Below are 115343 nucleotides of genomic sequence, written 5' to 3' on the forward strand. Positions count from 1 at the left end.
GCACAAAGCGCACTCATCGTCTCCTCACCCGCAAGGCAATCCACAACAAACCGTAGCCGCTCGTCCATGATGCCAGTCTCTCGCCAAACCATCGCCGGTCCTCCGGCGGACAAGAAAACTGTCACCCATGCTATCGGTCCATTCTGTTACCTATCTATCCGGTTCGGACACGACAGCGTCCCTCGCCCCGTTTACGGGGAGAGGATGCCGGCAGGCAGGTGAGGGGCGGCGCCGACGGTCCAGGTTCAAGCATCACCCCGATTGACCTAGCCCGCCATTCGCCCGAGATGTAGCGCCCATGGCGACGCGCGAACCCGAAAAACCAACCGAACCGCTCACCTTCGCGGTGCTGGTGTTCCCTGGCTTTCCGATGATGGCGTTCAGCTCGGTTATCGAGCCGCTGCGCGCCGCCAACATCCTGGCGAAGCGGCAGTGTTATCGCTGGATCATCGTCGGCGGCACAAAAGGGGCGGTCGAGGCTTCGAACGGCGTCGTCATCCAGCCAGGGTTCTATGCCGAGGATGCGCCGAAGGTCGATCGCATCGTCGTTTGTTCGGGCGGCGATGCCGACCATCTCGTTGCCGAAGACGCGGCGAGCTGGATCCGCCGCAGCCTGCGCAATGGTGCCCATATCGGCGCAGTGGCGGATGCGGCGTTCTTCCTGGCGCGGGCCGGCCTGCTCGACGGCCATGCCTGCACCTTGCACTGGACCAGCCAGGCCGCCTTCACCGAGGCGTTTCCCAACATCGAACTGCGGCGCGACCTCTATGTCATCGACCGCAAGCGTTTCACCTCGGCCGGTGGCGTCGGCAGCCTCGACATGATGCTGGAGATCATCACTCGCGACTATGGCGCCGAGCTTGCCGCCGGCGTCGCCGAGTGGTTCGTGCACAGCCAGTTGCGCTCCAGCGTCGACCGCAAGCTGATGCCATTGCGCCTACGCACCGGCGTGCAGAACGAGCTGGTGCTGTCGGCCATCGCCATCATGGAGGACGCGGTCGAAGAGCGGCTCAGCATGGCCGAGCTGACCGCCCGGCTCGGCGTGTCCTCCGACAAGCTCGAACGCTCCTTTCGCTCCGAACTCGCCATCTCGCCCAATGGCTATTACCGGCGCCTGCGGCTGAAGCGCGCCGCCGACCTCTTGGCGCATTCGACGCTTGCCGTGCGCGACGTGGCGCTCGCCTGCGGCTTTGCCTCGATGTCGAGCTTTGCCCGGGCTTTTCGCGAGGAGCATGGGCATCCGCCGAAACTGGCGCGACGGCATTAGAGTCGGCGCTCGCTGACGCGATGAGACGTTGGCGGGACAGCGCCCCCCTCTGTCCTGCCGGACATCTCCCCCACTTGGGGGGAGATCGCTGTCATCGCTGCTTTCGCCAATTTCCAAGGTTGAAAAGTGAAGCGCGGCCGGCGAAGCTGCCAATCTCCCCCCTCGTGGGGGAGATGCCCGGCAGGGCAGAGGGGGGCGTGACGGAGCGCGGCGCAACTGATTGGCCGGCGGCATCTCGCACAACAAACGCGGTTTTCCGCACAATGCTTCCGCCCCTCCTGCGCCATGGTCGGACCTCCCAACCGACCCAAGGCCAGACACAAATGAGCATCGTCGTATTCGACCCCGACAGCACCGAGGACGTCGACTTCAAGGACCGCATGCGCCACCCCGCCGCCGCCGATCCTGCGGGCGGCATGTGGCTGTCCGACACCGAGCCGTCCTTCATCGATGCCGACGCGCTGCGCAAAGGCCGGCTGGCCAAATTGCGCGGCTGGATGCGCGAGGCCGGCTATGGCGGCGTCGTTTTGTTCGACCCTTACAACCAGCGCTACGCCACCGGCTCGCGCAACATGTTCGGCTATTTCCTGCGCAACTCGACCCGCTATTTCTTCATCCCCACCGAAGGGCCGATCGTGCTGTTCGAATATCCGCAGAGCTATCATGTCTCGATGGTGCTCGACACGATCGACGAGGCGCGTCCGTCCAAGCTCGTCTGGTCGTCGGTGTCAGGCCGCGACGACGAGACCGCCGGCCCGTTCGCCGACGAGATCGCCGAATTGTTGAAGAAGCATGGCGGCGGCTCGATGAAGCTCGGGCTCGACCGCTGCAGCCATTTGCAGGCGCTGGCGCTCGAGAAACGCAGCTGCGAGGTCCGCGATTGCCAGGGCGAGATCCTGGCGGTGCGAGCGGTGAAGACACCGGAGGAGGTAAAATGCCTGCAGGTGTCGATGGCCGGCGCCGAGGCCGCCGTCTATGCGGTGCGCGAGGCGATCAAGCCCGGCGTCTCCGAAAACGACCTGTTCGCCATCATGTATGGCGAGGTGATCCGCCAGGGCGGCGAGTTCATCGAGACGCGGCTCTTAACCTCCGGCCAGCGCACCAATCCATGGTTCAACGAGGCCAGCGGCCGCAAGATCCGGCCGGGCGAGTTGCTGGCGCTCGATACCGACACGATCGGCTGCTACGGCTATTATTCCGATTTTTCGCGCACCTTCCGCTGCGGGCCGGGCAAGCCGACCGATTACCAGAAGTCGCTCTACCGCATGGCGCATGAGCAGGTTCAGCACAATATTTCGATCGTGAAGCCCGGCATGGCGTTTCGCGAGATCGCCGAGAAGGCGTGGAAGATCCCCGACCGCTTTGTCGACCAACGCTACACGTCGGTGATGCACGGCGTCGGCATGCATGGCGAGACACCGTTCATCGCGCATGCCATGGATTACGAGACCTATGGCCGCGACGGCCATATCGTGCCAGGCATGGTGGTGAGCGTGGAAAGCTATATCGGCGAAAAGGGTGGCCGCGAAGGCGTCAAGCTGGAGGACGAGATCCTGATCACCGAGACGGGCACAGAGCTTCTGTCGCGCTTTCCCTATGAGGATGAGTTTTTGGCGTGAAGGCTCCCATCTCCATCAAGCGCGGCACGGTCGCCGCTATCTTCATCGACCTGCAGGAAGAGCACCGGCAGGATCCGCGCTATCTGGTCGAGGGCTTTGCCGGCATCCTCGCCAACGTCCAGCGCCTGCAAGAAGCGGCGCGCGCAAACCATGTGCCGCTCCAGCACTGGGCCTATATTGTCGATCTCGACAAGCAGGACCGGCCCTTTCATCCGCTCAGTGCCGATGGCAAGTCGGCCTTTTCCGACAAGAGCGACCCGTTGACGGAGATCTGCCATGAAGTGGCGCCCACTGACGGCGAGGCGCTGCTCATCAAGGCCGAGGCAAGCGCCTTCCGATCAGGGCCGGCGGCCGGTCGGCTCAAGGCGTCCGGCATCGAATGGCTTGTTATCGCCGGCGTGTGGACCGAGGCCTGCATCGACGCCACGGTGAAAGACGCGGTGGCAAAGGGATTCCGCGTGCTGCTTGTCAAGGATGCCTGTGGCAGCGGCAGTGCGGCCATGCACCAGACCGGCATCCTCAACCTGGCCAACCGGCTCTATGGCGGTGCGGTCACCGATACGGACGGCGCCTGCCGCTTGCTGGCCGGCGAGACGGTCACCGCCTGGCAGGTCGAGGGCTCGGTGCCGCTGCGCTTCACCTTCGACAATGCGGCCGCGCTCTACGCCGATTTATGACAGCAGACCGACATGACCGGGCGCGGCAAATATGAAACACGGCTCGATCCGACCCTGTGGGCGTACATAGACAGCGTCAACGCCTGGTATCCGCCTGAGATCATCGGCCTGCCGATCGACAAGCAGCGCGCGGTCTATGACCGGATGTGCCGGGCCTTCCATCAAGGGCGCCCGCCTGGGGTCAAGGCCAGCGACGGCCTAATTGCCGCCTCGGGCCACGGCATCCCGATCCGCCACTATCAGCGCGCCGGCAAGGCCGCGCGGGCGATGGTGCTGTATTTCCACGGCGGCGGTTTTATCCTGGGTAACCTCGACAGCCATGACGACATCTGCGCCGAGATCTGCGCCGGCACCGGCTTCGACGTGCTGTCGGTCGACTACCGGCTCGCGCCGGAGCATGTCCACCCCGCCGCTTTCGACGATGCTACGTCCGCCTTCGCCTGGGCGGCGGAGACGCCGGGCCTGCCGCTGGTGCTGTGCGGCGAGAGCGCCGGCGGCAATCTGGCCGCGGCCGTAGCGCAAGCGACACGCCATCATCCCCGCGCCGCGGCCGGCCAGGTGCTGATCTATCCCGGCCTCGGCGGCGACGAGGACGCCGGCTCCTATGTCGAACATGCCGAGGCGCCGCTGCTGTCCGTCGGCGACATTGCCTTCTACCGCGATGTGCGCTCCGCCAAGCGGCAATCGCCCGACGATCCGACCTTTTCACCGTTGCGCGACCGCGACTTTTCCGGCCTCCCGCCGACGGTGATCCTCACGGCCGAATGCGACCCGCTGTCGTCGGATGGCGAGACCTACCGCGACCGCATCGTCGCGGCCGGCGGCAAGGCGTGGTGGCATGAAGAAAACCGGCTGGTGCACAGCTTCCTGCGCGCCCGCACCACGGTACCGGCCGCGGCGGAAGCTTTTGGCCGCATCATCGCGGCGGTTGCGGCACTGGGGCGGGGTGAGTGGCCGTATCTATGAGGACGCCGCGGCGCCTGCTTCAGACGAATTGGCCTTCAGCCAGAGCGCCTTTTCGCCGAGCGTGGCGACCATGGCGGCGTGCGCCGCGCGCTCCGCTTCAGTCAGGCGCGGCAGCAGCGGCCTCGGGCGCTCGGCGACGATGATCTCGATGTGGCGGACATTCTCGCCCTGCGCCGGCGCGGTGGCGCTGTCGAGGATGAGAGCAGCCTGCTTGCCGCCGATCAGCTCGATATAGACCTCGGCCAGCAATTCGGAATCGAGCAGCGCGCCGTGCTTGGTGCGTTTTGTGTTGTCGATGCCGTAGCGCCGGCAGAGCGCGTCGAGCGAGTTGGGACCCATCGGATGCTTGCGGCGCGCCAGCGCCAGCGTATCGACGACAAGGCCCGGATCGACGACGGGATGGCCGAGCCGGCCGAATTCGACATTGAGGAAGCCGATATCGAAGGTGGCGTTATGGGCAACCAGCTTGGCGCCGTCGGTGAAGGTGAGCCATTCCTCGGCGATGTCGGCAAAGGTCGGCTTGCCCGCGAGATCCGCCGCACTGATGCCGTGCACCGCCTGCGCCTCCTCATGGATCGCTCGGCCTTGCGGGTTGATATAGTGGTGGAACGTCCTGCCGGTCGGGAAACGGTTGACCAGCTCAACGCCGCCCAGCTCGATCACGCGGTCGTCGCGCGAATCAAGGCCGGTGGTTTCGGTATCGAAGATGATCTCGCGCATCGAATCAGTCGCTCCAAAGGAGCAGAATCATGACACCGGAACAAAATGGCAATGGGCAATGCTGACGGCCTGCCGTCAGGAGCCTGCTTTGCCGGACTTATCCCCGGAGAGTTCGGCGATGATGGTGGCGACGGTGGAACGCGCCGCATCCAGACCCTGACCGGTGTCGATGACGAAATCCGCCAGCCTGCGTTTCTCCTCATCCGGCACCTGCTTGGCCAGGATCGCCGCCAGCTTTTCCTCGGTCATGCCCGGCCGCGCCAGCACGCGCTGGCGCTGGACTTCGGCGGGCGCCGTGACGACGACGACCTTGTCGACGCGGCCACGGCCGCCGGTTTCGAACAGCAGCGGAATGTCGAGCACGGCGATCGATTCGCCGGCGTTACGATGCCTGGCCAGGAAGGCGTCGGCATCGGCGCGGACCAGAGGATGGATGATCGCTTCCAGCTGTTTCAGCGCGGTGGCGTCGCCGAGGACGCGGGCGCCTAGCTTGGCGCGGTCGACCACGCCACCAACAGTGGTGCCGGGAAAGGCGGCCTCGACCAAAGGTGCCGCCGCGCCCGAATAGAGGCGATGCACCGCCTCGTCGGAATCGTGGACCGGCACGCCAGCCTCGGCAAACATTTTCGCCGTCGTCGACTTGCCCATGCCGATCGAACCGGTGAGACCGAGCACGATCATGGTTTCGGCACCAGATCGGCGACTATGAGTGCGCGCAGCTCGGCCGTGACCTGCGGCCTGACGCCGAACCAGTGTTCGAAGCCGGGCACGGCCTGGTTGAGCAGCATGCCGAGGCCGTCGACCGTCTTCAGCCCCTTGGCGCGGGCGGCGGCGAGCAGCGGCGTTTCGAGCGGCACATAGACGAGGTCGGTGACGATGGCGTGGTCGGGCAGCAAAGCCGGATCGGCGGCGAGGCCTTCATTGCCGACCATGCCAAGCGCGGTGGTGTTGATCAGCAGGCCGGCATCGGCCAGCAATTCATTGGTCGCCGTCGTGCCATGCGCCGAGATGCCGGCGCCGAAACGATCGCGCAATTCCTGCGCCCGGGCCAGCGTGCGGTTGACGATACGGATGTCCGCGACACCGCGCTGCTTCAGCGCCTGGATGACGGCGCGCGATGCGCCGCCGGCGCCGAGCACCACCGCCGGTCCCGTACTCGCCCAGCCCGGCGCGTAATCATCAAGGTTGGCGGCAAAGCCGTGACCATCGGTGTTGCCGCCCCACAGGACGTCGTCCTCGAACCACAGCGTGTTGACGGCGCCGATCTCTTCCGCCGCCTGGTCGCGGCGACCGGCCAGCGCGAAGGCGGCCTCCTTGTGCGGGATGGTGACATTGCCGCCGCGAAACCCGTTTGCCTGCAAAGTGCCAATGAAGTCGGAAAAATCCTGTGGCGCTACATCGATCGCCTCGTAGCTGCCGTCGATACCGTGTTTGGCCAGCCAGTGGCCGTGGATCTTCGGCGAGCGCGAATGCTTGATCGGGTGGCCGGTGACGAAGGCTTTTTTTGACGCCTCAGCCATCGATCGCTCCCAGCGTGCGCAGTTCCGCCAGCAGCGGCAAAAGCGGCAGGCCGACAATCGTAAAATGGTCGCCCTCGATCTTCTCGAACAGCTGGATGCCTTCGCCTTCGATCTGGTAAGCGCCGACGCTGGTCAGCGCCTTGGCGCCGACGCGGGCGAGATGCCGGCCGATGAAACCAGGGTCGAGCTTGCGCATGGTCATGCCGGCGATGCCGACATGGCGCCACAGCACCTGACCGTCGCGGACCAGAACGGCCGCACTGTTGAGCTGATGGGTCTGGCCCGACAGCGCCAGAAGATGGCGGCGCGCGCCTTCCATGTCGGCCGGCTTGTGGAACACTTCGTCGCCGAGCGACAAGGTCTGGTCGCAGCCGAGCACCAGCGCGCCGGGCCGACGCTCGCTGACCTCGGTGGCCTTGGCCTCGGCCAGCACCAAGGCGACATCCTCGGGTGAAACACCGCTGTCCTGCAACGGCGCCTCGAGCGCGCGCTCGTCGACATCGGCCGGGACGGCTTCGACGTCGATGCCGGCATTGACCAGCATCGCCTTGCGGAACGGACTGCCTGAGGCGAGGATGATTTTTTCGGTCATGTTTGGTGCGCCTGGTTGATCGCCGTTAATTGCGGCAGGGAGGTCGCGTCCGGTCGAACCGACCCCCTCTGGCCTGCCGGCCATCTCCCCCTCAAGGGGGGAGATCGGCAGCTTCGGCGCCTCGCCATACTTGCAACGTTGAAAGTTGGCGAAAGCAATGAGGAGCTTGATCTCCCTCCTTGAGGGGGAGATGGCCGGCAGGCCAGAGGGGGTCGGGTCGACTGGGCGCGACCTTCTTGCAACAGATGAAAGCGCGCGTGAAGGATCGCGACATTTTACCTGTTCTTCCCCCGCAGGGCAACGATGGCCGCGGCCGTTTCCTCGATCGAGCGGCGGCTGACGTCGATCATCGGCCAGCCATGGCGCGTGCAGATCTGGCGGGCGTAGGCGAGCTCTTCGGTGATGGCGGCGCGGTCGACGTAGTCGCCAGCCTCATAGGAGCTGCTGTTGCCGAGGATGCGGTTCTGGCGGACATGCGAGATGCGCTCGGCGGTGGCGATCAGCCCGACGATCAGCGGCTTCGAGGCGCTGACCAGGCTTTCCGGCACCGGCACGCCGAGTACGATCGGGATGTTGGCGGTCTTGATGCCGCGGTTGGCGAGATAAATGCTGGTCGGGGTCTTCGACGTCCGCGAAATGCCGATCAGCACGATATCGGCATCGTCCATATTGGCCGGCAGCTGGCCGTCATCATGCTCCATGGTGAAGTTCAACGCATCGATGCGGCGGAAATATTCGGCGTCGAGAACATGCTGGGCGCCGACGCGGCGGCCGGCCGGCGTGCCGAGATAGGACTGGAACACGGTCAGCACCGGCTCCAGCACCGACACACAGGGCAGGCCCATGGTGGCGCAGCGCTCGTCGATGCCGCGCGCCAGCTTCTGGTCGACGACCGTATAGAGGATAATGCCCGGCTCCTCCTCGATATCCTCGAACACCTTGGCCACCTGCTTTTCGGTGCGGATGAGCGGGTAGATATGCTCGATGGCCCGCGCGTCCTTGTATTGCGCCGAAGCCGCCCGCCCGGCGGCGAGCAGCGTTTCGCCGGTCGCGTCGGAAATCAGGTGCAGGTGAAAGAAGCTCTGGGGTTTGTTCACAGGGATCACCTGGGGCTGTGGGCTTGTGTGGATAAACCGGGACAGAAAGAGAGGCCGGTCGGAGGCGACTGTATCAGATGGCAGTTTGTCCACAATTCGCTGTGCTGTCAGCTTCGTCGGGCGGCTGGGGACAAGTCTGGGGACCAGTTTTCTTGCTCTGCTTCCGTCCACAGGGCCGACTTTTCCCGAAGCATCCTAAGGCTTTGACTCCAGTGGCGGATTCCGAACTATCCCCAGAACCCTACATCCGGGAGAACGAAGCACGCGACAATATGCTTGCTGGTGTTTTTCGGGGCAAAGCGGGACAGGTGACAACCACCACAACCAACAGACTCTTAGAATCAGAAGAATCTTAGATATAAGAATCTTTAAGATTATAGGCAGGCTGGGAGAGGCGAGCGCTCGATGCCCAAAAGCCGGATCATGCTGGACGTCCTGAAGGGCGAGACAGTGTTTCCGCCTCCGCTCTGGATGATGCGCCAGGCCGGGCGCTATCTGCCGGAATATCGTGAAACACGCAGGCGGGCGGGTTCGTTCCTCGACCTCTGCTATGATCCCGACCTGGCCGTCGAAGTGACGCTGCAGCCGATCGAACGCTTCGGCTTCGACGCATCGATCCTGTTCTCCGACATCCTTGTCGTTCCGCATGCGCTTGGCCGCGATGTTCGCTTCGAGGAGGGAAGAGGACCGCTTTTGACGCCGATCTCGGTTGCCGAGATCATGGCTCTGGAAAGCGATGTGTTTCACGTGAATCTCGAACCGGTCTATGAGACGGTTCGCCGGTTGCGGGCCAAACTGCCCGACGAAACCACGCTGATCGGCTTCTGCGGCGCGCCCTGGACGGTGGCGACCTATATGATTGCCGGCCATGGAACGCCCGACCAGGCACCGGCGCGGCTGTTCGCCTACCGCGAGCCGGCGGCGTTTCAACATCTCTTGAAGGTGCTTGCCGACCATTCGGCGGCCTATCTGATCCGGCAGATCGAGGCCGGCGCCGACGTTGTCCAGATTTTCGATTCCTGGTCCGGCGTGCTCGACGATGCGTCGTTCGACCAGTTTTGCGTTTGGCCGGTGGCCGAGATCGTCCGGCAGGTTCGTGCGGTCCATCCCGATGTGCCGATCATCGGTTTCCCCAAGGGCGCTGGCGCGCGCTACCGCACCTATCGCCAGAAGACCGGCGTAACGGGCCTGGGGATCGACTGGACGGTGCCGCTGGCTGCGGCGAAGGATCTGCAGCGCTCGGGTGCGGTCCAGGGCAATCTCGATCCCTTGCGCCTCGTGGCTGGCGGCAAAGCGCTATCCGACGGTGTCGAGACGATCCTGAAAGCGTTGGGTGACGGACCGCTGATCTTCAATCTCGGCCACGGCATCACGCCGGAGACACCGATAGCGCATGTCGAGGCGATGGTGAAACAGGTGAGGAGCGCGGCACGCTGATGGCCCAGATGAACAACACGAACAGCACAGGCCAGGCGATGATGCGCATGACTATCGGGATCGGTGTCCTGATTGTGCTGACGGCGCTTTTGTTTTTCTTCGCACCCGACAGTTTCTATCCCTGGGCGAAGGCGATCCATATCCTTGCCGTCATTTCGTGGATGGCCGGCATGCTCTATCTGCCGCGGCTGTTCGTCTATCACGTGGATGCCGAGAAAGGGTCGGTGCAGTCGGAAACGTTCAAGGTGATGGAGCGGCGCCTGCTGCGCGGCATCATCAATCCGGCGATGATCATCACCTGGGTGTTCGGCCTGTGGCTTGCCTGGAAAGTGTTTGGATTCCACGGCGGCTGGCTGCACGCCAAGATCGGTTTGGTGCTTCTGTTGTCCGCCGTTCACGGTTATCTCGCCGGCGCTGTGCGCAAATTCGCCGAGGACCGCAATGAAAAGCCCGCGAAGCACTGGCGGATCGTCAACGAGATCCCCACATTGTTGATGATCGCAATTGTGATCCTGGTTGTCGTCAAGCCGTTCTGAGGCCGATCAGGCCTCGTAAAACGCGGCTTGCTCTTTCACCCGACCGACGATAAAAGACGGGTCTTCCTTCCCGTCATGCGCCGCCCTTCATTGTTTTTGGCCGCGCCCGGCATTTGTCGCATCCCGCCGATATTTTTTCCCAAAGCTCACCCAGAGTCCGTCTATGCAAGAAATGAAACTTACCGAATTCAAGAACAAGAAGCCGCCAGAGCTGATCGCTTATGCCGAATCGCTCGAGGTCGAGAACGCCAGCGTCATGCGCAAGCAGGAACTGATGTTCGCTATCCTGAAGAAGCTGGCCGCCCAGGACGTCGAGATCATTGGCGACGGCGTGGTCGAAGTGCTCCAGGACGGGTTCGGCTTCCTGCGTTCGGCCAACGCCAACTACCTGCCAGGTCCCGACGACATCTATATTTCGCCGTCGCAGATCCGGCGCTTTTCGCTGAAGACCGGCGATACGGTCGAAGGGCCGATCCGCAGCCCGAAAGAGGGCGAGCGCTATTTCGCGCTGCTCAAGGTCAACACCATCAATTTCGACGATCCCGAAAAGATCCGCCACAAGATCCACTTCGACAATCTGACGCCGCTTTACCCTACCTCGCGGCTGAAGATGGAAATGGAGGTTCCGACCTCCAAGGACATCTCGCCACGCGTCATCGACCTGGTGGCGCCGCTCGGCAAGGGCCAGCGCGCGCTGATCGTCGCGCAGCCGCGTACCGGTAAGACGGTGCTGCTGCAGAACATCGCCCACTCCATCACCACCAATCACCCGGAATGCTATCTGATCGTGCTTTTGATCGACGAGCGGCCGGAAGAAGTGACCGACATGCAGCGTTCGGTGAAGGGCGAGGTTGTCTCCTCGACCTTCGATGAACCGGCAGTACGTCACGTGCAGGTCGCCGAAATGGTCATCGAAAAGGCCAAGCGCCTGGTCGAACATGGCCGCGACGTCGTCATCCTGCTCGATTCCATCACCCGCCTCGGCCGCGCCTACAACACCGTGGTGCCGTCCTCCGGCAAGGTGCTGACCGGCGGTGTCGACGCCAACGCGCTGCAGCGGCCGAAGCGCTTCTTCGGCGCGGCGCGCAACATCGAGGAAGGCGGTTCGCTGACCATCATCGCCACCGCGCTGATCGATACCGGCAGCCGCATGGACGAAGTCATCTTCGAAGAGTTCAAGGGCACCGGCAATTCGGAAATCGTGCTCGACCGCAAGGTCGCCGACAAGCGTATCTATCCGGCCATGGATATCCTGAAGTCCGGTACCCGCAAGGAAGACCTGCTGGTTCCGCGCTCGGACCTGCAGAAGATCTTCGTGCTGCGCCGGATTCTGGCGCCGATGGGAACCACCGACGCGATCGAGTTCCTCATCGACAAGCTGAAGCAGACCAAGACCAACGGCGATTTCTTCGATTCGATGAATACGTAGGAGCTTACCCTCCGCCTTGTGGGGAGGGTCGATCCGCGCAGCGGATCGGGGTGGGGTGCAGCACCGAGGCTGGCGATTCACCCCCACCCCGTCTCACGATCTCCGCTTCGCTACGATCGCGAGCCGACCCTCCCCACAAGGGGGAGGGTGAGGAGCTAGCGCCGCAACAATCGCTCCAATTCCCCTGCATCCGTCACCACAGGCAAACACACCTGCCCAGTACAAAGCCAGGCACCCACTTTGTCGGTCGGCGGTAGGATCCCGCCCGGCAGCAACGGTCGATTCGCTTCCGAACCAATCCCGACCACAATGTCGACACGGCGCGGGTCGGGGCATCGATTCGCAGCCGGAACAAGCTTTGGGTCGTCCACACTATCGATGATGACCAGTTTCAGCGGCTCGATGGCAAACGCGCAGGCGTTGACAATGCCGGCCTGGCCATAGGCCTGGTGCGCCGCGCGGCCGGCGGCATGCTCGGCAATCTTCCAGGCTTTTTCCCCGAGATCGAGATCGCCGGTAGCGGAGGCGAGCCGCGTCAGCGCTTGGATGATCTGGCTGGTGGCTGACGAAATCGCCTCGTCGACATCGCCCCTGATGCGGATCGGCACGTCGGTGCTGTCGGATGCGGTCAGATAGTAACCTGTGCCCGCGGCGTCGGCGTGCCAATGGTCGAGCTGCTCGATGAATTGCTTTGCCTGGTCGATATAGTTCCAATCGCCCGATGCCTCGAACAGCGAGATCGCTGCATTGGCCATCGCGGCATAGTCAATCGACAAAGCAGGAAACAGTTTTCTGGCACCGAGCATGGAATGCGGCAAGCGTCTGTCGCGGCTGGCTCCGGAGATATGGGCGAAGGCCTTTGCCGCGGCCTCGATCCAGTCGGGCCGGCTCAGCGAGCGGCCGGCCTCGGCCAGTGCCCCAATCATCAGGCCGTTCCAGTCGGTGAGGGTCTTTGCATCCAGACCTGGCCTGACCCGCGCTTCCCGGGCGGCGAGAAGTCTTGCCTTGATCGGGATCAGATGGTCGCGATCGGCCACGCTCTGGGCTTGCTGGGCGCGGGTTTGATGGACAACCGGCTTGCCATCCCAGCCATGCGGGCTGGAGAGTGTGAAGTATTTGAAAAACAAGGCCGATTCGGCACCAAGGACGGTTTCGATCTCTTGTCTGCTCCAGGTGTAGAAGAGACCCTCCTCACCATCGCTGTCGGCGTCGAGGCTGGCGGCGAAGGCACCGCCGTCGACGCGCATTTCGCGCAGCAGCCAGTCGACCGTCTCTTCGATTCGTATCCGGAACAAATCATTGCCGCTCGCCGAAAAGGCCCAGTTGCAGAAGCGGATGAGTTCGGCGTTGTCGTAAAGCATCTTCTCGAAATGCGGCACCAGCCACTCGGCATCGGTCGAGTAGCGGCTGAGCCCGCCGCCAATGTGGTCATAGATGCCGCCGCTCAGCATATGTTCGAGGCTGACAAGCACGTCGTCGCGATGCGCAGCGTTGCCGTCGCGCAGCCAGGACAGCCACAGCGTGAGCATGAATGGCGCGTTGGGGAATTTCGGCGCGCCGCGCAGGCCGCCAAGGTCGCGGTCGATCATGCCGCCGATGCGGCCGGCGAGGTCGGTGAGCGTGCCGCGGTCGAGGCTCTCCTTGGCGTGCGTGCCGGAGAGCCGCGCCTCGACATGGGAGGTCAGGCCGTCGGCGCTCTGGTGCAGGCTGTCGCGCTTCTCGCGCCACGCCTTGTCGACCGCTTCCATCACCTGGATGAATCCAGGCCGGCCATAGCGCGCCTCGCGCGGAAAATAGGTGCCGCCCCAGAATGGCTTGCCGTCCGGCGTCAGGAACATGGTCAGCGGCCAGCCGCCTTGCTCGCCCATCGAGGACAGCGCGGCCATATAGATCTGGTCGATGTCGGGACGCTCCTCGCGGTCGACCTTGATATTGACGAACAGACGGTTCATGACGGCGGCGACGCCGTCATTCTCGAAGCTTTCGTGGGCCATGACATGGCACCAGTGGCAGGCGGCATAGCCGACGGACAGCAGGATCGGGCGATCGAGCGTCTTGGCTTCTTCGAGCGATGCCGGCGACCAGGCCCGCCAGTGGACGGGATTGCCACTGTGCTGCTGCAGATAGGGGCTGGCTTCTTCGGCAAGCAGGTTTTGCGCGGGCAATGTCACGATGGGCAACTCGGGTTGTTTTGAAGGCGCGAGGCTAGGGCGGTTCAACAGAGCGGGCAAATGATTTCAGGCGATTCGATCGTTGCGCTGTCGAGCGGCCGGCTTCCAGCCGGTGTTGCCGTGCTGCGTATTTCAGGCCCGCAGACTCGATTCGTAATCGAAACGATCGCCGGCGGCATGGTTAAGGAGCGTGCGGCGGTTCTGCGCAAGTTCAAGGCGCCGGATGGAACTGTGCTGGACAGCGGTCTGATTATCTTCTTTCCCGGTCCGGCCAGCTTTACCGGGGAGGATGTGGCCGAATTCCACGTCCATGGCGGACGCGCCGTCGTGGCCCGGATGCTGGAGACGATCGCCGCCTTTGACGGCGTTAGGCACGCGGAGCCCGGTGAATTCACGCGTCGCGCCTTTCTCAACGGCAAACTCGACTTGGTCGAGACGGAAGCGCTGGCGGACCTGGTCAACGCCGAGACCGAGGCGCAGCGGCGCTTTGCGGTCCAGAATGCGGATGGCGTCCAGAGCGAGCTTTATATGAGTTGGCGCCGTCGGCTGATCCATGCGCGGGCCATGATCGAGGCGGAGATCGACTTCGCCGACGAAGACGATGTACCTGGATCCGTTTCGGATACGGTCTGGTCGGATGTCCGGGCGATGGTCGGCGAAATCGATCGCCACATCGCCGGATTTCACGCCGCCGAGATCATCCGCGACGGTTTCGAGGTCGTTATTCTCGGCGCGCCGAATGCCGGCAAGTCGAGTCTGTTCAACGCCTTGGCGCGGCGCGATGCAGCTATTGTAACGGATGAGCCCGGCACGACCCGTGACTTGCTCGAGGTGACGCTGGACCTCGGCGGGCTGCGTGTCAGGCTGACCGATACGGCCGGGTTGCGCGACGCGCCGGGCAAGGTCGAGGCGATCGGCATCGAGAAGGCACGGGCCAAGGCTAATCGCGCCGATTTCTTGCTGCTGCTGGAAGATAGTTTGTCTCCCAAAGGCATAGGCCCGGTCCCGACGACGGCGCCTCTGCTGCGCGTCGGCACGAAGCTTGATCTGTTGAATGCGCAGGCAGCCAGCGACGCGGCCAGCAAATATGATTTCGTCATTTCAGCCATGAATGGCATTGGCGTGGAGGCGCTCCTGGCTGAGATTGGCCGTCGCGCCGCAGAAGCGGCTGGCGATGTTGGCGATGTCCTGCCGTCCCGCCTGCGTCATGTCGAACTGCTCGGCGAGGCGAATCGCCATCTGCGTCGCGCCACCGACGACCACGCCGCTGGCCAGGAGCTGCGCGCCGAAGAGTTGCGGCTGGCGGCGGACAGCCTCGGCCGAATCGTTGGCGCGATCGATGTCGAGGATATGCTCGACGTGATCTTCGGGCAGTTCTGCATCGGGAAATGATTCACGTGAAACAGTCACTGCCCGGAAAAGGTGATTCGGTGACTCACGTGAAACGCTGTTCTTGAGGCGGCACCAGATATGGCGTGTGTGGGCGCCGCCCCTCATTGCCCTGCCGGGCATTTCTCCCCGTATAGTGACGGGGAGAAAGACGCTGCCATTGATGGCTCCGCCAATCTCTGACGGTTTCAGGAGAGGCGCAGAGGTCGCGGCTAGTTCCCTTCTCCCCGTGACTGTACGGGGAGAAGGTGCCGGCAGGCGCATGAGGGGCAGCGCAGACCAATGTTATCGCCACCTACCGGGGTATTTGACTCACGCGAAACACTATCTCACGGGCGGCGCCGATCTGTTTCACGTGAAACTTGCCGCGAAGTTTTCTTGACAGCTTCGCCCTGTGGGGACATGTGTCCGTCAATCTTTCGAGTCCAGGACATTTGAAATGACCGATCACTATGATGTGGTTGTGGTGGGCGGCGGCCATGCGGGGTGCGAGGCGGCCAGTGCTGCCGCGCGCGCCGGCGCCAAAACCGCGCTGGTGACGCTGCGCTTGGACACGATCGGCGTGATGTCCTGCAATCCGGCGATCGGCGGGCTTGGCAAGGGCCATCTGGTCCGCGAAATTGATGCAATGGACGGGCTGATGGGCCGCGTGGCGGATGCGGCCGGCATCCAGTTCCGTTTGCTCAATCGGCGCAAGGGCCCGGCGGTGCGCGGGCCCCGCACGCAGGCCGACAGGAAGCTCTATCGCCTGGCCATGCAGGAAGCGATTCGGCAGCAGAACGATCTCGACGTGGTCGAGGCCGAGGTTCTGGATTTCGATATCGCCGAAGGACGGATCACCGCTGTTCTCCTGGCCGACGGCCGCAGGCTAGCTTGCGGCGCCGTGGTCCTCACGACAGGCACCTTCCTGCGCGGCCTCATTCATATTGGCGAGAAGAAGATCGTCGCTGGCCGCATGAACGAGCAGGCAAGTCTTGGTCTGTCGGCGACTATGGCCCGCGCGGGCTTCAAGCTCGGCCGCCTGAAAACCGGCACGCCGCCGCGGCTGGACGGAAAGACCATCGACTGGGCGTCGCTCGAGAGCCAGGCGGCGGATGAAGATCCCGTGCCGTTCTCGCTGATGACCGACCGCATCGACACACCGCAGATCGACTGTGGCATCACGCGCACGACAACGGCCACGCATGATCTGATCCGCGCCAATCTCGGCCGCTCCGCCATGTATTCCGGCTCGATCGAAGGCGTTGGCCCACGCTATTGCCCGTCGATCGAGGACAAGATCGTCAAGTTCGGCGACCGGGACGGCCACCAGATCTTTCTCGAGCCGGAAGGGCTGGACGACGACACCGTCTATCCCAACGGGATTTCGACCTCGCTGCCCGAAGATGTTCAGCTCGACATCCTGAAGACCATTCCCGGGCTGGAGCATGCTATGATGTTGCAGCCCGGCTATGCCATTGAATATGATCATGTTGATCCGCGTGAGCTCCACCAGACATTGGAGACGAAGCGCGTCGGCGGCCTGTTCCTCGCCGGGCAGATCAACGGCACCACCGGCTATGAGGAAGCTGCCGGCCAAGGCCTGCTCGCCGGGCTCAACGCGGCGCGTCGTGCGTCAGGCGGCGAGCAGATCGTGCTCAGCCGCACGGAAGCCTATATCGGCGTGATGGTCGACGATTTGACCAGCCGCGGTATCAGCGAACCCTATCGCATGTTCACCTCGCGCGCCGAATTCCGGCTGTCGCTGCGCGCCGACAATGCTGATGAGCGGCTGACGCCGCTCGCGGAGAAGCTGGGGATCGCCTCGGCGCAACGCATGCGGCGCTATGGTGATGTCATGCAGCGGCTCGACGCGGCGCGGGAGCTGGCGAAGTCGCTGGCGATGACGCCCAATGAAGCGGCGCGGCATGGGCTTGAGATCAACCGTGATGGCGTGCGCCGGTCCGGTTATGAGTTGCTGGCCTATCCCGATGTCGACGTCGCCTGGCTGGCCAAGGTCGAGCCGAGGTTCGGCGAGATCGATGCCAAGACCGCGGAACGTCTCGAAACGGAGGCGAAATATTCGGTCTATCTCGATCGCCAAAAGAGCGATGTGGCGCAGATCCGCCACGAGGAGAGCCGCCTGATCCCCGAGACCGTCGACTTCGTCGGCGTGCCCGGCCTGTCCAACGAACTGAAGCAGAAGATGACGGCGCGGCGGCCGCGTTCCATTGCCGATGCGCAGCGCATGGAGGGCATGACGCCGGCGGCATTGGCGATCATTGTCGCGCATGTCCGGCATTATGAAAGTGCGCAGAGAGACGTTGCGTGAGTTCTTTCTCCCTACAGAGCCTGCAGGACGCGGCTGGCCCGGTTTCACGTGAAACATTCGATCGCCTGGTGGCGTTCGAAGCCATGTTCCAGAAATGGAATCGCAGCATCAATCTGGTGGCGCAGTCGACCGCAGGCGATGTCTGGCAGCGCCACATCCTCGACAGCGCGCAGCTGGCGCGCATAGAGCCCAATGCCACGCATTGGGTCGACATCGGCTCGGGCGGCGGATTTCCGGGCCTGGTCATGGCTTTCCTGCTCGCCGACCGTTCGGGAGCCAGCATCGATCTGGTGGAAAGCAACCGCAAAAAGGCGTCGTTCCTGCAGACCGTCATCGGCCAGTTCAGCCTGCCGGCGCGGGTCGTGGCGCGCCGTATCGAGGACAGCCATGCGATTGTTTCCACGCCGCAAATCGTCACGGCACGGGCTTTGGCCTCGCTTTCGGTCTTGTTGGATCTGTCGGCTCCTTGGCTGACCTCAGGCGCACGCGGCCTGTTCCACAAAGGCCGGGATTATCGCGCCGAAGTGCAAGAAAGCGTTAACCGATGGGCCTTCGATCTGGTAGAACATCCCAGTGTGACGGACCCCCATGGCGTCATCCTGGAACTGTCCGAGCTGCGACCTGTCTGATCCCGATCTGTCGGGCTATTTGGCGACCCAAAAATGAATTTCTGGCATAAACCCATGATGAAAAACGGCCCCCGAATCATCACCGTAGCCAACCAGAAGGGCGGGGTCGGCAAGACCACCACCGCCATCAATCTGGCCACCGCTCTGGCCGCGATCGGCGAAAAGGTGCTGATCGTCGATCTCGACCCGCAAGGCAATGCCAGCACCGGCCTCGGCATCGACCGCAAGGACCGGACGGTCTCGTCCTATGATGTGCTGACGGGCGAACTGGAGCTGGAGGCCGCGGCCATTCCGACCGCCGTGCCCGGCCTGTCGATCGTACCGTCGACGCTCGATCTGCTCGGTATCGAGATGGAGATCGCCTCGGCGCCCGACCGCGTGCTGCGGCTGCGCAACGCCTTGAATGCCGCAACGGCGCGTGCAGCCGGCTTCGGCTATGTGCTGATCGACTGCCCGCCGTCGCTCAACCTTTTGACCTTAAATTCAATGGCGGCGGCCGATTCGGTGCTGGTGCCGCTGCAATGCGAATTCTTCGCGCTCGAAGGCTTGAGCCAGCTGCTGGAAACCGTCGAGCAGGTGCGCCGCTCGATCAATCCCGACCTCACCATCCAGGGCATCGTGCTGACCATGTATGACGGCCGCAACAACCTGGCCAACCAGGTGGTGCAGGATGTGCGCCAGCATATGGGCGACAAGGTCTACGAGACCATCATTCCGCGCAATGTGCGTGTGTCCGAGGCGCCATCCTATGGCAAGCCGGCGATCCTTTATGATTTGAAGTGTTCGGGCAGCCAGGCCTATCTGCAACTGGCCTCGGAAGTGATTCGCCGCGAGCGCAAATTGCGCGCCGCTTGATTAGATCGGGTGCATGATTAACAGCCGATTCGATACCGAAACGATCTGAAGACAATCATCTAAAATAGACTTGGAATAGAGATGAGCGAAGACCTTTCGAGGAAAAGACTGGGCCGTGGCCTGGCAGCACTGATCGGCGAGATCGATCGCCCGGCGGCACCGGAAAAGCCCGGCATGAGCGCCGACGGCAAGGTGCCGATCGAGTTCCTCAGCCCCAATCCGAAAAACCCACGCCGGCATTTTGGCGACGCCGAACTGACCGACCTCGCCCAGTCGATCCGCGAACATGGCGTGGTGCAGCCGGTGGTGGCGCGGCCGTCGCCGACGCAGGCGGGCCGCTACGAGATCATCGCCGGCGAGCGGCGCTGGCGGGCGGCGCAGCGCGCCGGGCTGAGCGAGATCCCGGTCATCATCCGCGAGGTCAATGACCGCACCGCGCTCGAGCTGGCGATCATCGAGAACGTCCAACGCGCCGATCTCAACGCGGTCGAGGAGGCGCAGGGCTACCAGCAGCTGATCGACGAGCACGGCTACACCCAGGCCGATCTCGGCAATGTCATCGGCAAGAGCCGCAGCCATGTCGCCAACACGCTCAGGCTGCTGAAGCTGCCGGAGGTGATCCGTGACATGCTGGTCGACGGCGCGCTGTCGGCCGGCCACGCCCGCACGCTGGTGACAGCCGAGGATCCGGCCGGCCTTGCCAAGCGCATCGTCGAAGAGGGCCTTTCGGTGCGCCAGGCCGAAGCGCTGGCGCAGATGCCGGCCGGCCCCACGCCGGCCAAGCCAAAACAGGCGCAAGCCGCGCCGGAAAAGGACACCGACACGCTGGCGCTGGAAAAGCTGCTGACCGACACGATCGGCATGATCGTGGCCATCGATCACAAGGGCAAGGGCGGCGAGCTGCGGGTGTCCTATCGGTCGCTAGAGCAGCTGGATGAGCTGTGCCGGAGATTGAAGCAGGATCGGTAGTTAGCCGGCGAATTGGTTCAAGCGGAAGCTTGATTTAACGCAGAAAAACGAGGGCTGGCTGTTGGGTCAGCCCTTTCTTTTTGCGGCGCTGATGTTTGGCGAAATCGGCGAAATTGCCAATCTCCCCCCTTGTGGGGGAGATGCCCGGTAGGGCAGAGGGGGGCGCCGTAGAGCGCTGCCTTGGTCACCTGTGGCCAGCGAAAACCGCATCGCTATCGATTGAAAAGTCAGCGGGACAGCGCCCCCCTCTGGCTTGCCAGCCATCTCCCCCACGAGGGGGGAGATCGGCCAATTACCACCGCTGCCCCAGCCCCGGCCTCGCGGCTTGACAGTACCGGGCAACGGCGTAACCTCAATTAGATATGGCTTAAATTGATGCCCTGGCGTGCCGGTCTGTCGCGGCGAGGGCTGTTTGCCATTCCTACGATCGTCGTGAAATGGCACCGCCTCGCCACAGCGATATGCCGACGCGCCTGACGCAAGTGGGAGGTGCAAATGGCAGTCCGTTGGCAATTGTCCGGAAGCTACTTCGAAAATTGCAGCTGCGATGTCGTCTGTCCTTGCCTGCTGTCCACCAACGCGCAGCTGACATCGAAGCCGACGAAAGGCGTTTGCGACGTCGGTCTGGTCTTTCATATCGATACGGGCAATTACGGCGACGTTCGATTGGACGGGCTCAGTGTCGCGATGGTCGCTCACACGCCGGGCCCGATGGCGGACGGCAATTGGACGGCCGCCGCCTATATCGACGAACGGGCCGATGACAGGCAAACCGAGGCGCTGGGTGCCATTTTCACCGGCGCCGCGGGCGGCCCCATGGCGGTGCTGGCACCCATGATCGGCACCAATCTCGGCGCCAAGAAGGTGCCGATAGACTACCGGATAGACGGCAAGAAGCGGTCGGCGGAGATTGCGGGCGTCATGCGGATGGCGGTCGAGCCGCTGCCGACCATGCGCGAGGACGGGCAGATGTGGGCGGCCACCGGCCATCCTGTCAATCCCGACTGGCTCGCTCTGGCGATGGGGTCGCAAGGCAGTACATTCAGCGACCATGGCATGAGCTGGGACAATTCCCGCCGCAACGGACATTACGCCCCGATCAATTGGTCCGGCCAGCAGTAGAAATTGGCCGCATAGCACGGGACGTATCCGTCCATGGCGCAAACGTTGCAGCGATACATTATTCTCGCGTTGCTGATCGCTATCGCCGCGGCGGCGTGGACCCTGCTTGTCCGGCAGCGGATGGGCATGGACGCGGATATGCGCATGGACTCACTCACCATGGGCATGCAGGCGCCGCTGTTTCTTGCCGTCTGGATGATCATGATGATTGCCATGATGTTTCCGACGGCCGCGCCGATGATCCTGACGTTTCACCCGGTCCAGGCCGGCAAACAGGGCCGGGGCGAGACCTTTGTCTCGAGCTGGGTGTTCGTGGCCGGGTACATGCTGGTTTGGGGCGTGATGGGCGTTATCGCCTTTGCCGGTGCGGCGGGTGCGGAGATGCTTGCCGGGCATGTGGGGTTGTCGACGGCGGCGGCGGCCCGTATCGGCGGCGCGCTGCTGATAATTGCCGGCGCCTATCAACTCTCGCCACTGAAAGATCTGTGCCTGGCCAAATGCCGCACGCCGATCGGCTTCATCCTGACCTCATGGCGCGATGGTTACTGGGGGGCGGTTCGCATGGGCGTGGAGCATGGGCTTTTCTGCCTGGGCTGCTGCTGGCTTCTGTTTCTCGCCCTGTTTCCGCTCGGGATCATGAATGTCGCCGCAATGGCCGTGGTCACCTTGCTGATCTTTGCGGAAAAGACCCTGCCGTCGGGCGATAGGATCGCAAAGGTATCGGGTGTCGCTCTGCTGCTTTATGGCGCGGCGGTGCTGGTCTTTCCACAGGCGCTGCCAACCTTCCAGCCGGCAGGCGCCATGATCATGAATTGACCAGCGCTCGGTGCCGAAAAGGGGGGATCGCTCGCCTACCTTTGCCCCAGCCTCGCGCTTTCCACTGCTATCCCGAGCAGCGCCTGTCGTGCCAGCGCGACGGAAAGGTCCGGCCGCCGCCGCGTCTGCAGCACCGCGGTTTGCAGCCGGGTGAGCGCGCGGCTGAGCGCATCGCTGCTCCAGCGCTCGAGCGCCTTTTCCACCAGCTTGCGCCGCGAAAAGAAAACCGGCGGGCGCGCGCCGGCGACGACGGATGCGGCGTTGCGGCCGGCAGAGTCCATCTGGCCGCGCATGATCTGGATCTGCTGCAATTGCCGCATCGCCGAGGACAGCACCAGGAAGGGCGGACCGCCGGACTGGCAGTGGCGGGTGAAGGCGGTGTCGAAATCGCCGACCTTGCCTTCGAGCAGCGCGTCGACGGCATCGTCGAACGAGGCGCCGGATACGTCGCCGGACATCGCTCTCACCTCCTCCAGCCCAATCTCCTTCTGGCCGTGGGCGTAGAGAATGAGTTTTTCGATCTCGCCGCGCGAAGCCAGCCGGTCGCCGCCGAGATTGCGGCGCAGCGCTTGTCTGGCCTCCAGCGTCATCGACATGCCGGCCTTGCGCAGCTCATCGTCGATGACCGTGTCGATGTCTCGGGCCTCGTCGGCGTAGCAAGGCAGCGCCATGGCGTTGTCCGCGCCCTCGACCACGGCGCGCAGCCCGACGCCCTTTTTGAGATCACCGGCCTCGATCAGGATGATGGCATCCCGTGCCGGCTCCGCCGTCAGCGCCTTGACGTCCTCGGCCAGCGCCTTCTGGCCAGTGGCATTGCGCACCCAGAGCAACCGCCGGTCGGAAAACATCGGCACGGTGCGGGCTTCATCGAGCAGGCGGCCCTCGTCGCGGTCGACCTCCGAGCCCTCGAGCCGGACCACGGAAAAGGGATCGTCGAGCGGCAGGCCGGTCTTTTCGGCAAACGCCTTTGCACGCTCTGAGACGAGGCCGCGGTCGGGTCCATAAAGCAGGACGATCGAGATGCGCGGATCGGGCCGCGCGAGCCAGGAATCGACCTCGAAAGCTTTCTTCTGTGCCATGGGGCGTGGTTAGCATGGCAAGGCGGCGGCGTGAACAGAGTTCGATCTCCCCCACGAGGGGAGATTGGCAGCTTCAGCCGCAGCGCCCGACAGTGAATCGCCTTATCTGACGACGAACCCTGCCCAAGCTTGCGCCAAATTGCGCGCCGCCGTGAAACATCGACAAGAAATTTCGCGCGCATATCTACATCTTGTGGGCGGGAGGCTGGATCGGCCGTCGCGGCCGGTCCGATGCGTGCGGCCTTGCCCGACGAATTCGCACTGGTCTGGCGGCGTGGATGTGCAAATATCCCCAACCAGGCAACATTGGAGGACAAGGTCATGGCCGATGCTGGGATGTTGCGTTTCCATGTTCCGGAGCCGGAAGTGCGGCCGGGCGGCACGCCTGACTTTTCCAACGTGACCATTGCGTCGGCCGGCTCGGTGCCGCGCCCCGACATCGATGTCGATCCGCGCACCATCCGCGACATGGCCTTCTCCATCATCCGCGTGCTGAACCGCGATGGCGAAGCGGTCGGGCCGTGGGCGGGGCTGCTGTCCCATGAGGAGCTGCTCGAGGGCCTGCGCCACATGATGACTCTGCGGACCTTCGACGCCCGCATGCAGATGGCGCAGCGCCAGGGCAAGACCTCCTTCTACATGCAGCATCTCGGCGAAGAGGCGGTGAGCTGCGCCTTCCGCAAGGCGCTGGCGCCGGGCGACATGAATTTCCCGACCTATCGGCAAGCCGGCCTGCTCATCGCCGACGGCTATCCGATGGTCACGATGATGAACCAGATCTATTCCAACGAGGCCGACCCGCTGAAGGGCCGGCAGCTGCCGATCATGTACTCGTCGAAGGAGCACGGCTTCTTCTCCATCTCCGGCAATCTGGCGACGCAGTACATCCAGGCGGTCGGCTGGGCGATGGCTTCGGCGATCTCGAACGATTCCAAGATCGCGGCTGCCTGGATCGGCGACGGCTCGACGGCGGAATCGGATTTCCATTCGGCGCTGGTGTTCGCCTCCACCTACAAGGCGCCGGTGGTGCTCAATGTCGTCAACAATCAGTGGGCGATCTCGACCTTTCAAGGCATTGCGCGTGGCGGCTCCGGCACGTTCGCCGCGCGGGGCCTCGGCTTCGGCATCCCGTCGTTGCGCGTCGACGGCAATGACTATCTCGCCGTCCATGCGGTCGCCAAATGGGCGGCCGAGCGGGCACGGAAGAATCTCGGGCCGACGCTGGTCGAATATGTCACCTACCGCGCCGGCGCCCATTCGAGCTCGGACGATCCGTCGGCCTACCGGCCGAAAACCGAATCCGACGCCTGGCCGCTTGGCGATCCGATCGTGCGGCTGAAGAACCATCTGATCGGGCTCGGCGTCTGGTCGGACGAGCGGCATGCGCAAGCCGAGGCGGAAATCCTCGATACGGTGATCGCGGCACAGAAGGAGGCGGAGAGCCACGGCACGCTGCATGCCGGCGGCAAGCCGTCGACGCGCGACATGTTCGAGGGCCTCTACGCCGAGATGCCGCCGCATCTCAGGCGCCAGCGCCAGCAGGCGGGAGTCTGAGCCATGCCAAGACGGACCATGATCGAGGCCATCCGCGACGCCATGGACGTGTCGATGGGGCGCGACGAGAAAGTCGTCGTCTTCGGCGAGGATGTCGGCTTCTTCGGCGGTGTCTTCCGCTGCACGCAGGGCCTGCAGGCCAAATACGGCAAGAGCCGCTGTTTCGATGCGCCGATCAACGAATCCGGCATTGTCGGCTCGGCCATCGGCATGGCGGCCTACGGGCTAAAGCCCTGCGTGGAAATTCAATTTGCCGACTACATGTATCCGGCCTACGACCAGCTGACCCAGGAAGCGGCACGGCTGCGCTACCGCTCGAATGGCGACTTCACCTGCCCGATCGTGGTGCGCATGCCGACCGGCGGCGGCATTTTTGGCGGCCAGACGCACAGCCAATCCCCGGAAGCTTTGTTCACCCACGTCTCCGGCTTGAAGACGGTGGTGCCGTCCAACCCGCATGATGCCAAAGGACTTTTGATCGCGGCGATCGAGGATCCCGATCCGGTGATTTTTCTCGAGCCGAAACGGCTCTACAACGGGCCCTTCGACGGCCATCACGACCGGCCGGTGACGCCCTGGTCGAAGCATGAGCTCGGCGAGGTCGCCGACGGCCACTATACCGTGCCGCTCGGCAAGGCGGCGATCCGCCGGGCCGGCTCCGCGGTCACCGTGCTCGCCTACGGCACCATGGTCTATGTCGCGCAGGCGGCGGCCGAGGAGACGGGCATCGATGCCGAGATCATCGATCTGAGGACGCTTCTGCCGCTCGACCTCGACACCATCGTCGCGTCGGTCAAGAAGACCGGGCGCTGCGTCGTCGTGCATGAGGCGACGCTGACCTCCGGCTTCGGCGCCGAGCTGTCGGCGCTGGTGCAGGAAAACTGTTTTTATCATCTGGAAGCGCCGGTGGCGCGGGTCGCCGGCTGGGACACGCCCTATCCGCATGCGCAGGAATGGGACTATTTCCCCGGTCCCGCCCGCGTCGGCCGTGCGCTCATCGAAACCATGGAGGCCTGACATGGGCGAGCACATCATCAAGCTGCCCGATGTCGGCGAAGGCGTCGCCGAGGCCGAACTTGTCGAATGGCACGTCAAGGTCGGCGACATCGTGCGGGAGGACACCGTGCTTGCCGCCGTGATGACCGACAAGGCGACGGTCGAGATCCCTTCGCCTGTCGATGGCGAGATCCTGTGGCTGGGCGCCGAGATCGGCGACACGGTGGCCATCGGCTCGCCGATCGTGCGGCTGAAGGTGGCGGGTGAGGGCAATGTCAAACCGCAGGGTGGCGCGGTGGAAGCGGTGGCATCAGAGCCTCCGGTGAAGCTTCCGACGCCAAAGCCCGAGAGCGCCGCGCCGGCCGCGAAGACCAAGCCAAAGGCCGCCGCTCCGGAGGCGAAACCTGCGCCTGCCGTTTCGAAAAGCACCGGACAGACATCCGTCTCCGGCGCGCCGCGTCCGGAAGGTGAAAAACCGCTGGCGTCGCCGGCCGTGCGGCTGCGGGCGAAGGAGGCCGGCATTGATCTGAGGCAAGTCGCGGGAAGCGGCCCGGCCGGGCGCATCGGCCATGAGGACATCGAGGCGTTCCTGGCGCGCGGGCCGCAGGTGGCCAAGGCTTCGGGTCTTGCCCGCAACGATGCGGTCGAGGACATCAAGGTGGTGGGCTTGCGGCGCAAGATCGCCGAGAAGATGACGCTGTCCAAGTCGCGCATCCCGCACATCACCTATGTCGAGGAGATCGACGTCACAGCACTTGAGGACTTGCGCGCCGCGCTCAACAAGGAGAAGCGCGCTGCCAAAGGGGGTGCAGAGAGGCCCAAGCTGACGCTGCTGCCGTTCCTGATGCGGGCGATGGTCAAGGCGATCGCGGACCACCCTCAGCTCAATTCGCTGTTCGACGACGAGGCTGGCATCATCCACCAGCATGGCGGCATCCATATCGGCATCGCCGCGCAGACACCGTCCGGCCTGGTGGTGCCTGTCGTCAAGCATGCCGAGGCGCGCGACATCTGGGATTGCGGCGCCGAGGTCAACAGGCTGGCCGAGGCGGCCAAGTCCGGCACGGCGACACGCGACGAGCTGTCCGGCTCGACCATCACCATCACCTCGCTCGGCGCCATGGGCGGCATCGCGACGACGCCGGTCATCAACCATCCGGAAGTGGCGATCATCGGCGTCAACAAGATGATGGTGCGGCCGGTGTGGGACGGCACGCAGTTCATCCCGCGCAAGATGATGAACCTGTCGTCGAGCTTCGATCATCGGGTGATCGATGGCTGGGACGCGGCGGTGTTCATCCAGCGGATCAAGGCGCTGCTGGAAACGCCGGCGCTGATTTTTGTGGATTGAGGGGGCGGAATGACCGAGATGACGGCGGGACAGCGCCCCCCTCTGCCTTGCCAGGCATCTCCCCCACAAGGGGGGAGATTGGATGTCACGCCGGGCTTCGCCAATCTCCATCGTTGCAGGAATGAGCGAAGCGACGAAGCTGCCAATCTCCCCCCTCGTGGGGGAGATGTCCGGCAGGACAGAGGGGGGCGTGAAGGATCGCGGCGGAACATTCCCTCGGATCGAAGGGTCGCAACATGAAAGAAATCTCCTGCAAGCTGCTCGTCATCGGCGCCGGTCCGGGCGGTTACGTCTGCGCCATCCGCGCCGGCCAGCTCGGCGTCGATACGGTGATCGTCGAAGCCGGTAAGCCCGGCGGCACCTGCCTCAATGTCGGCTGCATTCCATCCAAGGCGCTGATCCATGCGGCGGAGGAGTTCGAGAAGGTCGCGCATATGGTCGGCGGCAAGAGCCCGCTCGGCATTTCGGTCTCGGCACCGGTGCTCGATCTTACCAAAACCGTCGCCTGGAAGGACGGGATTGTCGGCCGGCTCAACAGCGGCGTCGCCGGGCTGCTGAAGAAGGCCGGCGTGAAGACCGTGCATGGCTGGGCGACGTTCCGTGACGGCAAGACCGTCGAGGTCGAAACCGAGACGGGAAGCCAGGTGATCCGGGCCGAGACGATCGTCATCGCTACCGGCTCGGCGCCGGTCGAATTGTCGTTCCTGCCCTTTGGAGGGCCTGTGATATCGTCAACGGACGCGCTGGCTTTGAGTGCGGTCCCCAAGAAACTTGCGGTGGTCGGAGGTGGTTATATCGGGCTGGAGCTCGGCATGGCCTTTGCCAAAATGGGCGCTGAGGTGACTGTGGTCGAGGCCTTGCCGCGTGTGCTGGCGCAGTATGATGCGGAATTGACCCGGCCTGTCGTCAAGCGGCTCGCCGCGCTCGGTATCGAAGTCATGACAGGAGCCAAGGCAAAGGGATTGTCGACCAAGGGCGACGCCTTGCTGGTCGAGACAGCGGACGGCAAGAACACCAAGGTTTCCGCCGACAAGATCCTAGTGACGGTCGGACGCAAGCCGGTGACGGAAGGCTGGGGCCTCGACCAGATCGACCTCGATATGGCCGGCAAATTCATCCGCATCGACGACCAGTGCCGCACCTCGATGCGCGGCATTTTTGCTATCGGCGACGTCACCGGCGAGCCGATGCTGGCGCATCGCGCCATGGCACAAGGCGAAATGGTCGCCGAGATCGTCGCCGGCCACAAGCGCAGTTGGGACAAGCGTTCAATCCCCGCCGTCTGCTTCACCGATCCGGAACTGGTGACGGCGGGGCTGTCGCCGGAAGAGGCCAAGGCTCAGGGCGAGATCAAGATCGGGCTCTTCCCGTTTGCCGCCAATGGGCGGGCGATGACGAAGCTCGGCGAGGATGGTTTTGTCCGCGTCGTTGCGCGCGCGGACAACCATCTGGTGCTCGGCATCCAGGCGGTCGGGCAGGGCGTGTCGGAACTGGCGGCGGCGTTCGGGCTGGCGCTGGAGATGGGGGCGCGGCTGGAGGATATCGCCGGCACCATCCATGCGCACCCGACGCAAGGCGAAGGGTTCCAGGAAGCGGCGCTGAAGGCGCTCGGCCACGCGCTGCATATTTGAGGGTGTAATCTCCCCCCTTGAGGGGGAGATGGCCGGCAGGCCAGAGGGGGTCGGTTCGACTGGACGCGACCTTCTTGCGACGGAAGGAAGCTGGCGCTCTACGCGCGGCGACCCCCTCTGTCGCCTTCGGCGACATCTCCCCCTCAAGGGGGGAGATTAAAAGCTCAGCTCGCCAGCCGGCTTACCATCTCGTGCTGCGCATAGGCCCGCCCAAAGCGGTTGGCCAGAAACGCGTCCAGCGCGATGTCTTCCTGCTTGACGAAACCGGTCGCCGGCAGGCTGCCGTCGGCCAGCATGTCGAGCACGGCGCAGATGCCGGAAGCGGTGGTGATCTGGATGGCGCTGCGGACCTGGTTGCCGACGCGCTGCGAGTAGATCTTGTTGGCGTAGGTTTCCTGCAGCAGGCGGCCGTTGCGGCGGCCGGAGACGGTGACGAAGACGATGACCACGTCCTGCAGCGTCGCCGGCAGGGCGCTTTCAAAGATGTCCTTCAGCACATCGCGACGATGGCGCAGGCCAAGATCGTTGAGCAGCGCCTTCATGATGGCGGCGTGGCCAGGATAGCGGATGGTGCGGTAGTTCAGCGTGCGCACCTTGCCCTTCAGCGTCTCGGCCAAAGTGCCCAGCCCACCCGACGTGTTGAACGCCTCATAGGTGACGCCGTCGAGCGAGAATTCCTCGCGCTCCTCCAGCGGCGGCACTTCGATCAGCTCGCCCTCGACGATCGCCTCGCACGGTTCGCAATATTCGTTGATGACGCCGTCGGTGCTCCAGGTCAGATTGTAGTTCAGCGCATTGGACGGGTATTGCGGCAGCGCGCCGACGCGCATGCGCACGCTTTCCAGCGTATCGAAGCGGCTGGCGAGATCATTGGCGACGATCGAGATGAAGCCCGGCGCCAGCCCGCATTGCGGGATGAAAGCGCTCTTGCCCGAACGCGCCAGCTCCTTAACGCGGCGGGTCGAGACGACATCCTCGGTCAGGTCGAGATAGTGGACGCCGGCGCTGGCCGCCGCTTCAGCGATGCGCGTGGTGAGGTGGAAGGGGGCGGCGCTGAGCACCGCGAACTTGCCGGCCAAGGCTGCCTCAAGCGTGCCGGGAGCGGCAATGTCGAGTTCAAGCGTCTCGACGCCGGCGGGCACTTCGGCCGCGGCGAGCTGCGCCGCCGAGCGGTCAACGAGGGTGACGCGGTAGTCGCCCGTTGCGGCGAGCATCCCGGCGATGGTCGAGCCGATCTTGCCGGCGCCGACGATAACGATGTTGTTCATGGTCAAATACCCCTGCCAAATTCGAATTGACGGGAATCATCGCAGCTTGCCTGTCGAAAGGAAGCGTGAAATCTGGCAGAGTGAACCCTATTTCTAGTCGATCTGCCGAAGGAGTTCGTCGAAATGCTCAGTGAAGCCGAACAGGCGCTGCTTTCCCTGCTGCGTTCCAACGCGCGCGCCTCGACGGCCGAACTGGCGCGGCGGCTCGGCGTGTCGCGCACGACGGTGCAGAGCCGGATCGAGCGGCTGGAACAGCGCGGCATTATATCGGGCTACGGCGTCAAGCTCTCCGCGGACTATGAGCAGGGGCTGGTCAAGGCGCATGTGCTTTTGACCGTCACGCCCAAGCTGGCCGACAAGGTGGTGCGGGCGCTGCAGGCGCTGCCGCCGGTGCGGACGCTGCACTCCGTCAGCGGCAATTTCGACATGATCGTCATCGTCGACGCGCCGTCGATCCGCGACCTCGACGCGCTGCTCGACCAGATCGGCGCCATGGACGGGGTCGAGCGGACCTCGTCGTCGATCATCCTGTCGACGCGGATCGACCGCTGAGCGACAAGCCCTTACCGATTTGCAAAACCCGGCAGGGCGCCAACACCCGGTTCGATCGTCTGATCACCGGAGTACTTTGAGACACCACCGACAGCGGTCTAGATCGCTGCCGGTGGAATTGCTCCACGTGGCGTTTATTTAGCCGGCTGGATGCTCGATGCCGCCAGCTTGCCGGCCTTGGTCGAATAGGTCACCATCACCTTCTCGCCGACCTTCAGCGTCTCGGCCTCGATGCCTTCCGGCAAGGTGAAGGTCTTGCCGTCGGACAGCGTGATCGAGTCGCCTTTCTTGTCGATGCTGGCAATGGTGCCGGTGGCCGCCTTGGCGAAAGCCCCGGTCGAGGATACGACGGCGAGCACCATTGCGGCTGCGATAGCTGACTTGTTCATGGTCTTTTTCCCGTTTCACTTGGTTGTGGAGCCGCTGGCCATTGGCCTGGAGCAGCTCCGGTATCCGGGCCGTTTGGTCGCCGGATCTGTCTCTTGGTCTTGACGCAATTCCCAAGGGAAAGCGCTCCGCGCCTTTCCCGGGAAAACCGCACCGCGCTTTTCTTGGAATTGCTCTCGCGAGAGACGAAACGAGCCTAGGCCGTGGAGTTGTCGATGGGCTGGCCGCAAGTTTACAAATAGGTAATCGACGCCCAGCTCACAGGTCGCGCAACTGTTCCGCTGCCTGTCCCGCCGATGGCCTGGCGGACCAAACGGCGGCAGCCACCGAAGCGGCGACGAGGCCGAGCATGACCGCCAGGTAAAGCCAGGGGATCGACAGTGCTTCGGGTGGTGGATCGAAGACGCCGGTCAGCAGCTTGACCAGCATCCATGCCGTCAGCAGGCCCGAAAGCAGGCCGAACGTCATGCCGCCGACGAGGATCAGCAGACCTTCGCTCCACAGGAAGGCCGCGAGCTGGCGCGGTTTGGCGCCGATAGCGGCGAGAATGGCGAAAGGCCGGCGACGCTCGAGGAACCCCAGCGCCAGCATCAGCCCGGCGGCGGCCGCGGCCATGACGACCGCGAAGCCCAGTTCGATTGTCGTCAATCCGCCGAGATCGACCGCGGTCAGGCTCGAGCCGATGAGATGTGCCGCCTGGCCGATATCGGTCACCTTCAGCGACGGATCGGAAGTGAGTGCTGACGCAGCCTGCCGCGCCAGCGCGGCAGGATCCGCTTTGGATCGCATGAGCACGTATTCGGATGCATCGGAGCCGGTCATGCGGGCCACGTAGGCCGAATTGGCGACAAGGAAGGAATCCTTTGGCGCGGCCGGAAATTCGCGGGCGACGCCGATGAACTTGAAGGCCACGGGATGATACTGGTGATCCCTGGCATCGATGAGCCGCAAATTGATCGTATCGCCTTGCTGGAGCTGGAAATCCTGTACGGTCTCTTCCGATACCAGGACACCGTCCGGCGTCGCGGCGAGCAGGGCGAGCGTGCCGGCCGCGCTGGCGCCACTGAAATAGGCATCGGAAAGACCAGTGGCGCGCCCGATGCGGGCGGGATCGATGCCGTAGAGGTCCTGCAGGTCCGCCCCGACATAGGCGAAACGATGTTGCATGGGCTCGGCCGCCGCCGTTTCAGGCAGCGAGGCCAGAGCCACAAGGTGGGCTCCGGCCGGTCTGTCCGTCGTGCCGAAGACGGTGACATCGGAGCCGTTCGTCAGCTCGGCGTCGATGCGCGCCTGGGCATTGTAGGTGGTGTTGAAGATGGCGGTCGACGTGGCGAAGGAGATGGCCAGCGCGGTCATCGCAATGCCGATCGTCAGCCGCCCCGCTTGCCGCGAGAGAGCGGCCGATACAACGGGCGCCAGTGGTCCCGATGCCGGGGCAATGATCATGCGCAGGAGCGCGCCATTGCCGGCGATGACCGCGGCCGACAGCCTGATCGTCAGCAATGCCATGCCGAGCCAGAACAGAGCCGGCGCGATGAATGCCTTGTAGTCCACCGATATCGCCGCCACGCCTTCGGGCGCCAGCACGATCTGGTATCCGGTGCTCGCCGATTGCCAGAAGAACAATCCCGCCGTCGCGAGCAGCAGGATGTCCAGCCACAAGCGCTGCCAGAGCGGCGCTCTCGGCCGGCTCACGGTGCGCCGCACCGCCGTCACGGTCGCCCAGCGCGCGTCCCGCCAGGCCGGATAGAGAAAGGCGATGAACCCGACCAGCAGCCCGAAGGAGGCGACAAGCAGCAGCGTCGGCACGTTGACGCCAAGCACTGCCTCGAGACCTGGAACGATGATGGCGGCCAGCGATGCGGCGGCTATGCCAATCGCGGTGCCCGCGATGGCGGCGACGGCGGCTTCCGCGGCGGACAGCAACAGGATGTCCTTGATCGTCGCGCCGCGGACGCGAAGCAGCGCCTGCTCCGTGCGCCGGCGTGCCGCGCCGGACGCGGTGACGGCAAAGGTGAGCGCAACCGCCAGGGCGACGCCGGGCAGCCCGAGAAACAGGAACAGCACCGAGGCGTAGAGCGCATCCTCGCGGACCGCCCCGAGGCGCGAGCCGAGATTGTCGGCGACCAGGGCCTGACCGGCGACCCGCGCCTCGAGATTGTGCTGGGCGGTGGTGACGAAAGTATAGGCCGTGACGGGATCCGGCGGCAGCGCTTCGCGGGCAAGCCGCACATGCAATTGCAGCCGGGTGGTGTCGGGGCGCGCCTTCTGCTGTGGATCGAACACTTGCCGCCAGGCTTCCTGCGGCAGGATGAGGACGTTGTCGGGTGGAGCCTGCGGCGCGGCCTGGGGTGGCAGGCCGACAGCCTGGAACAAAGCGTCGGCGTCCGGGAGGTCGACCACGCCGGCAATCCTGACCTCGGCCGGCGGCAGGCCGATCCGCTGGATCGAGACCGTGTCGCCGGGACCGACATGGAGGTTGGCGGCTGTCTGCTGGGCAATCAGCGCGCCGTCGAGGGTGCCGGAAAGCGGGCGGACCTCCGCCGGAAAATCGCTGGAATATCGGCTGTCGAAAGCAACCGCCTGGCCTGGCCCCGTGGTCTGGGTCGTGCCGGCGGTTCGGGCCTCGAAACCGGCGACATCTGCATAGCGCACCTCATGCACGGCCTTGACCGGAGCAGCTTCGCTCAGTGCCTTGCCGACGAGGTCCGGATCGGCACCGGAAATCACTTGCACCTGCCAGTCGATTGGAACCGCCGACACGGCGCGGGCGGTCATCGATGCCCCGGCATTGGCGAGGAAGAGCGCCATCGCCGCGAGCAGAGCGACCGTCAGCGCGATGCCGGCGGCGGCACCGGCGACGCGCAGGAAACGGCGGGCCAGCACACCACGAATCCACAGCAGGACCATCATGCGGCAGCTGCCCCTGGCCGATGCCCGGTGGTGAGCCGGCCGTGATCCATCGTCCAGCGCGCCGCCATGCGGTTGGCCACGGCTTCGTCATGTGTGGCGACGACCAGGGCGATGTCGGTGCCTTCCAGGTGGTCGAACACGGCGTCGAAGAAACGCAGCGCCGTTCGGCTGTCCAGCTGCCCGGTCGGCTCATCGGCAAGCACAAGCTTCGGACCCATGGCCAAAGCGCGCGCCATGGCAATACGCTGGGCCTGGCCGCCGGACAGTTCCTCCGGCAGCTTGTCGACGAGTTCGCCAAGACCGAACGATTGCAGAAGCGATGCCGCGATATCATTGGCGCCGACATTCTCGCCGGCCAGCAGCATGGGCAGGCCGACATTCTGGACAGCGGTGAGGGCAGGAAACAGGCTGGGCGACTGGAATACGAAGCCGATCTGGCGCGGCCTCAGAGTTTCGAATGAGCCGAGTCCGGGCCATTCGACGCTACCGGCCGTCGGCCGGTCGAGGCCACCGAGAATATGCAGCAGCGTCGTCTTGCCGCTGCCCGAAGGTCCGATGAGAGCGATGCGCGCGCCCGACGCGATCTCGCAGTCGACATTGCGCAGCACGTCGATCCGACCGGCGCTGCCATCCCGGAAGTCCCGTCCGAGGCCTTTTGCGACGACGAGCGTTTCAGCCACGGGCGATCCTCCCATCCTTCAGCCTGATGATGCGATCGGCCCTCTGCGCCAGCACCTTGCTGTGGGTGGCCAGCAGCGTTGCCAGTCCGGCGTCGCGCCTCTCCTCGAAATGAGCGATCAGCCGGGATTCGGTCTCGCTATCGACCTCCGCGGTCGGCTCGTCGGCAATCAGGATCGGCGGGTCGGCGGCCAGCGCCACGGCAAGGCCTGCGCGCGCGGTCTCGCCACCGGACAGCTCGGTCGGAAAAGCGCGGGCGCGATGCGAAAGCCCGACACTTTCCAGCAGGCTGGCCATTCGCCGGTCGTCCGGCTTGTTCGCCAGCAGCATTTGCAATCGAAGGTTCTGCTCAACGCTCAAGTGGCCAAACAGGTTTCCCGACTGCAGCAGAATGCCGAAGCTGGCGGCGCGAACGCGCGCGCGATGCGCCTCCGGTCGCCGGGTCAGCCGGACGCCGCCCACCTCGACATAGCCGCCATCCGGTTCATCGAGGCCGGTCACGCAGGCCAGCAAGGTGGATTTGCCGCTGCCGGACGGCCCGACCAGGGCGACGATCTCGCCGGCGGCAACATGGAAACTGACGCCCCGCAAGGCGGCCGTCTCGTCGTCGCCGATATGGAAAAAGCGATAGATCTCATGCGCGTCCAACGCGTGCATCTCACTTCCACCGGAACGAGTTGGACATCAGTTGCCATTGATCGACATTGTCGGCGCCCTTGGGTGCATAAAGTTCGAGCGCGACGAGCTTGCCGTCCTTGAAATAGAGGTAGCGTTCGTTTTCGAGGCGAACCTGCCGGTTGGTTACAGCGTTCGGCTCGGAGTTCGAGGTGTAGACGATGCGGATCGCGGTGCCGGCCGGCAGCTTGACCTGCTTGACAGCGCTTACCCGCACGGCGCGACCGGCGGCCTCGAGCTTGGCGACATAATCCGCCTTGGCGCTGTCGACGGTGGGCGCGGCATCCGCCTTGGAAACCGAGACCACGACGCCATCCAGCTTGTCGACGAAGCTGGCACCGTCGGCACGGTCCGACCGTGCCCAGCCTTCCGGCACCTTCAGCGCGAACCCTTGCGGTGAGGTATAGTCGATAAAGACCTGCGAATCGGGAATGTCGCCCGGCGGGTTCTTCTCCGGCTGGACGGGCTTCTCGGCGGCCAAAGCCGGCAGGCTGCCAAGCACCGAAACCATGACGGCTGTCGTGCCCAGGCACGCCGCGACGGCGAGAGCGGGCAACACGCCGGCGGTTTTCTGAAAGAAGCTTTTCATTTTCCGCGGCCTTTCGATGGACGGTCAGGTCCATTCATTATGCCGCTGCAAGCTTACGGGCGGGTCGCCGGCCTCATACGCTTTGGTAAGCTATTGGCGCTTTGGTAAGTTTCCGGCACCAGCTCACGACCCTATGACGCCGCCGATCTTACCAGCGGAAAGCTCACCACCACGGCGAGGCCGGGCTGACAATCGTCAAGGGCGATGGATGCGCCGTGCAAATCGGCAATGGCCCGCACCAGGCTGAGGCCAAGGCCGTTGCCCGGCGTCGAGCGGCTATGGTCCAGCCGGTAGAGCCGCTGAAACACTTTTTCGCGCTCGTCGGCGGCAATGCCGGGGCCGTTGTCGGCGACCGTGGCAAGGACATGCTCGCCCTGGCGCGCCACCGAAAGTCTGATCGCCGTGCCGGGGGGGCAATGGCGCAGCGCATTCTCGACCAGATTGGCGAACATCTGCGTCAACAGTTCCCGATCGCCATGAATCGGGTCTGCTGTTTCACGCAATTGCGTCGATGCCAACGACTTTCCGTCATCCTCGGCAACGTCGGTGTAGATCTCGGCGATGGTTTCCAGCACCTCGCCGAGATCGAGATCGGTGAAGCGCGCCCTGCGCGCCCCGGCCTCGATCTGGGCGATCCGCAGCAGCGCGTCGAAGGTCTCGTTGATCTGATGGCCCTCGGCGCGCGCATCGGCCAGATCGTCGGAGACGTCCTGATCCCGCGTGGCCTTGTCGGCGGCGCCTTCCAGGATCATCTGCAGGCGGTTGAGCGGCGTCTTCAGATCGTGCGCGATGTTGGCGCTGACCTGTTTCATTCCGTCGACCAGCGCCGACAGGCGGTCGAGGGCGGCATTGACCTGGCCGGAGACGACATCGATGTCGTCGCCATTGCCGGTCAGCGGAATGCGGGTGTCCAGCCGGCCATGCGAGACATCGACCATGGTGGCGGCAATGCCGTCGAGACGGCGCTGGACGCGCGAGGCCAGCAGCGCGCCGCCGGTGACCGCCAGGCCGGTGATGATCAGGGTTGCCCAGCCGAAGCTCATCATCGCCACCGTTTCCAGCTCCTCCGTCTCGGAAAGGCTGAAGGCGACCGTCAGATTATTGCCGCCGATCGAACCGGAAAAGGCGCGATACTCCGTGTCCGGCGGCACGCCCGGCAATACGGCGTCGAACGCCGAGAACCCGTCCGGAAGCCCGGCGGCGGTGAAGTTGCCGGCCAGGTGGTTTCCGGCCGGGTCGGTCAGCGAAAACAGCTGTTCCTTCTTCGGGCTGAGCTTTGCATGGCTTTCGATCGTGGCGACAAGGTCCTCCAGATCGTTCCCGGAATAGGTGGCGGCGACGACCGAATAGGTTTCCTTGATGGTCTCGTCGAGCCGCTCGGCAAGATCGGCGCTCATCATCTGGTAGACGATGGCGCCCGACAGCACGAAGGCCAGCATGAACAGGAATCCGAATGTCAGCGCGAGCCGGAACGGCGTGCTGCGCAGCAGGCGAGACCATGTTCCGGTCATGGTGCGAGCGGTGCGTGCAGGCTGTAGCCGGTGTTGCGGATGGTGTGGATGAGCTGGGTCTCGAACGGCTTGTCGATCTTGGCCCGCAACCGGCTGATATGGGTCTCGACAACGCTGGTCTTGGGATCGAAATGAAAGTCCCAGACGCGCTCCAGAAGCATGGTGCGGGTGATGACGCGGCCCTCGCCGCGCATCAGCACCTCGAGCAGGCTGAATTCGCGCGGCTGCAGGTCGATCGGCTGGCCCTGGCGGGTGACGCGCCGCATGATGAGGTCCATTTCGAGGTCGCCGACCCGCAGCACCGTCTTCTGCTCCTGCGCCGCCGGCCGGCGGCCGAGCGCATGGATGCGGGCAAGCAGCTCGGAAAAGGCGAAGGGCTTGACCAGATAGTCGTCGCCGCCGGCCTCCAGGCCCTCGACGCGGTCGTCGACGCCGCCGACGGAGGTGAGGAAGATCGCCGGCGTGCGCACGCCGGCCGCGCGGATCGCCTTGACCATCGACAGGCCGTCGAGACCCGGCAGCATCCGGTCGGCGATGATCACGTCGTAATTGTCCCGGGTAGCGGCGAAAAGCGCGTCATGGCCGTTGCGCAGGAGGTCGCAGACATGACCGGCCTCGGTCAGTCCCCTGACGATATAGTCCGCCGTCCTGTGGTCGTCCTCGACGAGAAGAAGTCGCATCGCTGTTCCGGTTCATTGCCGATATCGGCCACAGGCTATCACCGGCATGGGCCCGTTCCTAGGATGCAGGATGGCCTTGGCCGGGTAGCGCTTTCCCTTCCTTCCGAAGCCTAGTCCGACTCCAGCAGGATCTCATCCGCATCGCCGGCGGTTTTCTTTAGCGTCATGTAGAGAACCAGGGCGACGATGCAGCCGAGGAAGATCATGCTGGTGGAGGTGGTGCCGAAACCGAGGCCGCCATATTCGACTGGCTGCGACAGGAGATCACCGAAGGAGGCGCCAAGCGGGCGCGTCAGGATATAGGCCAGCCAGAAGGCCAGGATGGCGTCCAGGTTGACGAGATAATAGGCGAGCGCGATGAGCGCGATGACACCGCCGAACATGAGGCCCGACGTCAGATAGCCCATGTCGAAGCTCTCGGCGACGAGATCGCCGGCGGCGGTACCGAGCGAGAAGGTGAAGAGGATCGCCAGCCAGTAGAAAATCTCGCGCCTGGTCGTGAAGATGGTGTGGATCGAAAGAGTCCGCTCGCTGGCGTACCAGACCGCGAATGTCGCCGCGAGCGCTACCGAGAAGGCAATCGTCGTGGTCTGCAGGCGCACGCCGAAAGTGTCGACGAGGTTGTCGGTGATCAGCGTGCCGACGACGCTGATCAGCACCACCGCCAGCCAGTAGGCCCAGGGCACGTAGCGCTTCTGCGCGAACTGCAGGACAAGGGCGACGATCAGCACGCCGGTCATGATCAGCGAGGTGACGGTCAGGCCGAGCCCGAGGTTGACGGCGAGATAGTCGGCCGCCGTCTCGCCCATGGTGACCGCCATCAGCTTGATCAGCCAGAAGTCGAAGGTGACGTCCGGAACCCTGTTCTGGCTCGGTCCGGCAGACTGCTTGTTGGTCGGGAGCATGGCTGAAGTCCTGAGGTTGATGGTTGCGGTGGGATGAAAGCGCATCGCGAGGGATTCGTGCGATCCGCCCCTATTTCATGCATGTCATGTCTCAATCGCTGAACACCCTCGGGTGAGGCCCGAGGGTGCTTTGGATGGCATGGATTTACTTGCCCATGACTTTCATCGCCTGGGCGAAGAAGTCGTCGGCGCGCTTGTCGTCATCCGCGTTGCAGCGCTCGATGCCCTTGGTCTCCAGTTCCGAGACCTTGTTCTTGTCGGCGTCGTTGAGCTTGGCTGCCGCTTCAGCGGCACGAAGGGCCTTCAAACTTTCCTCACAAGGCGCGGGGGCCGCATAGGCAGTGGAAATCGCGGCCGAGACAGCGAGGGTGCCCACTGCGACGGCAAGTGCAAATCTTCTCATGAAACCATTCCCTATCTGATGCCGGTGGCCCGGCTGCGGTAATTGAAGCCGACCCCTAATTCGCGGGCCGGCATCTGAACGATAAGGAAGCGACTTCACTCCAGCCTGTCCCGGAGCATACAAATTCGTAAGGATGGAGTTGGTTGGCGCAAAAGGCCTTTACGAACGCCGCGCGTTGCGCTGATAGAAAGCGATCGCCTTGTATCCGCCATCAATGGCGTGCCCCAGTGCGCCGGCACCGCAATCCGTGCCCCAGGAAGACACGAATGACCTACGCCTCCCTCAAGCCGGTTTCAGAGGCCTTCGTCCAGCGCAAGCGGCTGATCTTCGTGCGGGCGGCGGCGGTGCTGGCGGTGCTGCTGCTGCTCCTCACCAAGCCGGCGCTCGCCGAGGGCTCGGACGGGCACGAAACACTGGAATTCCTCGGCTTCTGCCTGGTGCTCGCCTGCGTCGCCGGCCGGCTCTGGAGCATCCTCTATGTCGGCGGCAAGAAGAACGAGGAACTGGTTTCGGCGGGGCCGTTCTCGATGAGCCAGAACCCGCTCTATTTCTTCTCGACGGTCGGCGCGGTCGGCATCGGTTTGCTCTACGGCTCGCTGGTGGCGGCAGCGGTGCTTGGCGTGGCCAGCTTTCTCATCTTCCGCGTCACGGCGCGCAAGGAAGCCGAATATCTGCTGGGCAAGTTCGGCCCGGCCTACATCGCCTATACCAAGGCGACGCCGCGGTTCTGGCCGAACCCGCTGCTCTACCGCGACAATGACGAGCTGCAGTTCTCGACCCGGGCGCTCAAGCGCACCTTCTATGACGGGCTCTATTTTCTCGCCATCTTCCCGGCCATCGAACTGGTCGAATACTTTCGGCATACCGGCCTGCTGTTCCCGGCCTTCATCACGCTCTACTGATCGGCCATTACCCGGCCAACCGGCGCCAGGGGGCGTCACCGGTGTCAGGCGCAACGCAGCGATCTTTGCCTCGGAGCCCGCCTGTGGCATCGTGCCGACATGATCACCTGCATCAAGCGGCTGACATCGGGCTTTGTGCCGCTGGGCGCCGTGATGGTCTCTGACCGCCTCTACCGGCAGATCGCGGAGAAGACGAGGGCCGGCCGGTTTCGAACGGAGATGACCCCATGCCAGCTTCGCCGCTGACCAGCAGGGCCAGCGTGACAGTCTTCACCGCCGAAGACTCATCCGCCTGGGCGGGCGTTGCGGCCGCGGTGCCGGCGGAGATCGGCGATTGTCTGGCCGTCCTGCGGCAGATCGCCGACGTCACCGGCGTGGCGCAATACAGCGAGGGCCGCCTGGAGGCGATCGTGATCGGCCAGCGCCGGCCGGCGGCCGCGATGATGCGCATCGCCCTGTTCTGGTCTGCTCCGAGCTTCATCGCGGCGGACGGCCCGCGCCTGCTGGAGGCGCTGGAGACGAAGGCGCTTGCGCAAGATGTGCTGTGCCTGCGCGCCGATGAGGCCACGGTGCAGCGCATCGGCGGCCAGTGGGAGCGCCGCGAGGGGTTCCTGCAGCGCGGGATCGGCCTCCAACCGACCCGCGGGCATGGACAGATACCGCCCTCCTGGCCGCAGACGGCGGGGTTCACCTGCGGGCCATCGGCGCTGGCCATGGCGATGGCGGGGCTCGATCCGGCGTTGCGGCCGGACCGGGCGCTGGAGGTCGAGCTCTGGCGCGAGGCCACCACCATTATCGGCCCGAGCGGACCGGGCGGCTGCGACCCCTATGGCCTGGCGCTGGCGGCGCATCGGCGCGGGCTGCGGGTCGAAATGTTCATGAGCAGCGCCGGGCCGATCTTCCTCGACCGCGCCGCCTCGGAGGAAAGACGCGGGCTGATGCGCTTTGTGCAGGCCGGCTTCAAGCACGAGGCCGAAGCCGCGTCATTGCCGATCGAGCCCCGAGCCTTTGCCGTCGAAGAGATCGGCCAGGCGCTCGATCGCGGCTTCCTGGCACTGGTGCTGATCGATCAGGCCGTGATGATGGGCCACACCTGCCCGCACTGGCTGCTCGTCCATGGTCATGGCGGCGGGGTCTATTTCGTCAATGACCCCTGGATCGAGCCCGACCGGCTTGAACTGCCGATGGACGTTATCGACCTTCCCGTCAGCGCGACGGAACTCGACCGGATGGCCTGGTACGGTAATCCGGCCTACAGGGCTGCGGTGCTGGTCGGGCCGCGCCCACCGGTGCAGAAGCGCTAGTTTCCCAGCGGATACGGCATGTAGCCAACGAAACCGGCGATCTTCCAGCGGCCTTCGACCTTCCTGCAGAAATACAGCGTCTGCCATTTCAGCCGGTCGACGCTGCCGTCGGCCTTGGCAATGGAGCCGTCGAACTTTTTGTGCAGCACGGCGCGGTCGCCGTCGACATCGATGTCGCGCAAATTGGTGACGCGAAAAATCGCCTCGCGCAGCGGTTCGGCGAATTTGGTCGCCGCCGTCTCCTTGGCCTGGCGCAGCCACTCGTCGCGGTAGACCTCCAGCCGCGGGAACTGCAGCCGCCAGGCATCGGCGTTGGCGAGGAAATGCGCATGCATGCCGAAGAAGCTTTCGGCGACGAAGTCGTTTTCGACCATCGACCAGTCCTGGCCGATGAAGGCGTCGATGTCGCGCCGCACCAGCATCTCCCACAGCGCGTGGCGGTCGGCGTCGCCCGAAGGAAACGGGTTCTTGTCGAAGGTCATTCTCGGTTTCTCCGGTCTCGCACAGGCATCGGTCCGCGGCAGCTTGAAAGCCGTCCGGCAGGCGCGCACGATGCTAGCGCTCATGTAATAAAGCAACGCGAATTTCGAAGAATGTTGCTTTCCAACAAGGGCCCTATCGGGGCCACCCCGATCGCGGTAAATCTGCGCCGAAGTGGGCGCCGGCCTGGTGCCCCCGTCGCAAGATCAAAGGAGGCAATCCCTTGCCCAAGCAGACTTTTGGAACATCCCATGTGCCGCTGTCGCCCGCCGTGCGGGCCGGCGACTTCGTCTATGTTTCCGGCCAGGTTCCGGTCGGCAGCGACGGCATCGTGGTCCAGGGCGGCATTACGGAACAGACGGAACAGGTGCTTGCCAATGTGAAGGCGGCGCTGGCCTTGGCCGGCTGCACGTTGGATGATGTGGTGAAAACCACCGTCTGGCTCGAAGATGCGCGCGACTTTGGCGCCTTCAACGCGGTGTATGGCCGGCACTTCCCGAAGAATCCGCCGGCCCGCACCACGGTCGAATCGCGGCTGATGATCGACATCAAAATTGAGGTCGAGGCGGTCGCCTACCGGCCGGTCTGACAGACGCAACGAAGCGGAGGTTTCCCCCATGCAATTCGACCTCCTGCTGAAGGGCGGACGGCTGATCGATCCGGCGGCCGGCATCGACGCGCAGCGTGATGTCGCCATCGCCAATGGGCGGGTCGCCGCGATCGACGCCGATATCCCTGTGACCAGCGCCAATCAGGTGGTCGACGCGACGGGCTGCATCGTCGCACCGGGCCTCGTCGACCTGCACAGCCACGTCTATTGGGGCGGCACCTCGCTCGGCGTCGACGCCGACCGGCTGGCGGCCAAGAGCGGCACCACCACCTTCATCGATGCGGGCAGTGCGGGCGCAGGCAATTTCCTCGGCTTCCGCCGCCACGTCATGGAGCGCTCGAAGGTACGCATCCTGGCCTATGTCAACATTTCCTTTGCCGGCATTTTCGGCTTCTCGCAGACGGTGTCGGTCGGCGAATGCAGCGATCTCAGACTCTGCGAGCCGCGCGAGGTGGTGGCCGCGGTGCGTGAGCACGCCGATGTCGTGGTCGGCGTGAAAGTCCGCTCCGGCAAGCATGCCGGCGGCACCAGCGGCATCGCGCCGGTCGATCTGGCGCTGGAGGCCGCAGACAAAGCCGGCCTGCCACTGATGGCGCATATTGACGAGCCGCCGCCCGGCCGCTCGGAAGTGCTGCCGCGCCTGCGCCGCGGCGATATCCTCACCCATTGCTTCCGGCCGTTCCCCAATGCGCCGGTCTTCGCCTCGGGCGCGGTGCGGCCCGACATGCGGCTGGCGCGCGAGCGCGGCGTCATCTTCGATCTCGGTCACGGCATGGGTTCGTTCGATTTCGAGGTCGCCCGTGCCATGCTCGCCGAAGGGCTGGCGCCGGACGTCATTTCGAGCGACGTGCATCTCTACTGCGTCGATGGTCCGGCCTTCGACATACTGGTGTGCATGTCGAAGCTGATGGCTCTCGGCATGCCGCTGGTCGAAGTGCTGCGCGCGGCGACGCAAGCGCCGGCGCGGGCGATCGCGCGGCCGGATCTCGGCACGCTGGCGGTCGGTACCATCGGCGACGTCGCCGTCCTTCGCCAGCGGTCGGGTCGCTTCACCTTCGTCGATGCGGTCGGCGCCGCGCTGGTCGCCGACCAGCGGCTGGTGTCGGAAGGCATTGTCATCGGCGGCACATGGTGGCCGAACGAGGCGGTCAACGATCTCGGCGAGACCGAGCGTTTCGAGGCGCATGCCGACCATACGCATGTCGAGGTGGCGGCCCGGCATTTCGGGCATCGGCATGAGTGACTAGCCAATCTCCCCCCTCGTGGGGGAGATGCCCGGCAGGGCAGAGGGGGTCGGTCCGACTGGACGCCAACTTTCAGCTTCCGCAAGGAGGTCGCACCCAGTCGCACCGACCCCCTCTGTCGCCTTCGGCGACATCTCCCCCTCGAGGGGGGAGATCTACCGGCGCGAATTGCTCGGCTTCCCGTAGACCGGCGTTGCGATGCCCTCCATCCGCGCCTTGATCTGCAGCGCCACATATTTGGAGTAAAAACGCGACAGTGCCAGATTGCCGCCGTGGAACCACAGCGCTTCCTGCGCCGTCGGCCTCCACATGTTGCGCAGCTCGCCTTGCCACGGGCCGGGATCGCCCTTGACGCCCGAACCGAGACCCCAGCAGGGACCGACCTTGTCGGCGACCTCGCGCGAAACAAGTGCCGCGACATTCTCGTTCATCGACTGGTAGCCGGTGCAGGCGATAATGGCGTCGGCCTCGAGCTCGCTGCCGTCCTCGAACAGGATGCCTTTTTCCGTCAGCGACTTGATGGCGACGCCGCTGCGGATGCCGATCTTGCCGTCAATGATCAGGTCCGAGGCGCCGACGTCGATGTAGTAGCCGGAGCCGGTGCGATAGGCCTTCATCAGCAGGCCGGTCTCGTCGTCGCCGAAATCGATGGCGAAGCCGGAGGCTCGCAAGCGGTCATAGAAGGCCGCGTCGCGCGCCTTGATTACCTCATAGAGCGCGCGCTGGCCCTTGGGAACCAGCGCGAAGGGCGTCGAGGCGACGATCATGTCGGCCTTCTCGGTGGTGATGCCGCGCGCCAGCGCGCTTTCCGAGAAGATCTCGAAGCCGACTTCCATCAGCGTGTCCGATTTGACCACGGTGGTCGGCGAGCGCTGGATCATGGTGACGTCGGCGCCACTTTCCCAGAGATCGACGCAGACGTCATGGCCGGAACTCGCCGCGCCGATGACGGCAACCTTTTTGCCACGGAATTTGTCGCCGCTGGCATATTGGCTGGAATGCAGCAGCTCGCCCTTGAACGCACCGGCGCCGGCCAGGTCGATCTTTCGCGGCGGGCCATAGGCGCCGGTGGCGAAGACGACGTGTTTCGGCTTCAGCGTGATCTGCCGGCCGACACGGTCGAGCACCACGGTCCATTCCTTCTGCGCCTCGTCATAGGAGGCGCTGAGGCATTTGGTGGCGACCCAGTAATTGAGCTCCATGACGCGCGTGTACATTTCCAGCCAGTCGCCCATCTTGTCCTTGGGCGTGAACACAGGCCAGTTTTCCGGGAACGGAATGTAGGGCAGATGGTCGTACCAGACCGGGTCGTGCAGCACGAGCGTACGGTAGCGGTTGCGCCAGGAATCGCCGGGCCGCGCATTCTTCTCGATGACGATGGCCGGCACGCCAAGCTGCCGCAGCCGCGCGCCGAGCATGATGCCGCCCTGGCCGCCGCCGATGACCAGGCAATAGGGCTGCTCGGTGGCACCGAGCTCGCGCGTCTCGCGTGCCCGCGCCTCCGACCAGGTCTCGCGTTCGGGGTCGGCCTTGTGGCGCACGCCAAGCGGTCGTTCCGCGCCCTTGCGCTCCTCGAATCCCTTGAGGTCGGTCATCGCCGTGAACAGAGTGCGGCAACGGCCGTCGCGCAGGCGCATAATGCCTTGGCCTGATGCCGCCGCGGTCTCGAAGGTGAACCAGGCTTCGATCATGCCTTCGTCCGAGGTCGCCTCGCCAGTGAGTTGCCATGCGGTGGGTTTTGTCGTCGCCAGCGTTGCCTTGAGCATGTCGGCGATGGCCTCACGGCCTTCCATCGTCGTGACGTTCCAGGTGAAGGTCAGCAGATCGCGCCAGTAGCAATCGTCGACGAACAGGTTGGCCGCAGCGAGCGCATCGCCGGTCGCGAGCGCCTGCGCCAGGGAGTCGAGCCACGCGGTTGCCTGTTTTGTCGGTGCTATTTCGAGCATTCTTTTCCCTCTTGCTGCGTGCGCCCAATCTAAATTGGGATGGTAATTGTCGAACCCGGCGCTGCCCCTCATCCGCCTGCCGGCGTTCGTCGGACGAAAAGCCAAGCAGTTGGCTTTTCGTCCGCTACGCGGACCATTTCTCACCTCCCCGTGAACGGGGAGAAGGGAGCTAATCCCCGAGCGGCTCCATCTCCTTGCCGGTGCGGTGGATCTGGGCGTTGTACTTGATGCGGCGGACCGTCTCGCGCGCCGAGCCGTCGAGCTTGTAGGCGGAGGCCACGGCCAGAAGGTCGATCATCATCAGGAACGCATAGCGCGAGGCCGTCGGCTTGAGCGTGTCGGGATATTCCGGCACCGCCACCGTCAGCCTGACGTCGCAGGCCCGCGCGAGATCGGTGTCGGGTGCGGTCACGGCGATGGCGTTGGCGCGATAATGCTTGGCAAGTTCGACGGCCTCGATCACCTCGCGCGTGCGCCCGGTCGCCGAAATGGCGATCACCAGGTCGCCGGGCTTCAAGGTCGAGGCAGTCATGCGCATCAGATAGGGATCGCACTGGGCGCTGACCGTGATGCCGTAGCGAAACAGCCGGTATTGCGTTTCCTGCGCCAGCGCCGAGGAACTGCCGCCGAGGCCGAAGACGGTGACCTGGCGGGCCTTGGCGATCAGTTCGGCGGCCTTCTGCAGCTCACCCGGGTCGAGCTGCCGCTCGGCCTCCTGCAGCGCGCGCCTCGCCTCGCCGAACACGGCGTTCCAGAACGGCATGCCATTGTCGTTGCTGATGGCCGGCGACTTGGCCAGATAGAGCGCGCCGACGACGAGGCTCTGCGCCAGCTTCAGCTTGAAATCGCGCACGCCTTCGCAGCCGATGGCACGGCAGAAGCGGGTCACAGTCGGCTCGCTGACCCCCGCGCGTTCGGCAATCGCCGCATTGGAGGCGTCGACGGCGTATTTGACGTCATCGAGCACGACATCGGCGACGCGGCGCTCCGCCGGGCTCAACTCTGCGTAGGAATCCTTGACCAGCGAGATGATGTCGGGGATGCGCCTGAGGTCGCGTCCCTCCGCCTCGTGACTTGCAACAGGCTCGTGCTGGTTGTCAGCTTCGGTCATGAAGTCGGTCTTCCCTGCCTTTTCGACCTGACCTCTTATCATGTTTGCACGCTGTCGTTCCATGCGCCCGGCCACGCTGCACCGTTGCGTGCCCGGGGATAGGCTCACGTTTCCTTTTCGGAGTATGTAGGAAAGCAACAGGCATTTCAAGGTCGATATAACCATGTGAAAACAGTGCATTAAGCGAAGGTCGGAATTTTCATGATACGGTTACCACCGCAGGTGCTTGACAGCAAAGTAGGATAGTTACAGACCGATTTTTGGCAGTCTGATGACCGACTGGATCATCACGCAATCTCCGAGGGGCGGATGAACGCGGGCGAGATAACAACGCCGAAGCTTGGCGTGCAGGCAGCGACCAAGATCTATCACACGGCGTCAGGTGACCTGCTGGCGCTGGACCGCTGCAGCCTCGATGTGAGAGCCAATGAAATCGTCTCGATCGTCGGCCCGTCCGGTTGCGGCAAGACCACGCTTTTGTGGTCGATGTCAGGGCTGCACAGCCTGACCAGCGGTGAAATCCGGCTCGACGGTCTCAAGATCACCGGCCCGCACCCCGATATCGGCATCGTCTTCCAGGAAGCCAACCTCCTGCCGTGGCGCAATCTCGACGCCAACATCCGTTTTCCCTTCGAGATCAAGGGCGAGAAACCGGATCGTGCCTGGATCGCGCATCTCTTGAACCGCGTCGGCCTTGACGGTTTCGGCGGCAAGTTCCCGCGCGAGTTGTCGGGCGGCATGCAGCAGCGCGCGGCGATCGTGCGGGCGCTGGCGCTGAAACCGTCGGTGCTGTTGATGGACGAGCCGTTCGGCGCACTCGACTCCTTTACGCGAGAGGAGATGAACCGGCTGGTCGAGGAGATCTGGCTCGACACCAAGACCACCATCGTCTTCATCACCCACAGCATCAAGGAAGCGATCTTTCTCTCGGACGTACCATTCCTGCTCAAGGAACTGGCCCCGTCCTGGACCGGTGCGCCGAACACCAATTCCTGCTTCTACCTGAAAGACGTTGTCGCCGATTTCGACACCGAAGTCGTTCGCCGCATGAAGGCGGCGGGGCTGGTGCTGGTCGGCAAGTCGAACGCGCCCGAAAATGGCTGGTCGATCACGACCGAGCCGAAACTCTACGGCGCGACGAAGAACCCGTGGAAGGACGGCATCACGCCTGGCGGCTCGAGCGGTGGTGCGGCGGCTGCCATCGCTTCGCGCATGGTGCCGATCGCCGAAGCCAGCGACGGCGCCGGCTCGATCCGCATTCCGGCCTCCTGCTGCGGCATAGTCGGCCTGAAACCGTCGCGCGGCCGCGTCAGCCTCGCGCCGTTCGGCGACTATTGGTATGGCGGCGCCTATTTTCTCTGCTGCTCGCGAACGGTGCGCGACACCGCGGCCTATCTCGATGCGGTGGCGGGCGCGCTGCCGGGCGATCCTTATACGCCGCCGGTGCCCGATGCCTCCTGGCTCAGCCTGTCGGCGCGCGCCCCGAAGACGCTGCGCATCGGCTTCACAGTCACGCCGCCCAACGGCACGGCCATTGATCCGGAGGTGAAGGCGGCGGTGCTGGCCACCGTCGCGACGCTCGAGCGGCTGGGCCACCATGTCGAGGAGCACGACATGCCGCTTGAGGCCAATGGCGTCTGGGCGACCTACACCAACATGACCTGCGTGCAGACGGCGGCGACGTTCGACTATCTGGAAACCGTGATCGGCCGGCCGGTGACGCCAGCCGACGTCGAGGCGGTGACCTGGGCGATCATTGCGCGCGGCCGTTCGACCAGCGGCGTCAGGCACATTTCCGATGTCGAGCAACTCAGGCAGATCGGCCGCGACATTGTCGGCGATCTCAACGCCTACGACCTCTTCATCACGCCGACGCTGACCCAGCTGCCGCGTCCATTCGGCTATTACGACATGTCGGAGACGGACATCGATCGCTACAACGCCAAATGGACGGACGCGGTTTTCGCCTTCCCCTTCAACATCTCCGGCCAGCCGGCGATCTCGCTGCCGCTCGGCTGGTCGGAAGACGGCGTGCCGATCGGCGTGCAACTGGTCGGCCGCTATGGCGACGAGGCGGCGGTGCTGGCGGCATCGGCGCAGCTGGAGCAGGAGATGCCGTGGCGGGATCGGCGGCCGGCTGTCAGCGGTAGTTAGCCGGCAAGGGCGGAGCGGTGAATACCAAGCATCGGCGGTCGCGCTCTACGGCGCCCCCCTCTGGCCTGCCGGCCATCTCCCCCACGGGTGGGGAGATTGGCAATTTCGGCGTCGGCGCCTGGCCTTGCTACGTTGAACATTGGCGAAGGCGGTCACGACAGTCGATCTCCCCCCTCGTGGGGGAGATGCCCGGCAGGGCAGAGGGGGGCGCCGTAGAGTGCTACTTTACCCAACCATCTCCAGCCGCCTCGGCAGCCGGTTCATCGGCCTCGGCCCATCCGCCGTGATCAGGAACTGGTCTTCCAGATTGAAGCTGGCGAGGCCGTCTATATAGAGCGGGATTTCGAAGGCCAGCACCATGCCGGCTTCGATGGCGACTCCGCTGTCGGCCGCGATGAACGGCCATTGTTCGGAAAAGACCGACTGCCCGACGCTATGGCCGAAATGGCCGCGGCGGTAGGAGGGCAGGCCTTGCCGCGCCAGGCTCTCGGTGGTGACGCTGTGGACATGAGCGAGCGTGTTTCCCGGGATCAGCGCCGCCAGCCCGTCCTCGAAGGCGCGCTCGGCGATCGCGTGCAGCTCCGCCTGGTCGGCGGATGGCGGTCCGAAGGTGAAATTGCGCGACATGTCGGAGGCATAGAAACCGACAGTGCAGACCATGTCGCATTTCAAGGGATCGCCGGCCACGGCCCTGGCATCGGCGCCCTTGGCCCGGGCGCCCAGCGTTACATATTCGGCTGTGACGACCGGATGCGACAGCCCAGCGGCCGCGTCGCCGACGCCTTTGCGGTAGAGCGCGATGAGGTCGGCCTGGCGCATGCCGGCCATCGCATCCACCTGCAGCCGCTCGAGCCCGGCTTCCGAGAGAAAGATGCCTTGCTGCAGGAGGTCGATCTCGCGCTCCGATTTGATAGCCCGCAGCCTGTCCAGCACCGGTGAGCCGTCGACCATCGGGCAATCCGGCAGCAGCGCCTGGATAGAAGCGAAATCGGCGGCTGGAACAAAGTCGAGGTCGATACCGAGTGTTGCCCGCGCCAGTCCGAAGTCGTCCAGCAGAAGCTGCAGCTGGCGCACCGAGCCGGCGAGGTCGAAGGTGGCGGGACGGGAGAAATCCGGCGCGCGGCCGAGCGAGGCCAGGCCGGCCTCGATCCGCTCGGCCAGGGGGAGCCCATGCGTGGCAGTCTCTACCGGCACCGATTCGATCCAGATCGGGTGCGAGCGCACGATTGCTTCGGGCGCGGCGAGCCGCAGCTGCGCCGCGTTGAAGTCGGCGGCGACGACACCGATCGGCAGGTCTGGTTTGGCCGGGATGACGACGAAGCCGCCGCCGGCGCGCCGGAACAGCCCCGCCGGGCCGATCCAGGCGCCGGTCGCATAGTGGAAGGCCTCGGGCGCCGAGAGCACCAACGCCGCGATGCCGGCCTGTTCCATCAATTGCGCGGCGCGCTGGCGGTCGACAAAGCCTGTCATCTGTTTCTCCGGATGGCCGAAGCGACAACGGAGCATTGCGGGCGTGGACAATCAAGGGCCGAATGGGAGATCCGGCGGCCGACAGATCGCGCATTAGCTGGTGCTGCAGGCGACTGCAACGAAGACCCCGTGGGACTTGATACACCCCATCTCTTTCCAGGCGTTGGCGCCGCCCCTCACCTGCCTGCCGGCATCCTCTCCCCGTATAGTGACGACGGGGAGAGGGAAGCTGTTATCAACGGTTTCGCCAACCACAAGCGTCGCAAGAAAGAACGGCGAGGTCGCGGCAGCTATTTTCTCCCCGTCACTATACGGGGAGAAATGCCCGGCAGGGCAATGAGGGGCGGCGCGAGCTTCGGCAATCGGCCGCCTCTGCCACTGGTTAGGATTGTCGGATGCCCTACGACTGTCGCAAGACAGCGAACGGCAATACCCGCTACTTGATCGATTCCAGCTTGGCCACCGCGGCGCCGAAGCCTTTGAGGGAAACCGGGATGGTCACCGGCTTGCGCGTCACCGATTCCATGCCGATGTTCATCGTCGTCCCCGACTTCATCGCCTTGGCCAGTTCCGGCGCCACCGGCACTGCGGCATAGGCGCCGTTCTGGTCGCTGGTCTGGATGGCGACGGTGACTTTCTTGCCGCTGTCGACCTGATAGCTGACGCCCGACGGCAGAAACAGACCATGCGGCAAAGCGAGCAGCATGGCCAGGCTGCCATTGGCGCTGTCGCGGCGCACGGTCACCGTCAGCACACGCTGGCCTGTCTTGGCTTCGGTAAGGTTCTGCGAGACCTGGCACTGAAGCTCACCGGCCGCCGAGTCGCTGGAGCAGTTCACGGCCCATGCATTGGCGTCGGCCGGCTTTGGGCCGGCGTCCTTGGATTGAGACTGTTTGGATTGGGCCTCTTTGGCGGTGTCCTCGGCAAGCGCCGGGCCAAGAGAAGCCGCCAGCAGCCACAGAGCAGCCGATGCCGCGACCACGCGGAGTAGATTAGTCTTCGCTAAAGTAATTGCCATGTTCTTCATTCCCCACAGTTTTCCTTGCCCCGGCAGGTATTCTCCTGGAAAAGGCTTGATACAACAAGCGCGGCTGCTCCGAAAGCCGAGTCCCCGCAAAGCAAGCCGGCAAATCTACTGTGGCAATATGGCCACAGGACAGAACTTTGAGGTCCGACAACAACACTCACAACGTTCCGGGCTCGCTATACAATACAATTCGCGTAAGAATTAACACGCGGGACGTGTAGTCCCAGAAGGACTCGCCAGGGATGGGAACTACCGAGAAGTCTCGGCAAGTTGGTGGGATGGTGGCGCGTGGGGAGGGTTTCCACGTGCGTGCCGTCCATCGTCGTTCGCGCATTGTAAGCCATCTGTGGAAGACGACGGCGTTGACGACGCTGGCGCTTGGCCTTTCAGGCGTGGTTGCCCATGGCGACCCCGATGGGCTCTGGCAGCCGCAGATCCGCGCCATCGTCGGCGCCGACAACAATGGCGGCAACGCCGCGCTCGAAGGCTTCATCCCGATCAAGCAGACGGCCGAATCGGTGCTGTTCCTGGATGTCCGGGCCAAGCACGATTTCAAGGATGCTTCCGGCCAGGACATCGGCCTCGGCATTCGACGCATCGTCAATCCCGACCTGATGCTCGGCGGCTACGCCTATCTCAACGTCGAGAACTACAACAGCACCCAGTTCACTGCCGGCACGCTGGGCGTCGAGGCGATCACGCCGAACTTCGACGCGCATGTGAACGTCTTCGTGCCGATAAAGGGCGACTCGACGGACCATTCGACCAGCTCGACGCTGTCGATGGTCAGCAACCAGCTGATCGAACAGATATCGGTGCTCGACCACCGCGACTACGCGGCCTGGGGCATCGAAGGCGAGATCGGCGCCCAGGTGCCGATCAACCTGCCCGACAAGCATTCGCTGCGGCTCGACATTGGCGGCTATCATTTCGAGGACCCGCACGGCGACGACGGCAGCGTCACCGGCGCCAAGGCCGGGTTCGAATACACGATCGGCGATGTCTTCGGCAGCGGCACCGAACTGGTGCTGGCCGGCGAGGTGCGCGACGACAATCGCGACCACACCCAGTTCGCCGGCAGCGTGCGGCTGAACATCCCATTCAACCCCGGCCATGGCTCGGACACAACCGGCGCTATTGGCGGGACGGACCCGGTCTATCCGGTCAGCGAAGGCCTGCGCAAGCGCGTCAACGAACGCGTGCGCGGCGATATCGGCGTCCGGATCCAGTCGCAGGACAAGACCGGCGGCTCGACGACGCGCGCCGCCATCAACGCCGCCACCAATGCGGCCTTCGGCAAGTTCTATTTCGCCGATGGCGGCCTGGCGGGCGCCGGCACGCAGGCCGACCCGACGACGCTGGACGACGCGGTCACCAAGGCCGGCAGCGGCGGCTTCATCGTTGCGCTCGGCGGCAATGGCAACATCCAGACGCCCGGCCAGACGCTCGCCGCCGGCCAGACGCTGATCGGCGGCGGCGAAAGCGTCACCGCCAAACTGTTCGGCGGCGGCACGGCCACCTTCAACCTCGGCGGCAGCGACGGCACGATCCAGGGCACCAACGTCGCCAACAATGTCATCACGCTCGGCAACGGCAACACACTCAACGGCATCACCATCACCGGCGGTGCTGATGGCATCTTCGGCAACAACGTCACCGGCACGACGCTGACCAATGTCACAGTGACGGGCGCTGGCGGCAACGGCGCCGAATTCAAGGGCAATTCGACCAATGTCAGCGCGTCCAATTTCACCGCGACCGGCAACGGCCTCGACGGCCTGCATATAGAAGACAACGGCACCTACAATTTCACCGGCACGACGCTGCTGCAGAGCAATCTCGACGACGGCCTCGATATCACAGGCCAGGGCACCTACACCTTCGCCATCGTCAATGCGCTTGATAACACCGATCGCGGCATCACCGTGCAGGGCACGTCGACCGGCGGCACGTTCACCACCACCGGCGGCACGGTGTCGGGCAATGGCGGCACGGCCGTCTTCATCGACCCGATCACCGCGCATGTTGTGCTGGATTCGATCACCCAGACCGGCGGCACGTCGGGCGTGGTGCTCGACCATGTCTCAGGCAGCTTCACCGTCAACGGCGCGACGACGATTTCCAACACGACGGGACCGGCGATTGCCATTAGCGATTCGCCGGCGACGATCCGCTTCGGCGACATCAACATCACCAATCCCGGCGCCGACGGCATGTCGTTCAGCGGCGTCAACGCGGCGGTGGTGGCCGGCAACATCGTCATTTCCGGGCTGGGCGTCGGCACCGGCCTCGATTTCTCCGGCAGCCAGACGAATTTCACCGCGCAGTCGCTCAACATCAGTGGCCCGGGTGCCGCCGGCACCATCGGCATCGACCTCGCCGGCACTATCGGCGGCGCTTCGATCATCATCACCAATGGCGGCTCCATTTCGGGCGTCGACACCGGCGTGCGCCTCGGCATTTCCGGGTCGCTCGCCAATTCGGCCAATGCCCAGTTCAGCTTCGGCGGCGGTTCGATTGCCGGCATCACCGCTTCGCTCGACGCCCGCGGCCTCAACCAGACGCTCGGCCTCTATGCGTTCGGCTCGACCACCTTCAGCGGTCCGCAGCTGTTCGACGTGCAGAATGTGATCTTCATCGGCTCGTCGGCCACAGGCAGCGGCGACGGCTCTTCGCTGACGAATCTGGCCACGGCCGCGACCGCTGACGCCATCACCGACAGCGACGCCATCTTCGTGCTGGTCAATGACGGCACGTCCATCGATGCTTCCAACGGCTTCTCGCTCAGCGACGGCCAGACGCTGGCGTCGTTCGGCAATGGCCGCTCTTTCTCGCTCGGCGGCGTGCCGATCAATGTTACCGGCGCCAATGTCCAGCATGACGTGGCCATCTCGGACCCTGCCGGCGCGGCGACGCTGACCAATTCCGGCTCCGGCGCTGTCGTCACGGCGGCCAACGGCAATTCGCTGCTCGACTTCAACATTTCGGGCGGCAGCGACGCGGGGATCAGCGCGACCTCGATCAACGGCCTGACGATCCAGGGCGTGACCGTCAGCAATGTCGATGTGGGTCTTTTCCTCGGCAGCGTGACCGGCACGGTTTCGGTCGACAATCTCAATGTCCAGAATGCGAGCCAAAACGGCATCGAGCTTGTCGCCTCGAGCGCGATCGTCAATTTCACCGGCAACACGACGATCGGCAATGCCACCAATGCCGGGCTGTTCGCCAACAATTTCGACGGCACCGCCACTTTCGACGACCTCGATATTACCGGCGGCGGCATAGGCGTCGGTATCGTCAACGACTCGAGTGGAACCCTGACTTTCGGGGCCGCGAGTTCCATCACCAACACAGGCGATTTCGCCTTCGACATCAACGGTTCGGCGCCCAACGTCACCTATAACGGCACCATCAACCAGGCCACTGCTGCAAATGCGGTGAATATCTCCAGCATGACCGGCGGCACCGCCACCTTCGCCGGCAAGATCACCGCCAGCACCGGTGCGGCCAATGCAATCGACCTCACTAACAATGCGGGCGGCGCGATCAATTTCACCGGTGGTCTCGATCTGACCACGGACGGCGGCTTCGCCTTCAGCGCCATCAATGGCGGCACGCTGACGGTGACCGGGTCGGGCAACACGGTCAACACCGGCGCCGGCTTGGCGGAAAAGGGCATCCAGCTCGGCGGCGCCGGCGGTCTGACGATCGGCGCTGCCGGTGTGACGTTCGCCAGCGTCACCGTCGATGGCAACGGCGGCAACGTGGCGACCGGCATCGTCATCGAGAACACCAGCGGCGGCAATGTCACCTTCGGCGGCGTCAACATCAGTCGCGTCATGGGCGATGCCATCCGTCTCACCAATGTCGCCAGCGGCATCTACAGCTTCAACGGTACGACGACCATCGCGGCCGTCGGCCTCTTGGGTGACGGCTTCGTGGTGCAGGGTAGTGCCGCCACCGTAAATGTCGCCAACCTGGTGACGACGGAGGTTGCGGGCGCCGATGTCAGCCTGACCAACAACACCGGCACCATCGCCATTGGCGGCACCATCACCAATAGCGGCTTCGTCGGCAACGACGGCGTCGTCGTCTCCGGCGGCACCGCTGCGATCACGGTCTCGGCCGATATCTCCAGTTCGACCAGCACGCTGGGCACGGCGGTCAAGGTCGACGGCATCAGCGGCGGCTCGGTGGCCTTCAGCGGCGCGATCAATTCGACCGGCACCGGTAGTCTTTTCCGGATCGGCTCGGCGGCTTTCCTGACTGGCGGCACGGTCAGCTTCACGGGCCCGTCACTGTCGGCGACAGGCGGCGGTGGAGCGTCTGCCATCGACCTCATCGGCACCGCCAAGTTGAACGTTACCACCCCGCTGTCGATCACCAATGCCATGAGCACCGGCCTGGTTGTCGGCAGTATCGGCAGCACCGCATCGGCAACCTTTGGAGCGGTCACGGTGACGGGCGCCGGCCCCGGCATCGCCATCGCCGACACCGCCGGTTCAGTCACCTTCGGCACGACCCAGGTCACGCTGGGCTCTGCCGCCAACGTGGCCGGCATCAACTTCTCATTCACCAATGCCGATGTCAGCTTCGGCACGACCACCGTGACGATGGGCGCCGGCGCCAACCAGAGCGGCATCAGCTTCGCAACTGCCAGTGCCGATGCCAGCTTCGGTGCAACCACCGTGACAATGGGCGCTGGCGCCAACCAGACCGGCATCAACTTCAGCGGCGCCTTTGCCACGGCCGATTTCGGCGTGACCACCATCACCGGCACCGGCGACCTCACCTCGCGCGGCATCGACCTGTCGTCGACGCAAGCCGACAAGACCATCACCTTCCAGGCCGGCTCCAGCATCACCAATGTCGGCGTCGGCGTCGAGCTGTCGTCAAGCGGCACCACGGCGACATCGGCCAACGCCAACTTCACCTTCGGCGACGGCAATGCGGGCAATGGCCTGCAGTCCTCCATCAGTGCGGCAGCTGGCGGCTACACGGTCAACACGATCGGGCTCAATCCGGCGCTCGGCAATTATGATTTCGACGACGTCGCCTTCACCGGCAGCGCCCATCTGGCCAGTGCGGTCGGCGGCGTCATCATGGTGTCGCAGAACGGTGGCGTCATCGCCGCCGGCACGGACGGACTCAGCGCCGCGGTGACGACCATCTCGGTCGCCGCCGCCGATGCCTTGCTCGGCACGCAGACCTTCGCCTTCGTCGGCACCGTCGATCTCAGCGGCACGCCGTTCACCCTGGATTCGGGCCAGTCGATCACCGGCTTCGGCAACAACACCTCGATCGTCACCTCCGGCACGATCCAGCCGGTCAATGTCCAGGGCAATCTCGGCGCCACCGGCGGCAACGTCACCGGCAATGAGGGCGTGGTCACCGGCACCGGCGACTTCCTGCATCTGCTCGGCAGCAACCAGGTGCGCAACACCGCTTTCGACTTCAGCGGCGCCCTCGGCTCGGTCTTCACCGTCGACCAGAATGCCGGCGGCTTCAACAATGCCGGTGGCATCTTCATCGATGGCGTGACGGTCAGCAACGTCGCGGCGGGCCAGACAGCGTTCAAGGTCGACAACCTCACCACCAATGTGTCGATCACCAACAACAACATCAACGTCGCCGGCACGCTGCTCGACGCCAATGGTGGCACCGGCAACATCACGGTCACGCGCGGCAACCTGCCCAACAGTGGGCCGGCGGGCACGCTGACTGGCGGCGGCATCTCGATCGCCAACCGCACCGGCGGCCTCGTCAATTTCACCGACAAGGTGACGGTCGGCGGCAATGGTGTTTCGCTCACCAACAACACCGGCGCCACCGTCACCTTCGCCGATGTCGACATCACCACCAACGGCGCGACGGCATTCAGCGCCACCGGCGGCGGCACAGTCAATGTCACGACGGGAACGATCAACGCCACGAATGCTCAGGCAGTGGCGCTCGACAGTATCGCGGCCGCTATAAACTTCGCCTCGACCAGCGCGACATTCGCCGCGGGCAACGGCATCGACCTGCAAAATGTCAGCGGCTCGGCGAGCTTCGGCACCGGCACGCTGACCAACACCGGTTCGGGCACGTCGTTCAATGTCGGCTCGGCGACGGCAGCCAGCGGCGGCGACGCCACCATTTCCTATGGCGGCACGATCGCCACCAACGGCGCCGGCGCAGCCGTCTCGATCCAGAGCATGACCGGCGGCTCGGTGACGCTGTCGGGCAACCTCACCGACAGCAACGCCGTGGCCGGCGGCAACATCCTCATTGCCGGCAACCATTTGGCCACCATCACCTTCTCGGGCACGACGAAGCAGATCAGCTCAGGCACGACGGACGGCGTCAACATCGGCTACCCCGGCGGTTTCCCGAGCGGAACCGCGAGCCCCAACACCAACTCGACGATCGATTTCACCGGCGGCGGCCTCGACATCACGACGACCACCGGGGCGGGTTTCGCGGCGATCGGCAGCGCCGGCGCCCCCTCCACTGTTACCGTCACCGGTACTGGCAACAAGATCAATTCCGGCGGCGATGGTCTGCTGGTGTCCACCACCAATGTCGGCGCTGCCGGTATCACCTTCGACAGCGTATCGGCCGTCTCGACGTCGACCGGCGCGGGCGTATTGCTCCAGACCGCCGTCCTGGCGGGCGACGTCAACATTGGCGGCCTGAAAGATACAGGGCACGTGGGCGCCGAGCTGGCCGAACTGAGCGGCGCCGGCGTGGTCAATTTCACCGGCACGACCGATCTCGACGTCAGCTCCAAAGGGTTCGATATCGGTGGGACCCAGGTTGGCACCATAAACATCGCCAATGTCGCCGGATCCACTCTGACCATCGATGGCGCCCAGGTCGGTATCCAATTGGCGACCCTAGCCGGCACCGTCAACGTTGGCGGCAATGGCGGCACCGCCAGCATTGGCGCGACGACAAGCACCACCGGTTCGGCCATAACCCTTTCCGGTGGCAACAACGCCATCAATGCGACGCTGAACTACAACGGTTCGATCAAGGTCGATACGGGCTCGGTGCTGCAAGCCAGCGGCGGCGACTGGACCCATCTGAACATGAGCGGGTCGGTCGTTTCGACCACAGCAGTGGTCCTGCCGGGGACCGGAGCTTTCGCCTTCTTCGGCGATGCCGACGGCGTGTACAATATTTCGAGCACGATCAATCATACCGGCACGGCCGTCGGCGTGCTGTTCGACGGATCGTCCGAGGGGACGGTCACCTTCTCCGGCACGTCGAAGATCTTCAACACCGCCGGCGGCACCAACGGCGCCATCGTCAAGGACCCCAGCATCGGCGCGGGCCAGGGCACGGGTACGCTCAACTTCACCAATGGCGGCCTCGTCATCACCACCTCGAGCGGCGCCGGCTTCACCGCCAGCACCTTCGGCGCCGGCACGGTCAGCGTCACCGGCTCAGGCAACACCATCACGACGACGACCGGCACCGCGCTCGACCTCGCCAACGCGACGGTCGGCGCCGGCGGCGTCGCCTTCGATTCCATCTCGGTCAATGGTGCGGCAACCGGCGTCTCGCTCAACAATGTCAGCGGCGGCGGCATCATTCTCGGCGCGGTCAACCTGCAGGGCATCACCTCGCGTGGCTTCGATGTGGCAGGCACGCTCGGCTCGCCGGTGAGCATCCTCGGCGGCCTCAACATCGGCCTGGGCGCCGCCAACGCGATCGGCCTCGATCTCAACGGCGCGGTCATCAGCACCGGCATCACCGCGGGCGATTTCGACGTCGACGGCGGCGGCTTCGCCGGCACGATCGGCATCGACATGGCCGGCACGACGGGCGCAGGCACGATCCAGCTCGGCGACACCGTCAACAACAACCCGGCCGGCCAGACCTCGACCATCGCCAATGTCGGCTATGGCGTGCAGTTCTCCAGCACCACCAATGCCCAGCTGGTGTTCGGCGACGGCCAGGGCCCCGCCGAATCGTCGATCGCGACCACGGGCGGCCAGGTCATCCACGCCACCGATAGTTTGCCGACATCGGGCGACTATAATTTCAACGACGTCAATTTCACCGGCGATACCGCGAACCTGGCGTCGATCAGCGTCTACTACGTCACCGCGGGTGGCACCGGCGACGGCAGCCTCGCCAATCCGGGCAGCTATATCGGCGCGCAGGCGTCCACGGCCAATGTCGTGGTGCTGATCGACCAGAACGTCAACGGTGCCCAGGAAACCATCGACCTCAGCGGCACCACCTTCAACCTCGATGACGGGCAGGTGCTGCTCGCCTTCAAGAGCGGCGACGCGGCCGTCGATGTCTCGCAACTCGGTGTCGACGCCAGCGGCGGCGCATCCGCTGCGTTCCACTTCACCACTATACAGAACACGCCGATCATCTCGGCGCCGGCCGGCATCGATTCCCTGCGGCCCGTGCTGCAGAGCAACAACGCCACCTCGGTGATCAACTTTGCCACCAGCGGCACCGGCACCTTCACCGGCGGCATCGAGAACCTGATCGTCCGCAATCTCGGCACCGGCGCCGGCGTCGCCGTCAATGCGACGGGCGCCTCGAACTTCATACTCCGCAACAACGACATCGCGGCCGGCGGCAGCGCGCTCGACTTCTCCACGACCGGCGCGCCGGCCAATACGCTTCTGCTTTCCATCGACGGCAACACGCTGAAATCGACCGGATCCGCCCTGGCGGCAACCTTCTCCGGCCAGAACATCAATGCGACGGACAACTCGATCGCGATCAGGTCGTTTGCCGGCAACAAAGTGACCGGCGGCACCGGCGGCGGCATCGCCTTCAACAATGTCCGGTTCGATTCCGACGGCGCCGGCGGCACGGTCAGCGCCGGCACGCTCGGCGTCGGCAATCCCGGCGCGCGGGTGCAGGGCGATGGCCTGAGCTTCACCAACACCAGCGGCACCCTTGACCTGGGCACGCTCAGCCTCGCCAACAATGGCGGCACCGGCGTCCTGGTCAACACCAAGGGCGCCGGCACGATCTTCACGCTGAACAGCAGCGGCGGCGTGGTCACCACCAACAACGGCGCTGCATTCGATCTCGATCCGCTCACCGTCAACATGACGTTCACCAGCGTCTCCTCTGTCAACAATCCCGCCGCCAACATCGCCAACGGCATCATCTTCGACGGCGTTGCCGGCACCTTCACCGTCACCGGCGCGACAAGCATTACCAACACGACGGGCTACGGCATCGATGCCATCAACACCAACACCGGCACCTTCAATTTCAACACGGTGACGGTGAACAATGCCGCCACGACCGGCGGCGGCATCCATGTCGCGACGGGCACGCTCAATGTCACCGGCCTCGCCAACATCGATACGACGAGCGGCGGCGGCGTCTTCCAGGAAGGCGGCAGCACCAGCTTCACCGGCGGCCTGACCATCGACACCACCAGCGGCGACGGCTTCCTCGGCATCGCCGCCGGCTCGATCACCGTAAGCGGAACCGGCAACACGATCACCACGGCAACGGGCCGGATCATATCGCTTCAGACCGCCGTGATCGGCGCCGGCGGCATGACATTCAACACGCTGAAGGCGACGGGAACCGTCAGCGGCGGCGCCGGCGTGCAGCTCGCCGGTGTCTCTGGCGGCGCCTTCAATGGCGGCGCCCTTTCCGTCGCCGGCGCAAGCAACAACGGCCTGATCGTTCAGAACAGCACGTCGTCAGCGATCAATTTCGACAGCGTGGTCGTCAGTTCGGCAAGCGCCAACGGCATCTATGTCATCAACACCGTCACCGGCCCGGTCACCATCGGTACAGTGACGATAGACAATACGGTCGGCGCGGGCGTGCGCGTCGAGAACACGTCCGGCACGGTCAACATCAATGGCGGCTCGATCGGCGCTACCAACGACCCGACCGGCTCCGCTGTCCAGGTAGTCGGCGGCGCCGCGACCTTGAACGTCGCCGCCTCGCTCACCAAGACCACCGCAGGCAAGATCGTCGACATCTCCGGCGTCACCGGCGGCACGGTCACCCTGTCCGGCGCGCTCAGCGCCAACACCGCCAGCGACAACGGCATCTACGTGCACGGCAACACCGGCGGCATCCTCAATTTCAACGGCGCCATGACGCTCGGCACGGGCACCAACACGGCGGTCAATCTGGACACCAATGTTGGCGCCACCGTCAATTTCGTCGGCGGCATGGGGATCACCACCAGTTCCGGCCTCGGCTTCGGCGCCACGGGTGGCGGCACGATCAACGTCACCGGCACCAACACGATCCTGACGAGCTTGGGCGGCCAGATCCTGGCCTGGAACGGCATGACCGTCGGCGGCAGCGGCGCCACCTTCAGCACGCTGACGGCGCAGACCAAGGTCGCAGGCACAAGCGATGCGGTCAATTTGACCAATGTCGGCGGCGGTATCTTCAATGGCGGCACGCTCAGCGTGCCGGGCGGCACCAATTCCTTCGGCCTGTTCCTCAGCGGCACCAGCGCAACGGTGAACTTCGCCAAGGTGACGATCGCAAATCAGACGGGCACGGCAACCGGCGGCGGCATCAGGATCGACAACAACACCGGCGCGGTCACGATCAGCGACAATACGAGTGCGATCGGCGGCTTCGGCGCTGTCCAGGGTATCGGCATCGACATCAATGGCGGCTCCGGCGACGTCACCATCGCGGCGTCTGTGTCGAAGGGAACCGTTGCCAACAACGTCGTCCAGATCAGCGGACGTACCGCTGGAACCGTCACGCTCAGCGGAACCCTGAGCGCGGACCAGAGTGTCGGCACCGCCAATGGCATCGACGTCAGCAACAACACCGGCGGCACGATCACCTTCTCCGGCGCCGGCAGCGCGCTGAACACCGGAACCACCACCGCCGTCAACCTGACCAACAACACCGGCGCAACGGTCAACTTCACCGGCGGCGGCCTGGCGATCACCACCACCAGTGCAATCGGCTTCAACGCCACAGGTGGCGGCACCATCAATGTCACCGGCGCAGGCAACACCATCCAGACATCGTCGGGCCAGATCCTGACCTGGAACGGCGTCGCCGTCGGCGCCAGCGGCGTCAATTTCAGCTCGCTGCAATCGACCGCTTCGGTCGCCGGCGACGCGATCAATCTGACCGGCGTGACCGGCGGCACGTTCAATGGCGGCGCTGTTAGTGTGGCCGGCACGTCCGCCGGCGGCGACGGTATCGAGATCAACGGCTCGAGCGCCACATTCAACTTTGCCTCCGCCACGATCGCGGCGACCGCCGGCAATGGCATCCTGCTCAGCGGCGCCAACGGCGCGGTGATCTTCACCACGGTGACGATCGACAACACGACGCTGGCCGGAATCAGGATCGACAACAACACCAATGCGGTCAACGTGAATGGCGGCTCGATCGGAGCGACGAACGACCCGACCGGCGTCGGCGTCGACATCAATGGCGGCACGGGCGCCGTCACCATCGCCGCGTCGGTGACCAAGACCACGGCCGGCAATGTCGTTCAGGTCAGTGGCCGTACTGCCGGAACCGTTGCTTTCAGCGGCAGCCTGAGCGCCACTGGCGCCGCCGCCAACGGCATCGACGTCAGCGGCAATTCCGGCACGGCGGTGATCAATTTCTCGGGCACCAAGACGCTCAGCACCGGAGCCAACACTGCCGTCAATTTGGCCAGCAACACCGGCGCGACCGTCAACTTCACCGGCGGCGGTCTGGTCATCAACACCACCAGCGGCACCGGCTTCAACGCTACCGGCGGCGGCACGGTGACGGTGCAAGGCACCGGCAACACGATCACGTCGACGACCGGCACGGCGCTTAATGTCGTCAACACGAACATCGGTTCGGGCAATCTGGTGTTCCAGAGTATTTCGGCCAACGGCGGCACCAACGGCATCGTGCTCAACACTACGGGCGCGGCTGGCGGCCTGACGGTGACGGGCACCGGCACGACGGCCGGCTCCGGCGGGACCATCCAGAACACGGTGCAGGGCGCACTGTTCACGTCGACGAGCAACCTTTCGCTCTCGAACATGAACTTCACCAATGCCAACAGCGGCGATGGCACGGTCAACAACATCGACACGGCGACATTCAACAGCGCGGCCATGGCCGCCATCAACATGAGCGGCGTGTCGACCGCGACGTTCACGAACCTCGCTGTCGTCGGCAATGGCGGCACCGGCGGCGCGCAGGTCGGCATCAACGGCCAGAACGTCTCGAACCTGACGATTGCCAACAGCACGGTCACCGGCTTCGGCGATGAGGTGGGCGAGGGCAACGTCAAGCTCTGGAACCTGTCCGGCACCTCGGCGGTCACCAATTCGACATTCGGTTTCGTCCCCGGCGATTCGACGGGCGGCGAGAACCTGTTCGAAATCCGCAACACCACCGGCACGCTGACGCTGAATGTCACCGGCAGCACGTTCCAGAACACCAGGGATTCCGCCAACGGCTCCGGCGGCATCGCCATCACCACGACCGGCACCGCGACCGCGACCGTCAATGTCTCGAACAGCAGCTTCCTCAACATGAAGACTTCAGGCTTTGAAGGCTTCGCCAAGCAGACGTCGACGTTGAATGTCAACATCACCGACGGCGGCACTGTTGGCAACGGCAACACCTTCGATCCCACCGGTACCAATCAGCTCAGCCGCGCCATTGGGCTCAATGCGCAGGACACCGCGCATCTGACGTTCAACATCAATCGCAACAAGAAGATTTATGGCAGCGGCGGGCCGGTCATCAACATCTACGGCCAGGACAGCGCGAACATCCAGGGCCGCATCGACGGCAATGGCGATATCCAGAACAACAACACGGCGGCAAACTCCGTCGGCGGTCCTATCTTCATCCACACCACCAGCACCGCCGCCACAGCCGCGATAGAGATTATGAACAACACCATCATAAACAATGGTGGAAGCCCGTCTATTGAGGCCGATGTCGTCGGCCAGGGCGGGGCTAGCGACCACGGGACGATGGATATCACGATCGTTGGAAACACGCTTACATTCGCTGGCAGGAACCTCACCGATGTCAACACGTTTAATGATGGCATCTATCTGAGCAGCGGTGCCAGCAACTCTGATGCGACGATCATGACCGCCAATATTCAGAACAACACAGTCACGGGGATCACCGCCCAGAGCGGCAGTGTTGGTTTGGCCATCGCCAATAGCGGTGGGTCGGGCGCCTTCGTTTACCTGGAAGGATTTACGACCGACGGTGTGACGACTTGGAACAATCGCGGCAATACGCCTGCGGGATCATACGTCGACATCTTCAACGTGAATCCAGTCGCCGCGATCCCGGCTGGCCACAATGGCGGCCATACGATTACACCGAGCAACCCCAATCAGTAATCGCCGCAATGTCTAGTTGCGTCGGCGTGTAGAACAGTCGGGAAAGCAAATGCCGCAATTTCTTGCCGGCAAAGCAAGTCGAAATCGCTGGACAGTTCCCTTGCGGAAGGATACTTTCAAATCCAAGCAAAATTGATGGTGGGGGACGTAGATGGCCGAGCCTTTTCTCTCGGAAATCAGGATAATGTCGTTCAATTTCCCGCCGAAAGGCTGGGCGTTTTGCGACGGGCAGCTCTTGCCCATCAACCAGAACCAGGGGCTGTTTTCACTGCTCGGCACCACCTTTGGCGGTGATGGGCGCGTGAACTTTGCTCTTCCCGACATGCGCGGTCGCGTGCCGAACCATACCGGCGGCATGGGCCATTTCCTCGGCGAGCGGGGCGGCGAACAGGCGCATACGCTCACCATCTCCGAGATGCCGACCCATACGCACCAGGCAAATGCGTCAAACAATGCGGGATCGGGCCAGATTCCGGGCGGCAATCTGCTGGCCAATTCCGCGCCAAATCTGCTCTATGGCCCAACGCAAAATCTCACCAACTTGCGACCCGATACGGTCACCAATGTCGGTGGCAGCCAGGCGCATCTCAACATGCAGCCGTTTTTGACATTGTGTTTCTGCATCGCCCTGCAGGGCATCTTCCCCTCGCCAAACTGACGGAGACGCACCGTGGCACAGCCTTATGTTGGTGAGATCCGTATGTTTGCCGGCAATTTTGCGCCGGCCGGCTGGATGTTCTGCGACGGACAGCTTCTACCGATCTCGGAAAACGAGACTTTGTTCAACCTGATCGGCACCACCTATGGCGGCGATGGGCAATCGACTTTCGCTCTGCCCGATTTGCGCGGCCGTCTTCCACTGCATCAGGGCAATGGCTTCACTCTGTCCGAGACTGGCGGCGTGGAGGAAGTCACTCTGAACGTGAACCAGATGCCGATGCACAGCCATCTCTTCATCGCGTCAAGCGATGTGGCGAATTCCCCGAATCCGGGCAGCAGCCTGATCGGCAGGTCGCCTCAGGTCAACATGTTCATGAATGCCGTCCCTTCGGTTCCAATGGCCGTGCAGTCACTCAGTAGTGTTGGTGGAAATCAGCCGCACACCAATTTCCAGCCTTATTTGTGCGTGGACTTCATCATATCGCTGTTTGGGATTTTCCCGTCACAGACTTAAGAGGACGTCATGGCCGATCCGTTCGTCGCCGAAATCCGGATTTTCCCGTTCAATTTTGCGCCCAAGGGCTGGGCGTTCTGCGACGGGCAACTCTTGCCGCTGTCACAGAACACCGCGCTGTTTTCACTGCTTGGCACCACTTATGGCGGCAACGGCAAATCGAATTTTGCCCTGCCGGACATGCAGGGCAATGCACCCATGCATCCCGGCCAGGGTCCGGGCCTGTCGCTGCACGATCTCGGTGAGACCGGTGGCTCGGAGACGGTCACTTTGCTGGAGAGCGAAATGCCTTCGCATCCGCATCAGGTCTTGAGTGTGCCGGGCAATTTCGCCGCCAATTCGAACGTCCCCACCAACACTGCGATCGCTAAGACGGCTCAGGGGAATGTCTATACACCCGCCGCAAATCAGGTGGGGTTGTCGGGTCAGACCATCGCTCCCGCCGGCGGCGGCCAGCCGCACAACAACATGATGCCGTACATCACCTTGAGCTTCTGCATCGCGCTGCAGGGCGTGTTCCCGCCGAGAACCTGAATTCCGCGCCAACAGGCAGGACCGATACGATGGCCAAGGAAGCAACGTCAAAGTCGGCGGCACCGACCGCCACCGCGAAGACGCCGGCTCCGGCCTCCGTCGGGACCGCTGCATCCCAGACGTCGCCCAGCCAGCGGAGCATGCCGGCCGGCACGCCATTCTTCGAACTGTCGCGGCTGATGGTGGTTGCTATCGATACGGCGGCGGGGCGTTTGATCCAGAAAGCGCAGACCGCGCCGAACGGACCGTGGCCCGCGGACTGGTCGATCATCGCCCCAGGCACCTTCGTGCAGATGACGGCCGGCCTGACCAAGGACGGGCGGGTGGCCGTTGTCGCACAGCTGTCAGGAACAACCAATCTCTCCGTCATCACGGAAGACGCCAACCAGATCGGCCCGATCGACAAATGGAGTGCGCCTCAGAACATCGGTGCACCGCCCATCGCCACGAGCTACCAGAAACTGTCGATGGCGAACGATGCCGACGGCCGCATCGAGATTTTCGTGACCGACAATCAGGGCAATATCTGGTGGATTTACCAGAATCCGGGCCAGATCGTGCAGGTGCAGAAAACCATCACGCCGCCGGGCACCAAGACGCCGATCGTTGTCACTGTCGACGAACGCGTTCCGCCGGCCAAGGAGTGGAGCGACTGGCTCCAGATTCCCGGCGGCTTGGTGTCGGTCAGGGCGATCCGCCAGGCCGATGGCCGCATCGCGCTGTTCGGCATCAATTCCGGCCTTCACCTCTACCGCTGCCAGCAGTCCACGGCGGAAGCGCTGAAGGTTGCCGACTGGACGCAATGGGTGCAGATCGACACAACAGGCACCGGCGGCTTCACCGAAATGGCGCCGATTGTCGGCCCGCTCGGCGCCACCAATCTGTTCGCCTTGACGCAGAGCGGGCAGGTGCTGCACACGCGCCAGAAGCCAGCCGGCACCGACAGCTGGACGCCCTGGGCCATGACCGAATACAGCCGGGTTGCCAAATATACGCTGGCTGCCGGCATCGAGGGCAATGGCGACATCATGCTTGTCGCGTCCGACCAGCAGCACGTTCACTCCTTCAACGCCCAGTATGACGCTGCCACGCAGAACTGGTCGGGGTGGCGCGATTTCAACGCCTCCGGCGCGAATACAAGGCTGACGCTCGACTACAATGCCGACGGCCGCGTCGCTTTGTTCAGCCTGATGAGCGGCGGTGCGCCCAACGACAACTCACTGTGGACGCTGTCGCAAATGAACATCGATAGCACCGAGTGGGAGGATGCCTGGGTGTCGCTTGCCAGCAGCAACGTCAACCAGGCCATCGTGGTGCGCGACCTGACGCCGCCGGTCTGACGATTGAATTCTGGCAGCGTGGCAGAAGAAGCAAAGCAGGCACATCGGCTTCCAGCCTGGTCCCGGTCGCTGAAGGCCGGGCTCGCCTTCCGTCCGTCGACCGAGGCGGATCTGCCGTTCCTGTCGCGGCTCTACGCCTCGACGCGCCTGGAAGAACTCGCCGTGACCTCGTGGAGCGAGGCGCAGAAGGCGGCTTTCCTCGATATGCAGTTCCAGGCGCAGCACGCGCACTACAGAAAACACTATCCCGAGGCTGACTGGCTGGTGGTGGAGCAGGCCGGGCAGGACATCGGCCGGCTCTATATCGAGCGCTGGCCAAGCCAGCACCGCATCATCGACATCGCGCTCCTGCCCAGCCATCGCCGCAAGGGCTACGGTTCCGCACTGCTGCGCGACCTGATCGAAGAGGCATGGTTAGCCGGCAAATCAGCGTCGATCCATGTCGAGAAGAACAACCCGGCAAGGCGGCTCTATGTCGAGCTTGGCTTCGCCGTGGTCGAGGACAAGGGCGTCTATGATTTGATGGCGTGTGCACCGCCTGGGGGTGATGCGGTCGGGGTGTGACTGCCGGTTGCAGCTGGTGCCGGATACGCAGGCTGGTCGTCTGTTCAGCGGCCAATCGCAAACGTTGGCGATTGGCCAAACCTCACCCGAAGAGGGCTATTCGGCCGCTTCCTCGATCCGCTCCATATCCTCGTCCGACAGGCCGAAATGGTGGCCGATCTCGTGGATCAGCACATGGGTGACGATGTCGCCCAGCGTCTCCTCGTTCTCGGCCCAGTAGTCGAGCATGGCGCGGCGGTAGAGCGTGATGCGGTTCGGGCCTTCGCCGGTCTGCGGGTTCCAGCGCTCGGCGATGCCGCGTCCCTCGAACAGGCCGAGCAGGTCGAACGGCGTCTCCAGCGACAGATCGTCCATGATCTCGTCGGTCGGGAATTCGGCGATCTGGATGACGATCTCGCCGGTCAGCTTGCGAAAATCCTCCGGCAAATGGGCGTAGGCCTCCAGCGCCAGGAACTCCAGCTCCTCCATCGAGGGCGCAAGTTCGCCATGCCAGGTGCGGGTCTTGTAGATGCGGGCCATGCTTTGTCCTTTGACCCGGCATATAGGCTTTCGCACCGGTCGAGGCAAATGAAGCGGCAATTCCTGCCGCGGCACCTTTGCCGTCGCCGAGGAATCGCGTAGGGGTCGGTTCCGGCCATCTCTCAGGGAGTTCTCATGCCGGACTTTTCGCCATTGCCTGCCTCGCCTTGACCGCGACGCCGGGGCCGGACATGCTGCTGATCGCCTCCCGCAGCGCCAGCCAGGGGCACGCCTCGGGCCTTGCGACCTATGCCGGCATCGCCGCCGGCACCTATTGCCACGCGCTGGCCGCCGCCTTCGGCCTGTCGCAACTGTTCCTGGCAGCGCCCATCGCCTACGACATCGTGCGCTATGCCGGCGCGGCCTACCTCGCCTGGCTCGCCTGGAAGGCGTTCCGGTCCGACGGAACGGCATTTGCCCCGATCGCCGGCCTGCCGCGCTATTCGCGAAGCCGGATTTTCCGGCAAGGCCTGCTGACCAATCTGCTCAACCCGAAGATGGCGCTGTTCGTGCTGGCGCTGTTCCCGCAATTCGTACGCCCCGAGACCGGTTCCGTCGCCGGCCAGATCCTGCTGCTGGCGACCGTGCTCAATTTGATCGGGCTGGTGGTCAACGGCCTGGTCATCCTGACCGCCAGCCGGATCGGAGCCGCCTTGTCGAGGCGCACACGGTTCCAGCGGGCGCCGCAGATCCTGCTCGGAACCGTGTTCGCGGGCCTGGCCGCACGACTGGCGCTTGGCGGCCAGCGCTGAAGAGCACGCGTTCGCAGGAATAAATTCCGTATGACTCTGCTTGACTCTTCCGGTTCCCTCTGGAATCTATAGGAACATAACAGGAACAATTGTGAGTGGACACTGACCGTCATGGCGATATCAGCCGTGGCGCGGGAGACTGTTTTTGCCCTGCGCCGCCAGATCGCGAAGATCGAAGGAACGCTGCCCGAGCGCCTGCAGGCGCCGGCTGGCGCGCCGCTTGATGCCGACGGCGGCGATGCCGATCTCACGATCGTCCGGCGCGGTCTTGCCGCGGCCTTGCCGGATGCCTTCCTGCCGATCGGCCTCGAACGCCTCGATGCCGCCCTGAGCGGCGGCCTGCCGAAAGCGGCGCTGAGCGAAATCCATGGCCTGGAAACCCGCGATGCCGGAGCCGTCGCCGGCTTCGCCCTGTCGCTCACCAGCCTGATCCTCAAACGGGCGCAAGGGCTGCCGGTTTTGTGGATCGGCACCACGGAAATCTTCCGCGAGGCGGGCTTTCCCTATGCCAGGGGGCTGCAGGCCTGCTTCGGCATCGAACCAGAACAATTGCTGTTTTCCGAGGCGCCAAAACTTGTCGATGCGTTGTGGGTCGCCGAGGAAGCAGCGCGGATGACGGCGCTCGCCGCCGTCATTCTGGAAATCCGCGGCAACCCGCAGCGGCTGGACCTGACCGCGACGCGCCGGCTGCATGCGAGGGCGCAAAGCGCGGGCCGCCCCGTATTCCTGCTGCGGCAGGCGGCCGAACCCGAACCGACGGCGGCGCCCGTCCGCCTCATCGTCGCGTCGGCGCCGGCCGTGCCGCGCGCCACGGTCGCCGGGCCGCTCGCCGGTTCGATCGGCCGCCCCGCCTTCACCATCAGCATCGGCAAGAGCCGCACGGCCCTGCCTGGACAATTCACACTGGAGTGGAACCCCGATGAACGCGTATTCGACGAAAGAAGGGGCGAGGAAAGACGGACAGACCGGACAAAGAATCCTGTCCCTGTGGTTTCCCTATCTGGCGGCCGAAAGGATCCTGCGGCAGCGTCTGGGGCGGTCCTGGCGTTCCCGGCCCTCGGATCATCCGGCGCCATCTCACCCACCACTGGTGATCAGCCACCGCCAGGGCAACGCCCAGCGCATCTCAGCCCTCGACGAGCGGGCTGAGGCGCTGCACCTGAAACGCGACATGGGCATCGCCGATGCGCGCGCCATGCATCCGTCGATCGACATTGTCGAGGCCGATCCGGAAGCAGACCGGCGCCTGCTCGAAGGCCTTGCCGACTGGTGCGACCGCTACACCCCGCTGGTGGCGCTGGACGGGGCGGACGGCCTGTTTCTCGACGTCACCGGTTGCACCCATCTGTTCGGCGGCGAACGCGCCATGCTGGACGACATCCTGTCGCGCTTCTTCCATCAGGGTTTCGATGTCCGCGCCGGCCTTGCCCCGACGCCGGGAGCGGCCTGGGCAGCGGCACGGTTTTGCGGCGACCGCATCGTCGACGGCGGCGAGGAAGAAGCCCTGCTGGCACCTCTGCCGCTCGCGGCATTGCGCATCGCGCCGGAAACCCGCGCCAGCCTGGAAAGTGTCGGCCTGCGCACGGCGGGCGCCGTCATGGCGGCACCGCGCGCGCCGCTTGCCCGCCGCTTCGGCGCCACTTTGCTGTTGCGTCTCGACCAGGCGCTTGGCCGTCTCGACGAGGCGGTGTCGCCGCGCCTTCCCGTCGCGCCGCTTTCGGTCGAACGGCATCTCGCCGAACCCGTCACGCTCACCGAGGACATCGAGCGGCTGGTCGGCCTGCTGGCGACGACCTTGAAGGGCGATCTCGAGCGCCGCGGCGAGGGCGCCCGGACGCTGGCGCTGCTGCTTTTCCGTGTCGATGGCGCCGTCAGCCGCATCGCGCTCGGCACCTCGCGGCCGATGCGCGATCCCAGGCTGATCCAAAAGCTGTTCCATGAAAGGCTGGCGGCGCTCGAGCAGGACATCGATGCCGGCTATGGCTTTGATCTGGTGCGGCTTTCGGTGCTGGCCGCCGCCGCTTTCGACATGGCGCAGGCCGATCTGACCGGCGAGGTGACCGATGACGGCGCCGACATCGCGCTGTTCGCCGACCGCATCCGCGCCCGGCTCGGCGAAGGCGCCGTGCTGCAGCCGGTCACGGTGGAAAGCCATCTGCCGGAACGTGCCGTCGCCATCATTCCCTTCAGCGAAGCGCCACGCCGGACCACGCCGCCGAAGAGACCGGACAGGGTGCAGGCGCCCAAAACCATCTTCCCGCCGGAACGTCCGATCCGGCTGTTCCGCGCGCCCGAGCCGATCGAGGTGCCGGCCACCGAAATGCCGGAGGGTCCGCCGCTCAATTTCCGCTGGCGGCGCGCGCTCTACCGCGTCACCCGTGCCGAGGGGCCGGAACGCATCGCCGCCGAATGGTGGCGCGAAGCGTCGAGCGACGCGGCGGCATCGACGCGCGACTATTTCCGTATCGAGGATGCCGACGGCCGCCGCTACTGGCTCTACCGGCAAGGCCTTTACGGCAACTCTCAAACCGCGCCGCGCTGGTTCATGCACGGGGTCTTCGCATGAACGCGCTGACCGTCATTCCCTATGCCGAGTTCGGCATCCAGTCGAATTTCTCCTTCCTGCGCGGCGCCTCCAAGCCGGAAGAGCTGGTGGTCGCGGCCAAGCTCTTGGGTTTTTCGGCGATCGGCCTTGCCGACCGCAACACAGTGGCGGGCGTGGTGCGCGCCTGGCAGCAGGCCAAGGTCGAAAAACTCTCCTATCACCCCGGCTGCCGGCTGGTTTTCGGCGACGGCACGCCTGACATTCTCGCCTATCCCAGAAACCGCGCCGGCTGGGGGCATCTGTGCCGCATGCTCACGCAAGCCAATCTGCGTGACGAAAACGAAAAGGGCGCCACGCTTCTCCAGCGCAGCGATCTGCTCGAGTGGGGGGATTTGATGTCGCTGGCGGTCCTGCCCGATCTGGCGGCGGACGCGCAAGAGAGTCTCGCTTTGCTCCGCCAGCTCAAGGAGCGCTTCGGCAAGGCCCTGCGGCTCGGCGTCTCGCCCTGTTATGCGGGCAATGACCGTTTCAGGATCGAGCAGGCGGCGGCGTTTGCCCAGAGTACCGGCATCCCGCTGATGGCGACCAACGATGTGCTCTACCACACCGCCGAACGTCGCCCGTTGCAGGACGTGCTGACCGCCATCCGCCTCAACACACCCGTCGCCGAGGTCGGGCTGGAGCTCACCGCCAATGCCGAACGCCATCTAAAACCGCCGCTGGAAATGGCCCGCCTGTTCCGCAGGCATCCGCAAGCACTGGCCGAGAGTTTGCGGTTTGCGGAAGAATTGACCTTCTCGCTCAGCGATCTCCAGTACAATTACCCCGACGAGCCGACGGAATCAGGCCTCGGCCCGCAGGCCGAACTGGAAAGGTTGGCGCGGGAAGGTGCGGTGAGGCGCTTCCCGGGCGGTGTCCCGGCCAGCGTCATAAAACGCATCGAGGAAGAGCTCGCCCTGATCGAGCGGCTGAATTACGCCCGCTACTTCCTGACCGTCTACGACATCATCAAATTCGCCCGCGACCAGAACATCCTCTGCCAGGGCCGAGGATCGGCCGCCAATTCGATCATCTGTTTCTGCATCGGCATCACCGAGGTGGGACCGGACAAGATCGATACGCTGTTCGAGCGCTTCATTTCCGAGGAGCGCAATGAGCCTCCGGATATCGACGTCGACTTCGAGCATGAGCGGCGCGAAGAGGTGATGCAGTATATCTATACGAAGTACAGTTCCAAACGCACGGCGCTTGCCGCCGCCGTCATCAGCTATCGTGGCCGCTCGGCGCTGCGCGAGGTCTCCAAGGCGATGGGCCTGTCGGAGGATGTCCGGGCGTCCCTGTCCGGCTCGATCTGGGGCTGGTCGACCTCGGAGCTCGGCGAGAAGGAGGCCCGCGCCGGCGGCCTTGACCGGAGCGACCCGACATCGCGGCATGTGATGGAACGAGCCAATGAGATCATGGGCTTCCCTCGCCATCTCTCCCAGCATGTCGGCGGTTTCGTCATCACCAGGGACCGGCTCGACGAGATCGTCCCCATCGTCAAGACGGCGATGGACGCGCGCAAGATGGTCGAATGGGACAAGGACGATCTCGACGCGGTGAAGATCCTCAAGGTCGATGTGCTGGCGCTCGGCATGCTGACCTGCCTGCAACGCGCCTTCACTCTGCTCACGGACCATTATCCAAAGGCGCGGGATGACTATGGCCAACCCTATGTGCTGGCCACTCTCCCGGCAGAGGACCAACGTGTCTATGACATGATCTGCCGCGCCGATACGCTCGGCGTCTTCCAGATCGAGTCTCGCGCGCAGATGTCGATGCTGCCGCGGCTTCAGCCGCGCGATTTTTATGACCTTGTCATCGAGGTGGCGATCGTTCGGCCGGGTCCGATCCAGGGCGATATGGTCCATCCCTATCTGCGCCGCCGGCAAGGCAAGGAGAAGGCCGAATATCAGAAGGCGGAATTGAAAGAGATCCTCGGCAAGACGCTTGGCGTGCCGCTGTTCCAGGAACAGGCGATGAAGATCGCCATCGTCGCCGGCGGCTTCAAGCCGGGCGAGGCCGACGAACTGCGCCGTGCCATGGCCACCTTCAAGCGCACCGGCACCATCGGCAATTACCGCGACCGTATGATCAACGGCATGGTCGGCAAGGGCTACACCAAGGACTTCGCCGAGCGCTGCTTCAAGCAGATCGAGGGTTTTGGCGAATATGGCTTTCCCGAAAGCCATGCCGCCTCCTTCGCCTTGCTCGTCTATGCCTCGTGCTGGTTCAAGACCTTCTATCCCGACGTGTTCTGCGCCGCGATCCTGAATTCGCAGCCGATGGGATTCTACCAGCCGGCGCAACTGGTGCGCGACGCGCGCGATCATGGCGTCGACATCCGCGACGTCGACGTCAACTATTCCGTCTGGGACTGCACTTTGGAAAAAGCGGCTTTCGATCCGGCCCGCATCCTGCCGCGCCATGCCGAGATGCGCGGTGTCATCGAGACAAACCATGCGTTGCGGCTCGGCTTCCGCCAGATCAAGGGCCTGTCGAAGGAGCGGATGGAGCAATTCGTCGCGCGACGCGGCTCAGGCTACTCGACCGTCCGTGACGTCTGGCTGCGCTCCGGTCTCGATGTCGACGAGATCGAGAGGCTGGCCCAGGCCGATGCCTTTCGTTCGATCGGCCTCGACCGCCGCGCCGCACTTTGGGAAGTGCGCGCGCTGGGCGCCAAGAGTGCCGCCGAAAAGCTGCCGCTGTTCGACCAGCCGGCGCTGCGCCTGCGCGAACTGGAGCCGGAGACGAAGCTGCCGACAATGCCGCTCGGCGAGCATGTCATCCACGACTACCGCTCGCTCGGCCTGTCGCTGAAGGCGCATCCGGTCGCCTTCCTGCGCGAGCGGCTCGACCGCGCTGGCGTCACCCCCAATGCCAACCTGCCTTCAGTGCGCGACGGCAGGCGGGTTTCCGTCGCCGGCCTGGTGCTGGTGCGGCAGCGCCCCGGCAAGGGCAACGCGATCTTTCTCACGCTGGAAGACGACAAGGCCGTCGCCAATGTCATCTTCTGGGAACGGACCTTTACCCGCTTCCGCCCCATCGTCATGGGCGCGCGGTTCGTCAAGGTGACCGGCAAATTGCAGTCGGAATCGGATGTGATCCATATCGTCGCGGAGAAGATCGAGGATCTGACACCCTGGCTGACCGTGCTTCTGGAGAAGGTCAGCGGAGCCGGACAGCCGGTCGCCGGGCCCCCGGCCGAGAAGGCAGAGGCTCCGGATCGCGACAGCCGACCCGCGCCACGCAACGCGCCGATCGGGCAGGATATTGCAATGCTGTCGGAAGAGGCGGAACAGGTCATGCCCAAGGGGCGCAATTTTCAGTAGGCGCGGCCCCTACCTTCGTCATCTGAAGAAACGCTGTGATCCTTCGCGCCCCCCTCTGTCCTGCCGGACATCTCCCCCACAAGGGGGGAGATTGGCTGACATCCCGGCTTTCGCCAATCTCCAACGTTGAAAGGCGGGCTGGACGGCGAAGCTGCCGATCTCCCCCCTCGTGGGGGAGATGCCCGGTAGGGCAGAGGGGGGCGCTGTCCCGCCTGCCTCTCAAGCTTCTACGCCCAGTTGCTTCGCGGCTGCTCTTCCTTGGAAGAAAAAACGATGGATGGCTATGCAGTTCAGGCAGGCCCACTCAGCCTTGGCGGCGCCAGCACATCCTCCGCCGACAGTGTCCGCGCCTCCGAAGGCAGCATGATCGGAATGCCGTCCCGCACCGGATAAGCCAGCTTGGCGACCCGCGAGACCAACTCACCGCGTTCCGGATCCCAGGCCAGCGGCCCCTTGGTCAGCGGGCAGGCCAGCAGCTCCAGCAGCTTCGGGTCGACATTGGCTCTCCTTCCGTCCCGTTCGTCCGCCGCCATCGCTGCCCTCTTTTGATCAACTATCGGCACATCTTATTGTAGACTCGAACCGAAATCCTCATTCTCGCGCGCCAATGCCATTTCGGTGATGGCGATCAGCGTTTCGGCCCGCGTTTTCAGGTCCGCCGCCTCGAGCAGCGCCTGTTTCTCGGCCGGTCCGTAGGGCGCCATCATCGACAGCGCGTTGACCAGCATGGCATTTTCGGCGCGGCTGACGCTTTCCCAGTCGGCCTCGAGATCGTTGGCCTGCAGATAGGCGCGAAATGCCTTCAGCAGGGCCGGCCGGTCGATCTCGTTGGCCGCCGGATCGTCATCGAGATCGGCGAGGAAGGGCGACGGCTTAGCCTGGCGAAACGGCGTCTTGACCGTCAGTTCATGGGCGATGCGGAAGCGGAACACGCCCTGCAGCGAAATCAGGTAACGGCCGTCGCCGGTTTCGGAGAAGGCGATGATGCGGCCGGCACAGCCGACATTGCAGAGCTCCGGCTCGCCGTCCTCGCGCAGCGCGCCGTCGAGACGGGGCTGGATGACGCCGATCAGCCGCGAACCGGCGACCGCTTCGTCCACCATCTGCAGATAGCGCGGCTCGAAGATGTTGAGCGGCATGCGGCCGCCCGGCAGCAAAAGCGCGCCCTCGAGCGGAAAGATCGGGATCGTCGACGGCAGATCCTTGGCCAGCCGGTAATGCGCGTTTCCCGCTTGCACCACATTCCTCCGATCGACTTCTTGCGCCCGCCGCCGGGCTCGTCGGCTTGGCCGAAGTCAGCTTCCTAATCTGGCGCGGCCGCCGCCGACGCCAAGCCCGTGCGACGAAACAGCCGCCGGCTCAGGAAAACAGCAGCGCCGACAATTTGCGCCGGGCGGCCAGCGTCGCCTCGTCGGTCATGCCCCAGGCTTCGAAAAACTGCAGCAATTGCGTCCTGGCGCCATCCTCGTTCCAGGCCCGGTCGGCCTTGATGATGGCCAGCAAATTGTCGGCGGCGGCCGTGCGCTCGCCCCTGGCGTTCTGGATCATCGCCAAATCGAAACGCGCCTGATGGTCTTTGGGGTTCTCGGCCAGACGGCGCTCGAACTCGGCCGGATTGCCCAGTTCCGCCGCCTGCGCGGCCAGCGCCATCTTGGCGCGCAAGGCGGCGAGAACAGGCGCATCCTTCTTGGCCTCGGGCGCCGTTGCCAGCAACGCCTCGGCGCCTTGCGTGTCGCCGGCCTCGAACAGCAGGTCGCCCAGTCCGGCGATCGCCTCGATCGTCTCCGGCGCCTGCGCCAGGATGGCGTCGAAAATGTCGGCGGCGGTCTGCATGTCGCCGGCCTCGCGCGCCTCAGTCGCCGCGGCCAGTGCCTCAGCCACGGCCGGAGCGCCATTGCCTTTGCCACCGACCTTGGTGATGAATTCGGCGATCTGGCTCTCGGGGATGGCGCCCATGAAGCCGTCGACCGGCTGGCCGTCCTTGAAGGCGATGACCGCGGGAATCGACTGGATGCCGAGCTGGCCGGCGATCGAGGGGTGATCGTCGATGTTCATCTTGACCAGCTTGACCTTGCCGCCGGCGGCCCGCACCGCCTTTTCCAGCTGCGGCGTCAGCTGCTTGCAAGGACCGCACCATGGCGCCCAGAAATCCACCAGCACCGGCTGGCGGCGCGATTCCTGGATGACATCGGCGGCGAAGGCCGCGGTCGTGGTGTCCTTGATGACATCGCCGGCGGGAGGCGCGGCAGGCGCATCGCCAAGCGAGACCTTTGCTGGCGCGGGGGCGGTTCCGCCATATTGAACGGTGGTGGCATATTGGCCGCCACTGCTGCCGAATGACCCGCCAAACGGCTTGTTGTCGCTCATCTCGTCACCCTTTCGGTCGCGCCGCCGGCCCGCGGGTCGGCGCCATGTCATTGGAAGTCGGTTTCGCCATGCATGTGGCGATCATGCCGAGACTTTCAAGATAGCAGCATCGTGCCCGGTTGCCTCGACGAATCTGATGAGATCGCTAGCGGCGATCGATGTCGTCGCCTCATTGGTCAGCGGATGGCCGTTGATGACGGCATGCGCCATCAAATCCTCGTCGAGCACCAGCTTGACCCGCTTTGCCGTGTCGTTGATGACGCCGAAGACGGTGACGGCGCCCGGCGAGACGCCCAAAAGCTCCATCAGCATCTCCGGCTTGCCGAAGGACACACGGCTGGCGGCGCCGATCAGCTGGTGGATCTGCTTGAGATCGACGACCGCGTCCTCGCCGACGGTGACCAGGAAGAAATTGTCCTTCTTGTCCTTCAGGAACAGGTTTTTCGTGTGCCCGCCGGCGATTTCGCCGCGCAGGGCCTGCGAATCGGCCACCGTATAGAGCGGCGGATGGCGTATCGTCGAAACGGTGATGCCGAGTTCGGCGAGAAAGGCAAAAAGTTCGGCTTCGGTCTTCGGCATCGATTGTCTTCTTTGTCGTTTTTCCGCCTTGCCGTTTACGGCCAATGCGGTGGCCGACACAAGGCCGTCGCGCAGCGGCGTGGCAAAATCCGCGCGGCACGGGCGGTTTGCCGGCATCGTTTGGCGTGTTGAAAAAAGCCTGCGATTTCCCTGTTGCAATCGCCGCGCTCTTCAGCCATATAGGCCCGGCTTGCGGCCAAGACGCCGTGTGAGCGGGTGTAGCTCAGGGGTAGAGCACAACCTTGCCAAGGTTGGGGTCGAGCGTTCGAATCGCTTCACCCGCTCCAGTTTCCTTCCAGGAGATCAAGCATCGAAAAGCCGCGGTTCGCCGCGGCTTTTTCGTTTTGGGACTAGACCACCGGTCAACCCGCGCACAGAAATTGCAATCCATGCAAATCATACGACATCGTTGCAAGTTCGGTCACGATTGATTGGCATATTGACAGCCACTAGCGACCCTGAATCTATATGAATGATCAAGGAGCTTCTGTTGAACAACCTGATCGGAGTCGGAGTCTACACACCTGCTGAAGCAGGAAGGCTTTTGCACATCCGTCCGGCAAAGATCGCTCGCTGGCTCCGGGGCCACAACATTAAAGATCAAAATTACGCGTCGCTGTGGACACCAGAGATTAGCTTGGGTGACGAACGCGTCTTTCTCGGATTTCGGGACCTTATGGAAGTGCGCGTTGCCGACGCGTTCATCCGCGCAGGAGTTTCAGCGCGGCGGGTTCGCGCGGCCATCTCTCTGGCTCGTGAGATCATCGGCCAAGACAGACCACTTTCTACAAACCGCTTTCGAACCGATGGACGCGAGATATTTGTGACAGTCATCGAAACTGATGAAGACGGGGAGGAAAGGGAGCGGCTGCTGAATCTGTTCCGGCGGCAGTATGAATTCAAGGGGATCATCGAGCCAATCCTCAAAACCGTCGACTTTGGTCACGACGGCAATCCACTCCTTTGGTGGCCCGGCGGACGCAGACTTAACGTAGTGGTGGATCCATCGCGGGCTTTTGGCCAACCTATTGATGCCGCTTCTAGTGTGCCGACTGCGGTCCTCGCAGCAGCGGCTAGGCAAGAAGGTATTGCCGGAGCTGCTCGCGCATACGTAGTCCCAGAGGCCTCGGTGCGAAGATCCATAGAGTTTGAGGCATCTATGGAGCATGGATTCGCAGCGTGAACGTTTTGTTCGACAACTGCACCGCACCGCTATTTGCTACGACCCTCGATGGTTTCGTCACTCACTTCGGCCACAGAGCTTTTCACATCAAGGACGTGCTTGGCCTTCCGCAGGGTCGGCATTCGGCTGATGTCGATTGGATCAAGCATCTTCAAAATTCAGCTGATACGTGGATATTCATATCTGGCGATGGTCGAGTTTTGAAGAATCCCGCGGAGCGAGCTGCATTGCGGTCTGCTGGTCTGCATGGCTTTATCCTGGCCCCAGCCTACCAAAAAACAGCTATGAACCAGGTTGCAGCGACCTTGATTTGGAAATGGCCGGAAATCGAAGGCGTTACAAAGTTAGTCGCCGCCCCGTCCATGCATGAGATTCCGATTAATCGAATGAGCAAATTGCGCTCCCTGCCACTATAAGCTCACCCCCGTCGAACCCGAAGCGATCAGCTCGCTTGACGGTCTGCCTTGCGCAGCGATGCTTGGTGCACCAGCGATGTCCAGCTGTTGGTCGAGGCGAGGTGGCAGTAGAGCAGGCCGAGCGCGCCTGACTTTCTCAGGTCGAGGAAGGCCTCGTCGCTCAGTTTGTTGAAGGCCGGCTCGTCGATCACCTGGAAATCGGTGAGGTTGAGCACTTCGCCGCCTTCCAGCGTCACCTTGCTCTGGCGCGGCGCGAACAGGCCATGCGCGTCGATCTTGTCGATCATTTCGCGGGTGGCTCGGAAGTCGATCTGGAACTGGTTGCAGAAGGCGAGCGCCTGCTTGGTCGCTTCGGTCGGCTCATTGCCGCTGAAGAACGGCGCGATCTTGTCTTCGCGGAATGGCGCCATGAGCTGGTCGATGACCCGCTCGCTGGCCCGGTCCACGCACAGCGTCAGCCGGCCTGCCGTGGTCGGGTCCTCGGCAAGGATGAAGGGATAGCGGCGGACATAGGCAGGGATATAGTGCGGCGCGGTCCAACGGCCGTCGCCATCGACGAACAGGTTCTCGCCCTGGCGCACGCCGGTGATGATGACAGGCGCCTTGCCGGGGCCGATGAAGACGATCGGGTAGGAGCGCATCGCCGCCGGCATTTCCGACGCCACCACCGGAATGGCATGCGCGGTGCGTGCGAAGGTGAAGTCGCCGCGCGCGGTCAGGCCGAGCGAGCCGTGCCGCACCGGATTGAGCGCTTCGGGTTTGGAATAGAACAGCGGCATGGCGTCCGCCGGCGCTGCTTGCGTCATTGCCTCGTTGTAAGCCATGGTCCGTCCCTTCTCCCGCCAGCCGATCAGGCCGGTTCCTTCGCATCAGACCCCAAGACTGGCATCTGCTCTTGTTGCGCTGATCTTGGTCGGGCCAAGACTCCAGCGCTGGAACAAAGTACTACAGTGTCCGCTGCACGCATAAAAGCACGACCGCCGCGGTATTTTGCGGTTTGCCCCGGCGAATTGTCTCGCCCCGCGTTTGGGCCTGGCTGCCGGGCCTATGGACAGCCTGCCGCGAAGCGGCGAGATTGCGCCCGGCAGCAAGCGGAGTGATGGCATGGCGTCGGTAACGGATTTCGAACAGGGTCAAGAGTTCACCGTCGAGACCGGAGGTAGGCCGGTCTCGCTGGAACTGAGCGCGGTCAACCCTATTCCCGCCAGCCCGCGTCCGGGCGGCGGCTTTTCGCTGATGTTCAGGGGACCGCGCGACATCGCACTGCCGCAGGCGACCTATCGCCTCGCAGGCAAGAGCGGGGTGCACGAGATTTTCATTGTGCCGGTCGCCGCCGACGCGGCCGGCCGGCTTTACGAGGCGGTGTTCAATTAGGGCTCGTGAAGCGGACTTTTTGAAGCGACGCTTGCGTCGACCGACCCGTGCCTTGGCGATTGGCGGAAACGCCGAAGAGAGAAGGGCCTCGGCGGCTTCCCCTACCAGTCGCTGAGCTTGGTGTCCGGCCCGTATTCCTGGCCGTCGATATCCTTCACCACCGCCTGGCCGCAGCGCATGGTTTTGGCTTTCTTGTCATAGGCGTAGGTCGGCGAGCCGAACAGGTGCCAGCCCTTGTTCAAGGCCGCCGTTACCTTGTGGCAGAAGCTGGCGTCGTCCGGGGCGGTCAGAAAGCGGTAGAGTTTCATGTCTCAAGTCCTGTCGTAAATAACTCGTTCTTTTTACGCAATTCCGGACGGAAAACCGCTACGCACTTTTCCTGGAATTGCTTTGGCCGGGATCATGCGCCGATGGCGGCCGCCTTCGCCAGCAGTTTTTCGGCCTGCGCCAGGTGCAGCCGCTCGACCATCTTGCCGTTCAGCGCGATCACGCCTTTGCCAGCATTCTCGGCACGTGAAAAGGCGTCCTTTATCAGGCGCGCCTCGGTCAGCGCTTCCGGCGACGGCGCGAAGGCGCGGTTGGCCGCATCGATCTGGGCCGGATGGATGAGGGTCTTGCCATCGAAGCCCATGGCGGCCGCCTCCGCGCACTCGCGGGCAAAGGCGTCGAGGTCGCGAAAATCATTGGCAACGCCGTCGAGCATGTCGAGGCCACCGGCCCGAGCGGCCAGCACCATCTGCATCAGCCATGGCACGAGGTAGCGCCGGTCCGGCGTCACCAGCACACCGGTGTCCTTGGCCAGGTCATTCGTTCCGGCGACGAAACAATTGAGCCGCGAGGCCGGATCGCGGCCCAGTTCGGCCATGGCGCCGATGTTGAGGAGCGCCTTGGGCGTCTCGATCATCGCCCAGAGTTTCACGCTGTCGGGGGCAAAATTGTCGTCGAGCACGTCGCCGACTTCGAGGATATCGCGCGGTGTGGCGACCTTGGACAACAGGATGCCGTCGGGCTCGACTTTCGCCACGGCCAACAGGTCGTCGGCGCCCCATTCGCTGGCCAGCGCATTGACGCGCACCACCATCTCGCAGCGGTGGCCGAGATTGTTGGCAGCCGGGCGGCTGGCGAAGATTGCGGGCAGCTTTTCGCGGGCGGCAATCTTGTCGGCCGGCGCGACGGCGTCCTCGAGGTCGATGATGATTGCATCGCAGGACAGCTGCGCGATCTTGGCCAGCGCCTTGTCGTTGGAGGCCGGGACATAGAGCACCGAGCGGCGCGGGGGGTAAGGTTCGGTCATATCCGATCTATGCCGCCTGTGACTGTTGGAGGCAAGCGTTGGGCCGTGCGCCCCACCCTCCCCCTTGTGGGGAGGGTCGCTGCGAAGCAGCGGGGTGGGGGTGTGGCGCCGGCCCCCACCCGGACCTCCGGTCCGACCTCCCCACAAGGGGGAGGTAGAAGCTCGGCGCCCTTCCTCTGCACGAAAACTGCACGCACCTGCGGAAAAGCTCCTCCAATCCGCCCTGCCACCTCCCCGCCCGCCTGCGAGACAGGGGCATGCACAAGCGAGCAAAACCCCGTTGGTCCTTGCCGCAGCGCCTGCGCAGCGAAGGCTGGTGGCTGGTCGATCCGCCGCGCGTGAAGCCTGTGGCGATCGTCATTCCCTTTGTCCGCAAGGGCCCGCCGCCACGGCGATGGAATCCGATCAGGAAGGTCAGGTCATGACATCATTTTTTACAGCGGCACCAAGCTATTGCAGCCGCTTCGGTGTTGCCGTGCTGCTGGTCGTGCTGGCGGATTTTCTGTTCTACGGCCAGCCAGCCGGCATCACGGTCTTCCTGTTCGCCATACTGATTGCTGCCGCGGTCGTGGCCGTGCATCCCACAGCCTTCAACGACATCAGGGTCTGGCTCAAGCCCGCCGCCTTGCATGTCGCGCTGCTGCCGCTTGCCGAAAATGTCAGCGTCCTGTCGGTCTCGATCGCGCTTGCGGCGCTGATCGTCTTCGCGCTTTCGCTGAGCGGTCGCCTGCGGCACAGCCTCGCCCGCATTGCCGGCCAGATCGCGCTGTTCGGGCTGGCGGCGCCGTTTCGCTTCATCAGAGATTTCATCCGCTGGCGCAAGACGGCGCGCCGGTTCGGTCGGCGCCGCGTGCGGCTGGCGGCGATCGCGGTCTGGGTGATGCCGCTGAGCCTGGGCGCCGTCTTCCTGGCGTTGTTCGGCGCCGCCAATCCGGTCATCGATTACTGGCTGTCGCTGATCGATCTGATGAAGCTCCTCGATCTCATCCAGCTGGCGCGGATTGCCTTCTGGCTGTTCGTGCTCGCCGGCGTCTGGGCTTTTTTGCGGCCACGCCTGCCGCGGTTTTCGAAGCGCGTCTCCCGGCCAAAACATGCCGCTGCCGCTGCTCAACCGACGATCAATCCGCAACGACACATCGTCGAGGACATCGTGTTCGGCAAGGCCGCCATCCTGCGCGCGCTGATCGTCTTCAACGCGCTGTTCGCGCTGCAGACCGGGCTCGACGCCACCTATCTGTGGGGCGGGGCCGCGCTTCCCGACGGGTTGAGCTACGCCGCCTATGCGCATCGCGGCGCCTATCCCTTGATCGTCACCGCGTTGCTTGCCGCCGGTTTCGTGCTGGCGGCGCTCAGGCCGGGAAGCGAGACCTCTGGGGATCCGCTCATCCGCCGGCTGGTCTATGCCTGGGTGGCGCAGAACATCATGCTGGTCATCTCGTCGATCCTGCGGCTCGACCTCTATCGGCATCTACGCGCTGACCTACTGGCGCATCGCCGCTTTTGTCTGGATGGGGCTGGTGGCGGCAGGCCTTGCGCTGATCATCGCCCGCATCGCGCTTGGAAAATCCAATGAATGGCTCTCCTCCGCCAATCTTCTGACGTTATCCTTGACGCTTTATGCCTGCTGTTTCATCAACTTCGCAGCGACGATCGCCAATTACAATGTCGACCATTCCCTCGAAATGACCGGCCAGGGCATTCCCCTCGACGCCTGGTATCTGCGCTCGCTCGGCCCGGGCGCGTTTCCGGCGATGGATCGCTTCCTCGATCATCAGAGCCGAGCCGCCAACAATGCGGTCTTCCGCGAACTGGCAGGGCGGCGCGGCAGCGACGAAGACTGGTACCGCACCGTTCAGCAGAATTGGCGCGCCTGGAGCTTTCGCGACTGGCGCCTGCTTGCCTATCTCGACAGCAAGGGGTCGCTCGTGCTTCCTCAGCCTGCGCAACCTTCCTTGCCGGACCGCTGACCGATGCCGCATCACATCCTCGTCGCCGACGATGACCCGCATATCCGCGAAGTGATCTGCTTCGCGCTGGAAAAGGCCGGCATGAAAACGATCGGTGTGGCCGACGGCGCCGCCGCCTTGCAGGAGATCGGACGCCGGGCGCCGGATCTCGTCGTGCTCGACATCGGCATGCCGGAGATGGACGGGCTGGAGGTCTGCCGGCGGCTGCGGCAGAGATCCGACGTGCCGGTGCTGTTCCTGTCGGCGCGCGACGAGGAGATCGACCGCATCCTCGGGCTCGAAATGGGCGGCGACGACTATGTGACGAAGCCGTTCAGCCCGCGCGAGCTAGTGGCGCGCGTCAACGTCATCCTGCGCCGTGCCCGCCCGGCCGCGCCCGAACCGGTCGACGACCGGCAGTTTTCGCATGGCAAGCTCACTCTGGCGCCGGCCAGCCATGCGGCCAGTTTCGACGGCAGGCCGCTTGCCTTGACGGGGATCGAATTCTCGATCCTGAAGGGGTTTTTGGCGCGACCGACTTATGTGCTCGACCGCGACGCGGTGATGGCCAGTGCCTATGCGGGAAAAATCCATGTCGCCGACCGCACCGTCGACAGCCATATCCGCAACATCCGCGCCAAGCTGGCAGCGGTGGGCTGCCTGGACGCCATCGAGACCGTGCATGGCGTCGGCTTCCGGCTTGGCCGATGCGGCTGACGACGTCCAGCAAATGGATCGGCCGCAAATGGCGGCCTCGGCTTGCCACCGTCGTCGTCGCCATCCTGATCCTGGTGATGGCGCTGCCGCTGGTCGGCCTGTTCTTCTTTCGCCTCTACGAGAACCAGCTGATCCGCCAGACCGAGGCGGAACTGATCGCGCAGGGTGCTGCCATCGCCGCCATCTATGCGCAGGAGGTGCGCGACGCGGGCATTCCGCCGGAAAAACTCGGCGCGCCGATGCCGCAGGCCGGTGGCAGCGCCAGCCGAAGCATCAATCCAGACGGACCGTACCGGCCGATCGAGCCGCGCCTCGACCTCGCCTCTGACTACGTGCTTCCTACCCGTCCCGCAGCGGTCGCTGCCACCGTCGATCCCGCTTTCGCCGCGATCGGCGCGCGCTTGTCGGGCATACTCGACGCGACACAGAAAACCACGCTGGCCGGCTTCCGGCTGCTCGACCCCCGGGGCGTCGTCATTGCCGGACGGGGCGAGGTCGGACAGTCGCTTGCCGAGGTCGATGAGGTGCGCGACGCCCTTGCCGGCAGCTATGCCAGCGCGCTCAGGCTGCGCATTCCCGACCAGCCGACGCCGCCGCTCTATTCGGTCAGCCGCGGCACCAAGGTGCGCGTCTTCGTCGCCTTGCCGGTGGCCGTCGATGGCAAGGTCGCCGGGGTGGTCTATGTGTCGCGAACACCCAACAACATCATAAAACATCTCTATGGCGAGCGCGGCAAAGTGACGTTGGCGGCGATCGCCATCCTTGGCGGCACGCTGCTCATCGGCCTGGTTTTCCTGCGGACCGTCAGCCGGCCGATCTATGCGCTGATCGACCGCACGCAGCGTATCGCCGCCGGCGAGCGCGACGCGATCCGCCCGCTCGATCATCATGGCACCTACGAAATGGCGGAGCTGTCCGCTGCCTTCCTCGACATGGCGGAAAAACTGCAGGCGCGATCGGACTCGATCCAGACATTCGCCACCCATGTCTCGCACGAGCTCAAATCGCCGCTGACGGCGATCCAGGGCGCGGCCGAATTGCTGCGCGATTCAGGCAGCGCGATGGACGATGAGGAGCGGCGGCGCTTCTCCAACAATATTGTCACCGATGCCGGGCGGCTCAACCTGCTGGTGCGCCGGCTGCTCGACCTGGCGAAGGCCGAAAACCTTGCACCGAGCGGCGAAAGCACCTCGATCAATGCCACGCTGGCGCTGCTTCCCGTCGACACCAGGCTGGCGGTTCGCATCGAGGCGGGCGGCGATCTCGCCTTGCGCATCTCGGCCGAGAACGCGGCGATCGTGCTTGCCAATCTCATCGACAATTCCGCCCGGCACGGCGCTGCGCTGGTTTCGATCACGGCGACAAGCGCCGGCGGCAAGGCGACGGTGCTGGTCGGCGACGATGGCGACGGCATTTCGCCGAGCAACCGGGCGCGCATCTTCGAGCCGTTCTTCACCACGCGGCGCGCAAGCGGCGGCACCGGCATGGGCCTCGGCATCGTGCTGGCCCTCCTGAAAGCGCATGATGGTATGATCGGGCTGGTTGACTCCGAGCGCGGCACGCGCTTCGAGATCACACTGCCGGCGGCATAGACAGGCCGCCGACCGGATCGGAGAAAAAATGCGCTACGACATCGTCATCATCGGCGGGGCCATCGTCGGGTCCTCCATCGCCTACTATCTGCGCGAGGAAGGGTTTTCCGGCTCCATCGCGCTGATCGAGCGCGATCCGCAATTCGCGCACGCGGCAACGACGCTGTCCATGGCCTCGATCCGCCAGCAATTCTCGATCCCGGAAAACATCCGCCTGTCGCAATTCACGCTAAAGCTGTTCCGGCGGCTGAAGGAGACGTTCGGCACCGATGCCGATATCGGTTTCCGTGAGGGCGGCTATCTCATCCTGGCCGGCGAGAACGGCCTGCCGGTCCTCAAGGCCAATCACGATGCGCAGGTCGCCGAGGGCGCCGACATCGTGCTCGAGGACGCCGAGCAGCTGACGCGGCGCTTCGCCTGGCTGTCGAGCGAAGGCATCTCCGCCGGCGCCTATGGCCGGACGGGCGAAGGCTGGTTCGACGCGCATGCGATGCTGACGCTGTTCCGCAAGGCGCTGCGCGAGAAGAAGATCGATTTCATCAGCGCTTCGGTCACCGGCATTGCGCGTGACGGCAACCGCGTCACCGGCGTCTTCCTCGACAATGGCCAGACGCTTGAGGCCGGCATCGTCGTCAACGCCGCAGGGCCGAATGCCGGCAAGGTCGCCGCCCTTGCCGGGCTGGCGCTGCCGGTCGAGCCGCGCAAGCGCAACGTCTTCGTCTTCGAGGCGCGCGAGAAATATGCCGACATGCCGCTGCTGGTTGATCCCTCCGGCATCTATGTCCGGCCGGAAGGCTCGGTCTATCTCACTGGCGGCGCCGAACCAGAAGAGGGCGACGGCCCGGCCGACCCCACCGATTTCGAGGTCGACTGGCCATTGTTCGAAGAGGTGATCTGGCCGGTGCTGGCGACCCGCATTCCGGCCTTCGAGGCAATCAAGGCGACCCGCGCCTGGGCTGGTCACTATGACTACAACACGTTGGACCAGAATGCCGTCATCGGCCCGCATCCCGAGGTCGGTAATTTCCTGTTCGCCAACGGCTTTTCCGGCCACGGCCTGCAGCAGGCGCCGGCGGTCGGCAAGGCGCTGGCGGAGCTTTTGGTGCATGGCGGGTATCGGACGATCGATTGCTCGGCATTTGGGTACGAACGCGTGGCTGAAGGACGGGCGTTCCGGGAATTGAATGTGATTTGAGGGGCTGGCGCGAAGGTCCCCTTTGAAGGCTGGCGGGACAGCGCCCCCCTCTGTCCTGCCGGACATCTCCCCCACAAGGGGGGAGATCGGCCGTCACTTCGGCTTTCGCCAATCGCCAACGTTGCAGGAATGAGCGGGGCGCCCAAGCTGCCAATCTCCCCCCTCGTGGGGGAGATGCCCGGCAGGGCAGAGGGGGGCGCCGATCACCATCTTCGACCTGCTGTCTAAGCTGCAGCTCGATTGCCCGCACTCAAATAAGCCTGCAGCCAGGCCAGCACCCGGCCCCAGCCCTCGGCATGCTCAGCCGCCGCATCGCTGCGCCCGGCGAAACCGCCATGGCAGATGGTGAGGCGCGTGCCAGTGGGGCGATCGGCTGCAGCAGCCAGGCGACCGTGGTTTGCCGCCGGCCGAGCGTCGGATGGTCCCAGCCATAGGCCCGCGTCTGCACGATCCGGCGCGGCGCTTCGATCTCGAGCAATTCGCCGCCGGCCGGCAGTTCCTTGCCGTCAGCCGTGCGGACGACAACCGTCCAGCGGCCGCCGACGCGGAGGTCGGCCGACCAGTCGACCATCCGGTAGGTGTCGGCGGACCCGCACCATTGCTCGATTTCTCTCGTGACCAGCGCGCGGAAGATGCGTTCCGCAGGCGCTTCGATCTCGGCTGACGCCATGATCGTCTCGCCATTGGTCATGCTCTGTACCCCGAGAACGTGCATCATGGGATATCTCCAAGAACATTCGTTTCGGTGTCGAACCGATCCTTCATCCCTTTGATGGCGGGCGCTCGAAACCCTTGCCGGTTTCGAGCAGGCTCTTGAGGCTGGCCAGCACCAGCGGCCAGCCTTTGCTGACATTCGGGATCAGCCGGTGCGGACCGTCCGCCTCGTGGGTGACGGCAAGCTTCATCAACTCGCCGTCTTGTTCTATGGCGAAGGTGCAGCGCGTATAGCCGTCTTCCTTGACCTCGGGCAGCCATTCATTGCGCCATTTGATGACAAGGCGTCGCGGCGGGTCGATCTCGAGGATCTCGCCCGAGTCGGCGACGCGGCCGTCGGGGAAGATCAGTTTCCAGCTGGAGCCGACCTTCCACTCGCTCTCCTGATAGGAGCAGAGGAAGAACTGCCGGTTGAATTCCGGGTCGGTCAGCGCCTCCCAGAGTTTTTCGGCCGTGGTGCGGATGTAGGTCACGTAAACGAAGCTGTTGCTCATCAGTCTTCCCTTTCGAGGCGTTTCTTCAGATCACTCAATGCATCCAGCCGATGGCGCTCGAACTTGCCGATCCAGCGCTCGGCGATCTCGTTGATCGGAACCGGGTTGAGGTAGTGCTGCTTCTCGCGTCCCTTGCGGAGTGTGGTGACGAGGTTGGCTTCCTCCAGGATCGCCAGGTGCTTGGTCACCGCCTGGCGTGTCATGTCCATCTCCGCGCATAGCGCGTTCAGCGTCTGCCCGTTCTTGGCATGGAGTTTGTCCAGCAATTGCCGGCGTGTCGGGTCGGCCAAGGCGCGAAAGACGTCATCCATGCTCATGGCTTTAATATGCAACCATTTGGTTGCATGTCAAGCGGCAAAATCGCGCGCCGATGACGACCGGATGCGGCCAAGGGAGAAAAAAGTCAGCCCTTGCGGGAGAACCAGAAGGCGTCGGCCATGCGTTTCATGCCGATGCGTTCGTAAAAGCCGACGGCGTCCGGCATGGAGATCAGGCTGATGGCGACCGACGGCCCGAGCTGCCGCCGCGCCTCGTCCATCAGGCCTTTGCCAATACCAAGCCCTTGCGCCGATTGGGAGACGGCGAGTTCGGAGATATAGCAGACCCAGGAAAAGTCGGTGACGGCGCGCGCCACGCCGATCAGCGGCTTGCCTTCGATGTCGAGACGCGCGGTCAGCACCAGATTGGCGCCGGACAGCATCGCCTGCAGCCTGGCGGGATCATCGACAGGCCGTGTCTCGCCGAGACCGGATTCCACCAGCACCTTGCGGAATTCGGCGATGCCGAGCGCGGGTTCGCGGGCGTAGAGGACATGGGAGTTTTCAGCCATGCCGGTGAGAGTGCACCATCGGTCCTCGAATTCGAAGCCGCTTTCGGGAGGTACTCTTGTGCCAGCGCGCACGAACAGTTGCCTTTTATTTGCCCTCGGCTTTGTGTAAACGGAGCTTCAGCAAATCCCCCGCAACGAAAACACGGGCCAAAGCCATGGAAAAATTCACCAAGCTCACCGGCGTCGCCGCTCCCATGCCCATCGTCAATGTCGACACCGACATGATCATCCCGAAGGATTATCTCAAGACGATCAAGCGCACCGGCCTCGGCACCGGCCTGTTCGCCGAAATGCGCTACAAGGACGACGGTTCGGAAAACCCGGATTTCGTGCTCAACAAGCCGGCCTACCGCAAGGCGCAGATCCTGGTCGCCGGCGACAATTTCGGCTGCGGCTCGAGCCGAGAGCACGCGCCGTGGGCGCTGCTCGATTTCGGCATCCGTTGCGTCATCTCGACCTCGTTCGCCGACATTTTCTACAACAACTGCTTCAAGAACGGCGTGCTGCCGATCACCGTCAGCCCCGAGGATCTGGAGAAGCTGATGGATGACGCCTCGCGCGGCTCCAACGCCACTTTGTCGATCGACCTCGAGGCCAAGGAAATCCGTGGCCCCGATGGCGGCGTCGTCAAGTTCGACCTCGACGACTTCAAGCGGCACTGCATGCTGAACGGGCTCGACGATATCGGCCTGACCATGGAGAAGGCCGGCGCCATCGCCTCGTTCGAGAAGCGCAACGCCGAACAGCGCCCCTGGGCCTGAACGGCACCGTCCGACGATAGGCCCGGCTCTTTCAGGTCGGGCTCGTGGCGACTGAGGGAGGGACAGTCATGACACGTTCGCTTCTAGAGCGGCTCATCGTTTCCCGGAAACGCCGAACCGCTCTGCCTCTTTGTTTTAACGCAATTCCCAAGGGAAAGCGCTCCGCGCTTTTCCCGGGAAAACCGTTTCACACTTTTCCTGGAATTGCTTTAGCCGGCGTTTGCGGGCTGGCCTTGTTGCTGGTGCCCACCGCGACCACGTTTGCGCAGACGCAGACGCCTGCCGCGCAGCAGACGCCCGCGGCAGCCCAGAAGCCGGCCGACCAGCCGGCGGCAGGCCAAGGGGCGACCGACCAGGGTGCGCAGGATCAGGGGGCCGGCAGCGATGATAGCCAGGGGCCGATCGCGTTCGAGGGCGGCCAGCTGACCATCACCCAGCCGGAGCCGGATGGCGAGAAGGTGCTCGCCTATGACGGCAAGCAGCTGGCCAGCAACTACGACGTCGCTTTCGACAGAGTGGTCAAGATCGGCGACGTGAATGTCGCGCTGGTCGACGTCGGCGACGGCGGTAATCAATGCGGCCCGGCCAAGGTCATCGTCTGGAAACCGAAGGACGGCGAGATAAAGACCACCACGGTCGAACAGGACGAATGCGGCGCGCCGCCGGCCGCGATCGCCGACGACGCCATCTATTTCGTGCCTTATTTGCTGCCTGGCGAGACCAAGCAGGCGTCGCAATGGTCGCCGACCGAAGGCCTGACGATCTCGGGCAATCTCGCCTACACGCCGGAGCCCGGCACCGACTGGAAGGACATCGATGCGTCGAAATACGACAACATCATCGATGCCTTCCACAACGAGGCTGTGTACAAGGCGGCCAAGGCGCTGCTCGGCGACGACATGGCCGACTTTGCGACCAGCCTGCTGGTCGGCGGCGGCACCGACAAGACGGCCTCCGGCGCCATCTACGCCACCGGCTGCGTGCCGCATGACTGCGGCGGCAATGACGGCTTCATGGCGATCGACCCGGTCAAGCACAAAGTCTATTTCGCCCGCCGCGGCGACATCCGCGAGCCGGCTGCCTGGCCGCCGCTGAAAAGCTGGCCGGACGATATCAAGAAGGCGCTCGACGACGCGCAGGGGTCGGGGAATTAGCCAAAGCCCCTTCTGCAAGACCGCGATCCTTCGCGCCCCCTCTGTCCTGCCGGACATCTCCCCCACGAGGGGGGAGATTGGCTGTTTCGGCGCTCCGCTCATTTCCTCAACGTGTGTGATTGGCGAAAGCCGGCGTGACGTCTGATCTCCCCCCTTGTGGGGGAGATGGCCGGCAGGCCAGAGGGGGGCGCTGTCCCGCCAGCATCAAAGTTTTGCACCGCCAATCTATGCTCCCTGGCTCACGACTGGATCGCTCGCGCGTTTCAGAATGACCGAAACAACTGAGAGGCCTCCCATGCGCAAACTCATCTCCACCGGTTCGCCCTTCGAAAAGACCGCCGGCTATTCGCGCGCGGTGGTGCAGGGCGACTGGTGCTTCGTTTCCGGCACGACCGGCTATGACTATGCCACCATGACGATGCCGGACAGCGTCGAGGCGCAGACGCGCAATTGCCTGGCGACGATCGGCAAGGCGCTTGCCGATGGCGGCTTCGAGATATCAGATGTGGTGCGGGCGCATTACTACATCACCGACCAGGCCTTTGTGGATGTGGTCTTCCCGATCCTCGGCGAGACGTTCGGCGACATCCGGCCGGCGGCGACGATGATCGTCTGCCAGCTGAACAAGCCGGAAATGAAGATCGAGATCGAAGTGACGGCGCTGCGGCGCTCGGCTGCGGGAAGCTGAGGAAGGCCATGAAGGTCCGGCGCATCGTGGCCAATATCGAGACGCAGGATGCGGCAGCCGCCAGACGCTTCTACCATGATGTGCTTGGCCTCGATGTGCTGATGGATCAGGGCTGGATCGCCACCTACGGTTCCGAAGAAGAAATGCAGGTGCAGATCAGCTTCATGGCGCAAGGCGGCTCCGGCACGCCGGTGCCAGATCTCTCGATCGAGGTCGACGATGTCGAGGCAGCACTAGCCGCCATGAAGGCGGCCGGCTTTGTCATCGAATACGGGCCGGCCGACGAGCCATGGGGCGTGCGGCGCTTCTATGTGCGCGATCCCCTGGGCCGGCTGGTCAATATTCTCTCGCATCGGTGATGGCTTTTTCGCAGGACGCTGCTCCAGCTTGGTTTCCTCGCCCCCACGAAAGTGGGGGAGAGGTGGCTCGGTGAAGCCGAGACGGAGAGGGGGCTGCGCGGCGTTGAATATCAGAGCGAACTTGCCGGCGCCGCAGCCCCCTCTCCGTCCGCTTCGCGGCCACCTCTCCCCCGCCTCTGGCGGGGGCGAGGAACCCAGGTTCTGAGAGGCCGATGCGACAGCGTGCGGCACCGCAGCCCTCGTGTTCTGTGCCGCAGCGCTCTCCATCCCCTTGCGCGCGCGCCGCTTGGCGTTTAGCAAAGCGCCGGTTCAAATTCTTTCCAGGACGGTTTTCTCCATGGCAACGAAGCATCTTTTCCTGCTCCCCGGCGACGGCATCGGCCCCGAGGCCATGGCCGAGGTCAAGAAGCTGATATCGGCCATGAACGAAAAGCTCGGCAGCGGCTTCGTCACTGATGAGGGCCTGGTCGGCGGCTGCGCCTACGATGCGCATGGCGCCGCGATTTCCGATGCCGACATGGCCAAGGCGATGGCGGCCGACGCGGTGCTGTTCGGCGCGGTCGGCGGTCCGAAATGGGATGCCGTGCCTTACGAGGTGCGCCCCGAGGCCGGCCTGCTGCGGCTGCGCAAGGACATGGAGCTGTTCGCCAATCTGCGCCCCGCCATCTGCTACCCGGCGCTGGCCGCATCCTCCTCGCTCAAGCAGGAAGTGGTCGAAGGCCTCGACATCCTCATCGTGCGCGAGCTCACCGGCGGCGTCTATTTCGGCGAGCCCAAGCAGATCATCGATCTCGGCAATGGCCAGAAGCGCGGCATCGACACGCAGGTCTACGACACGTTCGAGATCGAGCGGATTTCCGGCGTCGCCTTCGAGCTCGCGCGGACGCGTCGCAACCATGTCACCTCGATGGAAAAGCGCAACGTCATGAAGTCGGGCGTGCTGTGGAACGACGTCGTCACCCAGACCCACAAGGCCCGCTACTCCGACGTCAAGCTCGACCACATGCTGGCTGACGCCGGCGGCATGCAGCTGGTGCGCTGGCCAAAGCAGTTCGACGTCATCGTCACCGACAATCTGTTCGGCGACATGCTGTCCGACATCGCCGCCATGCTGACCGGCTCGATCGGCATGCTGCCGTCGGCCTCGCTCGGCGCGCCCGACGTGAAGACCAAGAAGCGCAAGGCGCTCTACGAGCCGGTGCACGGCTCGGCGCCCGATATTGCCGGCAAGGGCATCGCCAACCCGATCGCCATGATCGCGTCCTTCGCCATGTGCCTGCGCTATTCCTTCGGCATGGTCGATGAAGCCGACAGGCTGGAAGGCGCCATCGCCGCCGTGCTCGATCAGGGCCTGCGGACGAAGGACATTTTCTCGCCGGGCATGACCGAGGTCGGCACGGTCGAGATGGGCGACGCGATCATCGCCAAGTTCCTGGGTTAACCCGGGACAGGTTCACTCAGCGGATTTCGCCGGCCAGCTGCTGCAGCAGGCCGACGAGTTGCGCCTCGTCCACCGGTTCGAAAAAGGCCGCGTCGGCTGCCTCGACGGCGACGATGGCGCGCTGTGCGGCAGCCGCCCCGGTTGGGGTGACGCGGATCACCTTGGCGCGGGAATCCCTAGGGTCGGCCTCCCGTGCGATCAGCCCTTTCGCTTCCAGCCGGGCAACAACGTCTGAGGTCATCTTCACCTCGGTGCCGGCCTGGGCGGCGAGCTGCACCTGGTTGGGCGGTTCGCCATTGCGGCCGAGCCACATGGCCGAGGCCAGCAGCACGAACTGGACATGTGTCAGGTCGAGCGGCGTCAGCGCCGCCGTCATGACGCGCTGCCAGCGCATTGTGGTTCGCCACAACAACAAGCCGGGGCTCTCCGAAGGTCCGCTGAAACGCGTCTTCAAATCCTGTCCGTCAGCCACCGTTCGCCAACTCCTTCGCCTGCTCGAACAATTTAGCCATCGACACGTCGAAATCGCCGCTGATCTGCGGCCCGAGTTCGGGTCCGACCTCGGCTGCCGAGGGGCCGGAAATTTCCAGCCGGTGCGTCACCTGCGTGCCACCTTCGACGGGGACCAGCGTATGCCTGAACAGCAATTTCGTGTCACCGAAGGTGGTCTCGTCGGCATAGGTGACGTTATCGACGAGATCGACGATGGTCGAATCAAACGTGTCCTGCCCGACCGGCGTCACCGAAACACGAGTGCCCTTGGCGAACGGGCCATGCAGCACGAAAGTGTCGGACCCTTCATAGGTCAGGCGGCCCTCGTGCAACGCCTTCAGCGCATTCCAGATGGCTGCGGCGGGAAGGGAGGAAATCGCGGTGTATTCATTGCTCCACATTGTCTTGGCTCCATTCATCCTGGCCGACCGATTATTCGATCTGTGCACGGACTATCTGTGCACAGATTAAATTGCAAGAGGAATCTTGCTGCTCCGCCTGGATGGGTACCAACTCGTTGTTTTTATGCAGTTTCGAACGGCATGCCGCCGACGTCGCTAAATCCTGACTCCCGCCGGAACCGGTCCCCACTGGTTTTCGCGTCCCTGTGTGGGGATCAGCGCAAAGACCAGGATGATCAGGCTGCCGAAGGTCGGGATCAGGATGAGCAGGCAGAGCCAGCCGGTCAGGCCGAGGTCGTGCAGGCGGCGCACGATCATGCCGAGGCTGGGCAGGAAGGTGGCCAGCAGGAACATGCCGAAAAGCCCGACCGTCATCGCCGGCACCTGGGCGTTGTCGAAATTGCCTATCTCGGCATCGGTGAAAACGCCGATGCCCATGATCACCAGCAACGCGATCGTCCAGAACAGGCAATAGCCCCAATATTCCTTGCGGCGGGCGCGGCCGGCGAAATTGAAGTAGTTCCGGGTCACTCCGCGCCAGAAATAACCCCAGAGATCGGTGGGCTCGGCCGGCTCGGCGGCCCTGCCGAAATGCTGCGCCTGCGCTGCGCCGGCTGCCGGTGCGGGGCTGGCTTGCGCCGGTGCGGCGCTTGTGGCGGCGTCGGCGGGGCTTGCGGCCTGGGCGGCGATCGAGAAAACGTCACGCGCCTGGCCGCCGCCCGCCTGGAACTCGACCGCCGTCCCTTTGGGCATCGCAGTTTGCCGGCGAAGGTTCTCGCGGGTGAAAGTGTAGCGGTTGCCGTCGGCTCCGGTGATGAAGCCGAAGCCCTGGTCCTCGTCATAGTGGAGCACTTCGCCACGCATCAACCACCCCCTTTGTCGCCACGTCGATCGCCACGTCCCCGCCAAGGTGTGACACAGGGCCGAGCCAGCGGGCAAGGCCCTGCGGCTTGGCTACCATATCAGCGGCAAATCAAGCATAAGGTTCACGTGCAGCCGTCTTCGCCAAGGCAGACCATGACAGTCGAGCATTCTGATGCCAGCGCCGCGACCGAGGGCGGGCAGATTGTTAATCCTCCTACACTGGCCATCGACGCCACCGGCCTGATGTTCTGGCCGCCCGGCAAGGGCCTGGCGGGCATTCCGCGGGTGGAAAGCTTTCTCGTCAACGCGGCGTTGGTGGATCCCGACCCGGCTGTGCAGGTGGTGGCGTTCAGGCCTGGCGAAGGCCGGTTCCGGCCGCTTGCCGCCTATGAACAGGGCCATGTCGCGGCGGGCGAGATTTCACCGCATCGTGTCAAGCGGTGGCCGGGACGAAGTCCGGCGCTGCGGCAGGCTTTCGAGGCGGTGCGGCAGCAGCCCTGGGACAAGCGCGAGACGGACCGTCACCTGGCCAAGACGGTGACCAACGGCGGCAAGGGGATCGCCTACCAGGCGACGAGGCTGTTGATCCGCGCCTATCGTCTGTACCAGCGGGCGAGGATCCGGTCGGGTTTACGCCAGGATGCTCCGAGCCGGCCGCCCGAGACGGAGCCCGGCCTTGTCCTGATCAGCCATCACATCCTGACGCAGGAGGACCGGTCCGCCGTTTCGGGCGCCGCCGGCAAGCTTGCCTTCCTGTGCCACGATCTTATCCCGGCATTGCGCCCAGACCTGCTCGGCTCGAGCACCGGCGAGCGCCGCTTCGGCTCCTATCTCGAGCAGCTCGTGCGCAGCGGCGCGCCAGCATTCTGCGCCTCCGACGAGGTCGGCGCGACGCTGACCGAGCATATGCGCAAGGCCGGCATCGCCGCACCGGCGGTGTATCGCTTTCCGATGCCTTCGATCCTGCACGAGACGGCGTCGCGCATGGGCAAGACCTCGCGCATCGAGGCCGGCGAGCCGTTCGTGCTCTATTGCTCGACCATCGAAGTGCGCAAGAACCACATATTGCTGGCGCGGATCTGGCAGCAGGCATGGGAAGAAGGCGTCAAGCTGCCAAGGCTTGTCTGCGCGGGGCGCTGGGGCTGGATGATCGAGCCGCTGCGCGCCTATCTGAAGGCGCATCCCGAGCTGCTCCAGTCGGTTACATTCACCGGACTGGTCAGCGACGAGCAGCTCATCCAATATTACCGCAGCGCCACGTTCGGCGTCTTTCCCTCGCATATAGAGGGCTGGGGCTACGGCGCCTCGGAATGTCTCGATTTCGGCGTTCCGGTCATCGTCTCGACCACACCGTCGCTGATCGAGGCGAGCGGCGAGCTGATGCCGGCGATCGATTCCGAAGACCAGCAGGGTTGGTACGCGGCGATCCGCAAGATGGCCGACGACCATGCCTGGCGCTCCTCGCTGGCCGAGCGCATCGCCCAAAACCACCGGCCGACACCGGCATCGGCGAGCTGGGCCGCCATCAAGGCCGGCTTGCAGGCGAGCGCGTCCCGCCGCTTGTAGATCTTACGAGGGCCGCTTGGCCTTCCTGTGCTTCGGCGGGCCGGCATTGTCGAATTTCGGCTTGCCCGGCTTTTTTGCCCACGGCTTTGCCTCATGCGCGGCTGCCGGGCGCTGGTCGGCCGAAGCCGGCGCACGCTTCTCGAACTTCCGCTTCGGAGCGTTCGGGTCGAATGGCGCCTTGCCGCGATGCGGTTTCTTGTCCGGGCTCGGCGGCTGATAGCCGGCCCGCGACAGGTCCGGCGTGCCCTCCAGCCGCTTCACCACGATGTTGCCCTGCAATTTGCGGTCGGGTCCGATGGCGGCGAGAAACCGGTCGGCCCAGTCCTCGGCGATCTGCACGAAGGTTTCTTCCGGCTGCATCTTGATGGCGCCGATCTCGCGCTTCGAGATGCTGCCGGCGCGGCACAGCATGGGGATCAGCCAGCGCGGCTCGGCATTCTGCCGGCGGCCGACCGACAGCGAGAACCAGACGCTGGCGCCGAAATCGTCACGGCGGCTCGGCGCTTCGTCGCGTTGCGCGAACTTTTCACCCGCCGGTCTTTCACGCGAAGGCGTGAAGGGTGCCACGTCCATCAGATCCTCGGGCGCCGAGCGGCTGGCACGGCATTGGCGCACGAAAGCGGCCGCCACCTGCTCGGCGCCATGGCGAGCGAGAAGCGCGTCGATAAACTCGCGCTCATCGTCCTTTACCGGCTCGTCGAAGGCCGGGTCGGCGAGAATACGCTCGTCGTCGCGGCGGATCACGTCGTCGGCCGAGGGCGGGCTTGCCCAGGTCGCTTTGAGGCCGGCATTCTGCAACAGCCGCTCGGTGCGCCTGCGGGCGCTGCCCGGCACGATCAGCGCGCTGACGCCCTTACGCCCGGCGCGGCCGGTGCGGCCGCTGCGGTGAAGCAGCGTTTCCGGATTGGTCGGCAGGTCGGCATGGATGACCAGTTCGAGATTGGGCAGGTCGATGCCGCGCGCGGCGACATCGGTGGCGATACAGACTTTCGCGCGGCCGTCGCGCATCGCCTGCAGCGCATGGCTGCGCTCGTTCTGGCTGAGCTCGCCCGAAAGCGCCACGACGGAGAAATTGCGGTTGTTGAAACGGGCGGTCAGATGGTTGACGGCGGCGCGGGTGTTGCAGAACACCAGCGCGTTCTTCGCCTCATAAAAACGCAGCACGTTGATGATGGCGTTCTCGCGGTCGGCCTGGGCGACGTTGAGCGCCCGGTATTCGATGTCGAGATGCTGCTTTTCCTCACCGGCCGCCGAAATCCGCACGGCATCGCGCTGATAGCCTTGCGCCAGCGTGGCGATGGAGCGCGGCACGGTGGCCGAGAACATCAGCGTGCGGCGTTCGGCAGGTGCAGCGTCGAGGATGAATTCGAGGTCCTCGCGGAAACCGAGATCGAGCATCTCGTCGGCCTCGTCGAGCACCACGGCCTTGAGCGCCGACATGTCGAGCGATTGCCGTGTGATGTGGTCGCGCAGGCGGCCGGGCGTGCCGACGACGATGTGGGCGCCGCGCTCCAGCGCCCGCCGCTCGGTGCGCATGTCCATGCCGCCGACGCAGGACGCCACCGTGGCGCCGGTCGGCTCGTAGAGCCATTCCAGTTCGCGCGTCACCTGCAGCGCCAGCTCGCGCGTCGGTGCCACCGCCAATGCCAGTGGGGCCGTGGCAGCGCCAAAGCGCTCGGCGCCGTCGAGCAACGTCGGCGCCATGGCAAGGCCGAAGGCCACTGTCTTGCCGGAGCCGGTCTGCGCCGACACCAGCGCGTCGGCCTGGCCGAGTTCCAGCACCGCCTTCTGCACCGGCGTCAGTTCGGAATAGCCGCGTTTTTCCAGCGCCTGTGCCAGCGCCGGGACGATACCTTCAAAGTTGGACATCTCACTCTTTCGGAATTCAGGGTTCTGCGCTCATCATGGGGCACAGGTCCGGGGCCGGCGTTGCGCCAGCCAAACAATCTTGGCCGTTCGTACTTCCTGCGACCGCTCTTGTACAGGGCGCGCCATCAAGGCCATGCGACGCAGCGCCAATTGACTCCTGCCGCAAACCGCGTAAAAGCCCGCTTCGAACGGGATCGTTTTTCGATGCGCGGCCTTTTGATGGCTCTTCTTGCATTCGACGCCCCCAGCCACAATGTAAAGCATTGGGCCGGGCGCTTAGACGTGTCCGTCCGTTCCAGCAAAACCATGGCCAAAACCACCACCAAAACGGTGTGATTCCCTTGGCCTAACCACCCTCTCCCGGGTTCGGCCCGGGGGACGGAACCCGCATTGGCCGGCGGGTTTTCTCCAACAAACCAAGCGGAGAGGGACAGGAGATCTTTATGAGTTTCAAGGTTGCAGTCGTCGGCGCCACGGGCAATGTGGGCCGGGAAATGCTCAACATACTGGAAGAGCGCGGCTTTCCGGTAAGCGAAGTGGTGGCACTCGCCTCGCGGCGCAGCCAGGGCACGGAAGTGTCGTTCGGCGACCGCACGCTGAAGGTCAGGACGCTCGACCAGTATGATTTCTCCGACACCGACATCTGCATCATGTCGGCCGGCGGCAATGTCTCCAAGGAATGGTCGCCGAAGATCGGCAAGCAGGGCTGCGTCGTCATCGATAATTCGTCGGCCTTCCGCTATGACCAGGACGTGCCGCTGATCGTGCCGGAAGTGAACCCGGACGCGATCTCGCTGTTCACGCGCAAGAACATCATCGCCAACCCGAACTGCTCGACGGCACAGCTGGTCGTGGCGCTGAAGCCGCTGCATGATTTCGCCACCATCAAGCGCGTCGTCGTCGCCACCTACCAGTCGGTGTCGGGCGCCGGCAAGGAAGGCATGGACGAGCTGTTCACGCAGACCCGCGCGGTGTTCGTCGCCGACCAGGTCGACGTCAAGAAGTTCACCAAGCGCATCGCCTTCAACGTCATTCCGCATATCGACGTCTTCCTCGATGACGGTTTCACCAAGGAAGAGTGGAAGATGGTCGCCGAGACCAAGAAGATGCTCGACCCCAAGATCAAGCTGACGGCGACCTGCGTGCGCGTGCCGGTGTTCATCGGCCATTCGGAAGCGGTCAACATCGAGTTCGAAAAGCCGATCACGGCGGATGAGGCGCGCGACATCCTGCGTGACGCTCCCGGCTGCCAGGTCTTGGACAAGCGCGAGGACGGCGGCTACATCACGCCGCTGGAATCGGCCGGCGAGGATGCCACCTTCATCTCGCGCATCCGCGAGGATTCGACCGTCGACAACGGCCTGTCGATGTGGGTCGTCTCCGACAATCTGCGCAAGGGCGCTGCCCTCAATGCCGTGCAGATCGCCGAGCTTCTGGTCGAGCGCGGCCTGATCCAGCCGAAGAAGAAGGCGGCTTAATTTACCGCTCACGGGCCGCACCGCCGCTGCCGCGGCTGGCCCTCCGCGAGGGCGCCGGACGACCGGCGGCCCGCGGTCGCGGGCTCGGCCTTCGGCCGTTAGCTCCCTTCTCCCCGTCACTATACGGGGAGAAGGTGCCGGCAGGCGGATGAGGGGCAGCACGGGCCTCTGATGGGAAACGACCATAAGAGATCGCGCTAAAATCACTCCGCGCCCGGCCAGCGGCTCAGACGCCGCCGCCATCGCGACCATGATGCGTGCGGCGCTCAATGCCTTCGACTGGATGCCGGTGCTGCACACGCCGGAGGAAGACCTTTTCTTCATCCGCGACATCGTTCTGCCAAGGCAGAAGGTGACGGTCGCCGCGGCCGGCAGCGAGATTGTCGGCTTCATCGCCGTCAGCGGCGAATGGGTGGAACAACTCTATCTCGACCCGACCTGGACGGGGCAAGGCATAGGCAGCCGGCTGCTGACGGACGCGACCGCTGCCCTGCCGGTCGTGAAACTCCATTGTTTCCAGGCCAACACCGGCGCCCGGCGCTTCTACGAGCGCCACGGGTTCCGTGCTGAGTCGTTTGGCGATGGCACGACCAATGAGGAAGGCCTGCCGGATATTCTGTACGTCCGCAGGTACTGATCAAAAATGTGTATGCTCTACTTCGGATCGAGCAAGGCATCGAGATGATCGCTCTCCGATGACATGCGGCCGCTCGCGATTGCCTCAACATCCTCGCGCCGTAAATCCTTGGTTGCGAATGATTGCCTGGCTAGCTCCCGCAGCAACCCCATTGCCTCCTCCGCCCGCTCGGCCGGCACGAACAGATGATCATGATAAAACGCCGAGACCGGATTGACGCCCATGCCGGCGCTCGCCAGCCGTGTGGTGATGGCGGCGAGGAAGCCGACGGCTTCCAGCGATGAGTGGATGTTCAGCGTGATCATCCGGCAGCGGAACGAGGCGGTCAGTCCGGCTGCCTTTGCCGCCGCCTCGGTCACGATCAGCGTCGTGCCCTCGCGCTCGCGAAACACCATCACCGGATCGAGGCCCTCGGGCTGGAGAACCCCAGGTGCCAGCGTGGCGAAGATATAGATGCCGTCGAGCAATTCCGGCGTCATCGATGCCAACAGTGTTTTCAGATCGGTTTCGCCGGTCATTTTTCGTCTCGCCTGATGCAACGCGTCGCCCGCTCCTCAATAGCCGCCGCAAACGAACGCCGATAGCTTTGTCTGTGGCGATCAAACAGCTTTGCGGTGGCGCCGGCACCAAAAAGAATCCGGCGGTGTAGGATCAACGCCCCATGCGGCGTCCTTGGTTCGACCCCAGCGAAAGGGCTCGAACCATCAGGAGGGAACACCAATGAGCATTTCCGAAACCGCGCCTGTCTCGTCCGGCGCCTTGTGGACCGGCCGTGTGCTCAGCGGCCTCATCATCCTGTTCATGATCTTCGACGGCGCCATCAAGCTGCCGCCGCTCGATGTCGTCACCCAGACGATGGTGCCGCTCGGCTGGCCGGCCGATGCCAATGTCGCGCGCCTGCTCGGCGTCATCGGCCTGGTCGCGACGGCGCTCTACGCCTTGCCACGCACTTCGGTGCTCGGCGCCATCCTGCTCACCGCCTATATGGGCGGGGCCATCGCCACCAATGCGCGGATCGGCAATCCGCTGTTCTCGCACACGCTGTTCGGCGTCTATCTCGGCATCATCCTGTGGGGCGGCCTTTATCTGCGCGACCCCAAGGTACGCGCGCTGATCCCGTTCGGCCGATAGTTTTGACGCAATTCCCTAGGGAAAGCGCTATGCGCTTTTCCCGGGAAAACCGCTTCACACTTTTCTGCTTAGGGAGAGAAAAATGTTCAGCACCATCCTCATTGTCCTGGTCGTCATCATCGCCGCGATCCTCATCTATGCCGCGACACGGCCGAATGACTTCGTCACCACCCGCACGGCCATCATCAAGGCGCCGCCGGAAGCGATCTTCCCGCTGATCAACGATTTCAGCCGCTGGCCGACTTGGTCGCCTTACGAGAAGCTCGATACCGACATGAAGCGCACGCTCTCCGGCGCGCAAAGCGGCAAGGGCGCCGTCTATGCCTGGGAAGGCAATGGCAAGGCCGGCAAAGGGCGCATGGAGATCGTCAATTCGGTGCCGTCGTCGCTGGTCGCGCTCAAGCTCGATTTCGAGAAGCCGTTCCGCGCCAACAACGGTGTCGACTTCACCCTGACGCCATCGGGCGAGAACACCGCCGTCAGTTGGTCCATGCGCGGTAGCCGGCCTTTCATCGCCAAGCTTATGGGCCTGTTCATGAATTTCGACACGCTGATCGGCCGGGATTTCGAGGTCGGCCTCGCCAATCTGAAGCGTAGCACCGAGGCATGATCCGACTGGACCCAGCCGCTCGCCGGAAGTTGCCCGAGCGAGCGGCGCCAAGATCTTCATCCTCTCTTGGATCAAATCAGCCGTCCGCGAGTTAAGCCCTTGGCGGAGCGATGGCGATCCCCCTGTGAGAGGAACAAAAATGAAGAAAATCATGACCATTCTGGTGCTGACGATGGCGTTGGGCGCGTGCTCGCAGACGGAAAAAGGCGCGGCTATCGGCGGACTGGGTGGCGCGGCGGTTGGTGCCGCGGTCGCCGGCGATCCGGTGCAAGGCGCGATTGTCGGAGGCGCTGTCGGTGCGGTGGCCGGGGCGCTGATCGGCCATGCCAGCGAAAGCGGCCAGTGCCGTTACCGCGACCGCCACGGGCGGGTCTATGTCGACCGCTGCCCGAGTGGCTATTGAGCGGCGACCAGCATTGAAAACAGCAAAACGGCGGGCACAGGCCCGCCGTTTTCAATCGAAAACGACCTACAGCAGTTCCCGGATCGACTCCCAAGCGTCGCGGCCGAGACGCGCATCGGCATGATCATTGCCGCCATGGGCGTGCGATCCCGATCGCGGCGTGGTTTCCCCTGGCAGGAGAATGCGGTGGCCGGCATCGGGGGTTGAAACGAGGCGCGTGGCCTTTCCGGCATCCTTTCGACGCCGGACGATCGACTGCGCAAAATCCAGGGATGGCCACAGCGCATCGTCGCCACCCGCGACGAGCACCATCTCCGCTACGGTTGCCTCGACGGGGATGGCGGCCCTGTCGGCTTCCCGTTTGAAGTTCGCCAGGCAGTGCTCGAAAAGTCCCCTGTAGGACATAAGGCCATCGACATAGCTCGCGTTCCAGTCCGGTTCGGTCGGAACAAAGGGGAGCGGGACCCCCTTCAGCGTCCATGACGATCGCTCGGGCCAACTGATGCCGTCGCGGCCCGGCCCGATATTGCCCCAAACCACCGATGTCGGGCTGATCGCGACCACGGCATCGATGCGCGGGTCGTGAACGGCCGCAAGCAGCGATGCCTCGGCGCCTTTGGAGGTGCCGACATAGACGATGCGCCGGCATCCCAGTGCGACAAGACAGTCCGTTGCCGCGAAAAACGTCTCTAGGGGGATTTCACAGATTCCAGGCACCTGGCCTTCGCCGCCGAACCACTGGAGCGCGAGCGCGGACACCCCTTCCCTGGCAAACAGCCGGGCGCGGGGGACGTCGACACGGCCGCTCGAGCCGCTCAGCACCACGACGCCCGTCGTGGTGTCAGGGCATCGCAAGAGCGTTCCGGCAACGCCGCCGGACAGGATTTCTTTCGTGACTGCCTGTTCGCCCATCCGCTCCCATCAGTCTGAATGCCGTGGCACTGTCGGACAATAGCAAAACGGCGGGCACTGGCCCGCCGTTTTGTCGTTGCGATGAAGCGATATTATTCGGCCGTGGCGGCTTCCGCCTCGGCCGGTGCCGCGGAAGCGGCCGCAACGGCGGCGGCAGCGTCTTCCTGCGCCTTCTTCAGCAGCGCGGCGCGTTCCTGCGCCTTCTTGCCCGGCTCGGCCTTCTTCGGGTTGGAGCGGGCGTCGCGCTTGGCAAGGCCGGCTTCGTCGAGGAAGCGCAGCACGCGGTCGGTCGGCTGGGCGCCGTGCGACAGCCAATGCTTGACACGGTCGGCGTCAACCTTGACGCGCTCGCCGTCCTTCGGCAGCAGCGGGTTCCACGAGCCGAGCGACTCGATGAACCGGCCGTCGCGCGGCGAACGGGCGTCGGCGACGACGACGTGGTAGTAAGGACGCTTCTTCGAGCCCGCACGGGCCAGTCTGATCTTCAGTGCCATTTTCTTTTCTCCTAAAAGCTCTGATTTCGTTTGATATGTTTGACTGAGATTTTCAGCCGGTTTTCATCACGCCGTTGGCAGCGGCGATCTGTTCGTGGTGACGGATCACTTCGCGGACGACGAAGTTGAGGAATTTTTCCGCGAAATCGGGATCGAGATGCGCGTCCTTGGCCAGCTGGCGCAGACGGGCGATCTGCTGCTGCTCGCGCGCCGGGTCGGCCGGCGGCAGGCCATGTTCGGCCTTCAGCACGCCGACCGCTTTGGTGCAGCGAAAGCGCTCGGCCAGCATGTGGATGAGGGCGGCATCGATGTTGTCGATCGAAGCGCGGTAGCCAGCCAGGATGGCGCGGGCGTCGGTCATGTCCTTTTCTTCGTTCATCCGTATTCTCACTTCTTCTTGCCAAGGCCCGGCAGTCCGCCTCCGCCGAGGCCGGGAAGCCCCGGAAGTTTCATGCCACCGGGCAGGCCGGGCAGGCCACCGCCGCCGGGAAGGCCACCAGGCAGACCCTTCATGCCGCCGAGGCCGGCGGCCTGCGCCTGCTTCTGCAAGGCTTCGAGCTGCTTGGGGTCCATCTTGGAGAGATCGGGCATGCCGCCCATGCCACCCATACCGCCGGGCATCATGCCGCCGAGGCCCATCTTGGAGGCCAAGCCGCCCATCATGCCGCGCATCAGGCCGCCGCCTTTGCCCTTGCCGCCCATCGCCTTCATCATGTCGGCCATGCCGCGATGCATCTTCAAGAGCTTGTTGATCTCGGCGGCATCGGTGCCGGAGCCGGCGGCGATGCGCTTCTTGCGCGAGTGTTTCAGAATATCGGGATTGGCGCGCTCGGCCTTGGTCATCGAGGAGATGATGGCGAGCTGGCGACCGAACATCTTGTCGTCGAGGCCGGCGGCGGCCATCTGGTCCTTCATCTTGCCCATGCCGGGCATCATGCCCATGATGCCGCCCATGCCGCCCATTTTCGACATCTGCTGAAGCTGCTGGGCGAGGTCGTTCAGGTCGAACTTGCCCGACTGCATCTTCTTGGCCATCGCCGCCGCCTGCTCGGCGTCGATGTTTTCGGCGGCCTTTTCGACGAGGCTGACGATGTCGCCCATGCCGAGGATGCGGTCGGCGATGCGCTTGGGGTGGAATTCCTCCAGCCCGTCCATCTTTTCGCCGGTGCCGATCAGCTTGATCGGCTTGCCGGTGACGGCGCGCATCGAAAGCGCCGCACCGCCACGGCCGTCGCCGTCCATGCGGGTCAGCACAAGCCCGGTGATGCCGACGCGCTCGTCGAAACTCTTGGCCAGGTTGACGGCGTCCTGGCCGGTCAGCGAATCCGCGACCAACAGGATCTCGTGCGGGCTCGACACCTTCTTGATGTCGGCCATCTCGACCATCAGCGGCTCGTCGATATGGGTGCGGCCGGCGGTGTCGAGGATGACGACGTCATGGCCGCCGAGCTTGGCGGCCTGCACGGCGCGCTTGGCGATGTCGACCGGGTTCTGGCCAGCAATAATCGGCAGCGTCGCGACCTTGACCTGCTCGCCGAGCTGGCGCAGCTGCTCTTGCGCGGCAGGCCGCCGCGTGTCGAGCGAGGCCATCAGGACCTTCTTGTTCTGGCGCTCGCTCAGCCGCTTGGCGATCTTGGCCGACGTGGTCGTCTTGCCGGAGCCCTGCAGGCCGACCATCATGATCACGACAGGGGCCGGCGCGTTGAGGTCGATGGCGACGCCTTCGGCGCCCAGCATGTCGACCAGCTCGTCATGGACGATCTTGACGACCATCTGGCCAGGCTTGATCGACTTCAGCACCGCGGCGCCGACAGCCTTCTCGCGCACCTTGTCGGTGAAGGAGCGCACCACTTCCAGCGCGACGTCAGCCTCGAGCAGCGCACGGCGCACCTCGCGCAGCGCCGCCGAGACATCAGCCTCGGACAGCGCGCCGCGGCCGGTGAGGCCGTTCAGGATGGAGCCAAGACGCTCCTGCAGCGATTCAAACATTCTGTTTCCTTTTCCCTGGCACCCGGATGGTGCCCGAGAGGTAATGCGTTCGCGCCAACTGTCCAATCAAAAGCAAAGCCCAAAACCAAAAAGCACCCGGGGGCGCTCAGCGCTGCCGGGTGTTGGCCTCCAGGATCTCTTTACAGCACCCACCTCAAAGAGGCTTCGGCGTCCTGGTCGGCTTGCTCGGAGGGATACTCGTCGCGGGATTCGGGGCGTGTAGACAGGAAATCGACCGAAGAGTCAAGGTCTGGGCCGGATCGGTAGTGTCTCCTGCAATGGCCGCTGGCGTATCGCAGACGCTCTGGTCAATGGAAGACCTTTGCGAGAAGATGGACGCCGTTGCACCGAAGCCGGGCAAGCGTAGCCCTTACAAGAAACGGGTAGCATGCGCATAGAGTTCTATGGACTACATCTTGATCTATCTTCGGATTGGGCTGACATAACAGACGATGTGCCAGAGGGTGTACCAACCCTCGCTCGCCCCTCAGGAATTGGAGCGTTTCAGTTCACGATTGCCCGCTATGCCGGAGGCAGACATCCGCGAGTCAGTATAGTTGCACTGCGAAGCGTGCTCGCGGAGTTTTGCGGAAAGCATGCCCGAGTGTTTGACGATCCGGTTACAAACATGGGCAAGGTGTTTTCTGTTGGGTGTGTGTCCCACGATCTCAGTGAGACACTTGGAGTATGGTACGTCTCCAACGGAAGTGACGTCGTTTTGGCCACCTACCTCGCCTTGTCCGTCAATAGTCCAGAGGTGGCGTCAGAGTTGGCTGAAGTCAGGCAATCGATAGCGACTGTGGATTTTTGACGGTCCGAGAATTTCAAACTGAGACACTACCGCCAACTCGCACCGCGATCAGGCCGTGCTCTTGGCGTCCTCTAGCCTATGGCCTCGGCAATCGGAATTGTTTCCGTCAGGATTCGACTATCCCAGTTGTCGCCAGCGGCCGCGGTCGCGACCGCTGGTTCTCCGTCAACGCACCACGTACATGATGCGCCGTGTCTGCGGATCGATCAGCGCCGGCTGACCGTTCACGTAGACATAGCGGTAGTTGTAGTCGGGGATTTCGCGCAGCTCGACCGTGTCGGGCAAGGTCGCGCCGGTCACCACCTCGCCGTCGAGATAGACGGGGTCGAGGCGATGCGTATCGACATAGGTGCGGACTTCGGTGGGAGGCGGGGGAAAGACGTCCTCGGCCGGCTCGCCGGCGACGATCGCCCCGGTATAGTCGGTCGAATAATTGCCGATGTCTTCCGGCGGCGAGACGATGGCAACGCTGGAGCCGTGCGGACGCTGCGTCAGCACCACCCGGCTGCCGCTGAAATCGGCCGTCACATAGTCGGAATAGACCCAACCCTGGCCGCCGGCTTCGGCGATGGTGCACCATTTGCTGTTTTCGATGCAGCCATTGAGCGTCGCCGACTGGCCGGCGGCGAGCACGCCGATAACAGGATATTGCGGGCCGGGGCCGGCGCGCACGTTGAGATCGGTGACGGCCGAGACGGCGGTGTCGGCAAACGCGGCACCCGACATCACGGTCATCATCCCGGCGATTGCGGGAAACAATAGGGATTTCATGGTTTTCTCTCCGTTTTCATGGTCCCTCGGGGGTGAGAACGGGGCAGCGGCGCATGCGTTCCGGCTAAAACGCCGGCGCCAACTCACGATTTGTTCGCGCGTCTTTCGGCAGGCCGGTCAAAAGCTCGTGAACGAAGGCCAGTTTTCGCGCCGTAACGTCCGAAATGACGAAGGGATAGAGGTCGGGCAGGCCCATGCAGCGGTTGATCGAGTTGGAGGCCTCCGACAGTACCAGCCAGCGCGCCAGGACCTTTTCGAAGGGCTCGGGCGTGTTGGCTGGCTCCGAAGGGGCGGCCTGCAGTTCGCCGCCGGTGTCGCCGCGCGGCAAATCGTTGGCCTCCACCGTCTCCAGTCGGCCGAGCGGGAAGTTCAGCGCATGGACCATCTCCAGCGTGTCGGTGATGTGCAGATGGTGGGCCCAGGTTTCGGCCCAGTCCTCCCAGGGATGCGAGGTGGCATAGGCCGAGATGTGGTTTTGCTGCCAGTCGGGTGGCGCGCCATTGGCGTAATGGGCCTTAAGCGCCTGCTCGTAGTCGGCGCGGTCGTCGCCGAACAGAGCGCGGAAAGCGTCCAGCCTTCGCGCATCGTCGCGGATCAGGCGGTCCCAGTAGTAGTGGCCGAGCTCGTGGCGGAAATGGCCGAGCAGCGTCCGGTAATTCTCACCCATCTCGATGCGGCGCTTCTCGCGCTCGGCTGAATCGGCCTCGGCGACGTTGAGCGTGATCAGGCCATTGTCATGGCCGGTCAGGATGCGTTCGCCCCCCGGACCGCCACCGATCGGATCGGCGAGGAAGTCGAAGGCGAGGCCCACCTCGTCCGTCGGGCCCTGCTTGGGAGCCACCGGCAGGCCGAAGGCGAGCAGCGAATAGATGGCGCGCTTCTTCGCCGCCTCGACCCGGATCCAGCGGCGGCGGTTGCCGTCGACGGAGAGATCGGGGATCAGCTGGTTCAGCCCGCAGGCGCGGCAAAAACCCTGCCCCGGTTCGGCCATCCAGTTGCAGGCGCATTCATCGGCATTGGTGCACTGGAAGATGCCGTCGACACCCGACAGGGCAAAGCGGGCATGTTCGGGATCGTAGAGCACGAGGCTGGAGCAATTCAGGCACTGCGCGTTCTCGAAGTAGAGACGGTGGCCGCAATGCGGGCAGTCGAAGAGTTTCATGTCGGTCTCAAACCATCAGAGCCAGCATATAGGTGTCAGGCGGCAGCTGCCCAACGCCAATCGCCAGAGGGCGTTCCGCATGTCTCGAAGCAATTTCGCCGCAAGTTGGGCGGCGACCTGTCTTGCGACCGCTTCGCCGCCGCAGGTCCCATGGCTATTTCGACCCCGCCACAATAATCACTTGATCGTAGGCAAATTCCCCGGCATTCGCCAGCATCGTGCCGCGGACGGTGACAAATGCTCGTTTCGCTGGCAAATTCGCAGATGGGACGTGAATCAGGCAACCAGGAGAACAACATGGCATTTCTTGCCAAGGGTAGGATTTTAGCGGCAGCGGTGGTGGCTGTGCTGGGGCTGGCGACGGGTGCACAGGCGGCGCCCAGTTGCGGCAAGACCGGCGCCGGCTTCGATGCCTGGAAACAGGATTTTGCCGCGGACGCCAAGTCCGAAGGTGTCGGTTCGAAGGGTCTGGCCGCACTGGCCGGTGCGACCTATGCAACCAGGACGATCTCGGCCGACCGCGCCATCCACAAGGCCTTCAGCGGCTCGGTGGACGATTTCATGAAGCGCCGTGGTGGGGCGGCGATCATTTCCAAGGGTCGGTCGCTGAAGAAGTCGAACGCGGCGCTGTTCAGCCAGATCGAACAGAACTACGGCGTGTCGCCGGGTGTGCTGCTTGCTATCTGGGGCATGGAGACCGGCTTCGGCGCTTCCATGGGCAACCAGAATACGGTCTCGGCCATTTTGACGCTTGCTTATGACTGCCGCCGCCCGGCCTATTTTCATCCGCATGCCATTGCGGCCCTGAAGCTGGTCGATCGCGGCGCGTTGACCGCCTCGTCGGTCGGCGCCATGCATGGCGAGGTTGGCCATACGCAGTTCCTGCCTGGAAATGTCTTGAAATATGCAGTCGGCAGCGGAAACCTGCGCGACAAGGCGACAGCGCTGGCTTCCACCGCCAACTTCCTCAAGGGCCATGGCTGGCGGGCCGGCGCGAGCGCGAGCGCGAATATGGGCGCGATTGCCGGCTGGAATTCCGCAAGCGTCTATCAGCAGGCCATCGCCCGCATCGCCGACGCGATCGACGGCGGCTGATTGAACCCTCTGTTCGACGAAAAGCCCGGCCATGCGCCGGGCTTTTTGTTGATGGAACGGGACCGCCGCGTCTGGTCCCTATTTTACGTCAATCGCGTAGGAGCAGCCGGCCAGCGTCTTGCCGGGATGGGTATCGACGGTCGAGACATTGAGCGTGATGCGCGTGGCAAGACTGACGCCGCCGGTGTCCTCGGTGCTTTCGGCCACGACCTTCTCGCCCAGGAATTTGTCCTGCGTCGAGACCGTCGCCGGGACGTCGAGCTGCCGGGCAAGGTCGGGCGCGGCAATGCCGTCAAGCACGGCCATCGGCCCTGTCGCGGTGAAGACGATTGTCGCCGTCTCACGCCCGAAGACATGGATCGGGGCAGGCAGTAGATACTGCCGCAGGAAGGCATTGCCTGACGGCACCTCTTTCCAGCCCAGCGTGCTGGCCGCGCCGGGATCACCGGCCAGCCAAAGGGCATAGCCAGTATAGGCCGACAGGTCGGCCCTGCACTCGATCAGCGCGGCAAGGTCGAGCGAGGCGGGATCATAGTCGTCGGCTTTGGCAACAGCCAAACTCGCCAGGACAGCCAAGGCGGGCAGGAAACCGATTCCAGGAGTGACCGAGCGCCTGGACACATCACTGTCAGTAATGCGCGTAGCCGCTCAACGGGCATTTCTGAGAAGCGGGAACCTGGAAAGTGCCGTCAATACCGCTGCAATTGCGGAATCTGGGGTTCTGCGGTGGCGGTTTAATCGCCTTTCGCTTGCCCTCGATGACCGTCGGGACTCCGGACCCTTGCGCGTAACCGCTCAACGGGCAGTTCTGGGAAACGGGAATCTGGAAGGGGCCATCAAAACTTTTGCAGGTACGGAATTTGGGGTTCTGCGGCGCCGGTTTAAGAACCCTTGGCTTGCCCTCGATGACCGTCGGGACTCCGGACCCTTGTGCGTAGCCGCTCAATGGGCAGTTCTGGGAAGCGGGAATCTGGAAGGGGCCGTCAAAACTTTTGCAGGTGCGGAACCTGGATGTCTGAGCCGCCTGGGCTTGCGTGGATTGGCACCCGGCAAAGGCAGCGACTACCGCAAGCAGAAGAAAAATTCCATTTTTCACTGTAAAATCCCCCAACCCCGCAAGAAAAATAAGATGAAACCACCGAAAGGTCAAACAGGAAACGATCTGAAGGTGGTCCCTATATATTAGATGAACCAAATTAAACCCGGCGTCTCCGCCGGGTTTCCTAAGGCATTTTCAGTATTGATGGAGCCAGCCTAAGGCCGTTGTCTGGACATCAGACCTTGCGGTTGCGTGCCGCCAGCGTGCGCAGCCTCAGCGCGTTGAGGCGGATGAAGCCGGCGGCGTCCTTCTGGTCGTAGGCGCCGCGATCGTCCTCGAAGGTGACCAGCGCGTCGGAATAGAGCGTCTTCTTCGACTTGCGGCCGGTGACCATGACATTGCCCTTGTAGAGCTTCAGCCGCACCGTGCCTTCGACGTCTTCCTGACTCTTGTCGATCATCGCCTGCAGCATCAGCCGCTCGGGCGAGAACCAGAAGCCATTGTAGATGAGCTCGGCATAGCGCGGCATGAACTCGTCCTTGAGATGCGCGGCACCGCGGTCGAGCGTGATCGATTCGATGGCGCGGTGGGCCACGATCAGGATGGCGCCGCCGGGCGTTTCGTAGACACCGCGCGACTTCATGCCGACGAAGCGGTTCTCGACCAGGTCGAGCCGGCCGATGCCATTGTCGCGGCCGAGATCGTTGAGCGCGGCCAGCATGGTCGCCGGCGACAGCTTCTTGCCGTTGAGCGCTACGGGATCGCCCTTCAGGAATTCGATCTCGATCTCGGTGACCTTGTCCGGCGCATCCATCGGCGAAACGGTGCGCTGGTGGACGAATTCCGGCGGCTCGCTCCACGGATCTTCGAGAACCTTGCCCTCGGAAGAGGAGTGCAGCAGGTTGGCGTCGACCGAGAACGGCGCCTCGCCGCGTTTGTCCTTGGCCACCGGGATCTGGTGCTGCTCGGCGAAGTTGATCAGGTCGGTGCGCGACTTGAACGACCAGTCGCGCCACGGCGCGATGACCTTGATGTCGGGGTTGAGCGCATAGGCCGAAAGCTCGAAACGGACCTGGTCGTTGCCCTTGCCGGTGGCGCCATGCGCGATCGCATCGGCGCCGGTCTCCTTGGCGATCTCGACGAGGTGCTTGGAGATCAGCGGCCGCGCGATCGAGGTTCCCAGCAGATAGGTGCCTTCATAGACGGTGTTGGCGCGAAACATCGGGAAGACGAAGTCGGAGACGAATTCCTCGCGCACGTCGACGATGCGGATGTCCTTGATGCCCATCATCTCGGCTTTCTGGCGCGCCGGCTCCAGTTCGCCGCCCTGGCCGAGATCGGCGGTGAAGGTGACGACTTCGGCGCCGAGCTCGGTCTGCAGCCATTTCAGAATGATGGATGTGTCGAGACCGCCGGAATAGGCGAGCACGACCTTCTTGACGTCTTTGGTCTTGGACATTTCCTGCTCCGTCGGATGGGTGGACGCCTGGGCAAGGACGTCACGGATTGTCGGAGCGCCTTTTAGCAGGAACGGCAAAGCGAGCAAGCACGCGCGGCGCCAGACTGCTGATCCAGCGCGCGGCAGGCGGCGATCCATCTCTTTGTTGGGGCGTAATCTCTGGACAAACCGAAATCATCCGTCCGAAAAAACCGGTTCCAACTTTCCGCTGGCGTGGTCTTTCGGTTCGGGATCATGCTCCTGGGGAAACAACCTGCTACAATCATGGGCTGCATTTTTGCCGAGGATTTAAGCAAGTTTTCATGTCCTGCCGCTAAACCAGCGAGACAGAGCTGCGCCGGCCATGCAACCTGCCGATGCAGCTTTTGCCTGCTCATTGCGGGTGTCCTCAGGCTTGGACCATTCTTGATGCGCGTTATATCATGCATCGTCACGGAGCATAATCTGTGGCTTGTCCTGCTGGCGGCGCTGATGTGCGTCACCGGCTGCTGGGTAACGATCGGTCTCCTGGATCGCGCCAGGAAAACCGTCGGCGTGCAGATGCGGGGATGGCTGTTCCTGACCGCGGTCGCCGCCGGTTCCTCGATCTGGTGCACGCATTTCATCGCCATGCTGGCCTATCAGCCCGGCGCGCCGATCACCTTCGATCCGGCGCTCACCATGATCTCCCTGGTCATCGCCATGGTCGGAACCGGGGCGGGCTTCGGCCTTGCCCTGGACAAGAGCCGCGGCCTGGCGCCGGAATGGGGCGGCTGTGCCGTCGGACTGGCGATTTCGGCCATGCACTATACCGGGATGATGGCCTATCACGTGGCCGGCATCGTCGAATGGGACGCCCGCTATGTCGTCGCTTCGGTGCTGATCGCGATGGCATTCTCGGCCGTGGCGGTCGGCCATGCGGTGCGCCGGCCTTACCGCTGGTCGCATTATCTCGGCATCGGGCTTCTGGTGCTGGCGATCGTTGGCCTGCATTTCACGGCGATGGCGGCGGTGGCGGTGACGCCGCTCTCCTTCATCACCACGGGCACCAATCCCGATATTCTCGAAGCGATGGCCGTCGCGGTTGCGGTCGTCGGCCTGATCGTCGCGGCCACCGGCTTCGCCAGCTACCTGATCGACGAGCGTGGCCGGCTCGAGAGCTTCGAGCGGCTGCAGCATCTTGCCCTCAACGACGCGCTCACCGGCCTTGCCAACCGGGTCTCCTTCAACGACCGCCTCGACCACGAGATCGAGCGGGCGCGCGAGGGTGAGGAGACGATGACCGCCGTCATCGTCATCGATCTCGACCGTTTCAAGGAAATCAACGATCTCAGGGGACACGCCGCCGGCGACCAGGCGCTCAAGATCATTGCGCGCAGGCTGGCGAAGCTGACCGGCGACGGCGAGTT

The 115343-nt window shown here is 64.1% G+C and carries 100 protein-coding genes, 1 tRNA gene and 5 pseudogenes (1 of these 106 running past the window's edge); 58 read left to right on the forward strand and 48 right to left on the reverse strand.

The window, feature by feature from the left end; all coding sequences use genetic code 11:
* Positions 1-298 precede the first annotated feature (298 nt).
* From CKW40_RS25265 to CKW40_RS25285, 4 genes are all read left to right on the forward strand, one after another.
* Positions 299-1267, forward strand: a complete 969-nt coding sequence (locus CKW40_RS25265) for a GlxA family transcriptional regulator (protein ID WP_095202579.1) — start codon at positions 299-301, stop codon at positions 1265-1267.
* A 323-nt stretch (positions 1268-1590) separates the two neighbouring features.
* On the forward strand, positions 1591-2886 hold the full coding sequence (locus tag CKW40_RS25275; RefSeq protein ID WP_095202580.1) for a M24 family metallopeptidase: 1296 nt from the start codon (positions 1591-1593) through the stop codon (positions 2884-2886).
* A complete protein-coding gene (locus CKW40_RS25280) occupies positions 2883-3563 on the forward strand; it encodes an isochorismatase family protein (protein WP_095202581.1) in 681 nt (226 codons plus the stop codon). The genes CKW40_RS25275 and CKW40_RS25280 overlap by 4 nt, the downstream gene beginning before the upstream one ends.
* A 12-nt stretch (positions 3564-3575) precedes the next feature.
* Positions 3576-4529: an alpha/beta hydrolase gene (locus CKW40_RS25285; RefSeq protein WP_095202582.1), complete on the forward strand. Its 954-nt coding sequence runs from the start codon at positions 3576-3578 to the stop codon at positions 4527-4529.
* Here CKW40_RS25285 and dnaQ read toward each other — a convergent pair.
* The 5 genes from dnaQ to CKW40_RS25310 form a co-directional block, all read right to left on the reverse strand.
* The gene (gene dnaQ, locus CKW40_RS25290) at positions 4524-5249 is read right to left on the reverse strand and encodes a DNA polymerase III subunit epsilon (RefSeq protein ID WP_095202583.1); all 726 of its coding nucleotides are present in this window, start codon (positions 5247-5249) and stop codon (positions 4524-4526) included. The genes CKW40_RS25285 and dnaQ overlap by 6 nt on opposite strands.
* A gap of 75 nt (positions 5250-5324) precedes the next feature.
* A complete protein-coding gene (gene coaE, locus CKW40_RS25295; protein WP_095202584.1) occupies positions 5325-5930 on the reverse strand; it encodes a dephospho-CoA kinase in 606 nt (201 codons plus the stop codon).
* Entirely contained in the window at positions 5927-6769 is an 843-nt protein-coding gene (locus CKW40_RS25300) for a shikimate dehydrogenase (RefSeq protein WP_095202585.1), read from the reverse strand. Before CKW40_RS25300 ends, coaE begins: the two co-directional genes overlap by 4 nt.
* Positions 6762-7361 (reverse strand): Maf-like protein, encoded by a 600-nt coding sequence (locus CKW40_RS25305; protein ID WP_095202586.1) that lies wholly within the window; start codon positions 7359-7361, stop codon positions 6762-6764. The genes CKW40_RS25300 and CKW40_RS25305 overlap by 8 nt, the downstream gene beginning before the upstream one ends.
* A gap of 275 nt (positions 7362-7636) precedes the next feature.
* Positions 7637-8605 carry a pyruvate, water dikinase regulatory protein gene (locus tag CKW40_RS25310; RefSeq protein WP_439331009.1) on the reverse strand — a complete coding sequence of 323 codons (969 nt, stop codon included), beginning with the start codon at positions 8603-8605 and terminating at the stop codon, positions 7637-7639.
* Positions 8606-8863: 258 nt separating this feature from the next.
* Here CKW40_RS25310 and hemE point away from each other — a divergent pair, with 258 nt between their 5' ends.
* From hemE to rho, 3 genes are all read left to right on the forward strand, one after another.
* Positions 8864-9895 carry a uroporphyrinogen decarboxylase gene (gene hemE / locus CKW40_RS25315; RefSeq protein ID WP_095202588.1) on the forward strand — a complete coding sequence of 344 codons (1032 nt, stop codon included), beginning with the start codon at positions 8864-8866 and terminating at the stop codon, positions 9893-9895.
* Entirely contained in the window at positions 9895-10431 is a 537-nt protein-coding gene (gene hemJ / locus CKW40_RS25320; protein ID WP_095202589.1) for a protoporphyrinogen oxidase HemJ, read from the forward strand. The genes hemE and hemJ overlap by 1 nt, the downstream gene beginning before the upstream one ends.
* Positions 10432-10594: 163 nt before the next feature.
* Positions 10595-11860: a transcription termination factor Rho gene (gene rho, locus CKW40_RS25325; RefSeq protein WP_095202590.1), complete on the forward strand. Its 1266-nt coding sequence runs from the start codon at positions 10595-10597 to the stop codon at positions 11858-11860.
* A gap of 155 nt (positions 11861-12015) precedes the next feature.
* Here rho and CKW40_RS25330 read toward each other — a convergent pair whose 3' ends face one another.
* Entirely contained in the window at positions 12016-14031 is a 2016-nt protein-coding gene (locus CKW40_RS25330) for a thioredoxin domain-containing protein (RefSeq protein WP_095202787.1), read from the reverse strand.
* A gap of 60 nt (positions 14032-14091) precedes the next feature.
* Here CKW40_RS25330 and mnmE point away from each other — a divergent pair, with 60 nt between their 5' ends.
* The 7 genes from mnmE to CKW40_RS25365 all read left to right on the forward strand — a co-directional run bounded on the left by mnmE (position 14092) and on the right by CKW40_RS25365 (position 22122).
* Entirely contained in the window at positions 14092-15423 is a 1332-nt protein-coding gene (mnmE, locus tag CKW40_RS25335) for a tRNA uridine-5-carboxymethylaminomethyl(34) synthesis GTPase MnmE (RefSeq protein ID WP_095202591.1), read from the forward strand.
* A gap of 436 nt (positions 15424-15859) precedes the next feature.
* Positions 15860-17731: a tRNA uridine-5-carboxymethylaminomethyl(34) synthesis enzyme MnmG gene (gene mnmG / locus CKW40_RS25340; protein WP_095202592.1), complete on the forward strand. Its 1872-nt coding sequence runs from the start codon at positions 15860-15862 to the stop codon at positions 17729-17731.
* Positions 17728-18360 carry a 16S rRNA (guanine(527)-N(7))-methyltransferase RsmG gene (gene rsmG, locus CKW40_RS25345; protein ID WP_095202593.1) on the forward strand — a complete coding sequence of 211 codons (633 nt, stop codon included), beginning with the start codon at positions 17728-17730 and terminating at the stop codon, positions 18358-18360. Before mnmG ends, rsmG begins: the two co-directional genes overlap by 4 nt.
* A 54-nt stretch (positions 18361-18414) precedes the next feature.
* Positions 18415-19215 (forward strand): ParA family protein, encoded by an 801-nt coding sequence (locus CKW40_RS25350; protein WP_095202594.1) that lies wholly within the window; start codon positions 18415-18417, stop codon positions 19213-19215.
* 81 nt (positions 19216-19296) lie between these two features.
* Positions 19297-20184: a ParB/RepB/Spo0J family partition protein gene (locus CKW40_RS25355; RefSeq protein WP_095202595.1), complete on the forward strand. Its 888-nt coding sequence runs from the start codon at positions 19297-19299 to the stop codon at positions 20182-20184.
* A gap of 495 nt (positions 20185-20679) precedes the next feature.
* A complete protein-coding gene (locus CKW40_RS25360) occupies positions 20680-21306 on the forward strand; it encodes a DUF1326 domain-containing protein (RefSeq protein ID WP_095202596.1) in 627 nt (208 codons plus the stop codon).
* A 144-nt stretch (positions 21307-21450) separates the two neighbouring features.
* Positions 21451-22122: a DUF2182 domain-containing protein gene (locus CKW40_RS25365; protein WP_244571283.1), complete on the forward strand. Its 672-nt coding sequence runs from the start codon at positions 21451-21453 to the stop codon at positions 22120-22122.
* A gap of 35 nt (positions 22123-22157) precedes the next feature.
* Here CKW40_RS25365 and holA read toward each other — a convergent pair whose 3' ends face one another.
* Positions 22158-23201 carry a DNA polymerase III subunit delta gene (gene holA / locus CKW40_RS25370; protein ID WP_095202598.1) on the reverse strand — a complete coding sequence of 348 codons (1044 nt, stop codon included), beginning with the start codon at positions 23199-23201 and terminating at the stop codon, positions 22158-22160.
* Between the two features lie 321 nt (positions 23202-23522).
* On the opposite strand from holA, the gene CKW40_RS25375 reads away from it, so the two are divergent.
* From CKW40_RS25375 to lpdA, 4 genes are all read left to right on the forward strand, one after another.
* On the forward strand, positions 23523-24755 hold the full coding sequence (locus tag CKW40_RS25375; RefSeq protein WP_095202788.1) for a 3-methyl-2-oxobutanoate dehydrogenase (2-methylpropanoyl-transferring) subunit alpha: 1233 nt from the start codon (positions 23523-23525) through the stop codon (positions 24753-24755).
* Between the two features lie 3 nt (positions 24756-24758).
* Positions 24759-25772, forward strand: coding sequence for an alpha-ketoacid dehydrogenase subunit beta (locus CKW40_RS25380; RefSeq protein WP_095202599.1), 1014 nt, complete (start codon positions 24759-24761; stop codon positions 25770-25772).
* 1 nt (position 25773) lies between these two features.
* Positions 25774-27102, forward strand: coding sequence for a dihydrolipoamide acetyltransferase family protein (locus tag CKW40_RS25385; protein ID WP_095202600.1), 1329 nt, complete (start codon positions 25774-25776; stop codon positions 27100-27102).
* Between the two features lie 236 nt (positions 27103-27338).
* On the forward strand, positions 27339-28733 hold the full coding sequence (gene lpdA / locus CKW40_RS25395; protein WP_095202601.1) for a dihydrolipoyl dehydrogenase: 1395 nt from the start codon (positions 27339-27341) through the stop codon (positions 28731-28733).
* A gap of 164 nt (positions 28734-28897) precedes the next feature.
* Here lpdA and CKW40_RS25400 read toward each other — a convergent pair whose 3' ends face one another.
* Positions 28898-30001: a saccharopine dehydrogenase family protein gene (locus tag CKW40_RS25400; protein ID WP_095202602.1), complete on the reverse strand. Its 1104-nt coding sequence runs from the start codon at positions 29999-30001 to the stop codon at positions 28898-28900.
* Positions 30002-30124: 123 nt separating this feature from the next.
* Between CKW40_RS25400 and CKW40_RS25405 the strand changes: the two genes are divergently transcribed.
* Positions 30125-30553 carry an Lrp/AsnC family transcriptional regulator gene (locus CKW40_RS25405; RefSeq protein WP_010912460.1) on the forward strand — a complete coding sequence of 143 codons (429 nt, stop codon included), beginning with the start codon at positions 30125-30127 and terminating at the stop codon, positions 30551-30553.
* 134 nt (positions 30554-30687) lie between these two features.
* Here CKW40_RS25405 and CKW40_RS25410 read toward each other — a convergent pair whose 3' ends face one another.
* The 9 genes from CKW40_RS25410 to CKW40_RS25450 all read right to left on the reverse strand — a co-directional run bounded on the left by CKW40_RS25410 (position 30688) and on the right by CKW40_RS25450 (position 39294).
* Positions 30688-30942: a DUF1344 domain-containing protein gene (locus CKW40_RS25410; RefSeq protein WP_095202603.1), complete on the reverse strand. Its 255-nt coding sequence runs from the start codon at positions 30940-30942 to the stop codon at positions 30688-30690.
* A gap of 256 nt (positions 30943-31198) precedes the next feature.
* Positions 31199-33853 carry an FtsX-like permease family protein gene (locus CKW40_RS25415; RefSeq protein ID WP_095202604.1) on the reverse strand — a complete coding sequence of 885 codons (2655 nt, stop codon included), beginning with the start codon at positions 33851-33853 and terminating at the stop codon, positions 31199-31201.
* Positions 33850-34533: an ABC transporter ATP-binding protein gene (locus CKW40_RS25420; protein ID WP_244571284.1), complete on the reverse strand. Its 684-nt coding sequence runs from the start codon at positions 34531-34533 to the stop codon at positions 33850-33852. The genes CKW40_RS25415 and CKW40_RS25420 overlap by 4 nt, the downstream gene beginning before the upstream one ends.
* Positions 34526-35188, reverse strand: coding sequence for an ABC transporter ATP-binding protein (locus tag CKW40_RS25425; RefSeq protein ID WP_095202606.1), 663 nt, complete (start codon positions 35186-35188; stop codon positions 34526-34528). Before CKW40_RS25425 ends, CKW40_RS25420 begins: the two co-directional genes overlap by 8 nt.
* Position 35189: 1 nt before the next feature.
* Positions 35190-35795: a hypothetical protein gene (locus tag CKW40_RS25430; protein ID WP_095202607.1), complete on the reverse strand. Its 606-nt coding sequence runs from the start codon at positions 35793-35795 to the stop codon at positions 35190-35192.
* A gap of 131 nt (positions 35796-35926) precedes the next feature.
* Positions 35927-37306, reverse strand: coding sequence for a sensor histidine kinase (locus CKW40_RS25435; RefSeq protein ID WP_095202608.1), 1380 nt, complete (start codon positions 37304-37306; stop codon positions 35927-35929).
* Positions 37303-37986, reverse strand: a complete 684-nt coding sequence (locus tag CKW40_RS25440; protein ID WP_095202609.1) for a winged helix-turn-helix domain-containing protein — start codon at positions 37984-37986, stop codon at positions 37303-37305. Before CKW40_RS25440 ends, CKW40_RS25435 begins: the two co-directional genes overlap by 4 nt.
* 110 nt (positions 37987-38096) lie before the next feature.
* Positions 38097-38891 (reverse strand): COG4705 family protein, encoded by a 795-nt coding sequence (locus tag CKW40_RS25445; RefSeq protein ID WP_095202789.1) that lies wholly within the window; start codon positions 38889-38891, stop codon positions 38097-38099.
* A gap of 145 nt (positions 38892-39036) precedes the next feature.
* Entirely contained in the window at positions 39037-39294 is a 258-nt protein-coding gene (locus tag CKW40_RS25450) for a hypothetical protein (RefSeq protein ID WP_095202610.1), read from the reverse strand.
* A gap of 266 nt (positions 39295-39560) precedes the next feature.
* Here CKW40_RS25450 and CKW40_RS25455 point away from each other — a divergent pair, with 266 nt between their 5' ends.
* Both CKW40_RS25455 and CKW40_RS25460 read left to right on the forward strand, forming a co-directional pair.
* A complete protein-coding gene (locus tag CKW40_RS25455; protein ID WP_095202611.1) occupies positions 39561-40196 on the forward strand; it encodes a methyltransferase family protein in 636 nt (211 codons plus the stop codon).
* Between the two features lie 227 nt (positions 40197-40423).
* On the forward strand, positions 40424-41500 hold the full coding sequence (locus tag CKW40_RS25460; protein ID WP_095202612.1) for a peptidase C39 family protein: 1077 nt from the start codon (positions 40424-40426) through the stop codon (positions 41498-41500).
* Here the strand turns inward: CKW40_RS25460 and CKW40_RS25465 are convergent.
* The gene (locus tag CKW40_RS25465) at positions 41497-41982 is read right to left on the reverse strand and encodes a hypothetical protein (RefSeq protein WP_095202790.1); all 486 of its coding nucleotides are present in this window, start codon (positions 41980-41982) and stop codon (positions 41497-41499) included. The genes CKW40_RS25460 and CKW40_RS25465 overlap by 4 nt on opposite strands.
* Before the next feature lie 221 nt (positions 41983-42203).
* Between CKW40_RS25465 and CKW40_RS25470 the strand changes: the two genes are divergently transcribed.
* Both CKW40_RS25470 and CKW40_RS25475 read left to right on the forward strand, forming a co-directional pair.
* A complete protein-coding gene (locus CKW40_RS25470) occupies positions 42204-42569 on the forward strand; it encodes a RidA family protein (protein WP_095202613.1) in 366 nt (121 codons plus the stop codon).
* Positions 42570-42597: 28 nt separating this feature from the next.
* Positions 42598-43833: an amidohydrolase/deacetylase family metallohydrolase gene (locus CKW40_RS25475; RefSeq protein ID WP_095202614.1), complete on the forward strand. Its 1236-nt coding sequence runs from the start codon at positions 42598-42600 to the stop codon at positions 43831-43833.
* 156 nt (positions 43834-43989) lie between these two features.
* On the opposite strand, the gene CKW40_RS25480 is transcribed toward CKW40_RS25475, so the two are convergent.
* Together CKW40_RS25480 and CKW40_RS25485 are read right to left on the reverse strand one after the other, a co-directional pair.
* Positions 43990-45780: an NAD(P)/FAD-dependent oxidoreductase gene (locus CKW40_RS25480; protein ID WP_095202615.1), complete on the reverse strand. Its 1791-nt coding sequence runs from the start codon at positions 45778-45780 to the stop codon at positions 43990-43992.
* Positions 45781-45949: 169 nt separating this feature from the next.
* A complete protein-coding gene (locus tag CKW40_RS25485) occupies positions 45950-46891 on the reverse strand; it encodes a MurR/RpiR family transcriptional regulator (RefSeq protein ID WP_095202791.1) in 942 nt (313 codons plus the stop codon).
* Between the two features lie 309 nt (positions 46892-47200).
* Here CKW40_RS25485 and CKW40_RS25490 point away from each other — a divergent pair, with 309 nt between their 5' ends.
* Positions 47201-49045, forward strand: coding sequence for an amidase family protein (locus CKW40_RS25490; RefSeq protein WP_095202616.1), 1845 nt, complete (start codon positions 47201-47203; stop codon positions 49043-49045).
* Positions 49046-49270: 225 nt separating this feature from the next.
* On the opposite strand, the gene CKW40_RS25500 is transcribed toward CKW40_RS25490, so the two are convergent.
* Together CKW40_RS25500 and CKW40_RS25510 are read right to left on the reverse strand one after the other, a co-directional pair.
* Positions 49271-50515 carry a M24 family metallopeptidase gene (locus CKW40_RS25500; RefSeq protein WP_095202792.1) on the reverse strand — a complete coding sequence of 415 codons (1245 nt, stop codon included), beginning with the start codon at positions 50513-50515 and terminating at the stop codon, positions 49271-49273.
* Between the two features lie 436 nt (positions 50516-50951).
* Positions 50952-51533, reverse strand: a complete 582-nt coding sequence (locus CKW40_RS25510; protein WP_244571285.1) for an invasion associated locus B family protein — start codon at positions 51531-51533, stop codon at positions 50952-50954.
* 314 nt (positions 51534-51847) lie between these two features.
* On the opposite strand from CKW40_RS25510, the gene CKW40_RS25515 reads away from it, so the two are divergent.
* The 6 genes from CKW40_RS25515 to CKW40_RS25540 all read left to right on the forward strand — a co-directional run bounded on the left by CKW40_RS25515 (position 51848) and on the right by CKW40_RS25540 (position 68482).
* Positions 51848-64870, forward strand: a complete 13023-nt coding sequence (locus tag CKW40_RS25515; RefSeq protein ID WP_143748371.1) for an S-layer family protein — start codon at positions 51848-51850, stop codon at positions 64868-64870.
* A gap of 151 nt (positions 64871-65021) precedes the next feature.
* Positions 65022-65528, forward strand: coding sequence for a phage tail protein (locus tag CKW40_RS25520; RefSeq protein ID WP_095202618.1), 507 nt, complete (start codon positions 65022-65024; stop codon positions 65526-65528).
* A 12-nt stretch (positions 65529-65540) separates the two neighbouring features.
* Positions 65541-66044, forward strand: a complete 504-nt coding sequence (locus tag CKW40_RS25525; RefSeq protein WP_095202619.1) for a phage tail protein — start codon at positions 65541-65543, stop codon at positions 66042-66044.
* A gap of 9 nt (positions 66045-66053) precedes the next feature.
* Complete coding sequence (locus CKW40_RS25530) at positions 66054-66578, forward strand: phage tail protein (RefSeq protein WP_095202620.1); 525 nt, start codon at positions 66054-66056, stop codon at positions 66576-66578.
* 29 nt (positions 66579-66607) lie between these two features.
* Positions 66608-67918: a PLL family lectin gene (locus CKW40_RS25535; protein ID WP_095202621.1), complete on the forward strand. Its 1311-nt coding sequence runs from the start codon at positions 66608-66610 to the stop codon at positions 67916-67918.
* 18 nt (positions 67919-67936) lie between these two features.
* Positions 67937-68482 carry a GNAT family N-acetyltransferase gene (locus tag CKW40_RS25540; protein ID WP_244571286.1) on the forward strand — a complete coding sequence of 182 codons (546 nt, stop codon included), beginning with the start codon at positions 67937-67939 and terminating at the stop codon, positions 68480-68482.
* A gap of 96 nt (positions 68483-68578) precedes the next feature.
* Here the strand turns inward: CKW40_RS25540 and CKW40_RS25545 are convergent, their stop codons facing one another.
* Positions 68579-69001 carry a metallopeptidase family protein gene (locus CKW40_RS25545; RefSeq protein WP_095202623.1) on the reverse strand — a complete coding sequence of 141 codons (423 nt, stop codon included), beginning with the start codon at positions 68999-69001 and terminating at the stop codon, positions 68579-68581.
* Positions 69002-69192: 191 nt separating this feature from the next.
* Between CKW40_RS25545 and CKW40_RS25550 the strand changes: the two genes are divergently transcribed.
* The 5 genes and pseudogenes from CKW40_RS25550 to CKW40_RS45980 all read left to right on the forward strand — a co-directional run.
* Entirely contained in the window at positions 69193-69753 is a 561-nt protein-coding gene (locus CKW40_RS25550; protein ID WP_095202624.1) for a LysE family translocator, read from the forward strand.
* 111 nt (positions 69754-69864) lie between these two features.
* Positions 69865-70902 (forward strand): ImuA family protein, encoded by a 1038-nt coding sequence (locus CKW40_RS44685; protein WP_095202625.1) that lies wholly within the window; start codon positions 69865-69867, stop codon positions 70900-70902.
* Positions 70844-72319 (forward strand): DUF6504 family protein, encoded by a 1476-nt coding sequence (locus CKW40_RS25565; protein WP_095202626.1) that lies wholly within the window; start codon positions 70844-70846, stop codon positions 72317-72319. The genes CKW40_RS44685 and CKW40_RS25565 overlap by 59 nt, the downstream gene beginning before the upstream one ends.
* Positions 72316-75669 carry an error-prone DNA polymerase gene (locus tag CKW40_RS25570; protein ID WP_095202627.1) on the forward strand — a complete coding sequence of 1118 codons (3354 nt, stop codon included), beginning with the start codon at positions 72316-72318 and terminating at the stop codon, positions 75667-75669. The genes CKW40_RS25565 and CKW40_RS25570 overlap by 4 nt, the downstream gene beginning before the upstream one ends.
* Before the next feature lie 60 nt (positions 75670-75729).
* Positions 75730-75922 (forward strand): annotated as a pseudogene (locus tag CKW40_RS45980) (bifunctional diaminohydroxyphosphoribosylaminopyrimidine deaminase/5-amino-6-(5-phosphoribosylamino)uracil reductase RibD); the annotation flags it as partial.
* Between the two features lie 37 nt (positions 75923-75959).
* Here CKW40_RS45980 and CKW40_RS25575 read toward each other — a convergent pair.
* The 4 genes from CKW40_RS25575 to CKW40_RS25590 form a co-directional block, all read right to left on the reverse strand.
* Positions 75960-76202, reverse strand: coding sequence for a Trm112 family protein (locus tag CKW40_RS25575; RefSeq protein WP_095202628.1), 243 nt, complete (start codon positions 76200-76202; stop codon positions 75960-75962).
* Positions 76203-76235: 33 nt separating this feature from the next.
* On the reverse strand, positions 76236-76907 hold the full coding sequence (locus CKW40_RS25580; RefSeq protein ID WP_095202794.1) for an LON peptidase substrate-binding domain-containing protein: 672 nt from the start codon (positions 76905-76907) through the stop codon (positions 76236-76238).
* A gap of 121 nt (positions 76908-77028) precedes the next feature.
* On the reverse strand, positions 77029-78036 hold the full coding sequence (gene trxA / locus CKW40_RS25585) for a thioredoxin (RefSeq protein WP_095202795.1): 1008 nt from the start codon (positions 78034-78036) through the stop codon (positions 77029-77031).
* An 81-nt stretch (positions 78037-78117) separates the two neighbouring features.
* A complete protein-coding gene (locus tag CKW40_RS25590; protein WP_095202796.1) occupies positions 78118-78615 on the reverse strand; it encodes a prolyl-tRNA synthetase associated domain-containing protein in 498 nt (165 codons plus the stop codon).
* A gap of 212 nt (positions 78616-78827) precedes the next feature.
* Here CKW40_RS25590 and CKW40_RS25595 point away from each other — a divergent pair.
* From CKW40_RS25595 to CKW40_RS25605, 3 genes are all read left to right on the forward strand, one after another.
* Positions 78828-78902: transfer RNA gene (locus CKW40_RS25595), tRNA-Gly, on the forward strand.
* Between the two features lie 203 nt (positions 78903-79105).
* Positions 79106-79798, forward strand: coding sequence for a hypothetical protein (locus CKW40_RS25600; RefSeq protein WP_244571287.1), 693 nt, complete (start codon positions 79106-79108; stop codon positions 79796-79798).
* Positions 79795-80214, forward strand: a complete 420-nt coding sequence (locus CKW40_RS25605; protein ID WP_095202630.1) for a PIN-like domain-containing protein — start codon at positions 79795-79797, stop codon at positions 80212-80214. The genes CKW40_RS25600 and CKW40_RS25605 overlap by 4 nt, the downstream gene beginning before the upstream one ends.
* Before the next feature lie 26 nt (positions 80215-80240).
* Here the strand turns inward: CKW40_RS25605 and CKW40_RS25610 are convergent, their stop codons facing one another.
* Positions 80241-81038: a SapC family protein gene (locus CKW40_RS25610; RefSeq protein WP_179298111.1), complete on the reverse strand. Its 798-nt coding sequence runs from the start codon at positions 81036-81038 to the stop codon at positions 80241-80243.
* Positions 81039-81318: 280 nt separating this feature from the next.
* Between CKW40_RS25610 and CKW40_RS25615 the strand changes: the two genes are divergently transcribed.
* Positions 81319-81588, forward strand: coding sequence for a DUF6916 family protein (locus CKW40_RS25615; RefSeq protein ID WP_095202798.1), 270 nt, complete (start codon positions 81319-81321; stop codon positions 81586-81588).
* A gap of 101 nt (positions 81589-81689) precedes the next feature.
* On the opposite strand, the gene CKW40_RS25620 is transcribed toward CKW40_RS25615, so the two are convergent.
* Both CKW40_RS25620 and CKW40_RS25625 read right to left on the reverse strand, forming a co-directional pair.
* Entirely contained in the window at positions 81690-81896 is a 207-nt protein-coding gene (locus CKW40_RS25620; protein WP_027046018.1) for a DUF1737 domain-containing protein, read from the reverse strand.
* 92 nt (positions 81897-81988) lie between these two features.
* Positions 81989-82882, reverse strand: a complete 894-nt coding sequence (locus CKW40_RS25625; RefSeq protein ID WP_095202631.1) for an HpcH/HpaI aldolase/citrate lyase family protein — start codon at positions 82880-82882, stop codon at positions 81989-81991.
* A gap of 421 nt (positions 82883-83303) precedes the next feature.
* Here CKW40_RS25625 and CKW40_RS25630 point away from each other — a divergent pair.
* The 4 genes and pseudogenes from CKW40_RS25630 to CKW40_RS25645 all read left to right on the forward strand — a co-directional run bounded on the left by CKW40_RS25630 (position 83304) and on the right by CKW40_RS25645 (position 88332).
* Positions 83304-84849, forward strand: a pseudogene (locus CKW40_RS25630) (DUF4153 domain-containing protein).
* A 3-nt stretch (positions 84850-84852) separates the two neighbouring features.
* Positions 84853-85545: a response regulator transcription factor gene (locus CKW40_RS25635; RefSeq protein ID WP_095202632.1), complete on the forward strand. Its 693-nt coding sequence runs from the start codon at positions 84853-84855 to the stop codon at positions 85543-85545.
* Entirely contained in the window at positions 85536-87137 is a 1602-nt protein-coding gene (locus tag CKW40_RS25640) for an ATP-binding protein (protein ID WP_095202633.1), read from the forward strand. The genes CKW40_RS25635 and CKW40_RS25640 overlap by 10 nt, the downstream gene beginning before the upstream one ends.
* A 28-nt stretch (positions 87138-87165) precedes the next feature.
* The gene (locus tag CKW40_RS25645; RefSeq protein WP_095202634.1) at positions 87166-88332 is read left to right on the forward strand and encodes an NAD(P)/FAD-dependent oxidoreductase; all 1167 of its coding nucleotides are present in this window, start codon (positions 87166-87168) and stop codon (positions 88330-88332) included.
* Between the two features lie 250 nt (positions 88333-88582).
* Here the strand turns inward: CKW40_RS25645 and CKW40_RS25655 are convergent, their stop codons facing one another.
* The 4 genes from CKW40_RS25655 to CKW40_RS25670 form a co-directional block, all read right to left on the reverse strand.
* Complete coding sequence (locus CKW40_RS25655; protein ID WP_244571288.1) at positions 88583-89050, reverse strand: SRPBCC family protein; 468 nt, start codon at positions 89048-89050, stop codon at positions 88583-88585.
* A gap of 43 nt (positions 89051-89093) precedes the next feature.
* Positions 89094-89540: an SRPBCC family protein gene (locus tag CKW40_RS25660; RefSeq protein ID WP_095202635.1), complete on the reverse strand. Its 447-nt coding sequence runs from the start codon at positions 89538-89540 to the stop codon at positions 89094-89096.
* A complete protein-coding gene (locus tag CKW40_RS25665) occupies positions 89540-89851 on the reverse strand; it encodes an ArsR/SmtB family transcription factor (protein WP_198421166.1) in 312 nt (103 codons plus the stop codon). Before CKW40_RS25665 ends, CKW40_RS25660 begins: the two co-directional genes overlap by 1 nt.
* Positions 89852-89943: 92 nt before the next feature.
* Positions 89944-90369 carry a GNAT family N-acetyltransferase gene (locus CKW40_RS25670; RefSeq protein WP_095202637.1) on the reverse strand — a complete coding sequence of 142 codons (426 nt, stop codon included), beginning with the start codon at positions 90367-90369 and terminating at the stop codon, positions 89944-89946.
* A 155-nt stretch (positions 90370-90524) separates the two neighbouring features.
* Between CKW40_RS25670 and leuD the strand changes: the two genes are divergently transcribed.
* The 5 genes from leuD (at position 90525) to leuB (ending at position 94772) form a co-directional block, all read left to right on the forward strand.
* Entirely contained in the window at positions 90525-91130 is a 606-nt protein-coding gene (gene leuD, locus CKW40_RS25675) for a 3-isopropylmalate dehydratase small subunit (RefSeq protein WP_095202638.1), read from the forward strand.
* 236 nt (positions 91131-91366) lie between these two features.
* Positions 91367-92284 (forward strand): Ivy family c-type lysozyme inhibitor, encoded by a 918-nt coding sequence (locus CKW40_RS25680; RefSeq protein WP_244571289.1) that lies wholly within the window; start codon positions 91367-91369, stop codon positions 92282-92284.
* Between the two features lie 295 nt (positions 92285-92579).
* Positions 92580-92972: a RidA family protein gene (locus CKW40_RS25690; protein WP_095202639.1), complete on the forward strand. Its 393-nt coding sequence runs from the start codon at positions 92580-92582 to the stop codon at positions 92970-92972.
* Positions 92973-92980: 8 nt separating this feature from the next.
* A complete protein-coding gene (locus tag CKW40_RS25695; protein ID WP_095202640.1) occupies positions 92981-93331 on the forward strand; it encodes a VOC family protein in 351 nt (116 codons plus the stop codon).
* A 337-nt stretch (positions 93332-93668) separates the two neighbouring features.
* The gene (leuB, locus tag CKW40_RS25700; RefSeq protein WP_095202641.1) at positions 93669-94772 is read left to right on the forward strand and encodes a 3-isopropylmalate dehydrogenase; all 1104 of its coding nucleotides are present in this window, start codon (positions 93669-93671) and stop codon (positions 94770-94772) included.
* Between the two features lie 16 nt (positions 94773-94788).
* On the opposite strand, the gene CKW40_RS25705 is transcribed toward leuB, so the two are convergent.
* From CKW40_RS25705 to CKW40_RS25715, 3 genes are all read right to left on the reverse strand, one after another.
* On the reverse strand, positions 94789-95166 hold the full coding sequence (locus CKW40_RS25705) for a MarR family winged helix-turn-helix transcriptional regulator (RefSeq protein WP_244571290.1): 378 nt from the start codon (positions 95164-95166) through the stop codon (positions 94789-94791).
* Between the two features lie 70 nt (positions 95167-95236).
* On the reverse strand, positions 95237-95665 hold the full coding sequence (locus tag CKW40_RS25710) for an SRPBCC family protein (protein ID WP_095202800.1): 429 nt from the start codon (positions 95663-95665) through the stop codon (positions 95237-95239).
* A gap of 156 nt (positions 95666-95821) precedes the next feature.
* A complete protein-coding gene (locus CKW40_RS25715; protein WP_095202643.1) occupies positions 95822-96529 on the reverse strand; it encodes a DUF805 domain-containing protein in 708 nt (235 codons plus the stop codon).
* Positions 96530-96682: 153 nt separating this feature from the next.
* On the opposite strand from CKW40_RS25715, the gene CKW40_RS25720 reads away from it, so the two are divergent.
* Positions 96683-98095 carry a glycosyltransferase gene (locus tag CKW40_RS25720; protein WP_095202644.1) on the forward strand — a complete coding sequence of 471 codons (1413 nt, stop codon included), beginning with the start codon at positions 96683-96685 and terminating at the stop codon, positions 98093-98095.
* A 3-nt stretch (positions 98096-98098) separates the two neighbouring features.
* On the opposite strand, the gene CKW40_RS25725 is transcribed toward CKW40_RS25720, so the two are convergent.
* On the reverse strand, positions 98099-99964 hold the full coding sequence (locus tag CKW40_RS25725) for a DEAD/DEAH box helicase (protein ID WP_095202645.1): 1866 nt from the start codon (positions 99962-99964) through the stop codon (positions 98099-98101).
* Positions 99965-100024: 60 nt separating this feature from the next.
* On the opposite strand from CKW40_RS25725, the gene CKW40_RS43130 reads away from it, so the two are divergent.
* The 3 genes from CKW40_RS43130 to CKW40_RS25735 all read left to right on the forward strand — a co-directional run bounded on the left by CKW40_RS43130 (position 100025) and on the right by CKW40_RS25735 (position 102079).
* Positions 100025-100300: a hypothetical protein gene (locus CKW40_RS43130; RefSeq protein WP_143748372.1), complete on the forward strand. Its 276-nt coding sequence runs from the start codon at positions 100025-100027 to the stop codon at positions 100298-100300.
* Between the two features lie 107 nt (positions 100301-100407).
* A complete protein-coding gene (locus CKW40_RS25730) occupies positions 100408-101442 on the forward strand; it encodes an aspartate-semialdehyde dehydrogenase (RefSeq protein WP_056574440.1) in 1035 nt (344 codons plus the stop codon).
* A gap of 253 nt (positions 101443-101695) precedes the next feature.
* Entirely contained in the window at positions 101696-102079 is a 384-nt protein-coding gene (locus CKW40_RS25735; RefSeq protein WP_244571291.1) for a GNAT family N-acetyltransferase, read from the forward strand.
* Between the two features lie 119 nt (positions 102080-102198).
* Here CKW40_RS25735 and CKW40_RS25740 read toward each other — a convergent pair.
* Positions 102199-102597: pseudogene (locus CKW40_RS25740) on the reverse strand (ACT domain-containing protein); the annotation flags it as partial.
* Between the two features lie 202 nt (positions 102598-102799).
* Here CKW40_RS25740 and CKW40_RS25745 point away from each other — a divergent pair.
* The 3 genes from CKW40_RS25745 to CKW40_RS25755 all read left to right on the forward strand — a co-directional run bounded on the left by CKW40_RS25745 (position 102800) and on the right by CKW40_RS25755 (position 104223).
* On the forward strand, positions 102800-103210 hold the full coding sequence (locus tag CKW40_RS25745) for a DoxX family protein (RefSeq protein ID WP_095202648.1): 411 nt from the start codon (positions 102800-102802) through the stop codon (positions 103208-103210).
* 82 nt (positions 103211-103292) lie between these two features.
* The gene (locus CKW40_RS25750) at positions 103293-103820 is read left to right on the forward strand and encodes an SRPBCC family protein (RefSeq protein ID WP_095202649.1); all 528 of its coding nucleotides are present in this window, start codon (positions 103293-103295) and stop codon (positions 103818-103820) included.
* A gap of 139 nt (positions 103821-103959) precedes the next feature.
* On the forward strand, positions 103960-104223 hold the full coding sequence (locus tag CKW40_RS25755) for a YMGG-like glycine zipper-containing protein (protein WP_095202650.1): 264 nt from the start codon (positions 103960-103962) through the stop codon (positions 104221-104223).
* 66 nt (positions 104224-104289) lie between these two features.
* Here the strand turns inward: CKW40_RS25755 and CKW40_RS25760 are convergent, their stop codons facing one another.
* The 4 genes from CKW40_RS25760 to ffh form a co-directional block, all read right to left on the reverse strand.
* Positions 104290-105135, reverse strand: coding sequence for an acyl-CoA thioester hydrolase/BAAT C-terminal domain-containing protein (locus CKW40_RS25760; RefSeq protein WP_095202651.1), 846 nt, complete (start codon positions 105133-105135; stop codon positions 104290-104292).
* A 92-nt stretch (positions 105136-105227) separates the two neighbouring features.
* Positions 105228-105629, reverse strand: coding sequence for a 30S ribosomal protein S16 (gene rpsP, locus CKW40_RS25765; RefSeq protein WP_019862097.1), 402 nt, complete (start codon positions 105627-105629; stop codon positions 105228-105230).
* A gap of 52 nt (positions 105630-105681) precedes the next feature.
* Positions 105682-106008 carry a chorismate mutase gene (locus CKW40_RS25770; protein ID WP_095202652.1) on the reverse strand — a complete coding sequence of 109 codons (327 nt, stop codon included), beginning with the start codon at positions 106006-106008 and terminating at the stop codon, positions 105682-105684.
* A gap of 8 nt (positions 106009-106016) precedes the next feature.
* Positions 106017-107618, reverse strand: a complete 1602-nt coding sequence (ffh, locus tag CKW40_RS25775) for a signal recognition particle protein (protein WP_095202653.1) — start codon at positions 107616-107618, stop codon at positions 106017-106019.
* A 266-nt stretch (positions 107619-107884) separates the two neighbouring features.
* On the opposite strand from ffh, the pseudogene CKW40_RS45985 reads away from it, so the two are divergent.
* Positions 107885-108016: pseudogene (locus CKW40_RS45985) on the forward strand (IS1 family transposase); the annotation flags it as partial.
* Between the two features lie 578 nt (positions 108017-108594).
* Here the strand turns inward: CKW40_RS45985 and CKW40_RS25785 are convergent.
* Both CKW40_RS25785 and CKW40_RS25790 read right to left on the reverse strand, forming a co-directional pair.
* Complete coding sequence (locus CKW40_RS25785) at positions 108595-109200, reverse strand: DUF1236 domain-containing protein (RefSeq protein WP_095202654.1); 606 nt, start codon at positions 109198-109200, stop codon at positions 108595-108597.
* Between the two features lie 64 nt (positions 109201-109264).
* Complete coding sequence (locus tag CKW40_RS25790) at positions 109265-110362, reverse strand: zinc-binding metallopeptidase family protein (RefSeq protein ID WP_095202655.1); 1098 nt, start codon at positions 110360-110362, stop codon at positions 109265-109267.
* 297 nt (positions 110363-110659) lie between these two features.
* On the opposite strand from CKW40_RS25790, the gene CKW40_RS25795 reads away from it, so the two are divergent.
* Positions 110660-111457, forward strand: coding sequence for a lytic murein transglycosylase (locus CKW40_RS25795; protein WP_095202801.1), 798 nt, complete (start codon positions 110660-110662; stop codon positions 111455-111457).
* 78 nt (positions 111458-111535) lie between these two features.
* Here CKW40_RS25795 and CKW40_RS25800 read toward each other — a convergent pair whose 3' ends face one another.
* The 3 genes from CKW40_RS25800 to CKW40_RS25810 form a co-directional block, all read right to left on the reverse strand.
* Positions 111536-112024 (reverse strand): hypothetical protein, encoded by a 489-nt coding sequence (locus tag CKW40_RS25800; RefSeq protein ID WP_244571293.1) that lies wholly within the window; start codon positions 112022-112024, stop codon positions 111536-111538.
* Positions 112025-112085: 61 nt separating this feature from the next.
* Positions 112086-112553, reverse strand: coding sequence for a hypothetical protein (locus CKW40_RS25805; RefSeq protein WP_095202657.1), 468 nt, complete (start codon positions 112551-112553; stop codon positions 112086-112088).
* A 178-nt stretch (positions 112554-112731) separates the two neighbouring features.
* The gene (locus tag CKW40_RS25810; RefSeq protein ID WP_095202802.1) at positions 112732-113955 is read right to left on the reverse strand and encodes an argininosuccinate synthase; all 1224 of its coding nucleotides are present in this window, start codon (positions 113953-113955) and stop codon (positions 112732-112734) included.
* Positions 113956-114363: 408 nt separating this feature from the next.
* Between CKW40_RS25810 and CKW40_RS25815 the strand changes: the two are divergent.
* Positions 114364-115343: pseudogene (locus tag CKW40_RS25815) on the forward strand (putative bifunctional diguanylate cyclase/phosphodiesterase); it runs 1097 nt beyond the window's last position.

The organism is Mesorhizobium carmichaelinearum, from assembly GCF_900199455.1.
Taxonomy (GTDB): Bacteria; Pseudomonadota; Alphaproteobacteria; order Rhizobiales; family Rhizobiaceae; genus Mesorhizobium; species Mesorhizobium carmichaelinearum.

Bases quoted from the DNA above. Each gene is read 5' to 3' on its own strand.
- CKW40_RS25265 (WP_095202579.1), top strand. From the start codon at position 299: ATGGCGACGCGCGAACCCGAAAAACCAACCGAACCGCTCACCTTCGCG.
- CKW40_RS25275 (WP_095202580.1), top strand. From the start codon at position 1,591: ATGAGCATCGTCGTATTCGACCCCGACAGCACCGAGGACGTCGACTTC.
- CKW40_RS25285 (WP_095202582.1), top strand. From the start codon at position 3,576: ATGACCGGGCGCGGCAAATATGAAACACGGCTCGATCCGACCCTGTGG.
- dnaQ (WP_095202583.1), bottom strand. From the start codon at position 5,249: ATGCGCGAGATCATCTTCGATACCGAAACCACCGGCCTTGATTCGCGC.
- coaE (WP_095202584.1), bottom strand. From the start codon at position 5,930: ATGATCGTGCTCGGTCTCACCGGTTCGATCGGCATGGGCAAGTCGACG.
- CKW40_RS25300 (WP_095202585.1), bottom strand. From the start codon at position 6,769: ATGGCTGAGGCGTCAAAAAAAGCCTTCGTCACCGGCCACCCGATCAAG.
- CKW40_RS25305 (WP_095202586.1), bottom strand. From the start codon at position 7,361: ATGACCGAAAAAATCATCCTCGCCTCAGGCAGTCCGTTCCGCAAGGCG.
- hemE (WP_095202588.1), top strand. From the start codon at position 8,864: ATGCCCAAAAGCCGGATCATGCTGGACGTCCTGAAGGGCGAGACAGTG.
- hemJ (WP_095202589.1), top strand. From the start codon at position 9,895: ATGGCCCAGATGAACAACACGAACAGCACAGGCCAGGCGATGATGCGC.
- rho (WP_095202590.1), top strand. From the start codon at position 10,595: ATGCAAGAAATGAAACTTACCGAATTCAAGAACAAGAAGCCGCCAGAG.
- mnmE (WP_095202591.1), top strand. From the start codon at position 14,092: ATGATTTCAGGCGATTCGATCGTTGCGCTGTCGAGCGGCCGGCTTCCA.
- mnmG (WP_095202592.1), top strand. From the start codon at position 15,860: ATGACCGATCACTATGATGTGGTTGTGGTGGGCGGCGGCCATGCGGGG.
- CKW40_RS25350 (WP_095202594.1), top strand. From the start codon at position 18,415: ATGATGAAAAACGGCCCCCGAATCATCACCGTAGCCAACCAGAAGGGC.
- CKW40_RS25355 (WP_095202595.1), top strand. From the start codon at position 19,297: ATGAGCGAAGACCTTTCGAGGAAAAGACTGGGCCGTGGCCTGGCAGCA.
- CKW40_RS25360 (WP_095202596.1), top strand. From the start codon at position 20,680: ATGGCAGTCCGTTGGCAATTGTCCGGAAGCTACTTCGAAAATTGCAGC.
- CKW40_RS25365 (WP_244571283.1), top strand. From the start codon at position 21,451: ATGGACTCACTCACCATGGGCATGCAGGCGCCGCTGTTTCTTGCCGTC.
- holA (WP_095202598.1), bottom strand. From the start codon at position 23,201: ATGGCACAGAAGAAAGCTTTCGAGGTCGATTCCTGGCTCGCGCGGCCC.
- CKW40_RS25375 (WP_095202788.1), top strand. From the start codon at position 23,523: ATGGCCGATGCTGGGATGTTGCGTTTCCATGTTCCGGAGCCGGAAGTG.
- CKW40_RS25380 (WP_095202599.1), top strand. From the start codon at position 24,759: ATGCCAAGACGGACCATGATCGAGGCCATCCGCGACGCCATGGACGTG.
- CKW40_RS25385 (WP_095202600.1), top strand. From the start codon at position 25,774: ATGGGCGAGCACATCATCAAGCTGCCCGATGTCGGCGAAGGCGTCGCC.
- lpdA (WP_095202601.1), top strand. From the start codon at position 27,339: ATGAAAGAAATCTCCTGCAAGCTGCTCGTCATCGGCGCCGGTCCGGGC.
- CKW40_RS25400 (WP_095202602.1), bottom strand. From the start codon at position 30,001: ATGAACAACATCGTTATCGTCGGCGCCGGCAAGATCGGCTCGACCATC.
- CKW40_RS25405 (WP_010912460.1), top strand. From the start codon at position 30,125: ATGCTCAGTGAAGCCGAACAGGCGCTGCTTTCCCTGCTGCGTTCCAAC.
- CKW40_RS25410 (WP_095202603.1), bottom strand. From the start codon at position 30,942: ATGAACAAGTCAGCTATCGCAGCCGCAATGGTGCTCGCCGTCGTATCC.
- CKW40_RS25415 (WP_095202604.1), bottom strand. From the start codon at position 33,853: ATGATGGTCCTGCTGTGGATTCGTGGTGTGCTGGCCCGCCGTTTCCTG.
- CKW40_RS25425 (WP_095202606.1), bottom strand. From the start codon at position 35,188: ATGCACGCGTTGGACGCGCATGAGATCTATCGCTTTTTCCATATCGGC.
- CKW40_RS25430 (WP_095202607.1), bottom strand. From the start codon at position 35,795: ATGAAAAGCTTCTTTCAGAAAACCGCCGGCGTGTTGCCCGCTCTCGCC.
- CKW40_RS25435 (WP_095202608.1), bottom strand. From the start codon at position 37,306: ATGACCGGAACATGGTCTCGCCTGCTGCGCAGCACGCCGTTCCGGCTC.
- CKW40_RS25440 (WP_095202609.1), bottom strand. From the start codon at position 37,986: ATGCGACTTCTTCTCGTCGAGGACGACCACAGGACGGCGGACTATATC.
- CKW40_RS25445 (WP_095202789.1), bottom strand. From the start codon at position 38,891: ATGCTCCCGACCAACAAGCAGTCTGCCGGACCGAGCCAGAACAGGGTT.
- CKW40_RS25450 (WP_095202610.1), bottom strand. From the start codon at position 39,294: ATGAGAAGATTTGCACTTGCCGTCGCAGTGGGCACCCTCGCTGTCTCG.
- CKW40_RS25455 (WP_095202611.1), top strand. From the start codon at position 39,561: ATGACCTACGCCTCCCTCAAGCCGGTTTCAGAGGCCTTCGTCCAGCGC.
- CKW40_RS25460 (WP_095202612.1), top strand. From the start codon at position 40,424: ATGCCAGCTTCGCCGCTGACCAGCAGGGCCAGCGTGACAGTCTTCACC.
- CKW40_RS25465 (WP_095202790.1), bottom strand. From the start codon at position 41,982: ATGACCTTCGACAAGAACCCGTTTCCTTCGGGCGACGCCGACCGCCAC.
- CKW40_RS25475 (WP_095202614.1), top strand. From the start codon at position 42,598: ATGCAATTCGACCTCCTGCTGAAGGGCGGACGGCTGATCGATCCGGCG.
- CKW40_RS25480 (WP_095202615.1), bottom strand. From the start codon at position 45,780: ATGCTCGAAATAGCACCGACAAAACAGGCAACCGCGTGGCTCGACTCC.
- CKW40_RS25485 (WP_095202791.1), bottom strand. From the start codon at position 46,891: ATGACCGAAGCTGACAACCAGCACGAGCCTGTTGCAAGTCACGAGGCG.
- CKW40_RS25490 (WP_095202616.1), top strand. From the start codon at position 47,201: ATGAACGCGGGCGAGATAACAACGCCGAAGCTTGGCGTGCAGGCAGCG.
- CKW40_RS25500 (WP_095202792.1), bottom strand. From the start codon at position 50,515: ATGACAGGCTTTGTCGACCGCCAGCGCGCCGCGCAATTGATGGAACAG.
- CKW40_RS25510 (WP_244571285.1), bottom strand. From the start codon at position 51,533: ATGGCAATTACTTTAGCGAAGACTAATCTACTCCGCGTGGTCGCGGCA.
- CKW40_RS25520 (WP_095202618.1), top strand. From the start codon at position 65,022: ATGGCCGAGCCTTTTCTCTCGGAAATCAGGATAATGTCGTTCAATTTC.
- CKW40_RS25530 (WP_095202620.1), top strand. From the start codon at position 66,054: ATGGCCGATCCGTTCGTCGCCGAAATCCGGATTTTCCCGTTCAATTTT.
- CKW40_RS25535 (WP_095202621.1), top strand. From the start codon at position 66,608: ATGGCCAAGGAAGCAACGTCAAAGTCGGCGGCACCGACCGCCACCGCG.
- CKW40_RS25545 (WP_095202623.1), bottom strand. From the start codon at position 69,001: ATGGCCCGCATCTACAAGACCCGCACCTGGCATGGCGAACTTGCGCCC.
- CKW40_RS25550 (WP_095202624.1), top strand. From the start codon at position 69,193: ATGCTGCTGATCGCCTCCCGCAGCGCCAGCCAGGGGCACGCCTCGGGC.
- CKW40_RS44685 (WP_095202625.1), top strand. From the start codon at position 69,865: ATGGCGATATCAGCCGTGGCGCGGGAGACTGTTTTTGCCCTGCGCCGC.
- CKW40_RS25570 (WP_095202627.1), top strand. From the start codon at position 72,316: ATGAACGCGCTGACCGTCATTCCCTATGCCGAGTTCGGCATCCAGTCG.
- CKW40_RS25575 (WP_095202628.1), bottom strand. From the start codon at position 76,202: ATGGCGGCGGACGAACGGGACGGAAGGAGAGCCAATGTCGACCCGAAG.
- trxA (WP_095202795.1), bottom strand. From the start codon at position 78,036: ATGAGCGACAACAAGCCGTTTGGCGGGTCATTCGGCAGCAGTGGCGGC.
- CKW40_RS25590 (WP_095202796.1), bottom strand. From the start codon at position 78,615: ATGCCGAAGACCGAAGCCGAACTTTTTGCCTTTCTCGCCGAACTCGGC.
- CKW40_RS25610 (WP_179298111.1), bottom strand. From the start codon at position 81,038: ATGGCTTACAACGAGGCAATGACGCAAGCAGCGCCGGCGGACGCCATG.
- CKW40_RS25615 (WP_095202798.1), top strand. From the start codon at position 81,319: ATGGCGTCGGTAACGGATTTCGAACAGGGTCAAGAGTTCACCGTCGAG.
- CKW40_RS25620 (WP_027046018.1), bottom strand. From the start codon at position 81,896: ATGAAACTCTACCGCTTTCTGACCGCCCCGGACGACGCCAGCTTCTGC.
- CKW40_RS25625 (WP_095202631.1), bottom strand. From the start codon at position 82,882: ATGACCGAACCTTACCCCCCGCGCCGCTCGGTGCTCTATGTCCCGGCC.
- CKW40_RS25635 (WP_095202632.1), top strand. From the start codon at position 84,853: ATGCCGCATCACATCCTCGTCGCCGACGATGACCCGCATATCCGCGAA.
- CKW40_RS25640 (WP_095202633.1), top strand. From the start codon at position 85,536: ATGCGGCTGACGACGTCCAGCAAATGGATCGGCCGCAAATGGCGGCCT.
- CKW40_RS25645 (WP_095202634.1), top strand. From the start codon at position 87,166: ATGCGCTACGACATCGTCATCATCGGCGGGGCCATCGTCGGGTCCTCC.
- CKW40_RS25655 (WP_244571288.1), bottom strand. From the start codon at position 89,050: ATGATGCACGTTCTCGGGGTACAGAGCATGACCAATGGCGAGACGATC.
- CKW40_RS25660 (WP_095202635.1), bottom strand. From the start codon at position 89,540: ATGAGCAACAGCTTCGTTTACGTGACCTACATCCGCACCACGGCCGAA.
- CKW40_RS25665 (WP_198421166.1), bottom strand. From the start codon at position 89,851: ATGGATGACGTCTTTCGCGCCTTGGCCGACCCGACACGCCGGCAATTG.
- CKW40_RS25670 (WP_095202637.1), bottom strand. From the start codon at position 90,369: ATGGCTGAAAACTCCCATGTCCTCTACGCCCGCGAACCCGCGCTCGGC.
- leuD (WP_095202638.1), top strand. From the start codon at position 90,525: ATGGAAAAATTCACCAAGCTCACCGGCGTCGCCGCTCCCATGCCCATC.
- CKW40_RS25690 (WP_095202639.1), top strand. From the start codon at position 92,580: ATGCGCAAACTCATCTCCACCGGTTCGCCCTTCGAAAAGACCGCCGGC.
- CKW40_RS25695 (WP_095202640.1), top strand. From the start codon at position 92,981: ATGAAGGTCCGGCGCATCGTGGCCAATATCGAGACGCAGGATGCGGCA.
- leuB (WP_095202641.1), top strand. From the start codon at position 93,669: ATGGCAACGAAGCATCTTTTCCTGCTCCCCGGCGACGGCATCGGCCCC.
- CKW40_RS25705 (WP_244571290.1), bottom strand. From the start codon at position 95,166: ATGCGCTGGCAGCGCGTCATGACGGCGGCGCTGACGCCGCTCGACCTG.
- CKW40_RS25710 (WP_095202800.1), bottom strand. From the start codon at position 95,665: ATGTGGAGCAATGAATACACCGCGATTTCCTCCCTTCCCGCCGCAGCC.
- CKW40_RS25715 (WP_095202643.1), bottom strand. From the start codon at position 96,529: ATGCGTGGCGAAGTGCTCCACTATGACGAGGACCAGGGCTTCGGCTTC.
- CKW40_RS25720 (WP_095202644.1), top strand. From the start codon at position 96,683: ATGACAGTCGAGCATTCTGATGCCAGCGCCGCGACCGAGGGCGGGCAG.
- CKW40_RS25725 (WP_095202645.1), bottom strand. From the start codon at position 99,964: ATGTCCAACTTTGAAGGTATCGTCCCGGCGCTGGCACAGGCGCTGGAA.
- CKW40_RS25730 (WP_056574440.1), top strand. From the start codon at position 100,408: ATGAGTTTCAAGGTTGCAGTCGTCGGCGCCACGGGCAATGTGGGCCGG.
- CKW40_RS25735 (WP_244571291.1), top strand. From the start codon at position 101,696: ATGCGTGCGGCGCTCAATGCCTTCGACTGGATGCCGGTGCTGCACACG.
- CKW40_RS25745 (WP_095202648.1), top strand. From the start codon at position 102,800: ATGAGCATTTCCGAAACCGCGCCTGTCTCGTCCGGCGCCTTGTGGACC.
- CKW40_RS25750 (WP_095202649.1), top strand. From the start codon at position 103,293: ATGTTCAGCACCATCCTCATTGTCCTGGTCGTCATCATCGCCGCGATC.
- CKW40_RS25755 (WP_095202650.1), top strand. From the start codon at position 103,960: ATGAAGAAAATCATGACCATTCTGGTGCTGACGATGGCGTTGGGCGCG.
- CKW40_RS25760 (WP_095202651.1), bottom strand. From the start codon at position 105,135: ATGGGCGAACAGGCAGTCACGAAAGAAATCCTGTCCGGCGGCGTTGCC.
- rpsP (WP_019862097.1), bottom strand. From the start codon at position 105,629: ATGGCACTGAAGATCAGACTGGCCCGTGCGGGCTCGAAGAAGCGTCCT.
- CKW40_RS25770 (WP_095202652.1), bottom strand. From the start codon at position 106,008: ATGAACGAAGAAAAGGACATGACCGACGCCCGCGCCATCCTGGCTGGC.
- ffh (WP_095202653.1), bottom strand. From the start codon at position 107,618: ATGTTTGAATCGCTGCAGGAGCGTCTTGGCTCCATCCTGAACGGCCTC.
- CKW40_RS25785 (WP_095202654.1), bottom strand. From the start codon at position 109,200: ATGAAATCCCTATTGTTTCCCGCAATCGCCGGGATGATGACCGTGATG.
- CKW40_RS25790 (WP_095202655.1), bottom strand. From the start codon at position 110,362: ATGAAACTCTTCGACTGCCCGCATTGCGGCCACCGTCTCTACTTCGAG.
- CKW40_RS25795 (WP_095202801.1), top strand. From the start codon at position 110,660: ATGGCATTTCTTGCCAAGGGTAGGATTTTAGCGGCAGCGGTGGTGGCT.
- CKW40_RS25810 (WP_095202802.1), bottom strand. From the start codon at position 113,955: ATGTCCAAGACCAAAGACGTCAAGAAGGTCGTGCTCGCCTATTCCGGC.